Origin of the sequence: Actinomadura fulvescens, assembly GCF_039533225.1 — a bacterium.
Lineage (GTDB): Bacteria > Actinomycetota > Actinomycetes > Streptosporangiales > Streptosporangiaceae > Spirillospora > Spirillospora fulvescens.
Window position 1 is genome coordinate 55567 of the sequence record NZ_BAAATD010000006.1, and the last position, 115343, is coordinate 170909.

At 69.8% G+C, this 115343-nt stretch carries 106 protein-coding genes (2 of these 106 only partly in view); 38 read left to right on the plus strand and 68 right to left on the minus strand.

Annotation, left to right across the window (positions count from 1 at the left end; translation table 11 throughout):
* The 3 genes from ABD333_RS22565 to ABD333_RS22575 form a co-directional block, all read left to right on the plus strand.
* A protein-coding gene (locus ABD333_RS22565) for a 2-oxoacid:acceptor oxidoreductase subunit alpha (protein ID WP_344543851.1) crosses the window boundary here: on the plus strand, positions 1-666 show its final stretch. It extends 1176 nt beyond the left edge of the window; only the last 666 of its 1842 coding nucleotides appear in the window; the start codon falls outside the window, past its left edge; the stop codon is at positions 664-666.
* Positions 659-1738, plus strand: a complete 1080-nt coding sequence (locus tag ABD333_RS22570; protein WP_344543853.1) for a 2-oxoacid:ferredoxin oxidoreductase subunit beta — start codon at positions 659-661, stop codon at positions 1736-1738. Before ABD333_RS22565 ends, ABD333_RS22570 begins: the two co-directional genes overlap by 8 nt.
* Positions 1739-1952: 214 nt before the next feature.
* Positions 1953-3053 (plus strand): SecDF P1 head subdomain-containing protein, encoded by a 1101-nt coding sequence (locus tag ABD333_RS22575; RefSeq protein WP_344543855.1) that lies wholly within the window; start codon positions 1953-1955, stop codon positions 3051-3053.
* A 38-nt stretch (positions 3054-3091) separates the two neighbouring features.
* Here ABD333_RS22575 and ABD333_RS22580 read toward each other — a convergent pair whose 3' ends face one another.
* Positions 3092-3958, minus strand: a complete 867-nt coding sequence (locus ABD333_RS22580) for a YceI family protein (RefSeq protein WP_344543857.1) — start codon at positions 3956-3958, stop codon at positions 3092-3094.
* An 89-nt stretch (positions 3959-4047) separates the two neighbouring features.
* Complete coding sequence (locus tag ABD333_RS22585) at positions 4048-6507, minus strand: MFS transporter (protein WP_344543859.1); 2460 nt, start codon at positions 6505-6507, stop codon at positions 4048-4050.
* A gap of 121 nt (positions 6508-6628) precedes the next feature.
* Between ABD333_RS22585 and ABD333_RS22590 the strand changes: the two genes are divergently transcribed.
* From ABD333_RS22590 to ABD333_RS22605, 4 genes are all read left to right on the plus strand, one after another.
* Positions 6629-7246 (plus strand): TetR/AcrR family transcriptional regulator, encoded by a 618-nt coding sequence (locus tag ABD333_RS22590; protein ID WP_344543861.1) that lies wholly within the window; start codon positions 6629-6631, stop codon positions 7244-7246.
* A gap of 130 nt (positions 7247-7376) precedes the next feature.
* The gene (locus ABD333_RS22595; RefSeq protein WP_344543863.1) at positions 7377-8432 is read left to right on the plus strand and encodes a DUF8094 domain-containing protein; all 1056 of its coding nucleotides are present in this window, start codon (positions 7377-7379) and stop codon (positions 8430-8432) included.
* 180 nt (positions 8433-8612) lie between these two features.
* A complete protein-coding gene (locus tag ABD333_RS22600) occupies positions 8613-11234 on the plus strand; it encodes an alpha/beta fold hydrolase (RefSeq protein WP_344543865.1) in 2622 nt (873 codons plus the stop codon).
* Positions 11234-12118: an ABC transporter permease gene (locus ABD333_RS22605; protein WP_344543867.1), complete on the plus strand. Its 885-nt coding sequence runs from the start codon at positions 11234-11236 to the stop codon at positions 12116-12118. The genes ABD333_RS22600 and ABD333_RS22605 overlap by 1 nt, the downstream gene beginning before the upstream one ends.
* Before the next feature lie 28 nt (positions 12119-12146).
* Here ABD333_RS22605 and ABD333_RS22610 read toward each other — a convergent pair whose 3' ends face one another.
* Positions 12147-12686, minus strand: a complete 540-nt coding sequence (locus tag ABD333_RS22610; protein ID WP_344543870.1) for an isochorismatase family protein — start codon at positions 12684-12686, stop codon at positions 12147-12149.
* A 555-nt stretch (positions 12687-13241) separates the two neighbouring features.
* Complete coding sequence (locus ABD333_RS22615; protein WP_344543872.1) at positions 13242-13586, minus strand: VOC family protein; 345 nt, start codon at positions 13584-13586, stop codon at positions 13242-13244.
* A 100-nt stretch (positions 13587-13686) separates the two neighbouring features.
* Here ABD333_RS22615 and ABD333_RS22620 point away from each other — a divergent pair, with 100 nt between their 5' ends.
* Positions 13687-14190 (plus strand): GNAT family N-acetyltransferase, encoded by a 504-nt coding sequence (locus ABD333_RS22620; protein ID WP_344543874.1) that lies wholly within the window; start codon positions 13687-13689, stop codon positions 14188-14190.
* Here the strand turns inward: ABD333_RS22620 and ABD333_RS22625 are convergent.
* Complete coding sequence (locus ABD333_RS22625; RefSeq protein ID WP_344543876.1) at positions 14187-14564, minus strand: nuclear transport factor 2 family protein; 378 nt, start codon at positions 14562-14564, stop codon at positions 14187-14189. The two genes, ABD333_RS22620 and ABD333_RS22625, sit on opposite strands and share 4 nt — an antisense overlap.
* Before the next feature lie 196 nt (positions 14565-14760).
* Here ABD333_RS22625 and ABD333_RS22630 point away from each other — a divergent pair, with 196 nt between their 5' ends.
* Complete coding sequence (locus ABD333_RS22630) at positions 14761-15999, plus strand: lipase family protein (protein WP_344543878.1); 1239 nt, start codon at positions 14761-14763, stop codon at positions 15997-15999.
* 90 nt (positions 16000-16089) lie between these two features.
* Here ABD333_RS22630 and ABD333_RS22635 read toward each other — a convergent pair whose 3' ends face one another.
* Positions 16090-16425 carry a hypothetical protein gene (locus ABD333_RS22635; protein WP_344543880.1) on the minus strand — a complete coding sequence of 112 codons (336 nt, stop codon included), beginning with the start codon at positions 16423-16425 and terminating at the stop codon, positions 16090-16092.
* Positions 16426-16450: 25 nt separating this feature from the next.
* Positions 16451-17101 (minus strand): peptide-methionine (S)-S-oxide reductase MsrA, encoded by a 651-nt coding sequence (gene msrA, locus ABD333_RS22640; protein WP_344543882.1) that lies wholly within the window; start codon positions 17099-17101, stop codon positions 16451-16453.
* A gap of 87 nt (positions 17102-17188) precedes the next feature.
* On the opposite strand from msrA, the gene rarD reads away from it, so the two are divergent.
* The 9 genes from rarD to ABD333_RS22685 all read left to right on the plus strand — a co-directional run bounded on the left by rarD (position 17189) and on the right by ABD333_RS22685 (position 27012).
* Positions 17189-18100: an EamA family transporter RarD gene (rarD, locus tag ABD333_RS22645; protein ID WP_344543884.1), complete on the plus strand. Its 912-nt coding sequence runs from the start codon at positions 17189-17191 to the stop codon at positions 18098-18100.
* Positions 18101-18205: 105 nt separating this feature from the next.
* Positions 18206-18616: a hypothetical protein gene (locus tag ABD333_RS22650; RefSeq protein WP_344543886.1), complete on the plus strand. Its 411-nt coding sequence runs from the start codon at positions 18206-18208 to the stop codon at positions 18614-18616.
* A gap of 466 nt (positions 18617-19082) precedes the next feature.
* Positions 19083-20459, plus strand: coding sequence for a cytochrome P450 (locus ABD333_RS22655; RefSeq protein ID WP_344543888.1), 1377 nt, complete (start codon positions 19083-19085; stop codon positions 20457-20459).
* Between the two features lie 84 nt (positions 20460-20543).
* Positions 20544-21434, plus strand: coding sequence for a terpene synthase family protein (locus tag ABD333_RS22660; protein WP_344543890.1), 891 nt, complete (start codon positions 20544-20546; stop codon positions 21432-21434).
* A complete protein-coding gene (locus ABD333_RS22665) occupies positions 21431-23044 on the plus strand; it encodes a prenyltransferase/squalene oxidase repeat-containing protein (protein WP_344543892.1) in 1614 nt (537 codons plus the stop codon). Before ABD333_RS22660 ends, ABD333_RS22665 begins: the two co-directional genes overlap by 4 nt.
* A gap of 228 nt (positions 23045-23272) precedes the next feature.
* Positions 23273-25633: a sensor histidine kinase gene (locus ABD333_RS22670; RefSeq protein ID WP_344543894.1), complete on the plus strand. Its 2361-nt coding sequence runs from the start codon at positions 23273-23275 to the stop codon at positions 25631-25633.
* Positions 25630-26043 (plus strand): roadblock/LC7 domain-containing protein, encoded by a 414-nt coding sequence (locus ABD333_RS22675; RefSeq protein WP_344543896.1) that lies wholly within the window; start codon positions 25630-25632, stop codon positions 26041-26043. Before ABD333_RS22670 ends, ABD333_RS22675 begins: the two co-directional genes overlap by 4 nt.
* Entirely contained in the window at positions 26043-26432 is a 390-nt protein-coding gene (locus tag ABD333_RS22680) for a DUF742 domain-containing protein (protein ID WP_344543898.1), read from the plus strand. The genes ABD333_RS22675 and ABD333_RS22680 overlap by 1 nt, the downstream gene beginning before the upstream one ends.
* Positions 26413-27012 carry a GTP-binding protein gene (locus ABD333_RS22685; protein WP_344543900.1) on the plus strand — a complete coding sequence of 200 codons (600 nt, stop codon included), beginning with the start codon at positions 26413-26415 and terminating at the stop codon, positions 27010-27012. Before ABD333_RS22680 ends, ABD333_RS22685 begins: the two co-directional genes overlap by 20 nt.
* A gap of 780 nt (positions 27013-27792) precedes the next feature.
* On the opposite strand, the gene ABD333_RS22690 is transcribed toward ABD333_RS22685, so the two are convergent.
* From ABD333_RS22690 to ABD333_RS22785, 20 genes are all read right to left on the minus strand, one after another.
* Complete coding sequence (locus tag ABD333_RS22690) at positions 27793-28797, minus strand: polyprenyl synthetase family protein (RefSeq protein WP_344543902.1); 1005 nt, start codon at positions 28795-28797, stop codon at positions 27793-27795.
* A gap of 9 nt (positions 28798-28806) precedes the next feature.
* Positions 28807-30372 carry an NADH-quinone oxidoreductase subunit NuoN gene (gene nuoN / locus ABD333_RS22695; protein ID WP_344543904.1) on the minus strand — a complete coding sequence of 522 codons (1566 nt, stop codon included), beginning with the start codon at positions 30370-30372 and terminating at the stop codon, positions 28807-28809.
* Complete coding sequence (locus ABD333_RS22700; protein WP_344543906.1) at positions 30369-31946, minus strand: NADH-quinone oxidoreductase subunit M; 1578 nt, start codon at positions 31944-31946, stop codon at positions 30369-30371. The genes nuoN and ABD333_RS22700 overlap by 4 nt, the downstream gene beginning before the upstream one ends.
* Positions 31946-33856 (minus strand): NADH-quinone oxidoreductase subunit L, encoded by a 1911-nt coding sequence (nuoL, locus tag ABD333_RS22705; RefSeq protein ID WP_410558107.1) that lies wholly within the window; start codon positions 33854-33856, stop codon positions 31946-31948. The genes ABD333_RS22700 and nuoL overlap by 1 nt, the downstream gene beginning before the upstream one ends.
* Positions 33857-33877: 21 nt before the next feature.
* Complete coding sequence (gene nuoK, locus ABD333_RS22710; RefSeq protein WP_344543910.1) at positions 33878-34177, minus strand: NADH-quinone oxidoreductase subunit NuoK; 300 nt, start codon at positions 34175-34177, stop codon at positions 33878-33880.
* Positions 34174-35127 (minus strand): NADH-quinone oxidoreductase subunit J, encoded by a 954-nt coding sequence (locus tag ABD333_RS22715; protein ID WP_344543912.1) that lies wholly within the window; start codon positions 35125-35127, stop codon positions 34174-34176. Before ABD333_RS22715 ends, nuoK begins: the two co-directional genes overlap by 4 nt.
* The gene (gene nuoI / locus ABD333_RS22720; RefSeq protein ID WP_344543914.1) at positions 35124-35780 is read right to left on the minus strand and encodes an NADH-quinone oxidoreductase subunit NuoI; all 657 of its coding nucleotides are present in this window, start codon (positions 35778-35780) and stop codon (positions 35124-35126) included. Before nuoI ends, ABD333_RS22715 begins: the two co-directional genes overlap by 4 nt.
* Positions 35767-37143, minus strand: coding sequence for an NADH-quinone oxidoreductase subunit NuoH (gene nuoH / locus ABD333_RS22725; RefSeq protein WP_344543916.1), 1377 nt, complete (start codon positions 37141-37143; stop codon positions 35767-35769). Before nuoH ends, nuoI begins: the two co-directional genes overlap by 14 nt.
* Positions 37140-39557 carry an NADH-quinone oxidoreductase subunit G gene (locus ABD333_RS22730; RefSeq protein ID WP_344543918.1) on the minus strand — a complete coding sequence of 806 codons (2418 nt, stop codon included), beginning with the start codon at positions 39555-39557 and terminating at the stop codon, positions 37140-37142. Before ABD333_RS22730 ends, nuoH begins: the two co-directional genes overlap by 4 nt.
* Positions 39554-40855, minus strand: a complete 1302-nt coding sequence (nuoF, locus tag ABD333_RS22735; RefSeq protein WP_344543920.1) for an NADH-quinone oxidoreductase subunit NuoF — start codon at positions 40853-40855, stop codon at positions 39554-39556. Before nuoF ends, ABD333_RS22730 begins: the two co-directional genes overlap by 4 nt.
* Positions 40852-41637, minus strand: coding sequence for an NADH-quinone oxidoreductase subunit NuoE (gene nuoE / locus ABD333_RS22740; RefSeq protein ID WP_344543922.1), 786 nt, complete (start codon positions 41635-41637; stop codon positions 40852-40854). Before nuoE ends, nuoF begins: the two co-directional genes overlap by 4 nt.
* Complete coding sequence (locus ABD333_RS22745) at positions 41637-42986, minus strand: NADH-quinone oxidoreductase subunit D (RefSeq protein WP_344543924.1); 1350 nt, start codon at positions 42984-42986, stop codon at positions 41637-41639. Before ABD333_RS22745 ends, nuoE begins: the two co-directional genes overlap by 1 nt.
* Before the next feature lie 115 nt (positions 42987-43101).
* Complete coding sequence (locus ABD333_RS22750; protein ID WP_344543926.1) at positions 43102-43848, minus strand: NADH-quinone oxidoreductase subunit C; 747 nt, start codon at positions 43846-43848, stop codon at positions 43102-43104.
* Positions 43845-44408 (minus strand): NuoB/complex I 20 kDa subunit family protein, encoded by a 564-nt coding sequence (locus ABD333_RS22755; protein ID WP_344543928.1) that lies wholly within the window; start codon positions 44406-44408, stop codon positions 43845-43847. The genes ABD333_RS22750 and ABD333_RS22755 overlap by 4 nt, the downstream gene beginning before the upstream one ends.
* A gap of 1 nt (position 44409) precedes the next feature.
* Positions 44410-44769, minus strand: coding sequence for an NADH-quinone oxidoreductase subunit A (locus ABD333_RS22760; RefSeq protein ID WP_344543930.1), 360 nt, complete (start codon positions 44767-44769; stop codon positions 44410-44412).
* 230 nt (positions 44770-44999) lie between these two features.
* The gene (locus ABD333_RS22765) at positions 45000-46256 is read right to left on the minus strand and encodes a geranylgeranyl reductase family protein (protein ID WP_344543932.1); all 1257 of its coding nucleotides are present in this window, start codon (positions 46254-46256) and stop codon (positions 45000-45002) included.
* A 123-nt stretch (positions 46257-46379) separates the two neighbouring features.
* The gene (locus ABD333_RS22770; protein ID WP_344543934.1) at positions 46380-47081 is read right to left on the minus strand and encodes a demethylmenaquinone methyltransferase; all 702 of its coding nucleotides are present in this window, start codon (positions 47079-47081) and stop codon (positions 46380-46382) included.
* 72 nt (positions 47082-47153) lie between these two features.
* Positions 47154-50369 (minus strand): S8 family serine peptidase, encoded by a 3216-nt coding sequence (locus ABD333_RS22775; protein ID WP_344543936.1) that lies wholly within the window; start codon positions 50367-50369, stop codon positions 47154-47156.
* 83 nt (positions 50370-50452) lie between these two features.
* On the minus strand, positions 50453-50701 hold the full coding sequence (locus ABD333_RS22780) for a DUF4229 domain-containing protein (protein WP_344543938.1): 249 nt from the start codon (positions 50699-50701) through the stop codon (positions 50453-50455).
* A 51-nt stretch (positions 50702-50752) separates the two neighbouring features.
* Positions 50753-51712 carry a threonine ammonia-lyase gene (locus ABD333_RS22785; RefSeq protein WP_344543940.1) on the minus strand — a complete coding sequence of 320 codons (960 nt, stop codon included), beginning with the start codon at positions 51710-51712 and terminating at the stop codon, positions 50753-50755.
* 243 nt (positions 51713-51955) lie between these two features.
* Between ABD333_RS22785 and ABD333_RS22790 the strand changes: the two genes are divergently transcribed.
* Positions 51956-52156, plus strand: a complete 201-nt coding sequence (locus tag ABD333_RS22790; protein ID WP_151559136.1) for a BldC family transcriptional regulator — start codon at positions 51956-51958, stop codon at positions 52154-52156.
* 16 nt (positions 52157-52172) lie between these two features.
* Here the strand turns inward: ABD333_RS22790 and ABD333_RS22795 are convergent, their stop codons facing one another.
* The 5 genes from ABD333_RS22795 to ABD333_RS22815 all read right to left on the minus strand — a co-directional run bounded on the left by ABD333_RS22795 (position 52173) and on the right by ABD333_RS22815 (position 58201).
* The gene (locus ABD333_RS22795; RefSeq protein WP_344543944.1) at positions 52173-52430 is read right to left on the minus strand and encodes a hypothetical protein; all 258 of its coding nucleotides are present in this window, start codon (positions 52428-52430) and stop codon (positions 52173-52175) included.
* 69 nt (positions 52431-52499) lie between these two features.
* The gene (locus tag ABD333_RS22800) at positions 52500-53465 is read right to left on the minus strand and encodes a hypothetical protein (protein ID WP_344543946.1); all 966 of its coding nucleotides are present in this window, start codon (positions 53463-53465) and stop codon (positions 52500-52502) included.
* Between the two features lie 94 nt (positions 53466-53559).
* Complete coding sequence (locus ABD333_RS22805) at positions 53560-54288, minus strand: M48 family metallopeptidase (RefSeq protein ID WP_344543947.1); 729 nt, start codon at positions 54286-54288, stop codon at positions 53560-53562.
* Positions 54285-57566 (minus strand): type I restriction endonuclease subunit R, encoded by a 3282-nt coding sequence (locus tag ABD333_RS22810; protein ID WP_344543949.1) that lies wholly within the window; start codon positions 57564-57566, stop codon positions 54285-54287. Before ABD333_RS22810 ends, ABD333_RS22805 begins: the two co-directional genes overlap by 4 nt.
* A 368-nt stretch (positions 57567-57934) precedes the next feature.
* Entirely contained in the window at positions 57935-58201 is a 267-nt protein-coding gene (locus ABD333_RS22815) for a hypothetical protein (RefSeq protein ID WP_344543951.1), read from the minus strand.
* A gap of 149 nt (positions 58202-58350) precedes the next feature.
* Between ABD333_RS22815 and ABD333_RS22820 the strand changes: the two genes are divergently transcribed.
* Positions 58351-59169, plus strand: coding sequence for a helix-turn-helix domain-containing protein (locus ABD333_RS22820; RefSeq protein ID WP_344543953.1), 819 nt, complete (start codon positions 58351-58353; stop codon positions 59167-59169).
* An 83-nt stretch (positions 59170-59252) separates the two neighbouring features.
* Positions 59253-59585, plus strand: coding sequence for a DUF397 domain-containing protein (locus tag ABD333_RS22825; RefSeq protein WP_486303484.1), 333 nt, complete (start codon positions 59253-59255; stop codon positions 59583-59585).
* Here ABD333_RS22825 and ABD333_RS22830 read toward each other — a convergent pair.
* Both ABD333_RS22830 and ABD333_RS22835 read right to left on the minus strand, forming a co-directional pair.
* The gene (locus tag ABD333_RS22830) at positions 59542-60774 is read right to left on the minus strand and encodes a restriction endonuclease subunit S (protein WP_344543957.1); all 1233 of its coding nucleotides are present in this window, start codon (positions 60772-60774) and stop codon (positions 59542-59544) included. The genes ABD333_RS22825 and ABD333_RS22830 overlap by 44 nt on opposite strands.
* Positions 60767-63199, minus strand: coding sequence for a type I restriction-modification system subunit M (locus ABD333_RS22835; protein WP_344543958.1), 2433 nt, complete (start codon positions 63197-63199; stop codon positions 60767-60769). Before ABD333_RS22835 ends, ABD333_RS22830 begins: the two co-directional genes overlap by 8 nt.
* Before the next feature lie 184 nt (positions 63200-63383).
* On the opposite strand from ABD333_RS22835, the gene ABD333_RS22840 reads away from it, so the two are divergent.
* The 5 genes from ABD333_RS22840 (at position 63384) to ABD333_RS22860 (ending at position 71628) form a co-directional block, all read left to right on the plus strand.
* Positions 63384-64616, plus strand: a complete 1233-nt coding sequence (locus ABD333_RS22840) for an AAA family ATPase (RefSeq protein ID WP_344543960.1) — start codon at positions 63384-63386, stop codon at positions 64614-64616.
* Positions 64613-65368 carry an RloB family protein gene (locus ABD333_RS22845; protein WP_344543962.1) on the plus strand — a complete coding sequence of 252 codons (756 nt, stop codon included), beginning with the start codon at positions 64613-64615 and terminating at the stop codon, positions 65366-65368. Before ABD333_RS22840 ends, ABD333_RS22845 begins: the two co-directional genes overlap by 4 nt.
* A 36-nt stretch (positions 65369-65404) precedes the next feature.
* Positions 65405-67840 carry an N-6 DNA methylase gene (locus ABD333_RS22850; protein WP_344543963.1) on the plus strand — a complete coding sequence of 812 codons (2436 nt, stop codon included), beginning with the start codon at positions 65405-65407 and terminating at the stop codon, positions 67838-67840.
* A 61-nt stretch (positions 67841-67901) separates the two neighbouring features.
* Positions 67902-71264 carry a type I restriction endonuclease subunit R gene (locus ABD333_RS22855; protein WP_344543965.1) on the plus strand — a complete coding sequence of 1121 codons (3363 nt, stop codon included), beginning with the start codon at positions 67902-67904 and terminating at the stop codon, positions 71262-71264.
* Between the two features lie 70 nt (positions 71265-71334).
* The gene (locus tag ABD333_RS22860; protein ID WP_344543966.1) at positions 71335-71628 is read left to right on the plus strand and encodes a PLDc N-terminal domain-containing protein; all 294 of its coding nucleotides are present in this window, start codon (positions 71335-71337) and stop codon (positions 71626-71628) included.
* A gap of 13 nt (positions 71629-71641) precedes the next feature.
* On the opposite strand, the gene ccsB is transcribed toward ABD333_RS22860, so the two are convergent.
* From ccsB to ABD333_RS22895, 7 genes are all read right to left on the minus strand, one after another.
* Complete coding sequence (gene ccsB / locus ABD333_RS22865) at positions 71642-72646, minus strand: c-type cytochrome biogenesis protein CcsB (protein WP_344543968.1); 1005 nt, start codon at positions 72644-72646, stop codon at positions 71642-71644.
* Positions 72647-72651: 5 nt separating this feature from the next.
* Entirely contained in the window at positions 72652-74286 is a 1635-nt protein-coding gene (gene resB, locus ABD333_RS22870) for a cytochrome c biogenesis protein ResB (RefSeq protein WP_344543970.1), read from the minus strand.
* A gap of 1 nt (position 74287) precedes the next feature.
* A complete protein-coding gene (locus ABD333_RS22875) occupies positions 74288-75034 on the minus strand; it encodes a cytochrome c biogenesis CcdA family protein (RefSeq protein ID WP_344543972.1) in 747 nt (248 codons plus the stop codon).
* A gap of 55 nt (positions 75035-75089) precedes the next feature.
* Complete coding sequence (locus tag ABD333_RS22880; protein WP_344543973.1) at positions 75090-75674, minus strand: TlpA family protein disulfide reductase; 585 nt, start codon at positions 75672-75674, stop codon at positions 75090-75092.
* A gap of 48 nt (positions 75675-75722) precedes the next feature.
* On the minus strand, positions 75723-76364 hold the full coding sequence (locus ABD333_RS22885) for a histidine phosphatase family protein (RefSeq protein WP_344543975.1): 642 nt from the start codon (positions 76362-76364) through the stop codon (positions 75723-75725).
* A 75-nt stretch (positions 76365-76439) separates the two neighbouring features.
* Positions 76440-77711: a sensor histidine kinase gene (locus ABD333_RS22890; RefSeq protein ID WP_344543976.1), complete on the minus strand. Its 1272-nt coding sequence runs from the start codon at positions 77709-77711 to the stop codon at positions 76440-76442.
* Positions 77708-78364: a response regulator transcription factor gene (locus ABD333_RS22895; RefSeq protein ID WP_344543978.1), complete on the minus strand. Its 657-nt coding sequence runs from the start codon at positions 78362-78364 to the stop codon at positions 77708-77710. Before ABD333_RS22895 ends, ABD333_RS22890 begins: the two co-directional genes overlap by 4 nt.
* A 154-nt stretch (positions 78365-78518) precedes the next feature.
* Between ABD333_RS22895 and ABD333_RS22900 the strand changes: the two genes are divergently transcribed.
* From ABD333_RS22900 to ABD333_RS22915, 4 genes are read left to right on the plus strand one after another with little or no spacing between them, the layout of a single operon-like run.
* Positions 78519-79070 carry a hypothetical protein gene (locus tag ABD333_RS22900; RefSeq protein WP_344543980.1) on the plus strand — a complete coding sequence of 184 codons (552 nt, stop codon included), beginning with the start codon at positions 78519-78521 and terminating at the stop codon, positions 79068-79070.
* Positions 79067-80239 (plus strand): efflux RND transporter periplasmic adaptor subunit, encoded by a 1173-nt coding sequence (locus ABD333_RS22905; RefSeq protein ID WP_344543982.1) that lies wholly within the window; start codon positions 79067-79069, stop codon positions 80237-80239. Before ABD333_RS22900 ends, ABD333_RS22905 begins: the two co-directional genes overlap by 4 nt.
* Positions 80236-80928, plus strand: coding sequence for an ABC transporter ATP-binding protein (locus tag ABD333_RS22910; protein WP_344543983.1), 693 nt, complete (start codon positions 80236-80238; stop codon positions 80926-80928). Before ABD333_RS22905 ends, ABD333_RS22910 begins: the two co-directional genes overlap by 4 nt.
* Entirely contained in the window at positions 80928-82172 is a 1245-nt protein-coding gene (locus ABD333_RS22915) for an ABC transporter permease (RefSeq protein ID WP_344543984.1), read from the plus strand. Before ABD333_RS22910 ends, ABD333_RS22915 begins: the two co-directional genes overlap by 1 nt.
* 51 nt (positions 82173-82223) lie before the next feature.
* On the opposite strand, the gene ABD333_RS22920 is transcribed toward ABD333_RS22915, so the two are convergent.
* Together ABD333_RS22920 and ABD333_RS22925 are read right to left on the minus strand one after the other, a co-directional pair.
* On the minus strand, positions 82224-82823 hold the full coding sequence (locus ABD333_RS22920; protein ID WP_344543986.1) for a hypothetical protein: 600 nt from the start codon (positions 82821-82823) through the stop codon (positions 82224-82226).
* Positions 82820-83767 carry a LysR family transcriptional regulator gene (locus tag ABD333_RS22925; RefSeq protein ID WP_344543988.1) on the minus strand — a complete coding sequence of 316 codons (948 nt, stop codon included), beginning with the start codon at positions 83765-83767 and terminating at the stop codon, positions 82820-82822. Before ABD333_RS22925 ends, ABD333_RS22920 begins: the two co-directional genes overlap by 4 nt.
* 72 nt (positions 83768-83839) lie before the next feature.
* Here ABD333_RS22925 and ABD333_RS22930 point away from each other — a divergent pair, with 72 nt between their 5' ends.
* Positions 83840-84769 (plus strand): EamA family transporter, encoded by a 930-nt coding sequence (locus ABD333_RS22930; RefSeq protein WP_344543990.1) that lies wholly within the window; start codon positions 83840-83842, stop codon positions 84767-84769.
* Between the two features lie 13 nt (positions 84770-84782).
* Positions 84783-85664, plus strand: coding sequence for a 4-hydroxy-tetrahydrodipicolinate synthase (gene dapA / locus ABD333_RS22935; RefSeq protein ID WP_344543991.1), 882 nt, complete (start codon positions 84783-84785; stop codon positions 85662-85664).
* A gap of 15 nt (positions 85665-85679) precedes the next feature.
* Here the strand turns inward: dapA and hemL are convergent, their stop codons facing one another.
* Positions 85680-86981, minus strand: coding sequence for a glutamate-1-semialdehyde 2,1-aminomutase (gene hemL, locus ABD333_RS22940; RefSeq protein ID WP_344543992.1), 1302 nt, complete (start codon positions 86979-86981; stop codon positions 85680-85682).
* Between the two features lie 124 nt (positions 86982-87105).
* Here hemL and ABD333_RS22945 point away from each other — a divergent pair, with 124 nt between their 5' ends.
* The gene (locus ABD333_RS22945) at positions 87106-88797 is read left to right on the plus strand and encodes a serine/threonine-protein kinase (protein ID WP_344543993.1); all 1692 of its coding nucleotides are present in this window, start codon (positions 87106-87108) and stop codon (positions 88795-88797) included.
* Positions 88798-88800: 3 nt separating this feature from the next.
* Here the strand turns inward: ABD333_RS22945 and ABD333_RS22950 are convergent, their stop codons facing one another.
* From ABD333_RS22950 to ABD333_RS22985, 8 genes are all read right to left on the minus strand, one after another.
* Entirely contained in the window at positions 88801-89442 is a 642-nt protein-coding gene (locus ABD333_RS22950) for a bifunctional DNA primase/polymerase (protein WP_344544688.1), read from the minus strand.
* A 472-nt stretch (positions 89443-89914) separates the two neighbouring features.
* On the minus strand, positions 89915-90895 hold the full coding sequence (gene hemB, locus ABD333_RS22955) for a porphobilinogen synthase (RefSeq protein WP_344543994.1): 981 nt from the start codon (positions 90893-90895) through the stop codon (positions 89915-89917).
* A 25-nt stretch (positions 90896-90920) separates the two neighbouring features.
* The gene (locus ABD333_RS22960) at positions 90921-92525 is read right to left on the minus strand and encodes a bifunctional uroporphyrinogen-III C-methyltransferase/uroporphyrinogen-III synthase (protein ID WP_344543995.1); all 1605 of its coding nucleotides are present in this window, start codon (positions 92523-92525) and stop codon (positions 90921-90923) included.
* Positions 92512-93426 (minus strand): hydroxymethylbilane synthase, encoded by a 915-nt coding sequence (gene hemC, locus ABD333_RS22965; protein WP_344543996.1) that lies wholly within the window; start codon positions 93424-93426, stop codon positions 92512-92514. Before hemC ends, ABD333_RS22960 begins: the two co-directional genes overlap by 14 nt.
* Positions 93423-94751, minus strand: coding sequence for a glutamyl-tRNA reductase (locus tag ABD333_RS22970; RefSeq protein WP_344543997.1), 1329 nt, complete (start codon positions 94749-94751; stop codon positions 93423-93425). The genes hemC and ABD333_RS22970 overlap by 4 nt, the downstream gene beginning before the upstream one ends.
* Complete coding sequence (locus ABD333_RS22975; RefSeq protein ID WP_344543999.1) at positions 94748-95506, minus strand: redox-sensing transcriptional repressor Rex; 759 nt, start codon at positions 95504-95506, stop codon at positions 94748-94750. The genes ABD333_RS22970 and ABD333_RS22975 overlap by 4 nt, the downstream gene beginning before the upstream one ends.
* Positions 95507-95799: 293 nt before the next feature.
* Positions 95800-96045, minus strand: coding sequence for a glutaredoxin family protein (locus tag ABD333_RS22980; protein WP_344544001.1), 246 nt, complete (start codon positions 96043-96045; stop codon positions 95800-95802).
* A gap of 7 nt (positions 96046-96052) precedes the next feature.
* Positions 96053-97495, minus strand: a complete 1443-nt coding sequence (locus ABD333_RS22985) for a putative quinol monooxygenase (protein ID WP_344544003.1) — start codon at positions 97493-97495, stop codon at positions 96053-96055.
* Positions 97496-97691: 196 nt separating this feature from the next.
* On the opposite strand from ABD333_RS22985, the gene ABD333_RS22990 reads away from it, so the two are divergent.
* The 3 genes from ABD333_RS22990 (at position 97692) to ABD333_RS23000 (ending at position 99516) form a co-directional block, all read left to right on the plus strand.
* The gene (locus tag ABD333_RS22990) at positions 97692-98339 is read left to right on the plus strand and encodes an ECF subfamily RNA polymerase sigma factor, BldN family (protein WP_344544006.1); all 648 of its coding nucleotides are present in this window, start codon (positions 97692-97694) and stop codon (positions 98337-98339) included.
* A 100-nt stretch (positions 98340-98439) separates the two neighbouring features.
* Positions 98440-98631 (plus strand): hypothetical protein, encoded by a 192-nt coding sequence (locus tag ABD333_RS22995; protein ID WP_344544008.1) that lies wholly within the window; start codon positions 98440-98442, stop codon positions 98629-98631.
* 9 nt (positions 98632-98640) lie between these two features.
* Positions 98641-99516, plus strand: coding sequence for an HAD family hydrolase (locus tag ABD333_RS23000; protein ID WP_344544010.1), 876 nt, complete (start codon positions 98641-98643; stop codon positions 99514-99516).
* Positions 99517-99741: 225 nt separating this feature from the next.
* Here the strand turns inward: ABD333_RS23000 and ABD333_RS23005 are convergent, their stop codons facing one another.
* From ABD333_RS23005 to ABD333_RS23030, 6 genes are all read right to left on the minus strand, one after another.
* Entirely contained in the window at positions 99742-100668 is a 927-nt protein-coding gene (locus ABD333_RS23005) for a lysophospholipid acyltransferase family protein (protein ID WP_344544011.1), read from the minus strand.
* A 19-nt stretch (positions 100669-100687) separates the two neighbouring features.
* The gene (locus tag ABD333_RS23010) at positions 100688-101704 is read right to left on the minus strand and encodes an NAD-dependent epimerase/dehydratase family protein (protein WP_344544012.1); all 1017 of its coding nucleotides are present in this window, start codon (positions 101702-101704) and stop codon (positions 100688-100690) included.
* 47 nt (positions 101705-101751) lie between these two features.
* Positions 101752-101850: a 30S ribosomal protein bS22 gene (locus ABD333_RS23015; RefSeq protein WP_018654693.1), complete on the minus strand. Its 99-nt coding sequence runs from the start codon at positions 101848-101850 to the stop codon at positions 101752-101754.
* A gap of 411 nt (positions 101851-102261) precedes the next feature.
* Positions 102262-102465 (minus strand): helix-turn-helix domain-containing protein, encoded by a 204-nt coding sequence (locus tag ABD333_RS23020; RefSeq protein WP_026414196.1) that lies wholly within the window; start codon positions 102463-102465, stop codon positions 102262-102264.
* A gap of 347 nt (positions 102466-102812) precedes the next feature.
* A complete protein-coding gene (locus tag ABD333_RS23025) occupies positions 102813-103652 on the minus strand; it encodes a phosphatase (RefSeq protein WP_344544013.1) in 840 nt (279 codons plus the stop codon).
* Positions 103652-104869 carry an acetoin utilization protein AcuC gene (locus ABD333_RS23030; RefSeq protein WP_344544015.1) on the minus strand — a complete coding sequence of 406 codons (1218 nt, stop codon included), beginning with the start codon at positions 104867-104869 and terminating at the stop codon, positions 103652-103654. Before ABD333_RS23030 ends, ABD333_RS23025 begins: the two co-directional genes overlap by 1 nt.
* 403 nt (positions 104870-105272) lie before the next feature.
* Here ABD333_RS23030 and ABD333_RS23035 point away from each other — a divergent pair, with 403 nt between their 5' ends.
* On the plus strand, positions 105273-106181 hold the full coding sequence (locus tag ABD333_RS23035; protein WP_344544017.1) for an alpha/beta hydrolase: 909 nt from the start codon (positions 105273-105275) through the stop codon (positions 106179-106181).
* A 73-nt stretch (positions 106182-106254) separates the two neighbouring features.
* On the opposite strand, the gene ABD333_RS23040 is transcribed toward ABD333_RS23035, so the two are convergent.
* Together ABD333_RS23040 and ABD333_RS23045 are read right to left on the minus strand one after the other, a co-directional pair.
* Positions 106255-106563 (minus strand): AzlD domain-containing protein, encoded by a 309-nt coding sequence (locus ABD333_RS23040; RefSeq protein ID WP_344544019.1) that lies wholly within the window; start codon positions 106561-106563, stop codon positions 106255-106257.
* Positions 106563-107246 (minus strand): AzlC family ABC transporter permease, encoded by a 684-nt coding sequence (locus ABD333_RS23045; protein ID WP_344544021.1) that lies wholly within the window; start codon positions 107244-107246, stop codon positions 106563-106565. The genes ABD333_RS23040 and ABD333_RS23045 overlap by 1 nt, the downstream gene beginning before the upstream one ends.
* 46 nt (positions 107247-107292) lie before the next feature.
* On the opposite strand from ABD333_RS23045, the gene ABD333_RS23050 reads away from it, so the two are divergent.
* Positions 107293-107874, plus strand: a complete 582-nt coding sequence (locus tag ABD333_RS23050; protein ID WP_344544022.1) for a helix-turn-helix domain-containing protein — start codon at positions 107293-107295, stop codon at positions 107872-107874.
* 55 nt (positions 107875-107929) lie between these two features.
* Here ABD333_RS23050 and ABD333_RS23055 read toward each other — a convergent pair whose 3' ends face one another.
* From ABD333_RS23055 to ABD333_RS23090, 8 genes are all read right to left on the minus strand, one after another.
* The gene (locus ABD333_RS23055; RefSeq protein WP_344544023.1) at positions 107930-109117 is read right to left on the minus strand and encodes an ABC transporter permease; all 1188 of its coding nucleotides are present in this window, start codon (positions 109115-109117) and stop codon (positions 107930-107932) included.
* A 10-nt stretch (positions 109118-109127) separates the two neighbouring features.
* A complete protein-coding gene (locus ABD333_RS23060) occupies positions 109128-109766 on the minus strand; it encodes an ABC transporter ATP-binding protein (RefSeq protein WP_410557041.1) in 639 nt (212 codons plus the stop codon).
* Positions 109767-109873: 107 nt separating this feature from the next.
* The gene (locus tag ABD333_RS23065) at positions 109874-111262 is read right to left on the minus strand and encodes an efflux RND transporter periplasmic adaptor subunit (protein WP_344544025.1); all 1389 of its coding nucleotides are present in this window, start codon (positions 111260-111262) and stop codon (positions 109874-109876) included.
* Between the two features lie 87 nt (positions 111263-111349).
* The gene (locus tag ABD333_RS23070; RefSeq protein WP_344544026.1) at positions 111350-111772 is read right to left on the minus strand and encodes a hypothetical protein; all 423 of its coding nucleotides are present in this window, start codon (positions 111770-111772) and stop codon (positions 111350-111352) included.
* Between the two features lie 88 nt (positions 111773-111860).
* Entirely contained in the window at positions 111861-112655 is a 795-nt protein-coding gene (gene proC / locus ABD333_RS23075) for a pyrroline-5-carboxylate reductase (protein WP_344544027.1), read from the minus strand.
* A gap of 84 nt (positions 112656-112739) precedes the next feature.
* A complete protein-coding gene (locus ABD333_RS23080) occupies positions 112740-113660 on the minus strand; it encodes a proline dehydrogenase family protein (protein ID WP_344544028.1) in 921 nt (306 codons plus the stop codon).
* A gap of 126 nt (positions 113661-113786) precedes the next feature.
* On the minus strand, positions 113787-115010 hold the full coding sequence (locus tag ABD333_RS23085; RefSeq protein WP_344544029.1) for an LCP family protein: 1224 nt from the start codon (positions 115008-115010) through the stop codon (positions 113787-113789).
* 59 nt (positions 115011-115069) lie between these two features.
* On the minus strand, positions 115070-115343 hold the 3' end of the coding sequence (locus tag ABD333_RS23090; RefSeq protein ID WP_344544030.1) for an ABC transporter permease. It continues 461 nt past the right edge of the window; 274 of the gene's 735 nt are visible here — the last part of the coding sequence; its start codon lies off the right edge, out of view; it ends in the stop codon at positions 115070-115072.

Consider the following 115343-nt stretch of genomic DNA (forward strand, 5'->3'; position numbering starts at 1 on the left):
GAGTACCGCACGCCGGTGATCCTCCTCTCGGACGGCTACCTCGCCAACGGCTCCGAGCCGTGGCAGCTCCCGGACGTGGACGCCCTGCCGAGGATCGAGCCCGGCTTCGCCGAGCCGAACCAGGAGGACTTCCAGCCGTTCAAGCGCGACCCGGAGACCCTGGCGCGGCCATGGGCCATCCCGGGCACGCCCGGGCTGGAGCACCGGATCGGCGGTCTGGAGAAGGCCGACGGCTCCGGCAACATCTCCTACGACCCGTCCAACCACGACCGGATGGTGCGGCTCCGACAGGCCAAGGTCGACGGCATCGCGAACGACATCGCGCCGCTCGCCGTCGATGACCCGTCTGGTGAGGCCAGGGTGCTCATACTCGGCTGGGGCGGCACCTACGGGGCCATCTCCGCGGCAGTACGGCGCATCCGCAAGGCCGGCCACCAGGTCGCTCAGGCGCACCTGCGCCACCTCAACCCGTTCCCGGCCAACACCGCCGAGGTGCTCCGCTCGTACGACAAGGTGATCGTTCCGGAGATCAACCTGGGTCAGCTGGCGCTGCTGCTGCGCGGCCGCTACCTCGTCGACGTGATCAGCTACAACCAGGTCCGCGGCCTGCCCTTCAAGGCCGAGGAACTCGCGGGCGTCATCCAGGATGTGATCGACAGTGAGTGACAACTCCGTGAACGGCAACGGGAGCGGCAACGGGCGAACGGCGCTCTCGCTGGTGCCCAAGACCGACCAGAAGCAGACCCTGAAGGACTTCAAGACCGACCAGGAGGTGCGCTGGTGCCCCGGCTGCGGTGACTACGCGATCCTGGCCGCCGTCCAGTCCTTCTTGCCCGAGCTGGGCCTGCGCCGGGAGAACATCACGTTCGTCTCGGGCATCGGCTGCTCGTCGCGGTTCCCGTACTACATGAACACCTACGGGTTCCACTCGATCCACGGCCGTGCGCCGGCGATCGCGACGGGCCTCGCCACGTCCCGTCCCGACCTGTCGGTCTGGGTGGTGACGGGCGACGGGGACGCGCTGTCGATCGGCGGCAACCATCTGATCCACGCGCTGCGCCGCAACGTCAACCTGAAGATCCTCCTGTTCAATAACCGGATCTACGGGCTGACCAAGGGGCAGTACTCGCCCACGTCGGAGATCGGCAAGATCACCAAGTCGACCCCGATGGGCTCGCTCGACGCGCCGTTCAACCCGATCTCGCTGGCGATCGGCGCGGAGGGCACGTTCGTCGCCCGCACGATCGACTCCGACCGCAAGCACCTGCAGTCGGTGCTGCGGGAGGCGGCCCAGCACGAGGGCACCGCGCTCGTCGAGATCTACCAGAACTGCAACATCTTCAACGACAACGCGTTCGAGCCGCTGAAGGACGCCGAGGTCCGCGACGACATCACGATCCGGCTGGAGCACGGGCAGCCGATCACGTTCGGCGCCGACCGGCAGAAGGCCCTGCGCCGCACGCCGGGCGGCTCGTTCGAGGTGGTGAACGCGGCGGACGTGGACCCGGCGGAGATCGTGGTGCACGACGCGCACGACCCGGACCCGTCGCAGGCGTTCGCGCTGTCGCGGCTGGACTCCCCGTCGTTCGAGCACACCCCGATCGGCGTCTTCCGGAACGTCGACCGCCCGTCCTACGACCAGGAGATGCGTGCCCAGGTGGACGAGGCCGTCGAACGGGAGGGCAAGGGCGACCTCGCGGCGCTCCTCGGCAGCGGCGACACCTGGCGGATCGACTAGCGAATCGTCGCCGCACGCTCACAAGTTGATAAAAGCGGACCTATGTACGAGGTGGACAACCGCATGATCACGCCAGTTCTCGCGCGATCATGCGGTTGTTCGCGTTCCAGGCTGGTGGGCCGGGCATGACGCGACTAAGTTGCCGTTCGATGCCGCAGTCGCAGGCCGGCCGCTGCTCGGACGATCGATGATCATGCAGACGGGGAGATGAACGATGCGGGTCGTTCCGCGCCGGACCAAGGGTCGCCAACGCCCGGAGGCCGTGGAGCCGCAGGCCGGGGACGGCGGCGCCCTCGCCGGTCCCGCCGAAGAGGCGACGGCGCGGACGCCCCCGGAACCTCGGGCCGAGCTCCCCGGGAAGACCTCCGACAAGGCGCCCACGACACCTTCCGAGAAGACCGCCGAGAAGGCTTCGGAGAAGGCTCCCGAGAAGACGGTTGGCAAGGCGGCTGAGAAGGCATCCGAGAAGGCGGCTGAGAAGGCTCCCGAGCGGACGGCCGTCCTCCCCGCCCATACCGGGGTCGAGCCCGTGCCGCCTCGTTCGGGAAAGCTGCCCAAGCAGAGCCGAGCCGCCCGGCGCGCGGCGAAGAAGGCCGCCAAGAAGGAAGGCCGCGCCGGCAAGGGCAAGGCCGCCACGCCGCTCCCGGCGTCCACCGGGGCCGGCGCTGCGGCCATGCCGCCCGACGATCCGGACCAGAAGCGCCGCGCCCGCTCCCTGGAACGCCAGCGCCGGCTCGCGCAGGTCAAGCGGGACCGGAAAGGCCTCGGCGGGCGAGGCGGCCGAGGCGGCCGGCAGGCCACGGCGGCGCGCGAGCACCGGTCCGCCCTGCTGATCATGATCCTCACCCTCGGGCTGCTGATCGCGGCCGTGGCCGTCACCGGCGGGCTGATCGCCTCGTCCATGCGGACCCGGCCGGTCACGCTGGCGGCGCCGCTGCACATCTATCCGGTCGCGGCGACGGTCCCGGGCCAGTGCCAGGCCGGTACGCAGGGGATCAGCTGGCCCAGCGCCACCGGGCCGACCTGCTATGTGCTGACCCAGGGCATCGCCATCCGGCGGGTCGCCGACCTCCGGCTCCAGCGCGGCAAGGCCCAGGGGGCCTACGACGTGGCGCTGACCCTGCGGACCACCGACCGGCGTGCGTTCGCCGACCTGACCCGCGCGATGGTCGGCAAGGACCTGGCGTTCGTCGTCCGTGACCGTCTGGTCACGGTGCCCCGGGTCGAGATGCCGATCTCCGACGGCAAGGTCGTCATCACCGGCACGAGCTCCAAGGGCGACGCCGAGAAGCTCGTACGCGAGCTCAAGGGATAAGTGATCCGCCCAGCTCTCGGGTAAGCGGAGCCGGCGAATCAGCCCTCGGGCAGGCGGTCGCCCTGGACCGCCTGGATCTCCAGTTCGACTCGCAGGGTCGCGCCGACGGCGGCGATCCCGGCCTCCAGCACCTGGTTGAACCGGATCCCGAAATCCGCCCGCCGAAGCTCGGTCGTGGCCCGGAAGCCCGCCCTGGTGCCTCCCCAGGCGTCCGGGCCGGTCCCGAGGTAGCCGAGATCGAGGTCGACCGGCCGGGTGATCCCGTTCAGCGTCAGCGACCCGTGCACCGTCCAGCGGTCCGGGCCCCTCGCGGTCAGCCCGGTGCCCGCGTACTCGATCAGCGGATGGCGCGCGCTGTCGAGGAAGTCGGCGGACCGCAGATGATCGTCGCGCAGCTTGTTGCCGGTGTCGATCGAGGCGGCCTCGATGCGGGCGCTCACCCGGGAGTCCTCGACCCGTTCGGCCACCTCGATCCGCCCCTCGAACGAGCCGAACCGGCCACGGACACTGGACAGCCCGAGGTGCTGCGCGACCGCGCCCACGCTGGAGTGGGCCGGGTCGATCGTCCACGGGCCGGGCGGGGGCAGTTCGGCGCCGCCCGAACGCGCGAGCACCAGGGCGCCCAGGTCGGCCGTGCCGGAGGGTGGGACGATCAGCGTCCGGGCGCCGGGCGCGTAGCCGGGGGCCGTCACGATCACGGTGTACGTCCCACCCGGCAGCGGCCCGGCCGCCAGTGCGCCGTCGGTGTCCGCCTCGATCCGCGCGATCTGGTCGCCCGCGAGGTCGGTGACGGTGACGACCGCGTGCCGTACCGCCCAGCCGTCCCTGGTCCGCACGGAGCCGCGCAGCCCACGGGCCGCGGCGGCGGCCCTCGTCCCGTCGTTCGCCGAAGCCTCGTTCGTCACAGCGCCGCCATTCCTGAATCCGTCCGTCCGGTCATCGGTGCCGCGTCCGGGCCCGCCTCGCACCGCACCTGCGAGGCGGGCCCGGGGCCTCAGTCGTCCGGGTGGCCGAGCCGCACGTCGTAGCGGTCCTGGCCGCCGCCGCCCGACAGCGACAGCGTCGTGGCCACCGGCGGGTAGCCGGAGGCGATCACGGTGTACCGGCCTCCGGTCAGGTCGGCGAAGGCGTACTCGCCGTCCGAACCGGTGATCATCATCGCGACGACGTTACCGGCGCCGTCGACGAGCGTGACCCGTGCGTCCCCGAGGGGTTCCCCGGCCGGGCCGCGCACGGTCCCCCGCACGCTCGCGCCCGGCAGCAGGTCCACGTCATGACGCGTCTGCCCTTGCCCGGCGACCTGGACCAGCACGGCGGCCGGGCGGTGTCCCGCGGCACTCACCGCGAGCGTGTAGGTCCCGGCGGCCACGTCCGTGAACGTGAAGCCGCCGTCGCCCTCGGTACGCGCCCTGCCGACGACCTCGCCGCGCACATCGGTGACCACGACCATCGCGCCGTCGACCGGTACCCCGTCGCCGCCGCGGACCGTGCCGGCCAGGCCCCCGTTGCCGGCGAGCCGCAGGTCGTGCTCCAGCGGCCGGTCGCCCGTGACGAGGGTGACGGCCTCCGGCTCGTGGTCGCCCGCCGCCGCGATGAGCACGTACGTGCCGGGGCCGGGCGTCCGCATCGAGTACGCGCCGCCGGTGTCCGAGCCGGTCCGGGCGAGCTGGTGCCCGGCCACGTCGATCAGGGTCAGCGCGGCCCCGGCGACCGGAGAGCCGTCGACGCCACGGACCACTCCCCGGATCTCACCGTGGGTCTCGCCGCCCGGCGGCTCGCCGGGAGCGGGGACCGGCGAGCCGGAGGCGGCGGGGCCTGGTACTGCGGCGTTGCGCACAACGCCGTTCGGTGCGACGCCGCTCGGCCCGAGGCCGTTCGGTGCGCCGCCGTTCGGCGCGCCGCCGCCCGTGTGCTCCGCCTTCGCGTGCTTGGCGGCGGATCCGCGCAGCGGCAGCTCCTTCAGCAGGACGACGGCCAGGAAGCCGAGGACCGCGATCGGGATGCCGACCGTGAAGACCGACTCCAGCGCCCTGGTGAAGGACTCCAGTACGAGTCCCTTGAACGGCTCGGGCAAGCTGTGCACCTGGTCGGGCGAGCCGAGCGCCGTGCCTCCGGCGGGCGGCCGGACGTGCGCCGAGGCCAGCGCGTCCTTGAGCTCCGCGGTGAACCGGTTGCTGAGGATGGCGCCGAACGCGGCCACTCCCATCGCACCGCCCAGGTTGCGGAAGAACGAGACACCCGAGGTCGTCGCGGCCAGGTCGGCGGGCGCGGAGGCGTTCTGCGCGGCGAGGATCAGGATCTGCAGCGTAAGGCCGAGCCCGACGCCGAGCACCGCGACGTCCGCCCCGATGACGAGCTTGCTGGAGTCGGTGTGCAGCTGGGAGAGCATGAACATCGACCCGCCCACGAACAGCAGCCCGAGCACCGGGAAGATCTTCCAGTGGCCGGTCCGGGTGACGATCTGCCCCGAGCCGGTCGAGGTGATGAACATGCCGATGACCAGGGGCAGCGTCATCAGGCCCGAGGCCGTGGGGCTCATGCCCTTGACGATCTGCAGGTACTGCGGCAGGTAGATCATGCCGCCGAACATCGCGATGCCGACGCACAGCGAGCCGATGCTCGCCAGCACGAAGGTCCGGTTGCGGAAGAGCCGCGGCGGCAGGATCGGCTCGCTCGCGAGCCGTTCGGCGAACAACGAGGCCACCAGCAGCACCGCGCTGGCCACGCCGAGCGCGTACGTCCAGGTCGAGTTCCAGTCGAACTCCTTGCCGCCGAGCGAGAGCAGCACCATGAGCGCGGTGGCGCTGCCGGTGATGGTGAACGCGCCGAAGACGTCGAGCCGGGTGTCGCGCCTGACCCGCGGCAGCTTGAGCACCTTCTGGATCACCAGGAACGCGACCACCGCGAGCGGGATGCAGACGTAGAAGCACCAGCGCCAGCCGAGGCCGTCGGTGTCGACGATGAAGCCGCCGAGCAGCGGCCCGGCCACGGTGGCCACGCCGAACACCGCGCCCATGTAGCCCGCGTAGCGGCCGCGTTCGCGCGGCGGGACGACGTCGCCGAGGATCACCTGTGCCAGGGCCGAGAGGCCGCCGACGCCGAGGCCCTGGAACGCGCGGGCCGTGATGAGCTCGGCCATGTTCTGCGACATCCCGGCGCCGACCGAGGCGAGCACGAAGATCAGCAGGGCGCTCTGGAACATCAGCTTGCGGCCGAAGATGTCCGACAGCTTGCCCCACAGCGGGGTCGAGGCCGTCATCGTGAGCAGCGAGGCGCTGGCCACCCACGCGAGCTGGTCCTGACCGCCGAGATCGCCCACGATCGTCGGCAGCGCGGTGCCGACGACCGAGGTGGAGATCATCGCGGTCAGCATCGCCATCATCAGCCCGGCGAGGATCTCCAGGATCTGACGATGGGTGTAGACCGGCCGTGCCTGGTCGTGGGCCGCCGTCACCCCCGGCCTCCGGCCCACCACGCCTGCTTGCGACACTCCACGAACCCCCGCTCATTACCTGTGCTTTGCACATATCCTATGTATTCACCTGTTTACTTGCAAGCGGAGGGATACTGGAACGGTGCTGACGCAGGCTGACCAGGAGCAGACCGGCCCGATCCGGGCGAAGCGGCCGAAGCGGGATCGGGAGGCGACCCGTCGGCGGCTGCTGGAGGCCGCCCGCGACCTTTTCGGCGAGCACGGCTACGACCACGTCTCGGTACGGATGATCGCGGCCGCCGCGGGCTCGAACGTCGCCCTGGTCAACCGCTACTTCGGCTCCAAGGCGTCCCTCTTCGGCGAGGTCCTCGCGGGCGAGTCGGTCCTGGAGAAGGTCGTCCAGGGTGATCCCGCGGGCCTCCCGCGCCGTCTCGCCGAACATGTCGTACGCCAGGTGCACCGCGGCCCGTCGAGCCCCGTACCGCGCATGCTCGACCGCTCCATCGGCAACCCGGAGATCCTGCCGATCCTCCAGCAGCACCTGGAGACGATGCTGGTCGCTCCCCTGACCGAGCAGCTCACCGGGCCCGGCGCCCGGGCCCGCGCCACGCTGGCCGCCACGATCATCATGGGCGGCGGTCCGGTCCGGCGGCTGCTCGGCCTGGACGACCTGCGGACCGCCGACCCCGCCGAGCTGACCGAGCGCCTGACCGTCATGTTCGACGCCGCGCTGTCTCCCGGCGTCCGCGAGAGCAAATAGCGGCAATCTCCGCCAGATGTGACGTTTGCGGCGTAACGGACGCTGAAGCTCCTGGACCGGGACGCGACCCGGCCACACGCTGAGCTCACGGGGCCCGGCCAGGTGCCCGTGTCACCCCCTGGAGACTTCTTTGTCCGCCCACAACTCACCCGGCCATCGCCCGCGACCGGTCGTGCGGATCACCGCGGCGCTCGCGATCCTCGTCTCGACGACGACGAGCGCGTGCCTGAACGGCGACAGCGAGAAGCCGGCCGTCGCACGCCCCGCCCCGCCACCGCCGCCGCCCACCCGAGCCCTCACGGAGGCCGAGGTGAAGGGCGTGCTGACGAGGTTCGCCGCGCGGTCGAACCTGCTCCACAGGACGCTCGACCGCAGGACGGCCGCCACCGCCTACACGGGCTCGTCGCTGCAGATGGAGCTCGCGAAGTACCGGGTCTTCAAGGCCAACCGGGTGCGATTCCAGCAGGCGAGGTACGGGGCGATCGTCGGCGCGACCCCGAAGTTCTCGGCGCATCCCAAGTGGTTCTTCGCGGCGATGACCGACAGGGGCACGAGGCCGGCGGTCCGGGACATCGTCGTCTTCGTCCAGGACAAGCCCGGCGGGCCGTGGCTCGCCGCGTACACCCCGCTGGCGACCAAGCCCGTGAGCGGCCCGCTCGTTCCCGGCATCGACGTGGCCGACGTGCCGGACGTCGTTCCACCGGGTGATCCCTCGCTCGCGATGCCTCCCGTTCAGGTGTCGGCGGCCCTCGCCGATGTGATCAACCAGGGAGGCAGGAGCCCTCACCTCCGGGCCTTCGCCGTGCCCGCGTGGGCCAAGACCAAGCGCACCAGCCTGATGTCGGACCGCAAGACCTTCCGTTCGCTCGGCTGGAGGGGCGAAGCCAGCTACTCCGCGTCGCAAGCGCCGGTGTACGCGGTCCGGACGAAGTCGGGCGGAGCGCTGGTCTGGACGGCGGTCGAGCTCAAGGAGGACTTCCGGCGGGCAGGCGGTGGCCGGGGCGTCACCTGGAAACACTCGACCTGGGGAGATCTCTTCAAGCCCTTCACCGGCCGGTCGAGCATGAAGAAGGCCATCACGACCGTCGAACGCATCGAGGTGCTGGCGTACGTGCCGCCGAGAGGACGAGGCAAGGTCCGCTTCTTGGCCAACCGGTGGGCACCCATCGCGATCACCGGGAACTGACGGCCTCCGCTACGCCTGGAGGTGTAGGAGAGGGCCGGTCTGTACGGCGGCGGGCGCAGGGCGGATCCGCAACGGGGCGGAGGATGACGCGGGCGCCCGCCACATAGGGTTGTCGACCATGAGGCTGTGCCACCAGCGGCGAGCGGGCCGCACGCGAGCGCAAGGCGAGGTCCCCGGGCCGTGAAGGTGACGAACACGGCCAAACGGCTCAGGGAGCGGTGGGACAGGGCCGGCCGGCGTGCACGCTGGACGACCGCGGCAGGGACCGTGGTCGTCCTGGTGGGCGGCGGCCTGGCCTGGGGCCTGGCGGCCGGCGGCGACACGCCGGTACGCACGCTGGAGCAGCGCATCTCTGTGCTGGACGGCCCCAAGAACGACCAGCGCGTCACCCTGGACACCACGTTCTACCGTCCGGTCGGCCGGGCCAAGGGTCCGGCGGTCATGCTCGGGCACGGCTTCGGCGGCTCGAAGGAGGACGTCCGGGCGGAGGCCGAGGACCTGGCGCGCGACGGCTACGCCGTGCTGGCCTGGTCGGCCCGCGGGTTCGGCAAGTCGACCGGGGAGATCGCGCTCAACTCGCCCGACTACGAGGTCAAGGACGTCCGGCAGCTGATCGACTGGCTGGCGAAGCGGCCCGACGTCCAGCTCGACGGGCCGGGCGACCCGCGGGTGGGCATGGCGGGCGAGTCGTACGGGGGCGCCATCGCGCTGCTGACCGCCGGGCACGACCGGCGGGTGGACGCGATCGCGCCGCAGATCACCTGGAACGACCTGGCGGACGCGCTGTTCCCCAACGCCACCGGCGAGGGCCCGGGCAACGGCGTCTTCAAGAAGCTGTGGGCGGGGATCTTCTTCTCCAGCGGCATCGGCGAAGGACCCGGCACGCAGGACAACCCGTGCGGCCGGTTCATGCCCGCCGTGTGCGACATGTACCAGGAGATCGCCGAGACCGGACGGCCCACCGCCGAAGCGGTCGAGCTGTTGCGGCGGTCGAGCCCGGCCGCCGTCGCCGGCCAGATCAAGGTTCCCAGCCTCATCGTCCAGGGCCAGGCCGACTCTCTCTTCCCGCTCGACCACGCGCACGCGAACGCCGAGGCCGTCGCCCGCAACGGCGCCCCGGTCTCGGTCGTCTGGTACCAGGGCGGGCACGACGGCGGTGACCCGGAGACCGGCCGTGTCCGGGGGCTCGTCCACGACTGGTTCGACCGCTACCTCGAACGCGGGAAGCCCTCGGGAAGCTCGGCGAACGACGGGTTCACGGTCACCCGGGCGGGCGGCATCGACTCCTCGACACAGTCCGTCGTGATCGAGGCGGCGGGCACCCGCACGTACCCGGGCCTGGCGTCCGGCACCCGCACCCTGGCCCTCACCGGGCGCGAGCAGACGATCCACAATCCGGCGGGCGGCTCGCCCGCCTCCATCTCGGCACTGCCCGGCCTGGGCGCGCTGGGCAACCTCGGCGACCTGGGCGGCGCGGGGCTGACGAGCCAGCTGCCGATCGACATGCCCGGGCAGTCCGCCACGTTCGACACGGCCCCGCTCACCGACCCCGTCCAGCTCACCGGCGCCGCCAGCGTCCGGATCAAGGTGACCGGCAAGGGCGACGTGCCCCTGTTCGCCAAGCTGTACGACGTCGCACCGGGCGGCGCGACTCCGGCCCGGCGGCTCGCCGCTCCGCTGCGCGTGGCGAAGGCCGACGGGGGCCGTGAGGTCACGGTGACCCTGCCCGCCATGGACTACCGGTTCGACCGCGGACACCGGCTGCGGCTGGTGGTGGCCACGACCGACATGGGCTTCGCGACGCCGCCGCGGCCCGCCACGTTCAAGGTCGCGGCGGTCTCCGGGCTTACCGTGCCGACCGTTCCGTCACTGCACACGACCGCCGCGCCGCTGCCCGGCTGGGTCTGGGTCCTCCCCGGCGTCGCGCTCGCGGTGGCCGCCGGGATCCTGGTCACCGGCCGCGGCCGTCGCGGCAGGGCGGCCGAGGCGTTCGACCCGGCGCGCGCCGACGTGCCGCTGCAGATCACCGGCCTGACGAAGGCGTACAAGAACGGCCACCTGGCCGTCGACGACCTCGGCTTCAGCGTCGAGAAGGGGCAGGTACTCGGGCTGCTCGGCCCCAACGGCGCGGGCAAGACCACGACGCTGCGCATGCTCATGGGGCTCATCCACCCGGACGCCGGCGAGATCCGGATCTTCGGGCGCCGGGTGACGCCGGGCGCGCCGGTGCTGTCGCGGCTGGGCTCGTTCGTCGAGGGCCCGGGGTTCCTGCCGCACCTGTCGGGCCGCGACAACCTCGACCTCTACTGGCGGGCCACCGGACGGCCGTCCGGCGAGGCACATCTCGACGAGGCGCTGCGGATCGCCGACCTCGGCAGCGCGCTCGACCGCGCCGTCCGCACGTACTCCCAGGGCATGCGCCAGCGCCTCGCGATCGCCCAGGCCATGCTGGGCCTGCCCGATCTGCTCGTGCTGGACGAGCCCACCAACGGCCTCGACCCGCCCCAGATCCGGGAGATGCGCGACGTGCTGATCCGGTACGCGGCGGCGGGCCGGACGGTCATCGTCTCCAGCCACCTGCTGTCGGAGGTGGAGATGACCTGCACGCACGCCGTGGTCATGTCGCGCGGCCGGCGGGTCGCCGCCGGGCCGGTGGCCGAGATCGTCGGCTCGGGCCGCCGGCTGGAGGACGCGTTCCTGGAGATCATCGGCACCGAGAACGGCACGGGCGACACCACCGGGGTCGGGACGGGCGTGGACGACACCGCGAAGGTCGCGGGCAACGGAAGGGGTGAGGCGTGATGAGCACGACCACGCCGCTCAACGGCCGCCAGGCCGCCGCCGCCCCGGAGACCGGGCCGGGCTATGACGTGCGGCATACGCTGCCGCTGCGCGTGGAGGTCGTCCGGCAGTTCCGCCGGCGGCGCACGCTCGTGGCGTTCGGCATCCTGCTCGTGCTGCCGTGGATCCTGGTCGCCGCGTTCAAGATCGGCGGCGATCCCGGACCCGACGGCATCCCGAGCCTGGTGGACGTGGCGACCTCCAGTGCCCTCAACTTCGCGTTGTTCGCGCTCTTCGTCTCGGTGGGCTTCCTGCTGGTGGTCGCGGTGGCGCTGTTCTGCGGCGACACCGTGGCGAGCGAGGCGGGCTGGTCGTCGCTGCGCTACCTGCTGGCCGCGCCGGTCCCGCGGGCGCGGCTGCTGAGACAGAAGCTGATCGTGGCCCTGGGATACGCGGCGGTCGCGGTCGTGAGCCTGCCCCTGATGTCGCTGGTCGCGGGCACGGTCGCGTTCGGCTGGGGCTCGGTGGAGCTGCCCACGGGCGGCTCGGTGCCGGTCTCCACCGCCGTCGGCCGGATGGGCATCATCGTCGGGTACGCGCTGGTGAGCCAGCTCGTGGTGGCCGCGCTGGCGTTCCTGCTGTCGGTCACCACCGACTCGCCCCTGGGCGCGGTCGGCGGGGCGGTCGGCCTGGTGATCGTCAGCAACATCCTCGACGCGGTCACCGCGCTGGGCGACTGGCGCGACTTCCTGCCCACCCACTGGATGTACTCCTGGATGGACGCCCTGCAGCCGCAGATCCAGTGGACGGGCATGGCGAAGGGCACCGCGATCTCGCTGACCTACGCGCTCGTCCTGTTCGCCCTAGCCTTCCGCCGTTTCCGTACTCGCGACATCGTCTCCTGAGCCCGCCAGGCGAGCCGTTGGACAGGTGTCAGGCGGGCTTGGTGCGGAGTGCGGGCAGGATGTCGTTCGTCGTACAGACCGTGCCAAGCAGCGGGAAGATCTTGCCGACCGCGAAGTCGTGCAGCTCCGCGCTGAACGAGGCCATGGCGTCCTCCGGGAACAGCACGTCGTAGCCGAAGTCGCTCGCCGTGCGGGCCGTGGACTCGACGCCGGCGTTGGTCATCAGCCCGCACACGACGACGGTGCCGATGCCCTGGCCCCGCAGCTTGTCGTGCAGCTCGGTCTCGTGGAAGGCGTTCCAGGCCCGCTTGGTGATCAGCAGGTCGCCCGGCCGCGGCTCCATCTCGCTGACGAGCTCGCTGCCCGGTGGCTGTTCGGGGACGCCGGGACGTTCCGCCTGGACGATCACTACGAGGCCGCCGTTCTCCCGGAAGGCGTCGGCCAGCCGCATCGCCTGCCGGACGACGTTCGCGCCCGTGGCGGGGCCGGTCTCCATGCCGACGATGCGCACCTGGAGATCTATGACGATGAGCGCCGTACGGGGGGCGTCGATGGTCAAGTCAGTCATGTAGCGGCATTCTAGAGAGCGTGTCCGAAGCACAGACCGTACGGGAGATAGCACTCTCTCTTCCAGGCACCCAAGAGAAGCCGCCCGCCGGGCGGCTCGTGGCCGAGTACGACGCCGGCTGAATCGGCGGTGGCCGGGATCGGCCGCGCCATCTCACCCCTTACCGGCCGACACTCACCGTACGCACCCGGATACACCGCGCGAGAGCGGCTTCCGGAAATTCGGTCGAAGAGGTCGAGGTTGTCGCATAAGCTCAGCGAACCTCACCGAGGTCGGCGCCGTCCTACCCAGTGAGTGCGACATCGGCTCGATCGGCGGGTTAACTCCGACCGCAACGGGGGAGATGATCACCATGGCACGGCAGCAGCTCATCAAGCGCCCACGACCCCCACGTCAACCGAGCCCGCTCGACCTCCGGTCTCCAGCCGGTCGTCTTCTGCCCTACTGAGCGCCTCTTGACGTACTGACGCCATAACGACAGCCTCCTCCGCCTCCCGCGGAGTCACACGGGACGCAGGGCCCCCTCGACGGCGAGGGGGCCCTGCGGCGTTTCCGTCACCGATGGCCGAGCACGTTGATCACGTGGCCGTCGGGGTCCCGGACGAAGAACCTGCGCACTCCCCAGGGTTCGTCGCGCAGCTCGTACACGATCTCCTGCCCGGCCTCGACCATCGCCTCGTACGCGCCGTCCACGTCGTCCACCTCGACGCTCATCGTGGGCTGCGGCGCCGGCTCGTCGTGGCGGACGAGGATGATCTGAGCGGTGGGATTGTCCGGCGAGGCCAGCGTGGACACCCAGCCGAGGTTCATCACCTCCCGCAGCCCCAGCCGCGCGTAGAACGCGCGGGCCGCCTCAAGGTCGGCAGACCGCAGATCGGGCACCACCCGACGGATTTTCATCCCACACCCTCCAAGGTCATCTCATGGTCCGGCCTTCGTACCACGACCGGAGGGTCACGTGACGCGGAGAACCCGCCCCATGATCCACATACTGGAGATCATGAGCATCCTGGAGACGGAACGCCTGATCCTGCGCCCCCTCGCCGGCACCGACTTCGACGACTACGCCGCGATGCTGGCCGACCCGGAGGTCGTGGACGGTCTCGCCGAGCCGGTCGGCACCTCCCCCGACGACGCCTGGCGCAGCCTCGCCACGTTCATCGGGCACCGCGAGATCCGGGGCTTCTCGCACTGGGCGGTCGTCGAGAGGTCCACGGGCCGCTTCGCCGGACGGGCCGGACCGTGGCGGCCGCACGGGTTCCCGGGCCTCGGCGTGGGCTGGTGCCTGGCCCGCGAGCACTGGGGCAAGGGGTACGCCACCGAGGCCGCCCGCGCCGCCGTCGCGTACTGCTTCAGCGATCTGGACGTGGACGAGGTGATCTCGGTGATCGTCCCCGGCAACGCCCGTTCGATCGCGGTGGCCGAACGCATCGGACACCGGCACCTGCGCGATACGGAGTACCGGGGAAAGACCGTCCACATCTACGGCCAGCAGCGCGGCTAGCTGCGTACGCCCGCCCAGACCGAACGGAGGGGATGGGTGTCGTAGACGATCGTGAGGCGCTCGATCCGCCCGTCGCCGTCGAACTCGATCACGTCCACGCAGTCGAACGTGGTGGCGCTGCCGTCGGCGAGCGTCCAGTCGTACTGGAAACGCACCGCCACCCGGCGTGGATCGCTGTCGGAGGTGAACGTGTCGACCGGCGTGATCTCTGAGCGTTCGGTGTCCTCGAACAGGCCCGTGTAGAAGTCGGCCGCGGTCATCCGTCCGTACAGCGGCGACTCGACCACCGCGCCGCCGGCGAAGAGGGACAGCACCCCGTCGAGGTCACCGGCCGCGAGCCGTTCGAGGTATTCGGCCACCCTGTTGTCAGACATTCCCCACCTTCGCACGAAACTTCGCCCACGATCAGCTCCCCATTCTGGAGGCGGGCGTTGGGCGAGGCCAACGGCCCCGGGTGTGACGTGGCCCCAATCGTTGTAGCCGGATGACTATTGGACCAGGGGTCCACTTGCCTAGGGTCAGGTGACCGTCACCGGGACGGTAACGGGGGACGACGAAAGGTTCCGGACCATGTCCACCCGACTTCGCCGCGTCCTCGGCGTCATGCTGGTCTCCTGCCTGGGACTGGCAGCCCTTCACGGGAACGCCGACGCCGCGCCGCAGGTCCCGCCCTCCCAAGATCCCTTCTACACGCCGCCGTCTCCCCTGCCCGCCGGGAAGCCGGGAGACATCATCAGGTCACGCCCGTCCGTCTTCACCGTCGACCCGTTCGGCAAGACGCCCTTTGGCGGGGTCAAGTCGTGGCAGGTGCTCTACCGCTCCGAGTCGGTCCAGGGAGCGCCCATCGCGGTCTCCGGCACCGTCCTCGTTCCGACCAAGGCCTGGACGGGCACCGGCAAGCGTCCCCTCGTCTCCTACACGGTCGGCACCCGTGGCCTAGGCGACGCGTGCGCCCCCTCGTACACCCTCACCCAGGGCCTCGACTACGAGGAACTCTTCATCGCCGACGCCCTCAGCAAGGGCTGGGCCGTCGCGGTGACCGACATGGAAGGCCTCGGCACCCCGGGGCAGCACACGTACGAGGTCGGCGGCTCGCAGGGCAAGGCCGTCCTCAACATGGCCCGCGCCGCCCAGCGCCTCCCCGAGGCCGACCTCGCCAACGCGCCCACCGGCATCTGGGGCTACTCGCAAGGCGGAACGTCGGCCGGCTGGGCCGCCCAACTCGCCACGACGTACGCCCCCGAACTCCAGCTCAAGGGCGTCGTCGCGGGCGGCGTTCCCGCCGACCTGCGCGCCGTGGCCGACAACCTCGACGGCAGCCTCTTCATCGCGCTGATGTTCATGGCCGCCGTCGGTTACGACACCGCCTACCCCGAGCTGAACCTGGACCGCTACCTCAACGACAGGGGCCGCGCGCTCCTCGCCAAGGCCAAGGACGTCTGCCTGCTGAGCTTCGACGGCGTCGCCACGCTCTTCGACACCGCGTTCAAGAAGATCAGCGACTACACGACCACCAACCCCCTCCAGACGCCCGAGTGGCGGGCGAGGCTGGACGCGAACAAGCTGGGCGCCACGGCCCCCAGCGTCCCGGTCTTCCAGCCGCACGCGACGTTCGACCAGATCATCCCGCTGAAGCAGGCCGACGAGCTCCATAAGAGCTGGTGCGCCAAGGGCGCCAACGTCACGTGGAAGACCTACCTGCTCGCCGAGCACGTGCTGGGAGCCCTGCAGAGCGAGCCGGACGCCGTCGCCTTCCTGGGCGACCGCTTCGCGGGCAAGCCCACCCAGGGCAACTGCTCCGCCACCTGACCCCGCCCGGCGAACGGGCAGCCCGCAGCGGGCTGCCCGTTCGCCACCGCCCTACGAACGGCTCGAAGGACCGGGCGCCCGGTAGCTCGGCTAGCTGATCCGCTTAGCGTCACCCTGGCGCTCGTCGCCCGTAGCAAAGAACGCCGTGAGGTATTCCTCAGGTTCAAGCTCATTGTCACGGACCAGGGAGAAGACCTCCGCGCCCTCCGTGATGCTCTCGTCATCGCCGATGAAGAAGGCCTGCGCCAGCCCGAGATACTCGCCGCCGAGCAGAGCAGCACTTTCACGTGCTGCTCGCTCTGCCTTAACGATCGCCTCGTCGAAGGAGTCCGCTCGCCAGATGGTGATGCTCTCCTCATAGGGCCGCCCGGCAGCCTGCTCCCAACGAAGCAAGCAGCGAACTCCGTACCAGCTTGCCTTGGCCACAGGCGCTCCCAGTTCTAGGTACGAGCTACTCGGCGGGAGCGATGCCCACCGGGCAGGACAAGCCGGTGCCGCCTAGGCCGCAGTAGCCGTTGGGGACCTTGTGGAGGTACTGCTGGTGGTAGTCCTCGGCGAAGTAGAACTCGGTGGCTTGGGCCAGTTCGGTGGTGATGGGGCCGTAGCCGGCTGAGGTGAGGACCTTCTGGTACGCGTCGCGGGAGGTTTCGGCGGCTTTTTGCTGGGTCTCGTCGCGGTAGAAGATGGCCGAGCGGTATTGGGTGCCTACGTCGTTGCCCTGGCGCATGCCTTGGGTGGGGTCGTGGGCTTCCCAGAAGACGCGCAGGAGGTCTTCGTAGGAGACCTTGGTGGGGTCGTAGACGACTCGGACGGCCTCGGTGTGGCCGGTGCGGCCGCTGCAGACCTCTTCGTACGTGGGGTTGGGGGTGTATCCGCCCTCGTAGCCGACGCTGGTGGAGAGGACGCCCGGGGTCTGCCAGAACTTGCGTTCGGCGCCCCAGAAGCAGCCCAGGCCGAACTCGGCGATCTCCGCGCCCTCCGGGTAGGGAGGCGCCAGGGGGCCGCCCAGGACCTCGTGGCGCGGCGGCACCGGCATGGGCTCGTCGCGGCCCGGGAGAGCCTTGTCGGGAGTGATCATCTCGGTCTTCGCGAATCCGAACACCTCTTCAGGCTAGCTCGCGGACGCGGGCTCTGCGCCGTCATTAGTGTGTTGGATTTTGACTGCTTACGTCCTGATACTGTGCACCTCGTGGTGAACCGTCGCGGAATGGTGTTCGGCGTCGCGGCCTACGTGCTGTGGGGCCTGTTTCCCCTCTACTGGCCGCTCCTCAAGCCCGCGGGCGCGATGGAGATCCTCGCGCACCGGATCATGTGGTCCCTGGTCGCGGTGCTCGCCATCCTCGCCGTCCGCCGCAACTGGGGCTGGATCCGGAGCCTCACCGCCCGCAAGCTCGCCATCCTGACGCTCGCCGCGGCGGTCATCACGGCCAACTGGGGCACCTACATCTACGCCGTCAACACCGGGCACACCATCGAGGCGGCCCTCGGCTACTTCATCAACCCCCTCATCAGCGTGCTCCTCGGCGTGGTGATCTTCCGGGAACGGCTGCGCCCCTGGCAGTGGCTGGCCGTGGGGCTGAGCGTGGCCGCCGTCGTCGTCCTGACGGCCGACTACGGCCGGCTGCCGTGGATCGCGCTCGTCCTGGCTTTCTCGTTCGGCACGTACGGGCTGATGAAGAAGTTCGCCAGCATGCCGTCGGCGGAGAGCCTCGCGGTGGAGACGACGGTGCTCTTCCTGCCGGCGCTCGGCTTCGCGCTGGCGCTCCAGGTCCAGGGTGACGGCGCGTTCGGGCACGAGGGCACCGGCAACATGGCGCTGCTCGCCGCCGCCGGCGTGGTGACCGCGATCCCCCTGATGCTCTTCAACGCCTCCGCGGTGCGGATCCCGCTGAGCACGATCGGCATGCTGCAGTACCTGGCGCCCGTCCTGCAGTTCCTCATCGGCCTGCTGGTGCAGCACGAGGAGATGCCGCCGAGCCGCTGGGCGGGCTTCCTGCTGGTGTGGGCCGCGCTGATCATCCTGACGGCGGACGGTGTGCGTGCCGGACACCGCACCCGGCGTGCGGCCCGCGCGGAACGGATCGTCGCCGAGGCGGCCTGATCGCCACAACTTTTCCGGGATTCCGCGCATCTCTATTGTCAAGCGCCGCGAAGCCACTAGAGTGCCGGACGTCACACGGACGTCACCTTGATCCAAGGAGAACCCTTGCGCCTGCTCAGCCTCAGCGCCTTGGGAACGGCCCTTATCGCGGCCGGTCTCGTCGTCCCAGCGGTGGGCGAGGCGACGGCCGGCGGTGCCAACGGCGTCAAGGTCAGCCCGAACGTCGCCCGTCCCGGGCAGCAGGTCGACCTGACGGTCCCGGACTGCTCCGTCGGACGCACGCGGCACTGGGCCACCTCGAAGGCCTTCGCCCAGGACGTGACCCTGGGCGGCAAGGCCGATAACGGCCACGCCACCGCCACCGTCAAACGCGACCTCGCCTCCGGTACGTACGACATCGTCGCGCACTGTGACGGACGGAAGGTCTCCGGCCTCCTGAAGGTCTCCACCAAGCCGAGCCTGCCGCCCCTTCTGCCCTCCGGCCTGAGCCGCCCGGACGTGAGCTTCGGCAAGTAATACCGGCCACCCGCGCCCCATTCGAATAACCATTCGAATGGGGCGTTTCGCGTGCGGCAAAGCCCTTTACAGCTGATTTCACAATCCCACGTAAAGTCGACGGCGGCAGCGTGACCTAATCCCACCTTCGCCCGGCAGCCGACGGGATGTGCACCTGACGCCCATCTCAAGCTATGAGACATTACAGGGCGTTACGCACCGTGATGCCGTCCGTCCGGCATTCACAGGTGAACAGCTCGCGAAATTCCAAACAAGTGACGTACGCCACTCCCGGGAACATGAATCTCCTACCGTCTCAGCACTTGAACGGCTCCGGTTGATCATGTGATACTTCCCCCGAAACGCCCATAAGGCACAAGCATCACAAATTAGTAATATCCCCCGCTGACCTGCCGATCTCACCCTCCGTCCATCCCTGACCGGTGTACTTCGCCACGCTAATTTCACACTGAGGGGCTGCCCGAGAATGCCCGTCCCCGCCGACTCCGTTCCCGTCAAGAAGGCCAAGAGTTTTCCGCTCTACCGCACGGTCGCCGGGTTCGTCCGCGATCCGCTGCTGCAACTGCAACGGATCAACGAGTCGGCGGACGGAGAGCTGGTCCGGCTCGGCCTCGGCGCCTCCCGGCCCTATCTGGCGACGCACCCCGACCATGTGCAGCAGGTCCTGCGCGGCGAATCGGAGAACTTCGTCCGCGACGGCGTCTTCTGGCGCCCGCTCAACAGGCTCATGGGGGCCAGCATTCTCGCCGAAGGTGACGACTGGGAGCTCAGCAAGCGCGTGCTGCAGCCGGTGTTCACCACCCGCAACGTCAACAGGCTCACCGATCTCATGGCCACCGCGATCAACGAGGCGGTCGACCGTCTCGTCGCGCCGGGCGGCGGCGGCCGCACGGTCGACGGGCTGCCCGAGATGAGCCGGATCGTCAACGAGACAGTGATCAAGGTTCTCTTCGGCGACAAGATCTCGCCGGTCGAGTCCGACCGCCTGATCCCGGCGTTCGACCAGGTCGCCAGGTCGATCGCGTTCAGGTTCCTGCTGCCGTTCGTGCCACGCCTGATCCCGCTGCCCGGGGACCGCGCCTTCCGGGCCGCGGTCAAGATCATGGACGAGACGTTGTTCGAGCTCGTCGACCGCTACCGGAACGATCCAGGCGACGGGGACGACATCTTCACCGTGCTCTGCGGAGCGCGGGCGGCGGCGGGCAGCGAGCTCACCGACACCTGGGTCCGCGACAACCTCCTCGCCATGTTCGCGACCAGCACCGAGACCACCACCCTGGCCCTCACCTGGCTCTGGCCGCTGCTCAACGACCATCCGCACGTCGCGACGCGGCTGTACGACGAGATCGACGGCGTCGTGGGCACCGAGCGCGTGCGCCCGGACCACCTCCACCGCCTCCCGTACGTGCACCAGGTCGTCCAGGAGCTGCTCCGGCTCTATCCGGTCGGCTGGATGTTCCCCCGGATGGCGACGAAGCCGACCACCATGGGCGGGGTGCCGATCAAGCCGGGCGACGCGGTGCTGATCAGCCCGTTCCTGACCCACCGGCTCGCGTCGGTCTGGGACCGCCCGCTGGAGTTCGACCCCGACCGGTTCCTGCCGGAGAACGTCCGGGGCCGCCACCGCTACGCCTACTTCCCGTTCGGCGGCGGGCCCCACCAGTGCATCGGCAGGCACGTGTTCAACGTCGAGGCCCAGATGATCCTCACGAGCATCCTCAGCAGGTTCCGGCCGGCCCTCGCGCGCCCGATCCCGCCGATGCCGCGCATCGGCGCGACGCTGCGGCCGCGGACCAACGTCGAACTCGCCCTCGCCCCCCTGACCGGCGCGCGAGCGAGCTGATCACCCACTCGTCGGCGCCCGGTTCCGCCGGACGCCCGGCTCGGCACGTCCCACGACGACTCATCGAATGCGAGAGACCCCGCCATGCATCCGAACCCTGTCGCCGATCACCCTCCCCAGGACGCCCGCGACGCCGGCTCGATCATGGCTCAGGCGGTGCGTTGCGCTCGCGATCTCGAAAGCTGCGCGGAGGAACATCCCGGCCTCTTCGCCGCCAGGCCGTTCGATTCCACGCTGTATCACGCGGTGGCCTGCGCCAACGCGTTCGGTTCACCCGGCGTGCCCGCGGCCGGTCTGCGCGTCGCCGGGCGCACCTCCCTGTGGATCTTCGCCCTCGACTGGCTGGTCGACCACATCGCCGCCACCCGTGCCGAGATCGACGACATCACGCGGCGCTGCCTCGCCGTCGCCGACGGAGCCGCCCCCGCGGACGGCGACGAGCTCGCCCGCTTCCTCGCCGAGATCCGGGACGAGCTGGCCCTCGCCCCCGGCTTCACCGACCTGCGCGCCGACTGGCGCCGGCAGCTGCGGCGTCTGCTCGACGCCGGCGCGCGGGAATGGAGCTGGAAGTCCGGCGCGGCCCCCCGCCCGTCGTTCGCCGAGTACCTCGACAACGCCGACAACTACGGCTCGGCCTGGGTCAACATCTCGCACTGGATCGCGAGCGGCGCCCCGCAGGTGGTCGCGCACCGGGAGGCACTGCAGGCGGCCAGCCGCGAGGTGCAGCGAGTGCTGCGCCTGCTCAACGACCTGGCGACCTACGAACGGGACGTGACCTGGGGAGACCTCAACGCCCTGATGCTCGGAGTCGACCGCTCGGAGGTGACCGCGCACCTGGACCTGCTCGTCGAACGGTGCCACCGGCTGATCGAACCCATCCGCTCGGCTCACCCGGAGGCAGCCGTCTACCTGGAACGGCAGATCGGCTACAGCACGGGCTTCTACGGGATCACCGACTACTGGGGGACCCTGTGATCCCTGAGGAGATCCGGCAGGACACGTTCGCCACGTGGGACGGTCTCGATGTCGAGGCCGCGGCCCAGCGGCTCCTCGACGGGATGCTCACCTCGCCCTGGGGACTGACCACTCCCTCGGTGTACGAGACGGGCCGGCTGGTGGCGCTGGTCCCCTGGCTGACCGGCCATGCAGAGAGGCTGCGGTTCCTGCTGAGGACCCAGAACGCCGACGGTTCGTGGGGCGTCCAGCAGGCGGGATACGCGCTGGTCCCCACGCTCAGCGCCACCGAGGCCCTGCTCTGCGAGCTGTGTTCCGCGAGAACGCGGCGTTCGGCGAGCACGGAGCTGGTCAAGGCCGCCGATCAGGGGCTCCGGGCACTGTTCCGCCTGCTCGGGCGCGGCGGCGCGGCCGGGCTGCCGGACATGCCGGCGATCGAGCACATCACGCCCGTTCTCATCGACTCGATCAACCGGCGGCTCGACGGGCTCCGGGACCGGCCGGCGACCGGGATGGAGTCCTGGCAGGAATCGGCGCGGTTGCGGGCGCCCGCCGGATTCGACGGCGCCGTTCTCGACGCCGTCCGCAGGCGCCTGCGAGACGGCGGCGCCATCCCCGAGAAGCTGCTCCATGCCCTGGAGATCGCGGGCGACGCGGCCGCCGGCGCGCCCGCCGTCCACCCGCAGCCGGTCGGCACCGTCGGCGCCTCGGCGGCGGCGACGGCCGCCTGGCTCGGTGAACGCGGGGCACAGGAGGCCGATCACCCGGCCCGCCGCTATCTGGAGACGGCCGTCTCCGAACACGGCGGCCCGGTGTCCGTCGCCACCCCGATCACCAACTTCGAACGTGCGTGGGCACTCGGCTGGCTGATCCGCGCGGGCGTCCCGGTGGCGGTCCCACCAGCGCTGATCGGCGAGATGATCCGCGCCCTCGGCCCGGACGGCGCGCCGGGCGGCGCGGGGCTGCCGGCCGACGCCGACACCACGTCCGGGCTGCTGTACGCGCTTTCGCTGGCCGGCGCGCCACAGTCGCCCGACGTGCTCTGGCCTTACGAAACGGAGACGCATTTCTGCACCTGGCAGGGCGAGAACGGCCAATCCGTCACTACGAATGCGCACGCTCTGGAGGCTTTCGGGCATTATCGGGAGCTCGTTCCCGAGAGCGGGGCCGCGCACCGCTACGCGGCCGCGGTGAGAAAGAGCTCACGCTGGCTGCTCTCACAACAGGGAGCCGACGGAAGCTGGCACGATCGGTGGCATGCGTCGCCCTACTACGCGACGGCATGCGCGGCTCTCGCTCTCGGCCGATTCGGGGGCACCGGCGCGAAAAGGGCGACCGGGCGGGCGGTCGACTGGGTGCTGGCCACGCAGCATCCGGACGGTTCTTGGGGACACTGGGACGGGACGGCCGAGGAGACCGCGTACGCGATCCATGTTCTGCGCCTGTGCGGCAACGGCCATAGCGACGAGACCGCCGCCGTCGACAGGGGCGGAGCCTTCCTGCGTTCGGCGATGTGGCTCATCCACACGCCGGACGGGCTGCCGCCGCTCTGGCATGACAAAGACCTCTATACACCGTTGACCGTGGTCCGCGCCGCGATCCTGGGTGCACTCCGGCTGACGCGAACGTGAAAGTTTGTTTCGAGGAAGTGAATTAAGACACACCACCGCAGGTGACAGCTCATGGGTATTCGTTTGTAAACGGTTCACCTTGAGCGGGTTAGGCGCCGTTGGTAAGGTTCCATGGTGCGTTGAAATCGGTCATAGCCGACGCTGCGCATCTCTCCTCCATCGCGTGCCCTGCGGCTGGGTCGGATACTACGCATTGCAGGCACCTTGACAATTGTTTGGGCGATCGTAATGCGCTTCCGCAACTCCCGACTGCGGACCAAGATTGTGGCCCTGCTCCTGTCACTGACCGCCCTGTGGGCGTTCGCCGCCTGGGTGACCCTGCGGGAGGGCGTCAACCTGCTCTTCGTGACCGCCATGGACGGCGTGGTCGCGCCGAGCGACCCCATGCTGGCCGATCTGCAGCGCGAACGGCGGCTCACGCTCATCGCCATGGCGTCGGCCGGTGCCGGGCAGGACCGCCGCGCCGTCATCTCCGGCCAGCGCGAGCGGACGAACAGGAGCCGGGCCGTCGTGGTCCGCGCGGCCAACGGTGGCGCGTTCCAGCGAGCCGCCGGACCCGAGCTCGAACGCCGCACCACGCAGATGCTCAAGCTGCTGCGCGGGCTCGACGACAACCGCCGGGCGATCGACGCCGGTCTCCTCGACCGCGACCGCGCCGCCGAGGTCTACTCCGACGTGATCGAGTCGGTCTTCCGGATGTACGACGCCGCCGCGAGCCTGGACGACAAGGACTTCTCCAACGACACGCGCATCGAGATCGCGGTCAACCGGTCCTGGGAGCTCCTCTCGCAGGAGGACGCCGTGGTCGCCGGGATGCTCACGACCGGGCGGCTCACGTCCGCGGACCAGTTGAAGATCAGCCGGCTGGTGGGAGCGCGGCGGCTCGTCACCGACCGCGCGCTGGCCGACCTGCCGGACGCCGACGACACCGCCCACAAGGAGATCACCTCCAACCGGCGGCTCGCCGAGGTCCGGACGCTGGAGGACATGCTGCTCCAGAAACCCCTGACCGGGCAGCGTCCACGGATCACCGCCGAACAGTGGCGGAGCTCGACCGAGCCCGCCATCGCGCAGATGCGCCAGAGCATCCAGAACGCGGGCGACCGGCTGGTGGAGCGCGCCAAACCGATCGCCATCTGGGTCGTCGTCCGGCTGCTGCTGGCCGGTGGTCTCGGGCTCCTGGCCGTCATCGCCTCCATCGTCGTGTCGATCACGACGGCCCGGGCGCTCGTCCGGCAGCTCGAGAAGTTGCGCCAGGCCGCCTGGGAGCTGGCCGAGCAGCGGCTGCCCAGCGTCGTCGAACGGCTGGGCCACGGCGAGAAGGTCGACGTGTCCAAGGAGGCGCCGCCGCTGGAGTTCGGCGTGGACGAGATCGGGCAGGTGGGCCGCGCGTTCAACGCCGTCCAGGAGACCGCGATCCGCACCGCGGTGGAACAGGCCGAACTGCGGCGCGGCATCCGCGACGTCCTGCTGAGCCTGGCCCGCCGGACGCAGACGCTCGTGCACCGGCAGCTCAGCATGCTCGACCAGATGGAGCGCAAGCGCGACATCGACCCCAAGGACCTGCAGGAGCTCTTCCGTCTCGACCACCTGGCCACCCGCATGCGGCGCAACGCCGAGAACCTCATCGTCCTCTCCGGCGCCATCCCGGCCCGTGGCTGGCGCCGCTCGGTCCCGATGGTGGACGTCATCCGCGCGGCCGTCGGCGAGGTCGAGGACTACACCCGGGTCCAGGTCCTGCCCATCAACGACGTGGAGCTGGCGGGACGGGCCGTCGGCGACGTCACCCACCTGCTCGCCGAGCTGATCGAGAACGCGGTGACCTTCTCCCCGCCGGACACCGTGGTCCAGATCGGCGGGCATCCGGTCGCCAGCGGGTACGCGATCGACATCGAGGACCGCGGGCTCGGCATGGACGACCAGAAACTCGCGGAGATCAACGACCGCATCGCCGACCCGCCGGAGTTCAACCTGCAGAGCTCGGTGCAGCTGGGGCTGTTCGTGGTCGGCAAGCTGGCCGAACGGTACGGGCTGCAGGTCTCGCTCAAGCGCTCGGCGTACGGGGGGACAACGGCCGTCGTGGTGCTTCCTCGCGAGCTCCTGGCCGAACCGCAGGACCGCAGGTCCACCGGCCCGCGCCCGCTTCCCGCCGGAGCGACGACGCAGAACGGCCTCGCCGTGCGCCAGCCGGTGGCGGTCACGAGCGGCGGCCCCGCGCCGACCGGGCCCGTCCCGGTGCCCGCCGTCCCGGCACCGGCCGGCGCACTCTCGGTCCTGCCCGCCGTCGACGACGCCACGACGGACGGCGCCGCTCCACCCGGTCCGGCGGACGACGCTGAGGAGGAACGTCCCGTGCCCGAGGTCTCCAATACTCCGGGCGGCCTGCCGGTGCGGGTGCCGCAGGCGAACCTGGCGCCGGCGTTGAAGACCGACGAGCCGGTGGTGGCGGAGGAGCCGGACGAGGTGGATCCCGGGCGGTCGCCCGAGGAGATCCAGCGGATCATGGGCTCGTACCAGCGGGGCACGGTGCGCGGGCGGAACGAGGCGGCTGCCAGGACGGAAACGGCGGAAGGTGAGGACGAGCAGTGACGCAGAAGACGGGTTCTTCGGTGGACCTGAGCTGGTTGCTGGACGACCTGATCGGTCGGCTGCCCCATGCCCGGCACGCGGTCGTGCTGTCCGCGGACGGGCTGCTGATGGCGTCGTCGCGGGGCATCGGGCAGGACGACGGCGAGCATCTGGCCGCGGTGGCGGCCGGGATCCAGAGCCTCGCCAAGGGAGCCGGGACGCGCTTCGGCGGCGGACCCGTACGGCAGACGATCATCGAGATGCAGTCGGCCTTCATGCTGGTCACGGTGGCGGGCAAGGGGGCCTGCCTGGCGGTGCTGAGCGACGAGGACTCCGACGTGGGCCTCATCGCGTACGAGATGGCGATGCTCGTCACCAGCATGGGGCACCACCTGACCAGCCCCTCGCGCACCGCCACGGAGGATCAGTGATGCCCCCAGACGATCCCCTGCGGCAGCCGGACCGCTGGCTCGACGAGCAGGCCGGGCCGATGGTACGGCCGTACGTGATGACCAGCGGGCGCATCGAGCCGACCCGCGGCAAGTTCGACCTGATCACGCTGGTGGTGGCGCTGGCGCCGGAGACGGCGAGCGAGGTCGGGCTCGGCCCCGAGCATCTGGAGATCACGAGACTGTGCCAGTCGGTGATGTCGGTGGCCGAGCTCACCGGGCATCTCGACCTGCCGGTGGCCACCGTCCGGGTCCTGCTGGGCGACCTCCTCGACAAGGGACTCATCACCCTCCAGGAACCCGAACCGGAGGCGGACATGCACGACATCAGGCTCTACAAGGCGGTGATCGATGGTCTCCGGGCTCTCTAACGGTCGCAGGCTGCCGACGGCGGTCAAGATCGTGATCGCGGGCGGTTTCGGGGTCGGCAAGACCACGATGGTCGGCACCGTGTCGGAGACCGCCCCGCTGCGGACCGAGGAGATCCTCACCGACCAGAGCGTGGGCGTCGACGACGTCTCCGGCGTCGAGAAGAAGCAGACCACCACGGTCGCGATGGACTTCGGCCGCATAACAATCCGCGACGAGTACGTGCTCTACCTCTTCGGCACCCCAGGCCAGGAACGTTTCTGGTTCATGTGGGACGAGGTGTCGCTGGGCGCCCTCGGCGCGGTCGTACTCGCCGACACCAGGCGCCTCTCCGAATGTTTCCCGTCAGTCGACTACTTCGAGCGCCGCGGCACCCCGTTCATCGTGGCCGTCAACTGCTTCGAGGGCGCCCGCCGCTTCGACCTGGAGGAGATCCAGCAGGCCCTCAACCTGGGCCCGAGCGTCCCGGTCATGCTCTGCGACGCCCGCCGCCTCGACTCCTGCAAGGAGACCCTCATCAACCTGGTCCTCCACGCCATGAAGATCCGCGGCCTACCCGCCACCGAACCCCAAAACGTCTAGCGAGATACCTGTAGCCGCACCACGACCACACAGCGCCGACCTGCAGCCGCACACGAACGCGGCGCGCTGACCTGTGGCTGCACGCGAGCGCGGCGCGCTGACCTGTGGCTGCACGCGAGCGCGGCGCGCTGACCTGTGGCTGCACGCGAGCGCGCAGCACTGACCTGCAGCCGCACCACGAGCGCACAGCACTGACCTGCAGCCACACTGCGAGCGCGCAGCACCGACCTGCAGCCACACTGCGAGCGCGCAGCACCGACCTGCAGCCACACTGCGAGCGCGCAGCACTGATCTGCAGCCGCACCACGAGCGCACAGCACTCGCCTGCAGCCGCACCACGAGCGCACAGCACTCGCCTGTAGCCGCACCGCGAGCGCGCAGCACTGACCTAGAGCCGCACGCGAGCGCACAGCACGACCTGCAGCCGCACCACGAGCGCACAGCACTGACCTGCAGCCGCACCGCTAGCGCACAGCACGACCTGCAGCCGGACCACGAGCGCGCAGCACTGACCTGCAGCCGCACCGCTAGCGCATAGCACTCGCCTGTAGCCGCACCGCGAGCGCGCGGCGCTGACCTGTATCCGCACGCGAGCGCGCGGCGCTGAGTGGAGAACAAGCCGAAGGCGACGTTCTCCGCGAAGATCGCGAAGCGATGTCGCGCTCGCCGCTTTTGCGGTTCGGGTCCGAGCCGCCAGGCGAGGGCCCGAGGCCGCGAAAGCCAATAAGCACAGCGCGGTTCGGTCCCGAGCCGCCAGGCGAGGGCCCGAGGCCGCTAAAGCTAACCAGTCCGCGAGACTACGTAGTCGCAGAGGCCGGTGAAGGCGGCTCGGACGGGGACGTCGGGGAGGGTTTCCAGTTCGGCGCGGGCGTCTTCGGCCCAGCGGCGCAGGTCGGTGCGGGCGCGGTCCATGGCGGGGTGGGCGCGCAGGAGCGCGAGGGCCTCGGCGTGCAGCGCGTCGTCGGTGAGGTCCTGGCCGAGGAGCTCGCGCAGCCGGGCGTCGGCCGGGCCGGAGTCGGCACCGGCGAGGACGAGGTGCATCGGCAGGGTGCGGATGCCCTCGCGCAGGTCGGTGCCCGGGGTCTTGCCCGACTGCTCGGCGTCGGAGGCGATGTCGAGGATGTCGTCGGAGAGCTGGAAGGCGACGCCGATCTTCTCGCAGGCGGAGGTGATGGTGTCGACCACGTGCGGCGGGGCGCCGCCGAGCAGGGCACCGAACTGGCCGGAGACGGCGATGAGGGACGCGGTCTTGTCGGCCACGACCTGCAGGTAGTGCTTGAGCGGGTCGGCGTCCGGGGTCGCTCCGACGGTCTCCTGGATCTGGCCGCGGACCAGGCGGGCGAACGCGCGGGCCTGGATCCGGACGGCCTCGGGGCCGAGGTCGGCCAGCAGGTCGGAGGCGCGGGCGAAGAGGTAGTCGCCGGTGAGGATGGCGACGGTGTTGGTCCACCGGGCGTTGGCCGAGGGCGTGCCCCGGCGCACGGTCGCCTCGTCCATCACGTCGTCGTGGTAGAGCGTCGCCAGGTGGGTCAGCTCGACCACCACCGCGGCCGGGACGACGCCGGCCGCGGCGGGGTCGCCGAAGTGGGAGGCGAGCAGCACCAGCATGGGCCGGAAACGCTTGCCGCCGGCCTCGACCAGGTGCTTGGAGGCCTGGGTGAGCAGCGGATCCTCGCTGTGGACGGACTCCAGCAGCAGGCTCTCGACGGCCGCGAGCCGCTCCTGCACGTCCGCGGCGAGGCCGTCGTCCACGGGCAGACCGAACGGAACGGCGCTGCTACTCACCCAAACCCCCTACCGCACGAACATCTGTGTCGCGGCGTCTCCCGCGAGGTCCAGCATCGGCTGGGGGAGCACGCCGAGTACCACAGTAGCCGTCAGCCCGAGAGCGACCGCAGCCGCGGTCGCCGGTCCGGCCACGACCGTCGGCCCGTCCGCCTCCGGCTCGCTGAAGAACATGACCACGATCACCCGGACGTAGAAGAACGCGGCGATGGCCGAGGAGAGCACGCCGACCACGACCAGCGGGGTCGCGCCGCTCTCGATGGCCGCCTTGAAGACCGCGAACTTGCCGGTGAAACCGCTGGTCAGCGGGATGCCGGCGAAGGCCAGGAGGAAGAAGGCGAACACCCCGGCGACCACCGGGGAGCGCTTGCCCAGCCCGGCCCAGCGCGACAGGTGGCCCGCCTCGCCGCCGGCGTCCCGGACCATCGTGATCACGGCGAACGCGCCGATCGTGGTGAAGCCGTAGGCCGCCAGGTAGAACAGCGTGCCCGACAGGCCGTCCCGCGAGGTCGCGATCATGCCGGTGAGCAGGAAGCCCGCGTGCGCGATCGAGGAGTAGGCCAGGAGCCGCTTCACATCGGTCTGGGTGATCGCGATGACCGCGCCGGCGACCATTGTGAGAATGGCCACACCCCACATGACGGGCCGCCAGTCCCACCGCAGGTTCTCGAAGGCCACGTAGAACACCCGTAGCAACGCGCCGAACGCCGACACCAGCGTGCAGGACGCCATCAGCGCGGTGATCGGGGTCGGGGCGCCCTGGTAGACGTCCGGCTTCCACATGTGGAAGGGCACCGCGCCGAGCTTGAACAGCAGCCCGACCGACAGCAGCGCCACCCCGCCCAGCAGCAGCGACTCGTTGCCCGCGTTCTTGCCCAGCTGGTCGGAGATCACCGACAGCCGCACGGAGCCGGCGTAGCCGTACAGCAGCGCCACCCCGTACAGGAAGAACGCCGAGGAGAACGCGCCCAGCAGGAAGTACTTGACCGCGGCCTCCTGCGACAGCAGGCGCCGGCGCCGGGCCAGCCCGCACAGCAGGTAGAGCGGCAGGGAGAGGATCTCCAGCGCCACGAACATCGTGAGCAGGTCGTTCGAGGCGGGGAAGGCCAGCATGCCGCCCACCGCGAACATCATCAGCGGGAACACCTCGGTCTGGGTGATGCCCGCCGCCATCGTCTCCTGCTCGGCCTCGCTGCCCGGCAGCGCCGAGGCCTGCGGCGCGAAGTGGTCCTTGCCGCCGCGTTCGGCGATCAGCAGCAGCGAGATCAGCGCCAGCACCAGGATCGTGCCCTGGAGGAACAGCGTCGGCCCGTCCACCGCCAGCGCGCCTTCGGCCGCGACGTGGAAGGGCTTGTCGGTGTAGGCCAGGACGCACGTCCAGGCGAATGCGCCGAGAAGTCCGAGGAAGGCCAGCGGCACCTGGACCGAGTAGCGCCAGGTGCGCCCGACGAACGCCTCCACGAGCACGCCCGCGATCGCCACGCCGAAGACCAGCAGCATCGGGGCGAGCTGCCCGTACTCGATGTTCGGCGCCGAGATGTCCCCCTGCGCCAGCACTGCGGCGGTCGTCCTCATGGGCGGGCTCCGTTCTCGGCCACGTTGCTGATCTTCGAGGCCGGATCATGCTGGTCGACCCGGACCAGGGTTTCCTTCACCGACGGGTTGATCACGTTGAGCACCGGCTGCGGGAAGAAGCCCATCACCACGATGACCGCGATGATCGGTCCGACCGCCCAGCGTTCCCGCGCCGAGAGGTCGGCCATGCCCTTGACCTTCTCTGCCGCCGGGCCGCCCATCGTCCGCTGGTACATCCACAGGATGTAGATGGCGGCGAGGATGATGCCCGCCGTGGCGATCAGCGCCGGCACCTTGTAGCGGGTGAACGTGCCGGTCAGCACCAGGAACTCCGAGACGAACGGCGCCAGGCCCGGCAGCGAGAGCCCCGAGAGGCCGGCGACCAGGAAGAACCCGGCCAGCACCGGGGCCTGCTTCTGGACGCCGCCGTAGGCGTCGATCCGCGCGGACCGGCGCCGGACGATCATGAAGCCGACGATCAGGAAGAGCGCGCCGGTGGAGAACCCGTGGTTGACCATGTAGAGCGCGGCGCCCGACTGGCCCTGCGAGGTCATCGCGAAGATGCCGAGCACGATGAACCCGAAGTGCGAGATCGAGGTGTAGGCGACCAGCCGCTTCAGGTCCACCTGGCCGATCGCCAGGACGGCGCCGTAGATGATGCTGATGACGGCCAGCGCGAGCACCACCGGTGTCGCCCACTTGGCCGCGCCGGGGAAGAGCTCCAGGCAGAAGCGCAGCATCCCGTACGTGCCGACCTTGTCGAGCACGCCGACGATGAGCACCAGCGCGCCCGCCGGGGACTGCCCGGCCGCGTCCGGCAGCCAGGTGTGCACTGGCACCATCGGCGCCTTGATGGCGAACGCGATGAAGAAGCCGAGGAACAGCCACTTCGCCGTGGTCGGCTCGATGTTCAGCTTGCTGAGCTCGCTGAAGAGGAACGTGCCTTCCCCGAGGCCGCCCTCGGCCGTGGACTTGGCCGACAGCGGGTACAGCCAGATCACCGCGACGAGCATGATCAGCCCGCCGAGCAGCGAGTAGAGCAGGAACTTCACCGCCGCGTACGAGCGCTGCGCGCCGCCGTAGGACCCGATGATGAAGTACACCGGGATCAGCATGGCCTCGAAGAAGACGTAGAAGAGGAAGACGTCGGTCGCCGCGAAGACGCCGATCATCATCGACTCCAGCACCAGGATCAGCACGAAGTACGTCTTCACCGAGCGTTTGGCGGGCACGTCCACGCCGCCCGACCGGTCCGCCTCGTTCCACGACGCGAGGATCACCAGCGGGACGAGCACCACCGACAGCAGCACCAGGGTGAGGGCGACGCCGTCGACGCCGACCGCCCAGTGCACCCCGAACTGCTTGATCCACCAGTACTTCTCGTCGAACTGGAAGCGCGCGCCGCCCGGGTCGAAGCCGCTCGCCATCACACCGGCGACCACCGCGACCACCAGCGAGACGCCGAGCGCGGCCCGCTTGATCAGCTCCTCGCCCCCGCGCGGCAGCAGCCCCACGATCAGCGCGCCGACCAGCGGCAACGCGATGAGGACGCTCAGCCAGGGAAAGTCTTCCATCAGACGGTCACCACCAGGAGCGCCGCCACGACGAGGGCCGCGCCAAAGAACATGGAAAGGGCATACGAACGGACGAAGCCGGTCTGGACGCGCCGGGCACGGCCCGAGGTGCCGCCGATCCCGGCCGCGAGGCCGTTCACCGCGCCGTCCACGCCCCGGTTGTCGAACCAGACCGCGAGCCGGGTCAGCCACTGGCCGGGGCGCATGAGCAGCGACTCGTTCAGCGCGTCCCCGTACAGGTCCTTGCGGGCCGCGACCGTGACGAACGAGCCCTTGGGTGCCTCACGCGGCACCGGCCGCGCCCCGTACTGCCGCCAGGCGATCCCGGCGCCGACGAGCATCAGCACGAACGTGGCGATGCCCGGCCCGGTGATCGGCTTGAAGCCGTGGTGCGCGGGCTCGCCCACGACCGGCGCGAGGAAGTCGGAGAAACCGCCGAGGACCAGGAAACCGCCGGCGAACACCGACCCGACCGCCAGCAGGATCAGCGGCACGGTCATGACCTTCGGCGACTCGTGCGGATGGACGTCCTCTTCCCAGCGCTTCTCACCGAAGAACGTCATGAACATCACGCGCGACATGTAGTACGCGGTGACACCGGCGCCGACCAGCGCGCACGCGCCGAGGATCGCCCCCGAGGTGCCGCCCTTCTCGAACGCGGCCTCGATGATGCCGTCCTTGGTGAACCAGCCCGACAGTCCCGGGAAGCCGATGATCGCCAGATACCCGAGCCCGAACGTCGCCCACGTCACCACCATCAGCGAGCGCAGCCCGCCGTAGTGGCGCATGTTGACGTCGTCCTTCATGCCGTGCATGACCGACCCGGCGCCGAGGAACAGCCCCGCCTTGAAGAAGCCGTGCGCGATGAGGTGCGCGATGGCGAAGGCGTATCCGGCCTTGCCGAGCCCGGCCGCCAGGTGCATGTAGCCGATCTGCGACATCGTCGATCCGGCCAGTGCCTTCTTGATGTCGTCCTTGCCGCAACCGATGATCGCACCGGCGAGCAGCGTGGCCGCGCCGACGATGGTCACGACGAGCTGCGCGGTGTCGGACATCTCGAAGATGGCCGCGGACCGCACGATCAGGTAGACGCCGGCGGTCACCATGGTCGCCGCGTGGATGAGCGCCGACACCGGGGTCGGGCCCTCCATCGCGTCCAGCAACCAGGACTGCAGCGGGAGCTGGGCCGACTTGCCGCACGCGCCCAGCAGCAACAGCAGGCCGATCGCGGTCGCCGTCCCGGTGCCGAGCTTGGAGGCGAGCCCCACGTGCTCGGCGCCCACGCCGAGGATCTGCTCGAACGAGACGGTGCCGAACGTGGCGAACATCAGCATGATCGCCGCGACCAGGCCGAAGTCGCCGACCCGGTTGACCACGAACGCCTTCTTGGCGGCCGTGGCCGCGGTCGGCTTGTACTGCCAGAACCCGATCAGCAGGTAGGAGGCGAGACCGACGCCCTCCCAGCCGATGAACATCGCGACGTAGTTGTCGCCCAGCACCAGCAGCAGCATCGCCGCGACGAACAGGTTCAGGTAGGCGAAGAACCGCCGCCTGTCCGGATCGTGCGACATGTAGCCGATGGAGTAGATGTGGATCAACGAGCCGACGCCGGTGATCAGGAGCACGAAGCTGATGGACAGCGGGTCCACCAGCAGCCCCATGTCGACCTTGAACGAGCCGACGTCGAAGAACTCCCAGAGGTGCAGGCTCCGGCGGCGCTCCTGCGCGCCGTAGCCGAGCATCTGGACGAACATCGCGGCGCCGACCACGAACGAGCCGAGCGACATCAGCACGCCGAGAAGGTGCCCCCACCTGTCGGTGCGGCGCCCGCCGAGCAGGAGGATCGCCGCGCCCGCCAGCGGCAGCGCTATGAGAAGCCAGGCGAGTGCCTGGACGCCCTCTGCTTCCAAACCAGCCTTCACCAGCGCACCTCAGTACTTCAGCAGGTTCGCGTCGTCCACCGACGAGGACCTGCGGGTCCGGAAGATGGTCATGATGATCGCGAGGCCCACCACGACCTCGGCCGCCGCCACGACCATCACGAAGAACGCGATGATCTGGCCGTCGAGGTTGCCGTGCATGCGGGAGAACGACACGAACGCCAGGTTCGTGGCGTTGAGCATGAGCTCGACGCACATGAAGATCACGATGGCGTTGCGGCGCACGAGCACGCCGACCGCGCCGATGGTGAACAGGATCGCCGAGAGGGCCAGGTAGTGCCCGGGGCTCATCGACCGGCCTCGCCTTCGTTCGACGGGAGCACCGGTGTCCCGGCCTTGATCTCCCGGGCCTCCGCGTCCGCGCCCTCGGCTCTACTCATTACGCCGCCCGAACCCACCTCGGTCGCGGCCTTCACGGCGGCCACGTCCTCCTCCACCGCGTGCTCGGCGGTGTCGCCGTACAGGTCGGCGTGCCGGGAGGCGGTGTCGGTGCGGGCCGCGATGACCGGGTTGACCGAGAGTTCGGACGGCGTCCCGTCGGGCAGCAGCGCGGGCATGTCGACCGCGTTGTGCCGGGCGTACGTGCCGGGACCGGGCAGCGGGCCGGGGTGCTGACCCGCCGCCCCGGAAACGCCTGCCGCGTACGTCTCGAACCGCTTCTTCGACAGGTCACGCTGGGTCGGCTTGGGCGTGGTGCGCTCGCGGTGCGCCAGCACCATCGCGCCGAGCGCCGCGGTGATCAGCAGCGCGCTGGTCGCCTCGAACGCGAACACGTACTTGCCGAACAGCAACCGGGCCAGCCCGACCACGTTGCCCTCGGCGTTGGCCTCCTTGAGGCCCGCCGAGTCGCTCAGCGCCGCGTCCCCGAGGCCGAAGACCAGCAGCACGAGGAAGCCGATCCCGGCGACGCCCGCCCACAGCCGCTGCCCGCGGATCGTCTCCACCAGCGAGTCGGTGGAGCTCACGCCGACGAGCATCAGCACGAACAGGAAGAGCATCAGCACGGCGCCGGTGTAGACGATCACCTGGACGAACGCGAGGAACGGCGCGTCCTGGATCGCGTACAGCGCGGCCAGCGACAGCATCACGACCGCCAGCAGCAGCGCGGAGTGCACCGCCCGCCGCATGAAGATCATGCCGAGCGCGGCGGCCACCGAGGCGAAGGCCAGGACCCAGAAGAAGAACGGCTCGCCCGGCTGCGCGTCGGCGACCTGGGCGGCTGCGACCACGTCCGCCCTCATTTCTTCTCACCCGCTCCGCGGGCGCCCTTGCCGCGGGTGCCCTTCTCACGGGCGTTCTTGCCGCGCGTGCGCTCCTCGCGGGCGACGGCCGCGTCGACGCTCGCGCGCCCGCCGCCTTCGGCCGGGATGGTCGGACCCTCGTCCGGCTGGAGGCCCAGCCGGTAGTAGTCCTCCTCGGTCTCGCCCAGACGCATCGCGTGCGGCGGCGTCTCCATGCCCTCGCGGAGCGGCGCCAGCAGCATGTCCTTGGTGTAGATGAGGCTCTCGCGGCTGTCGTCGGCGAGCTCGTACTCGTTGGTCATCGTGAGCGCCCGGGTCGGGCACGCCTCGATGCACAGCCCGCAGAGGATGCAGCGCAGATAGTTGATCTGGTAGACGCGGCCGTACCGCTCACCCGGCGAGTACCGCTCGTCCTCGGTGTTGTCGGCGCCCTCGACGTAGATGGCGTCGGCGGGACAGGCCCAGGCGCACAGCTCGCAGCCGACGCACTTCTCCAGCCCGTCTGGCCAGCGGTTGAGCTGGTGCCGGCCGTGGAACCGCGGTGCGGTCGGCTTCTTCACCTCGGGGTACTGGACGGTCTCGCTCTTCATGAACATCTGATGGAACGAGACCCCGAACCCCTTGACCGGGTTCAGGAAGTCAGTGAAGCCCACTGGTGACCTCCTTACGAGAGGTAGTGGTCTTTCCGTGGTAGTGGGGCGCGTCCATCGGCGGCACCGGGAATCCGCCCGCCGCGGCGACGTCGGCGGGAGCAGCCCTGCCGGGACCGGCGCCCGCGCCGAGGTCCGGCACGATCTCCTTCTCCTTGTCGCCGTCGCCGCGCGCGCTCTCCCAGATCAGCGTGACGATGATGATCACTCCCAGCGCGATCGCGGAGTACAGCGAGATCCGGCTCATGTCGTAGCCCTCGTTCTTGAAGGCCCGGATGGTGGCGACCAGCAGGATCCAGCCCAGCGAGAAGGGCATCAGCACCTTCCAGCCGAGCTTCATCAGCTGGTCGTAGCGCACCCGCGGCAGCGTGCCGCGCAGCCAGACGAAGAAGAAGATGAACAGCACGATCTTGATGACGAACCAGAGCACCGGCCACCAGCCCGTGTTGGCGCCCGCCCACACCGTGGAGATCGGCGCCGGGGCGCGCCAGCCGCCCAGGAAGAGCGTGGTGGCCAGCGCCGACAGCGTCGCCAGGTTGATGTACTCGGCGAGGAAGAACATCGCGAACTTCAGCGACGAGTACTCGGTGTGGAAGCCGCCGACCAGCTCGCCCTCACCCTCGGGAAGGTCGAACGGGATGCGGTTCGACTCGCCCATCATCGTGATCACGTAGACCAGGAAGGACGGGAACAGCAGGAGCACGAACCACTTGTCGGCCTGCGCGTTGACGATGCCGGTCGTCGACATCGTGCCCGCGAACAGGAACACCGCGACGAACGACAGGCCCATCGCGATCTCGTACGAGATGACCTGCGCCGACGAGCGCAGCCCGCCGAGCAGCGAGTACGGCGACATCGACGACCAGCCGGCCAGCACGATCCCGTAGACGCCCATCGACGACATCGCCAGCACCAGCAGCACCGCCACCGGCAGGTCGGTGCCCTGCAGCGCGGTCTGGTGACCGAAGATCGACACCGTCGGTCCGAACGGGATGATGGCGAACGAGATGAACGCCGGCACCGCCGAGATGATCGGCGCCAGAATGAAGACGATCTTGTCGACCTGGCGCGGGACGATGTCCTCCTTGAGCGCCAGCTTCACGCCGTCCGCGAGCCCCTGCAGCAGGCCGAAGGGCCCGGCGCGGTTGGGCCCGACGCGCAGCTGCATCCGGCCGATGACGCGGCGTTCCATCCACATCGACATCAGCACGGTGACCACGAGGAAGACGAAGATGACCAGCACCTTGCCGCCGATCAGCCACCACGGGTCCTTGCCGAACGTGCTGAGCGTCGGATCGGTCGCCGCCGGTCCGGCGGCGGCCGTGACCTGCGAGGCGGCCGTGGCCAGGGTGGCGTGCGCGCTCATCGGGAGCCTCCAGCGGAGATCTTGACCACGGTTCCGGCGGCCACGCCCAGCTCGCGGTAGAGGGCACAGCCGGCGGAGTTCGTCGGCAGCCAGACCACCCGGTCGGGCAGATCGACGGTGATCTCCAGCGGCAGCGTGACCTCGCCGTGCCCGGCCGACACCGCGACGGTGCCGTCGGCGCCGATCTCGGCGGCGGTCGCGGGCGACAGCCGCGCCACCGCGGGCTTGGCCGTACCGGCCAGGTACGGCTCGCCGTCCTGCATGCCGCCCTTGTCGAGCAGCAGGCGCCAGGTGGCCAGCAGCGCCTCGCCGGGCCCGGGCTCCGGCTGCGTGCCCTGCGCCACGTTCGGCGCGGCGGGCCGTTCGCCCCGGTAGGCGCCGAGCCCGGCGAGCTCGCGCCGCGCGGCCTCGGGACCCGGCAGCGCCAGGTGCACGTCCATCTCGTTCGCCAGCGCGTCCAGGACCCGCAGGTCGGACATGCGCCCGGTGGCCTTCAGCACGACCTCGAACGGGCGGCCCCGGCCCTCCCAGTCGACGAACGTGCCGGACTTCTCGACGACCGCCGCGACCGGCAGCACCACGTCGGCCCGGTCGGTGACCGCGCTGACCCGCTGCTCCAGGCTCACCACGAACGGCGCGGCCTCCAGCGCCGCCAGCGCGGCCCGCGGGTCCGGCAGGTCGTACGGGTCGAAGCCGCCGACCAGCAGCGCCTGCCGTTCACCCGCCGCCGCGGCCGCGAGGATCGCCTCGGTGTCGCGTCCCGGCGCGGACGGCAGCTCGGCGACGGCCCACGCGCGGGCCACCTCGGCGCGCGCGTCGGGGTCGGTGACCGGTCGGCCGATCGGCAGCAGCCCGGGCAGCGCCCCGGCCTCCAGCGCGCCGCGTTCACCCGCCCGGCGCGGCACCCAGGCCAGCCGGGCACCGGTGACCTGAGCCAGCCGGACCACGCTGGACAGCGCGCCGGGGCTGGTCGCCAGCCGCTCGCCGACCATGATGACCGACCCGGCGGGCAGCGTGTCGGCGCCGGTGGTGACCAGGTCGCCCAGCACCTCGGCCTCGGCGCCCGGCCTGGCCGTCAGCAGCGTGCCGCCGACCTTCTGGAGCCCGCGCGAGGCGTACGGCGCGACCGCCAGGACCTTCAGGCCCTTCTTGCGGAACGCCTTGCGGAGCCGCAGGAAGACGATCGGGGACTCCTCCTCCGGCTCGAACCCGGCCAGCAGGACCACCGGCGCGTTCTCCAGGTCGGCGTAGGAGACCTCGATGTCGCGGCCCGCGACCGACGAGGCCAGGAACTCGGCCTCCTCGCGCGAGTGCGGCCGGGCGCGGAAGTCGACGTCGTTGGTGCCGAGCGCGATCCGGGCGAACTTGGCGTACGCGTAGGCGTCCTCCAGGGTCATCCGCCCGCCGGTCAGCACGCCCGCCTTGCCGCGGGCGGCGGCGAGTCCCTCGGCCGCGATCGTGAGCGCCTCCGGCCAGGAGGCGGGCTCCAGCACGCCCTGCTCGTTGCGGACGAGCGGGTGGGTGAGACGGTCGGGCTGGGTGGCGTAGGTGAACGCCCACCGGCCCTTGTCGCAGTTCCACTCCTCGTTCACCTGCGGGTCGTCACCGGCCAGCCGCCGCGTGATCTTGCCGCGCCGCGAGTCGGCGCGCATCGCGCAGCCCGACGCGCAGTGCTCGCAGGTCGTCGGCGTCGACACCAGGTCGAACGGCCGCGACCGGAACCGGTAGGCCGCGCCGGTCAGCGCGCCGACCGGGCAGATCTGCACGGTGTTGCCGGAGAAGTAGGACTGGAACGGCTTGTCCTCGGCCGCGCCGACCTGCTCCTTGGCGCCGCGTTCGAACAGGTCGATGAACGCGTCGCCGGCGATCTGGTCGGAGAACCGGGTGCACCGGGCGCACTGGATGCAGCGCTCCCGGTCGAGCAGCACCTGGCTGGACAGCGGGATCGGCTTGGGGAACGTCCGCTTGGTCTCGGTGAACCGCGTCTCGCCCCGGCCGTTGGACATGGCCTGGTTCTGCAGGGGGCACTCGCCGCCCTTGTCGCAGATCGGGCAGTCCAGCGGGTGGTTGATGAGCAGCAGCTCCATGACGCCGTGCTGGGCCTTGTCGGCCACCGGCGACGTCAGCTGGGTCTTGATGACCATGCCGGGCATCACGGTGGTCGTACAGGACGCCTGCGGCTTGGGCATCCCGCGCCCGTTGCCCGCGTCCGGGATCTCCACCAGGCACTGGCGGCACGCCCCGACCGGGTCGAGCAGCGGATGGTCGCAGAACCGCGGGATCTGGATGCCGAGCAGCTCGGCGGCCCGGATGATCAGGGTGCCCTTGGGAACCTCGATCTCGAAGCCGTCGATGGTGACCGGCACCATCTCCGTGCCTTTCGCCACCGCCTTCTTGTCATCGGTGACAGTCATCGGGCGGCACCTCCCCACAGCGTGGACTTGGCCGGGTCGAACGGGCAGCCGCCCCGCTCGAAGTGCTGGAGGTACTCGTCGCGGAAGAGCTTGATGGACGAGACCACCGGGCTCGTCGCGCCGTCGCCCAGCGCGCAGAACGAGCGGCCGAGGATGTTGTCCGACAGGTCGAGGAGCGTCTCCAGGTCCTCTTCCTTGCCGTCGCCGGCCTCCAGGCGCTTGAGCATCTGCTTGTACCAGTAGGTGCCCTCGCGGCACGGCGTGCACTTGCCGCACGACTCGTGCGCGTAGAACTCCGACCAGCGCAGCACGGCCCGGACGACGCAGGTCGTCTCGTCGAAGATCTGCAGCGCCCGGGTACCGAGCATCGAGCCCGCGGCCCCCACCGACTCGAAGTCGAGAGGAACGTCCAGGTGCTCCTCGGTGAAGATCGGGGTGGAGGACCCGCCGGGCGTCCAGAACTTCAGCCGGTGGCCCTCGCGGATGCCGCCCGCCATGTCGAGCAGCTCGCGCAGCGTGATGCCGAGCGGCGCCTCGTACTGGCCCGGCCTGGTCACGTGCCCCGACAGCGAGAAGATGCCGAAGCCCTTGGACTTCTCGGTGCCCATCGAGGCGAACCAGTCGGCGCCGTTCTCCACGATGGAGGGAACCGAGGCGATCGACTCGACGTTATTGATCACAGTGGGACCGCCGTAGAGTCCCGCGACCGCCGGGAAGGGGGGCTTGAGCCGCGGTTGCCCACGGAAGCCCTCCAGCGAGTCGAGCAGCGCCGTCTCCTCGCCGCAGATGTACGCCCCGGCGCCGGTGTGCACGACCAGTTCGAGGTCGTAGCCGCTGCCGAGGATGTCCTTGCCGAGATATCCGGCCTCGTACGCCTCGGCCACCGCGGCCTGAAGGCGCCGGATCACGTGCAGCACCTCACCGCGCACGTAGATGAACGCGTGGTTGGAGCGGATCGCGTAGGAGCTGATGATGACGCCCTCGACCAGCACATGCGGGTTGGCCATCATCAGCGGGATGTCCTTGCATGTGCCCGGCTCGGACTCGTCGGCGTTCACGACCAGGTACCGCGGGTTGGGGCTGGTCGGCGGCAGGAATCCCCACTTCATGCCGGTGGGGAAGCCCGCGCCGCCTCGGCCGCGCAAGCCGGAGTCCTTGACCGCCTGCACGATGGTGTCCGGCTCCATGCCGAACGCCTTGCGCAGCGCCTTGTAACCGCCCTCGCGCTCGTACGCGGCGCGCGTGAAGGAATCGCTCTGGTCCCAGTTCTTGGTGAGAACGGGAGTCAGTGTCGTCACTTGTTCTCACCTTCCTGGCTTCCGGGCTTGACCGCGCCGCCGATGGGCTTGCCGGGCTCGTTCGGCGGCGGGTCGGTGACCTCGCTCGGCTTGACCGGCTCGTGCGGCTCGGGTCCGTTGTCGGCGTTCGGATCGGGGGCGGTCCAGCCGCGCTCCTTGGCGAGCGCGAGCCCGACCAGCGACTCGGCTCCGGCCTGCAGACCCTCGCCGGCCCGGCCGTCCGGGAACCCCGCCAGCACGCGGGAGGCCTCCTTCCAGCTGCACAGGCTCTTCGGCCCGCGTGAAGGAAGCACTTCCTTACCCGTGCGCAGGTCGTCGACCAGCTCCTTGGCCTTGCCGGGAGTCATGTTGTCGAAGAACTCCCAGTTGACCGTCATCACCGGGGCGAAGTCGCAGGCCGCGTTGCATTCGATGCGCTCCAGCGACACCTTGCCGTCCGGCGTGGCCTCGTCGTGGCCGACGCCGAGGTGGTCGCTGACCTCGTCCCAGATCTGGTCGCCGCCCATGACCGCGCAGAGCGTGTTGATGCAGACGCCCACGTGGTACTCGCCGACCGGGGCCCGCTTGTACTGCGTGTAGAAGGTGCTGACGCCCGTGACCTGCGCGGGGGTGATGCCCAGCTGCTCGGCGCAGAACTCGATGCCGTCCTGCGTGATGTGCCCGTCCACCGACTGCACCAGGTGCAGCATCGGCAGCAGCGCCGACCGGGGCTTGGGATAGCGCCCGATGATCTCCTTGGCGTCCGCTTCGAGGCGATCACGCACGTCGGGTTCATAAGCCATTAGCGGTCCACTCCCCCCATGACGGGGTCGATACTGGCGACCGCGGCGATGACGTCGGCGATCATGCCGCCCTCGGCCATCGCCGGGGTGGCCTGCAGGTTGGTGAAGGACGGGTCGCGGAAGTGCACGCGGTAGGGGCGGGTGCCGCCGTCGCTCACCACGTGCACGCCGAGCTCGCCGCGCGGCGACTCGATGGCCGAGTACGCCTGTCCGGCCGGGACCCGGAAACCCTCGGTCACCAGCTTGAAGTGGTGGATGAGGGCCTCCATCGAGGTGCCCATGATGTGCGCGATGTGGCGGGGCGAGTTGCCCATGCCGTCCGCGCCGATCGCCAGCTGCGCGGGCCAGCCGATCTTCTTGTCCTCGATCATCACCGGGCCCTTGACCGACTGCAGCCGCTCCACGCACTGCTCGACGATCTTCAGGGACTCGTCCATCTCCTCCATGCGCACGAGATAGCGGCCGTAGACGTCGCAGGTGTCCTGCGTGGGCACTGCGAAGTCGTAGGTCTCGTAGCCGCAGTAGGGCTGCGACTTGCGCAGGTCCCACGGCAGGCCCGTCGCGCGGAGCATGGGGCCGGTGATGCCCATGGCCATGCAGCCGGTCAGGTCGAGGTAGGCGATGTCCTTGGTGCGCGCCTTGTAGACGTGGTTGTCGTCCATCAGCTTGCGCAGCGCCTGGAGGCGCTTGGGCATGCGGTCCAGGTAGTCGCGGACGGAGCTCAGCGCCCCGCTCGGCAGATCCTGCGCGACGCCGCCGGGGCGCACGTACGCCATGTTCATGCGCAGACCCGTGATCTCCTCGAAGAGGTCAAGGGTGTACTCGCGCTCGATGAACCCGTTGAGCATGACGGTCGTGGCGCCGAGCTCCAGGCCGAACGTGGCGATCGCGACCAGGTGCGAGGAGATGCGGTTGAGCTCCATCATCATCACGCGGATGATCTGGGCCCGCTCCGGCACCTGGTCGGTGACGCCGAGCAGCTTCTCCACGCCCAGGCAGTACGCCGTCTCGTTGAAGATCGGCGCCAGGTAGTCCATGCGCGTGCAGAACGTGGTGCCCTGCGTCCAGGTGCGGAACTCCATGTTCTTCTCGATGCCGGTGTGCAGGTAGCCGATGCCCACCCGGCACTCGTTCACCGTCTCGCCGTCGAGCGTCAGGATGAGCCGGAGCACGCCGTGCGTGGACGGGTGCTGCGGGCCCATGTTGATGACGAGGCGCTCGTCGCCGAGGTCCTCCGCCCCGGCCACGACCTTGTCCCAGTCCTGGCCGCCGACGTCGAAGACCTTGCCCTCGGCGGCCTCGTCGGCGGCGTACGCGTCGTACTCGGTGTACTTCGTGGACGGGCTCATGCTGCACCCCCCGCTCGGCTCCGGGGCGCCTTCCGGCGCCGCCTTCCCCCGTCGCTCTGGTCGCTGCGCTCCCGGCGCTCCTCAGTCCAGGCGGCGCCGCGCCCCTGCGCCTCGCTCATACGTACGACCTCCGCTCGTCTGGCGGCGGAATCTCGGCGCCGCGGTACTCGACGGGGATGCCGCCGAGCGGGTAGTCCTTGCGCTGCGGGTGGCCGACCCAGTCGTCCGGCATCTCGATGCGGGTGAGCGCCGGGTGACCGTCGTAGACGATTCCGAAGAAGTCGTAGGTCTCCCGCTCGTGCCAGTCGGCGGTCGGGTAGACCGGGACGAGCGACGGGACGTGCGGATCGGCGTCGGGGCAGGTGGTCTCCAGCCGGACGCGCCGGTTGTGCGTGATCGAGAGCAGGTGGACCACCGAGTGCAGCTCGGCGCCGGTGTCCTGCGGGTAGTGGACGCCGGAGACGCCGGAGCACAGCTCGAACCGCAGCGACGGCTCGTCCCGCATCGTGCGGGCGACCTCGGCCAGGCGCTCGCGCTTGACGAAGAACGTCATCTCGCCCCGGTCGACCACGACCCGCTCGATGGCGTCGCCGAAGTCTGGGAGGGCACGTTCCAGCTCGTCGGCGATCTCGTCGAACTCGCCGGCCTCGACGGCTCCCTCGGGCCCGCCGTACGGACGCGGCGTGGAGACCTTCGGCGACTGCCGGACGACCAGGCCACCGTACCCGGAGGTGTCGCCGGTCGTCTTGGCGCCGAACATGCCCGTCCGGGCGACCGGCTGCTCCTTGCGCTCCTCCTCCGAGTGCGCGGGCAGCTGGTCGGCGGCCTGCTCGGCACGCTGCTCGGGATGCTGAGAACTCATGAGAGGGGCCCCGTCCCTGTCGGCTGCCCGAGCAGCGGCAACTGGCGGCGCTTGGCCTCTTCGAGCTGCTCGATCTGCTTCGCGCGCTGCGGCCCGAGCTTGGTGTTCTGGATCTTGTCGTGCAGCTTGAGGATCGCGTCCAGCAGCATCTCCGGCCGCGGCGGGCAGCCGGGCAGGTAGATGTCCACCGGGACGATGTGGTCGACGCCCTGCACGATCGCGTAGTTGTTGAACATGCCGCCGGACGAGGCGCACACGCCCATCGCGATGACCCACTTGGGCTCGGTCATCTGGTCGTAGATCTGCCGCAGCACCGGCGCCATCTTCTGGCTCACCCGGCCGGCCACGATCATCAGGTCGGCCTGCCGCGGCGTCGCCGAGGCCCGCTCCATCCCCCAGCGGGAGAAGTCGTGGCGGGGGTCGCCGGTCGCCATCATCTCGATCGCGCAACACGCGAGACCGAAGGTGGCGGGCCACACCGAGCTCTTGCGCGCCCACCCGGCGACCTGTTCGACGGTCGTCAGCAGGAAGCCGCTGGGGAGTTTCTCTTCAAGACCCATTTCAGTCCCACTCCAGACCACCGCGCCGCCAGATGTAGGCGTACGCCACCAGCACGGTGAGGATGAACAGGACCATCTCCACAAGGCCGAAAATTCCCAGGTGGTCGAAGGCGACCGCCCAGGGGTAAAGGAAGATGATCTCAATGTCGAAGACGATGAAGAGCATCGCCGTCAGGTAGTACTTGACCGGAAAACGCCCGCCGCCGGCCGGCTGCGGGGTCGGTTCGATGCCGCATTCGTAGGCGTCGAGCCGGGCGCGGTTCCACCGCTTGGGACCCGTGAGCGCGGCCATCGCCACCGAACCCGCCGCGAAAAGGAAGGCGAGCACTCCCAGCACGATGATCGGAACATAGAGATCCATGCCTCTACAGCCCCTCCTCGGTTCGTACGACGTTGTACGGGGCGCGGCCCGAGTCCGGCGCGGTCGAATCCAGCACGGTGGAATCAAGCGCGGTGCCCGGGCGCGCCTCGGTGGCGTATCCCGTTCCACATTCGTGACGTACACCACGAATACGGGTGGCCACCTTAGCCAAGGTGATCAATAGCACTCCCCTCCGGGGGGTCGGTCTCAAGCTGTGTTGCCCGGTCGCCTCATGCTGCCGGCGCCACCTTCTGCATCGCGTTGATGACGCGGTCCATCGCGTCGCCGCCCTTGGGATCGGTGAGGTTCGCCAGGAGCTTGAGCGTGAACCGCATCAACGTGGGGTGCGGCAGGCCGTGCGTGGTCAGGAACTTCATGACCCGTGGGTCGCCGATGGCCTGGACGAAGACGCGGGCGAGGGTGAAGTAGCCGCCGTGCTCGTCCTTGAGGATGCGCGGGTACTCGTACAGCGTCCGCTCCCGCTGCGCGGGGGTCCGCCGGGCGAGCGCCTGAACGATGATGTCGGCGGCGAGGTGACCGGATTCGAGGGCGTAGTCGATGCCCTCCCCGTTGAACGGGTTGATCATCCCGCCGGAGTCGCCGACCAGCAGCATGCCGCGGGTGTAGTGCGGCTGCCGGTTGAAGCCCATGGGGAGCGCCGCGCCGCGGATCGGGCTGGTCGCGTGCTCCTCGTCGAACTGCCACTCCTCGGGCATGTTGGCGCACCAGCCCTTGAGCATGCCCCGGTAGTCGACGTTCTGGAACGACTTGCTGGTGTTGAGCAGGCCCAGCCCGACGTTGCAGGTGCCGTCGGCCACGGGGAAGACCCAGCCGTAGCCCGGCAGCAGGCGCTGGCCGTCCCACAGCTCCAGCCAGGCCTCCATGTACTCGTCGGTGTACCGGGGGCTCTGGAAGTAACGCCGGACGGCCACGCCCATGGGCCGGTCCTCACGCCGCCGGACGTCCATCGCGGTGGAGAGCCGGGAGGAGACGCCGTCGCAGGCCACCACCAGCGGCGCGCGGAACTCCACCTCCTCGCCCTCGTACTTGGCGGTCACGCCGACGATGCGGTCGGTCCGTTCGTCCAGGATCGGCGCCTGGACGTTGCAGCCCTGCAGGAGCTTGGCCCCCGCCTTGACCGCGTGCTCGGCCAGCAGCCGGTCGAAGTCCATGCGCGTCCGGACGAGCCCGAAGTCGGGGAAGCTCGCCAGCTCGGGCCACGGCAGCTCGACCTTGACCCCGCCGCCGTAGATGCGCAGGCCCTTGTTGCGGGCCCAGCCCGGCGCGTTGATGTCCACGCCCATGCTGACCAGTGCCCGCACGGCGCGCGGCGTGAGCCCGTCGCCGCAGATCTTGTCGCGCGGGAACGTCGCCTTCTCCAGGAGCAGCACGTCGAGGCCGGCCTGCGCCAGCCAGTAGGCGGTCCCCGATCCGGCGGGTCCGGCCCCGACGACGATGACGTCTGCCGTACGGGTGGAGTCGGTCACAACATTCCTCTTTAGCTCGTTCGCTTGTGAAGTACTTCACAAGGATCCGTTGGGGAGTCTATTCCTTCTTGACTGCTCGTGGGTACCTCTCCGCATCCAGAGATTTGGACCGGTCCCACGACGTCAGCCCGGGTTGATGGCGTGATGAAGCGCCACGACCCCGAACGTCAGGTCGCGCCAGCGGACCTTCGCCCAGCCCGCTTTCTGGATCCGTTCGGCCAGCGCCGCCTGTGAGGGCCACGCCAGCGTCGATTCTGCCAAGTACCTGTAGGAGTCGGGATTGGAGCTGACTCTGGCCAGCAGCGGCAGCCCGTACCGCAGGTGCAGCTTGTGCCCCGCCGCCAGCAGCCCGTTCGGCGGGTGACTGACCTCACACACCAGCAGCCGTCCGCCCGGCTTGGCGACCCGCCGCAGCTCCCGGATCGCGAGATCCGTGTCCGCGACGTTGCGCAATCCGAACGAAATCGTCACCGCGTCGAACGTCCCGTCCGCGAACGGAAGCCGCAACGCGTCCCCCGCCACGAACCGCAGGCGCTCGGCCCCCGCCTGACGCCTGACCCCGACCCGCAACATCCCGAGCGAGAAGTCGCACGCCACCGTCTCGGCCCCCGCCTCGGCGAACGGCACCGACGACGTCCCCGTCCCGGCCGCCAGATCGAGGATCCGCTCACCCGGCCGGGCGTCCACGGCCCTGACGACCTCCCGCCGCCACCGCCGGTCCTGCCCGCCGGTCATCAGGCTGTTGAGCAGGTCGTAGCGCTCGGCGGTGCTGTCGAACATCGCGGCGACGTCAGCGGGTTGCTTGTCGAGTGAGGCGCGGGTCATGCCCCAACCATAGAAGGCCATGCCCACCGGCATGCGAAGGCGGGCCGCCCAAACGGCCGGCCCGCCCGTCGGTCAGCGTAGGCCGTAGGCTCGGAGGACTGTCTGCTCGGCCGAGGCGTCGGCGCCGTCGGAGGCGCGCAGGCGGAGTGAGACGTGTCCCTCGTGCGTCGCCGGGTGAACGAGCCGGGCTTGCCAGCGGTTGGCGCCGTCAGCGGTCACCTTGGCGTCGTGCCAGGTCTTGCCGTCGTCGTACGAGACCTCGACCGTGAGTGTCCGCAGGGTGGGCAGGGGGTGGGTCTGCTTGTCCTGGCGTGTGTCGACGACCTGGACGGTGAGGCGGAACGGACCGGAGGGTGCTCGGTTGTTGAGGTCGAACGGCCCCGTGGCCCGCAGGGAGTAGAGCGGCGGTTCCTCCATCGCCTTCGCCACCGGTGTGTACGGGAACGTCCAGAGAGCCTCTGACCTGGTGCCCAGCCCCGTCCAGGAGACTTCGCGCGTGGCGGTGGAACGCACCGAGTAGGTGCCCCGGCCCGGCGGGGTCATGACCGCGACGAGGTCGGAGTCAGAGGAGCCGAGCGGCTTCCCGTCCCGGTGAACGGCGACGGTCGACCGGGTCTCGGGCTTGAGCTGCCATGCGGCGTTCGCGGAGTCGAAGGCTTCGGCGGTGAAAGCCATCGGGCACTTGGCGCACTTGCGGACGGCCCGTGCGGCGGTGGTGAACGCCGCTTTGTTCCAGTCGGCGCGAAGCGAACGCCCGGCGACCATCGGCGGATCGATCGCGTTCTCCAGGAAGCCGGTGTTCGAGTCACCGGTTTCGAGATAGCGAACCCAGTTCACGTTCTGCAGCGGCGAGTAGAGCTCGACGCGCCGGCCGGGCAGCGAAACGGTGTATTCGCCGCCCCCGCTCGGGAAGAACTGGCCGGGCAGGATCACGCTCGTCGTCCGGCGGCCGGAGAGCGGTTTGTCCGCGTGATAACGGGAGTCCAGCCGCGCCAGTCGGCGGTCTCGGACACGGAATGCCGGATTGGCCGGGATGCGCTTCTGGGTGAGCAGCGCGAGATGGTAGGCGCGCGGTCCGTCCGGCTCAGTCCGGGTCGCCAGGAAATAGAAGGCGTACGGGCGGCTGGTGGTCTTCGGGCCCGGCTCCGCGAAGAGCCCGAGCGCCGCGCTGTGGGAGCCGATGCCGAAGGCGACGGCCTGCCCGGCGACGGTCTCGGTCACACCGGCCTCGTCGAATCCGCTCTGCACGGCGGAGCGGCTGTCCAGGCGGGCCGTGACGCGCTTGCCGCGGCGGGCGTCGGCGGTGATCGTGAGGTCGCGGTCGACGTCGAGGACCGGCCGGGAGAACAGGGTGGTGTCCAGGAACGTGCCGTCCGCGGTGACCGTGCTGACCGCCGCGCTCAGCCCGTACCGCCCGGCCGGGACGCGGGCGACGACCTTGCCGCCGCTGACGAACGTACGGGCGTACTCGCCGCTCTTCAGATCGATGAGCGCGACCCAGGGCAGCGAGTCGATCGTGCCGCCCACGGGCCGCCCCGTCCGGTCGATGCCGCCCAGCGTGACGGTGCGGAGCGGCGGCTCCAGGAAGGCGCCGACCGGCAGCAGCAGCGGCCCGGCGGTGAGCCTGCCGCTGTACGAGCCGGGCACGGCGGACTTGCCGGGATCGACGGTGACCGAGGCCGACGCGGTGCCGTTGGGAGGGACCTCGACCCTGGCTGGGCTGACTTCCGCCATGCCCGCGGGCGCGGGGTCGCCGGACGGGGTCCGCAGGGAGACGTCAAGGTCGAGGGTGACCGGGGCCGCCGAGTCGTTGCGGAAGGTCACGGTCTTGGTCGTCTTCGCCCTGGCGTGGAAGGACAGGCTGCCCTCGTCCGTCCAGAGGCGCTGGGAGACGGCACGGCCGACGTCGACCCGGCCCGCGCCCTGCCGGTAGACGGTGTCGGCGTCGTTGGGCCTGGCGGTGTTCATCAGGGCCGCCTTGAGGCGTCCGGGCGCCCAGCCGGGGTGCGCCTGGGCGAGGAGGGCCGCGGCCCCCGCCACGTGCGGCGTCGCCATCGAGGTGCCGCTCGCCTGGACGTAGTGGTCACCGACCGGATCGCCGATCTCGGTGCCCCGCGCGCGGGCGGCGGTGATCTCGACGCCGGGCGCGGTGATGTCGGGTTTGACGGCGCCGTCACCCGGGCGTGGTCCGCTGCTGGAGAAGTCGGCCCGCCTGTCGTCGTCGTCCACGGCGCCCACGGTCAGCGCGGCGTCGGCGACGCCCGGTGCGCCGACGGACTCGTCCGCGCCCTCGTTGCCGGAGGCGACGACGAACAGCGTCCCGGTGCGCGCCGTGAGGGTGTTCACGGCGGTGGAGAGCGGATCGCTGCCGTCGCTGGGCAGGGACACGCCGAGGCTTACGTTGACGACGCGGAGCCGTTGCCCGGCCGCCCATTCCATGCCCGCGATGACCTGCGACACCGTGCCCATGCCCCGGTCGTCGAGCACCTTGCCCACGGCCAGCCGGGCGCCGGGCGCCACTCCCCGCATGCGCCGGTCGGCGACGCCGTCACCTGTGATGATCGAGGCGACGTGGGTGCCGTGGCCGTTCCCGTCCTGCACGCCGTTGGCGTTCCCGGTGAAGTCCTTGGACGCGGCGACGGCGCCGGCGAGGTCGGGATGCCCGGCGTCGATTCCCGTGTCGAGGACGCCGACCGTCACGCCCTCGCCCGTGCTGCCCGCCTGCCACGCGGCGGGCGCCCCGATCCGCGGGACGCTCCTGTCGAGGCTCGCCCGGACGCGGGCGTCGAGCCAGATCCGGGAGTTGCCGGTCCGGACCGAGGACCAGAAGGTCGCGGCCTGGTCCTTCCGGGTGCTGACGGCCGCCCCGTTCAGCGCGGTCAGCGTTCTGGTGACCCGCGTGCCGGCGGGGCTCGGCGTTCCGGCGACGATCAGGGGAAGGTCGCGGCGGTCGCGGTCGTCGTAGCCGTCCCGGACGAGACGGGTGACGTTGAAGAGCCCGGCGTCCAGGCGCCCGGCGGTCACCAGCGGCGCCGCGTCGGCCGGGACGATGCTCAGCTCACCGCGGTGCACCCGGCGGAAGAAGACGGTGCCCTTGCGTCCGGGCCCCGGCTCGATCCGCACGGAACGCCCGTTCAGGTGCACCTTGTCGCCCGTCAGCAGCGTCACGGCCACGCGTTCGCCCGGCGACGGCCGTGGGTCGGCGGCAGCGGCTCCCGCCGTCATGAGGGGCGGCAGCGCGGCGGCGATCATGGCCACCACGACGGCACCGGCGGTTGTCGGTCGCATCGTTGCACTCCTCCTTGTGATCATTCACAAGGGAAGTGGCCTCACGACGCCGAACGTTGCAGCCGAGAACGGGACGGTTCGCGCTAGCCCCGCTGACCGTCCTCTTTGGTGCGGGCTTGCTCGAACTTCTTGCGCCGCGCCTGGAAACCGGTGGTGACGGCCGACGACATCGCGTCCCGCTGACCCGACAGCAGGACGAAGCTGATGATCCCGCTGATCAGCAGGGCCATGAGGAGCAGCAGCACGCCGCGGGCGCCGAACAACGCCAGGAGGGCGGCGGTGGCGAGGAAGACGCCCAGCCGCGCGGCGGTGTAGAAGAGTACGGAACGCATGACGCCTCCGAGCCTACCCGCGCCTGGTCACGACCTGTCCCCGGCCACCGTTCAGGCGAGGACCTCACGGAAGAGCGCCGGGTCCACGTTGCCGCCGGACAGCACCGACACGTAGGTCTCCGCGGCCGGGAGCTCGTCGCGGTGGAACAGGTATCCCGCGGTCGCCACGGCGCCGCCGGGCTCGGCGATGAGCCGGGCCTGGCGGGCGAGCCGGCGCATCGTCTGCCTGATCTCGTCCTCGGTGACCGTGATGATGTCGTCCACGTACTCCTTGATGTGGGCGAACGGCAGGTCGCCGAGCCGCTGGGCGCGGAGCGCGTCGGCGATGGTGCGGCCCGTCTCCTCGGCGGACCAGGCGACCGGCTCGTCGGCGCGGAACGAGGCCCGGGCGTCGGCGGCCAGCGCGGGCTCCACCCCGATGACCTTGATCTGCGGGCTCAGCTGCTTGACCGCGGCGGCGATGCCCGCGATGAGGCCCCCGCCGCCGACCGGGACCAGCACGACCCCGGTGTCTGGACGGTCCTGGACGATCTCCAGGCCGACGGTGCCCTGACCTGCGATGATCCCGGGATGGTCGAAGGGCGGCACGAGCGTGAACCCGTGCGCCCCGGCCAGGCGTTCGGCGGTGGCGACCCGGTCCTCCATCGTGGGCTCGACGTACACGATTTCCGCGCCGAGCGCGATGCACGCCTCGACCTTCACGCCGGGCGTCGTGTGCGGGATGACGAGCACCACCGGAATGTCCAATGCCCGCGCCGTATAGGCGACGGCTTGCGCGTGGTTACCACTCGAATGCGTCACCACGCCCTTCTGCCGCCGGCCTTCCGGCATCGCGGCGATGGTCGCGTAAGCGCCGCGCAGTTTGAACGCGCCGATCGGCTGCAGCGACTCGGCCTTCACCAGGAGCCGCGGATCGCTCAGGGGAAAGGGCACGAGCGGGGTCCGGACGGCGACGCCCGCGATCCGCGCGGCGGCGCGTTCGACCTCCTCCAGGGACACGAGATCGGACATGTCACCGAGCCTACGGGGTGTGCTCTGAGAGGGTTAACGGGCGGTTCCCATCGGGCGCCCCGGGGGTTAAAGAGATCAACGTGACCCCTGCGCCCAATGCCATGTTTACTTCACGTTATTTCTGCTGTTCGCGCGATCACACACCGTGATGTTTTGCGAAAACAAGGGAGAAATCGGTCTTGACCCGCCACACTAGGAAACAGTCCACCCGCACCGAGAGCGGGACAAAGGGGGAGAGATAACGTGGAAAGCACGAGCGAGCGTCTGCTCACCCCAGGAGAGGTCGCAGCCCTCTTCCGGGTCGATCCCAAGACCGTGACGCGCTGGGCCGCGGCCGGCCGGATCAGCAGCATCCGCACTCCCGGCGGTCACCGCCGTTTCCGCGAGTCCGAAGTGCACGCACTGCTGCGCGGGGAAGAGCCGGTAGCCGAGCACGTGCGCTGAGCGCCACCCCCGGGACCTAGTCGTCCCGGCCCGCCTTCCACTCCTCGAACTGACGGAGCAGGTCGGCGTCCCCGTCTCGCCAGCCGCGGCGCTTCTCCTCCAGTTCCGCTTCGGTCAGCGACTGGCCGACCAGCCGGTCGTAGTCGGGGTCGTCGGGGCCGATCTCCACGTACGCCTGGGCGATGATCCGTCCCTCGTCCGTGCCCTCGTCGGGGTTGAGCAGAACGCTCTGGGGCACCCGGAGCGTTCCGTCGGGTAGCCGGATCACGTACATCGTCGATCACCTTCGGTGCCGGTCGTACAACCTGAGGTTCCGTTCGGAGCTTGCGTCGCTGGTGTTGGGTCAGATTCCGTATCGTCGGTTGAAGAAGAGCATGACATCGAGTGCGGCACGGATGTTGCCGGCGAGCATATCGACCAGAGCCGGTCGTTGCCGGGCGGAGATCGCCGCGAACGCGTCGGCGAAGAACTCCCGGCGGCCGAGATCATCCGGCTGCAGATGGAAGTCGCTGGCGAGGAACGGCCGGCACTGGTCGTACAGGGCCCGGAACGCCGCGCTGTCGGACTGCCAGCCGCCGCTCTCGCCGTCGATGTCGTCGAGGGCGTGACCGACCTCGTGCATCATCACGTCGGGCGTGGGCGACGGGCGGTCGCCCACCACGATCTTCCGGTCGCCGTAGGCGCCGGCGCAGATGTCCCAGGTCGCGCGGCCGGACGGCAGCGGCCGGTCGCGCAGGTGGCCCATGTCGTCGAGCTGCGGGACACCGCCGGGTCCCACATAGATGCCGTCGAGCCCGCCCGCCAGCTTCTCCTTGAGCGAGTCGGGCAGTCGCGCCAGGCTCTCGACCGCCCGGACGACCTCCGGCGTCGGCGGTCCCTGCCGGGCGTCCCACTGGCGATAGAGAACGCTCTCCAGCACGCCACAGTGCAGACGGCCGTCGGCGGCGGCGTTCGGTCTGCCGGGCGGATGCGGCTCGGCACGCGGCGGCTCGTCATCGAGCTCGAAGTCACGCCACGAATAGCCGACCGGTCGCGCGTCCCCGGCCCGGGCACCACCGGGCCGCCGGGGTGCGGCGAGGGCCGGAGCGTCGGAGGCCGCGTCAGTGACCGCGTCGGGTGCGGCGCGCACCGCGAAGTCGTCGTCCCGTCCCGCCTTGCGGAACCTGCCGAACCGGTCTCGTGGCTGGTTGCTGCGCGGACGGAACTGCCGGGTCTCCGGCCGCTGCCCCGAGTCGGGGGGCGACGGCGACGGAGAGTATGAGGTGTCCCTCAGCTCCCGGGATTTGCGGTGGATGCCTTTGAAGCGCATCGGGCTCCTCTGTCAGCGGGCCCCCCGAATCGTCAAGCGACAGGGCCCCCGAGGCAGGGTAAGCCGGAACCCGACACGCCGTCATCCCCATCAGTCACGGAACCTCTGGAAACCACAGTCCGGCGCCGGCTAGGCGCAGCTGCTCCCGGCGGCGTGCCGCTCCGGGCAACGCCTTCTCGACGGTACGCCAGAACTCCAGGGTGTGGGCCCGGTGTGACAGGTGAGCCAGCTCGTGCACCAGGACATAATCGAGAAGGTCGACGGGAAGCTGCATCGTCGCCCAGTGGATGTTGACGGTGCCATCGGAACCGCAGGAACCCCAGCGGTGGCCAAGCGGTCGCACCGTGAGCGGGGGATTCGGCAAGGACATCACGCGTGCCCAGCCCTCGACGCGGCGCGGCAACCAACGCCGTCCGCCTCTGACATACCAGTCGACCAGCAGTTCGGCCGCGGTCGCCTGACGGTCGCGCCGCAACCGCAGCCTGCCTGCAACGAGCCGGATCTCCTCGGGACCGTCGTCCGCGTACCGCAACCGGTATCCCCGGCCGAGGTAGGCGAACCGCTCACCGGAGACCAGGCGTTTGACGACCCTGGCGTCGATCTCATCACGCCGGGCCGCCAGCTTCTCGTGCAGCCACTGGCTCCTGCTGTCGATCACCCGGGCGAGCGCGTCGGCGTCCACCGCCGGTGGCACCCGGGCGGTCACGGTGGCGTCCCGCTCCACGGTAAGCCGGATGCCGCTGCGCGCGGGCGCGACCTCGACACGGACCTCCAGATCGGACAGCAGAAGCCGCTCGGGTAGTCGCGGGGTTCCCTCCATCATCCGCTTACCGTGCCACTCGCCTCGCGGCCGGGGCCGGAGCCGCCGGCGAGGCGTGCCCTGGCCACATCGAAGATTTCCCCGGTCAGGTGATCCACTTGATCGAAGGAGGTCAGTTCCATTTCGTGGACGACGGCGGCGAGGTCGGCACGCAGCCGGACCTGCGCCACCTCGTTGGCCCACAGTCCTGCCTTGGCGGTGTGTCGCCACACCTGGTCTCCCAGACGAACGGCCGCGTCCCGGACGAACCGCGTCCGTTGCTCGGGCAGGGCGCCATCGGTGACCGTCTCCTCCACGATCACGCGGAAGAGGGCCTGTTCCAGCGGTGTCAGTCCGGCTGCCGGATCATCGGCCTCTCCGTGTCCCTCCAGGTCGTCGATGAGCAGATCGAACAGGGCGACCTGCTCCTCCCACTGTTCGTGGTAACGGCGGAGGATCTCTTCCAAGCGTTCCCGCAACCGCTGGTAGTGGACGGGATCCTCCCCAAGATGCACCTCCAGGTGGTGCCGGATCGCGTGTTCCATCTCCGACGCCTTGGCTCGCGGCCCCGCCAGGACCCCGAGAGCCGCCCGGAATCCCGGATCGGTCACCGACACGGGAGGGATCCTCGCGGAGATGCCCAGCGACACCAGATGCCGGTCGATCAGGTCACGGACCTTGGCCCCGTACAGGCTGGGGTCGAAGTCGGAAGCCCCGCGCCGGTAGCGGCGCGACGCCCGGGCGGCGATCTCGCCGAACAGCGTGGCGTCCGGAAGGAATTCCCGGGCCTCGCGGCGCGGCAGCACAGTGTCCAAGGCGGCGAGAAAGTCCTTCAGGAGGACGGTGAAGCGGGCACGGATCTCGGAGGGTTCCAGGACCCGCACGCACACCTCGATCGACTCCTCGTCCGGCCAGGGGATGGCAGCCCGGTCGGTGAAGAGCAGTCGCAGCCGGTCACGCTTGGGGCGGAGCGTGTCGATCTCGTCGGTCACGCTGTGCAGCACGCCCTCGACGTCATCAGAGTCGTAGACGGCGAACGCCTTCTCCAGATGGTTAGCGACACCGAAGTAGTCGACGACCAAGCCGTGCCGTTTGCTGGGACGTGTCCGATTGGTGCGGGCGATGGCCTGGAGCAGTTCGGCGTCCCGCATCGAGCGGTCCAGGTAGAGGACCTGTTCGATCGGAGCATCGAAGCCGGTCAGCAGCATGGACTTGACGATGAGGAACGCGATCGGCCGGTCACTCCCACCAAAATGCTCGGGGAAATCGGTGAGGAAGGCGCTGATGCGGCTTCGGTGGCCGGTGGTCCAGAGTTTCAGCCTGGGCCGGTCGTTCAGATCTCCCGAGATGACGGGGACGAAGTCGATGACACGCAACAGCGGCAGATAGGGAACGGCTCCCGCTAGGAACGCCTCGTCACCGGAAAGCATCTCGGGCGCCGCGTCCCCCAGCATGGCTGACGCGGACTCGATCTCGGCCACCAGTTCGGCGCGGGCGCTCAGCAACGCCTCCCGGTACCGGACGGTGGCCTCACGGCTGTTCGCCACGACCTGGGCTTTGAAGCCTCCCGGGAGCACGCTCGCCACGTAGTGGCGCAGCATGTGCCGGGCCTTCGCCTCGATCATGCGGCGTGAGTCGAGCACGTCGCCGCGGGTCGCGTAGCGACGTTGCAGTTCCGCGCGTTCCTCGGCGGAGTGCTCGGCGAACATGTCTTCGAACACCTCGTCGAGGTCACGGCCGTCCCGCACCGCGCCCTTGACCGTGTGGCCCTCGTAGAAGATCGGGACGATCGCCTCGTCTTCCTCGGCCTCCCTGAGCCGGTAGGTGTCGAGGTAGTCCTCCTCCGCCGCGCCGAAGATCCACCACGTGCGTTTCCGGGCACCCTTGCGGATGGGCGTGCCAGTGAAACCGATTTTCGCGGCGTTGGGCAGGGCGTCGTTGAGATTGGCGTGGAAGGTCGAGGTGTGAGACCGGTGCGCCTCGTCCACCAAGATCACGATGTGTTCGTCGGTGTTCAACACGCCGAGAGACGGGCTCTTGTTCAGCGGGGTCGCCGCCTTGCCGTCGCGCTGCTTCTGGATGGTCACGAAGACGAGGGAGGGGCCCTTCGCCGCCAGGAACGGCTTGGCCTGCCTGGTCGTGGCCGCGATGCAGACCCTTTCACCAGCCAGCTGCGCCGTCGCGCCCAGTTGCCGTTGTAGATCCTTGCGGTCGGTAATGATCACGACCTTGAAGTTTCGAAGGCCCGGCGTCACCCGGAGTTTGCGGATCAGGAAGACCATCGTCAGGCTCTTGCCTGAGCCTTGGGTATGCCAGATGACGCCGCCGCGCCGATCGGTGTCGCCGTCCTCGGCACGGGTCCGGCCGGTGCGTAGGCGGCGAATCGCCTTGTCCACGGCGCGATACTGCTGGTAGCGCGGGACCACCTTGACCGTCGCGCGATCCACCTGCATGAACAATACGTAGTTGCGGACGATGTCCAGCAAGCTTTCCGGGCGCAGCACGCCCGCCACCAGGGTCTCTTGCTGGGTGAGGCCGGCCGCGTCGTTGCCGAGTGTTGCGGCCAGCGCCTCTCTGGTCAGCGGATAGGGGTCACGCCACACCGCGTAGTCGTCCCCCCGCGACGTGATCGACCCGAGCCGAGCCTCGTCCCCGTTCGTGGCGACGGTGAGCTGCACCGTACGGAACAACCGCTCACTGCCCTCTCTTTCGGCCGCACCGCGACGGTCCGCGTACCGCATCAGTTGGTCGATCGCCGCACCCAGCGGGCTGCCTGGCTCCTTGCACTCGACGACGACGAGCGGAATGCCGTTGACGAACAACACCAGATCAGGGGCGACGTACCGGCCATGGCCTCCCGGGAGATCCACGCGAAACTGGGAGACCACCAGCAGGTCGTTGTTCTCGGGACACTCCCAGTCCACGAACCGGATGCTCTGGTCCCGTCCTCCTCGCCATCCGGGCAGGCCGTCCACCCGAGTACCGTCAACGAGCACCTCCGTGGCACGCCGGTTGGCTTCCACCAGGTTCGGGGCACCCCGCGTCAATGCGCCCACCGCCTGCGTGAGCCTCGCCACGTCGAGCCACGGTTCGCCACCGGGACCCGGATTGAGCCGACGCAACGCCTTGTGCAGGCGCTGCTCCAATAGAACGTCCAGGAACCTCGCTCGCTCAGACGCGATGGGGTCCGCGTGCCGGGCCCACGACTCGCCGCCAAGGCCGTCCAGATGTCTCCAGCCCATGGCCTCGAGCTGCCGGATCAGCGGCATCTCGACCAGCTCGTACTCCACGCCGCCGCGCACGGAAGCTCCCTACCCGAACACCCCACCCGACTCCCTCTCCGCCCAGTAAATCAGGGGCGATCGGCACGCCCGACCTCAACGCCCGGCCAAGCCCAGCCGCCGTGCAAGCGGCCGAAAGGTCTCGATCAGCTTCCCGATCCGCTCAACCGCGCAGGGCAGGTCCCAGACCGGTGAAACAAGCTCCTCAGTGGACGAGACGAACCAGGGTTCCCCACCCGGCCCGTCCGTCACCCCCACACGATCACCGAAGCGAGGCGTGTCCGGGTCGAACACCCGCAGCCGCGGAACCCTGTCGAGGCGGTGCGGTTCGGTCGCCCACCCCTCCGCTGGCAGTACCCGCCCGAGTCGTTCCAGCTCACGGGCGGCCACTACCGGATCCACGACACACCGGTCCCGTCCTGACGCGCCCACCCGACCGTCCCGAGGTCGACGTAGCCGACCCGGCCGGAGTACGACGGCTCCACCCGCCGTACCCGCCCCTTCGCACCGGGTGGCGCCCCGGCCAACGCCTGGCCCACGTTGCCGAACGCAGCCTCCCGATCGTCGGTCATACCGCACGAGCCCGCACCGTCCGCCTTCTCCAAGTCCCAGGCGTACAGCTCGGGCGGGGACGTTCGAGCGTCGCACCCTGCCATGGGCACCTCCGCATCCGGTCGAGTCGTCGAAACGCCGTGACCAGCGTCACAGTCCGGGGTTAGGGTCGGAAAGCGACCACCGACGACCCTCGGTCCACCCCCGCCCTGATCGTCCGAACCGGCCGATCAGGTCTATCCCGGAGTTCCCGATGCCCGCAGTCTCAGAGCCTCACGACGCCCCCGCCATCGTCACCTTCGCCCGGGAGCTCACTGCGTGGCGCGAACAGGCCGGCCTGTCCAAGAAACAACTCGCCGAAGCCCTGGGCTTCACCGACTCCTACGTAGGCCAGGTCGAGCTGTGCAAGAACATCCCCTCTGAGGAATTCGCCGAGGCCCTCAACACCTACTTCAAGACCAACGGCCTCTTCGTCCGCCTCCGCCAACGCATCCTCGAAACCCGCCACGCCGTCGCGCCCCCGCCCGGCTTCAACCAGTATCTGGAGCGCGAGCAAGAGGCCCGCTACATCCGGGTCTTCAGTGCTCTCCTGGTAAACGGACTGTTCCAGACCAAGGACTACGCCAGCGCGATGATGGGCACAGTGGACGAGTTCACGGCCAATGAGTTCGTCACCAGACGCATGGAGCGCCAGGCCATCCTCACCAGAGAGAACCCACCTCAGGTACTCCTCACCCTGGACGAGAGCGTTCTCCATCGGGTGATCGGAAGCCGAGACGTCCACAGAGCCCAACTTGAAGCCCTGCTTGAAGCAAGCGAACGCCCCAACATCACCATCGACGTCGTCCCACAGAACACCGGCTACTACCCGGGCCTCGCGGGCAGCTTCACCCTCCTCGGCTTCAACGACGGCACACAGGCCGTCTACATCGAAACCCAAGGCACCGGCCAGTTCATCGAGCAGCCATCTCGCATCCCTGACTACTTGGTTCAATATGACCTCATAAAGACCCATGCATACCACCTGAATGGAACACGCACATTGATCAGTTCAAAATTGGAGAGTCTGTGAAGATCAGCAACGTTACATTTTCAGAGTGGCGCAAGAGCAGGTATAGCGATCATTATGGTGGAGATTGTGTAGAGCTAGCAGAAGTGCGATGGCCCAACAACAGCCACCACGATGGACGCGGAAACGCTAGCGTAGAAATTGCGGGCGCCCAGGCTGGATCGGTCACGACCGCGATAGCCATTCGTGACTCAAAAGACCCCAATGGCCCAAAGTTGATCTTCACTCGGGCCGCCTTGGTTACAGCGATCGACGCAATCAGCAACGGCCCCATGAACTTTGAATCACGACCGCTCTCAGCGCAACCGATCAGCCCGACTGGAGGGCCCCGCTGGGCTGAGTCAGAACTCGACGACCCAAGAGATCGAACAATCGTTAGAGAGGAACACGCACGCGACCGGTCAACAGATCATCAATGAGCCCCTGCTTAAGCAGTCGCAGACGGTCAGCGACTTTCAGCTCTGCCTGAATTCGACCACTACATGCTTCGACCGCGTCAATTAGCTTCTGCTGTCGTTCCAGCGAGGGAAGGGGTAGAGGCATAGACTTGAGCTGCGTAGAATTGATCGTCGCCAAGTTGGTGGTCTGTTTCGCGATGCTCAGGAAGTAGGCACGCCCACGCGGAGACGATGCATATGCTGCCAAATATTCGGGCAGCAACACCTGTCGATCGCATCGCACGCGAAAGATGTGATTCTGACAGATACATTCCGGGATTCGGGCATCCCAAACTGCCCCACGCCCTAGCTTGTCGAAGTCGCCACCTTCGGTAAGAAGCACGTCACCTGCCTCTAGACGGAAGCGTTCCATCTGCGAACGGAAGATTCGAATCGCCTTCACCTCGGAAGTATCGATGTATCCGTCCTGAACGTTAGCCACGCGCAGATAAGGAACTTCAATTGAACCGTCCCCTGCTGGCTCCGAACCGAGAGTCACACCACTGGAGATATCGGCAACCTCCGAAAGTAGAGCCGTCGATTCAGCAGTCTGCTCAATCTCATTCAAAGCGTCAGAAACAATCCCGATGCAGATCAGCCTTAGCTTGGAAACCAGATGGTCGATTGACTGGATCTGTTCATCGGCGACATCGAGGATCTCCGCTATTCGCCGCTGCTGATCCAACGGAGGAAGCTCAATCTCCTGATCAAGATAATCACCAAATCGCAGATTGATGATTCCCGTAGTTTGTTGCTGATAGCGCCATATGGATGACTGCCTATATAGCCACTGAAGCTTGGTTGCTAGGAATTTCGGATTCACTAGGCTGCCATCAACTCGGAGCGCCCGGAAGAAGTTTGAGCAGGCATACTCAGAGGAGCCGTCTCCTTGGAATAGCGCCACGCGCCCGACCGGCTTACCAGGCCCTCCACCGGAAGCTTCCAGCAATATATCACTATCTACAAGGCGCTTAGATGTCAACTCTTTGGGAGTGAAGCGACGCGGAGCTCCGGTAGATAGAGTCAACCCTCCCGAATCGTCCAGATTTGTGGATCGGAGGACAACAACATTCGCGGCCCCCACGTAGCCAGGATCTTCACCCCATGCACCAGCGAAGTGCCTGACCAGCAACTGACCGATCTTCTTCCTTGCCCAGCCTTGCTCAGACATATCCAAGTCCCTTGAGATTTTCATTCAAGGCAGCAGAAACGTTTTCACGCTCCACCTCAATGATCTGGAGAAAAACAGCATATTTCTCGACCCATGTACTGTAGGCGTCTTCAATTGAGTGGCGACCTTCCACCAGAATAGCGCTCAAGCGACTAGCCAACTTTGAATAGAAAATGTCGAGAACAACTTGCTGTTTTTCGTCGTCGATAAGGGCAGTGGACCTCTTCTTGAGACGGGGTATAAATTCTTTGTCCAAAGCTTTTACACGGCGTTTCGTGGCGGCGAGTTCGGCTTTGAGTCTCCGCAGTTCGGACGGGGTGATGATGGTTTCGGGGTCCAACTCCTCGTCCTCGTCGGGTGGGGTCGTCGCGGCCTTGAGACGGGCGTCGAGTTCGGCGCGCAGAGCTTCGACCTCATTGAGCTCCTGGAGGTAGTCGGCCAAGAGATGCGGGACGACCGGGTGTTCGCGGGCTCGGCGCTTCTCGTTGATGCGGCGTTGCTTGGCTCGGGCTTCCTCATGGGGGTCTTCAGTGAAGGCGGCCTCGATGGAGTTGACCCAGCCGTTGACGACCTCGGAGAATCCGTTCTGTTCAAGAGCGAGGAGGTCGTAGCGGACCTCGCCCCACCAGGCGGCGATCGTGCCAGCGAGTTGGAAGTCGTCGAGAAGGCCAATCGACTCCAAGCGGGAGACGAAGCTGTCGAGGAGCTCTTTCCTGGTGTGGGCGAAGCGGTGGGAGTGTGGCAGCTCGACGAGGAGCTTCTCGTGTTCGCTCCACCAGGCGGCGCTGGCCTCGCGTAGCTCGTCCTCGCGTGGGCGGGCTAGATCTGGGATGCGAGCGGCGGTCGCTTCCCAACCCTGGGGCGGGAAGTCGTAGTAGGTGTCGTTTTTCTCGACGAAGAGGGTCGCCGGATCGATGCCGTACGCGTGGAAGAGCGGGGCCTTGTCGGCGACCTCCGACTTGGGTACTCCGCCGTGGATGTGGGCTCGGACGTCCTGTGGCTCCGGTGGCGGGGTGCTGTCCACATAGCGGCGGATGTTGAGGTTGTAGTCGTTGGCCGCTAGTTCGGAGATCGGGACGACACGAGAGAAACGCGGAACCTCGGCGAACGACTCGTAGGTCGAGACGATTTTCTCGATGTGCTCATAGCCGAGCTCATTCTGTGCTCGTCCAGCCAGATATTCGCGATCGGCGTTGATGAAGAGCACGCGACCGCGACGCTCGGGTGGGACGCCGTTGCGACCATGGAGGATCAGGATGCAGGCCGGGATGCCCGTCCCGTAGAAGAGGTTGGGGCCGAGGCCGATGACAGCTTCCAGCCGGCCGCCTTCGATGATCTCGCTTCGAATATCTCGTTCAGCGCCACCTCGGAACAGCACTCCGTGCGGCATGACCGTGACCGCCTTGCCGTCCGGCTTCAGCACCGCGAGCATGTGCTGGACGAACATCAGGTCGGCCTTCTTACCCGTGGGCGGCGTCCAGCCGTATTCCATCCGTTCGGGGAACTTCATCTCCTTTGGTTCGTAGCTCAGTGAGAACGGCGGATTCGACAGGATGCGGTCGAAGGTCTGGAGCTCGTTGGTCATGGTGTTCACGTGCAGGGGCTCTGCGAGTGTGTCCCCGTGGTGGAGCTGAGCGTCGATGATGCCGTGAAGGATCATGTTCATCTTCGACATTGCCCAGACGCTGCCGTTGGCCTCCTGCCCGCACAATGCCAGGGTGTTCGGGTCGCCGCCGTGCTCCCGGACATGCTCATGCGCATGCACCAGCATGCCCGCCGACCCGGCGCAGGGGTCGTAAACCCACATGCCTTGCCGGGGGTCGGCCAGCCGGACCATCATCCGCACCACCGAGCGGGGGGTGTAGAACTCCCCCCCCTTCTTCCCAGCAGAGTCCGCGAACTCCCGGATCAGATACTCGTACGCAGCTCCCAGCATGTCCGGGAACTCGAAGTTCTCGTTGGCCAGCGGATACCGCTCGAAGTGGTCGATGAGCGCCTGGAGTCGCCGACGGTCGCGCATGCGGCCGAACTCCACATAGTCCAACACGTTCGACAGGGCGGCCGGATTCTGGTTCTCCAGTTCCTCCAACGCGACGTTGAGGAGGTCCACGAGACTCTCGTTGCGATCACGGGACTTGTCCACGATGTAGGACCAGCGTGCCTTTTCGGGCACGTAGAACTCGTGCTCGCGGACGTAGTGGAACTTGGCCTCCGCGTACGCCTCCGCCTCGATGTGGCTGCGGCCCTTGCGCTCCGCATCCCGGACGACCCGGTCATGAATAGCGTCGAACTGGTCCGATGAGCGCTTCAGGAACAACATCCCGAAGATGTAGTCCTTGTACTCCGCTGCGTCCATCGAGCCCCGCAGGATGTCCGCCGCCCCGAAGAGGTGCCGCTCCAACTGCGGCAACGTCAGTCTCACCACTGGGCGATCCTCCCATCCCACGCCTTGCTCTGGAGGGTAGACGGGCCGACTGACATCCGGTGAAGTGGGTTCGGGATCCACAGGTTGGACGCAGCTATGGACATCGTGTTTAAGTCGAGGTTATGTAGGAATCATGCACAGAGGAGCCTAAGATGGATCGTGAACCCGTGTTAGGGGGCTCACCATGCTACTGAGATTCCGGGCAGCGAATCACCGGTCCTTCCGTGACGAGTTCGAGCTGTGGACCTCGGCGAGCCGATTCAACCAAGGATCCGGCCGGCCGTCGGGGCTGCACGAGAGCCCGGAGGTCGCCTACCTGCCCGTCACCGTCATCTACGGTGCCAACGCCTCCGGCAAGTCCAACACACTGCACGCGATGCGCTGGATGCGACAGGCCGTGTTGTTCTCGGTCCACGAGTGGTCGTCGCTGGACGGCGTCCCACGGGACCCCTTCGAACTCGATCCGGCCGCGAGAGAAGAGACCTCCCTGTTCGAGGCGGACATCGTCGTCGACGGTGACCGCTTCGTCTACGGCTTCGAGGTGTCGGACGAGCGGATCGAGACCGAGTGGTTGCACGCCTACCCAGGCGGCCAGGCCCGTAAGCAGGTGTGGTTCGAACGGGACGCGGATCGCGAGGACGCCTTCCAGTTCCCCGGCGAGGGGCTCAAGGGCGCCAAGGAGAGCCTTGTCCCCCAAACCAGGGCCAACGCCCTCTTTCTGACCGTCGCAGCCGCGTTCAATCACCCCCACCTTGGGCCTGTTCACGACTGGTTCAAACGAAACATTTGGTGGGTCAGCCCGGGTCGGGACGTCCATGCGCGGGAGGGCTTCACCAAGGACAAGCTCGCCGACGCGACCCAGCGAGACCGCATCCTCCAGTTGCTGGCGTCCGCCGACCTCGGTGTGATCGGCGCCGAACTGGAACCCGACCTCCGGCTCATCCATCAGGGAGCCGAAGGCGGCGTGCCGCTGGACTTCGAGCGGCAGGAGTCCATGGGCACACGTTCGTGGTTCGCCTTCATCGGACCGATGCTGGAAGCCTTGGATCACGGATCCACACTCTTGGTGGACGAACTGGACACCAGCCTGCATCCCCTACTGGCCGCAGAGGTCATCAGGCTGTTCCAGGACGAGGACGCCAATCCTCGTGGCGCGCAACTGATTTGCACGACCCACGATGCGACCCTGCTGGGCAATGCGCATCCGGTCCAGGCACTCGAACGCGATCAGGTGCGCCTCACGGTGAAGAAGCGCAACGGCCAGTCGGAGATCTACCCGCTGACCGATGCGCGTCCCCGCAAGACCGAGCCGCTGGATCGGCACTACCTGTCCGGCAGCTACGGGGCCATCCCGCGGATTTCCACCAACGAACTGGCGGCGGACGTCTCCGGAACGATCGTCGAGGCCAAGGCATGACCCCGAAGGGGAAGCGGGCCAAGAAGCGCGGCGCGCCGACCGGCGATGCCAGACCTCGCCCCGAACTCGGTGCATCGCGCAGGCAGAAGGTCCTGCGACTGGTGTGCGAAGGGTTCACCGAGCGGGACTATCTCACCCGTCTCGAAGACGATCACGGAGAAGAACTCAGCTTCCATATCGTTCTCTCACCGCACAAGCAGCCCAAGAAGGGCTACAAGCCGCTTCCCGCCGTGGAATGGGCCGTCCAGGAGCGGCGGCGGCTACGCGGAAAGGAGAAGAACAACGTCTGGGCCGTCTTCGACCGTGACCAGCACAGCGACGTGGACACCGCGATACGCAAGGCCGTCGACAACGGTGTGAAAGTCGCGTTCTCCACCCCATCCTTCGACCTGTGGCTGTGGCTGCACCTGGCACCCGGCGTACCACCTGAGCTGAGTGAAGACAACGACTGGGTGATCAAACAGTTGCGCACCGTGAAGGAATTCAAGGACTATGCCAAGCAGAGCGGCGGGCGGGACAGCGACGACAGGCCCAAACGTCTCAACGACACCCAACTCGACAAGCTCGCCGACAAGAAGAAGGCTGTCGAGCTCGCCAGGCGTCTGGTGAGACGTTGTCCTAGCGGATTCTGTGACGCCAACGAGAAGCCAGGATTTCCGGGCCACGCCACCAACTGTGATCCGTTGCGGCGCGACACCACGACGGACATCTACCGCATCCTGGAAGCTCTGGGAATCGACCAACTCCCCTGACCGCATCTCACCCCCGGACCCTGGGAGGCCGGCACCGTGGCCAAGGTCACCCTCCACCAGCTCGATCAACTCCTCATGGATACCGCTGAGCTGTTGGGCAAGATGGACATCACAGCCAAGCGCAACTTCGTGTTCGCGCTGCTGCTCCTCAAGCGTTCCTCGGATGCCTTCGCCGAGGCCGCCGAACGGGTACGGGCAGACGAGCTCGCGCTCGGCTCCACCGAGGAGGAGGCCCGCGCAGCGGCCGACGATCCCGAGCTCTACACCGAGCACGTCTTCGTCCCTCCGGAGGCCCGCTGGACGAGCCTGGCCGCCCTCACCAAGATGGTCGGTAACAAACTCAACGAGGCGCTCACGGCCCTGGAACGGCACAACATGGACCTGGCCGGAGTGCTGCGCCACGTCGACTTCAACAAGGCTCCGGGAGGAGAACGGCTCACTGACGGGACTCTCGTCCAGATGATCCGGCTACTCTCCCAGGTCCGGCTCGGCGACCAAGACCTGGAGTTTCCCGACCTGATCGGCACCGCGTACGAGTCCACACTCCGCAGATTCGCCGATGCCAGCGGGTCGGGGAGCGGGGACCTCTACACGCCGCGTCCCATCGTGCGGCTGATGGTGGGACTCGCCGACCCGGCACCCGGCCACTCGGTCTACGACCCTTGTGCCGGCTCGGCCGGCATGCTCGTCCTCGCACGCGAGCACGTCGAAGACCATTACCCCGGGCGCGGCGGCGAGGTGGCGCTGGCAGGACAGGAGCTGTCCGCGAGCCAGTACGTGGACGCCCGCATGAACCTGCTGCTGCACGGAATCCGCGACGCGGACGTGCTGCTGGGCGACACGCTCGCCCAGCCCCGACACATCACTGGGGACCGCCCTCGCAGGTTCTCCCGCATCCTGTCCAACCCTGAATTCTCGGCCGAATACGACGACTCCGCCGTTGCGGCGAACGCCCACGGCCGTTTCCAGTACGGTTCGGGCACCAAAGCCGCCGACTTGCTCTTCGTCCAGCACATGGTGGCCTCACTTGACGAGCGGGACGGTCTGGCCGTCACCGTCATGCCGCATGGTGTCCTGTTCCGTTCGGGTCAGGAGAAGAAGATCAGGGAAAACCTCCTGCGCGCCGACGTCATCGAGGCCGTGATCGGCCTCGCCCCCGGGATCTTCTCGGGGACCGGCATCCCCGCCTGCCTCCTGCTGCTGCGGGCTCCTGGAGCGAAGCCCCCCGGGATGGCGGGAACCATCCTCTTCATCAACGCTGACCGGGAGTTCACGCCCGGCCGGACCCAGAACCAGCTCGGCGAAGAGCATCTCGAGAAGATCATCCGTGTCTACCGGGAGCGGCGGACGGTCCCCGGTTTTTCGCGGCTGGTCCCGATCTCCGCACTGCTCGCCGATGACGCCAATCTGAACATCCGCCGTTGGGTGGACAACACTCCCTCCCCCGAACCCCAGGATGTCGGCGCGCATCTGTACGGAGGGGTGCCCCGTGCTGAGGTCGATGCCGCCGCACCCGCGTTCGCCGCGTTCGGTCTCGACATCTCCGACTTCTTCGCCTCACTGGACGCCGACTATAGCGAGTTTCCTCGCGAAGGTCCGGACGCGGCCCGTGAGCGCCTGGCCGTCTGTGCCGCCGAGGCGGCCGCAAAGCTCCATGCGACATGCGACCTATGGTGGCGGGACCACGCAAAATTGCTTCGCGAACTGCCGTCGGCCGAGGCTCCGATGAAGGCAAGGGAGGATCTACTCGAAAGCTTTCGCGCGACCTTGGGCCACCACCCCACCCTGGACGAGTTCGCCCTCACCGGCTTGGTCGCCGAATGGTGGGGCGACCACCTCACCGACATCAAGGCTCTGGCCGCTGGAGGGCCTCTCCGGGTCGTTCAGGGCTGGGTCACATCCATCGAGATCATGCTGGCGCCCCAGCGGCTGAAGGGCGGCAAGGTCAGGGACCGTACCGCCGCCGAGCGCCGGGAGGCACGCTCGCACCCCCTTGTCGGCCGGGTGATGCCCGAGTACCTCGACGAACTCGATCGGTTGGAGACGGCCTACCAGGCCCTCGACGTCCGGGTGAGGGAGTCCTTGGCCGAGGCGGACACCGAAGACCGCACCGAGACGGGATCAGCCGCTGAACTGCGACGCCTCAAGAGAGAGCGAACGGCGGCGAGACGCGCTCTGGACGAGTACGAGCGATCGTTCGAGCGGACGCTGGTCGCGGCCGTTTCCGAGATCTCGCGGTCTCGGGCGGAGGAGATCGTGCTCGACATCCTGAATGAGGCGCTGAGGGCACGGCTCGACGCCCGCCTGGACGCGGCGTGCCGTGACTTGGTGGAGCGTTATCACACGCTGGCCCGTAAGTACGAGACGTCCCTGGAGCAGTTGGAGGCGCACCGGGATCAGGCCGCTCGGTGTCTCCGGGAGCACCTTCGCGAACTCGGCTATCCCCGACGGGCGAACTTGGAACTTTTCTGACATATCAACTGTCGGCTTCGGTACGATCTTGCGACCGACCTCACGCGAAGGGACGTGACCGGTGCACGGGGAGCAGATCACAGACCGTCTGGCCGACCTCCTCGTCACGCATCTGGGCTGGGTCGATCGTCTGGACGCCGCTCTCCCCGGAACCGTGCTGTCGGACGAGGAGGCCCTACGGGACGGACTGCTCCGTGACCGGTTTCTTGAAGCGGTCCGTCAGATCAACCCCGCTACCGACGGACGTTTGTGGCTCGACGAGCCGCGCCTCGACCAGGTCTGGGAGTCCGTCACCCGAAGGCTGAGCGGGGAGCTCGTTCAGGGGAACGAGGAGTTCTTCGAAGTTCTGCAGTCGGGCGTCGTCGTGGACGGTCCATCGGACGACCCGGACGGCCGCAGGCGTGCCATCCGGCTCGTGGACTGGGACAATCCCGAGCTCAACGATCTGCTCGTCGCGACACGCGTTCCCGTCCAGCGTCCGAGAGACGGCGGTATCCCGAAGATTGAGCTCGATGCGGTGCTGTTCGTCAACGGCATCCCTTTCGTGGTCGTCGCCTGCTCTTCCGCCTGGCAGACCGACGGGGTCAACGGAGCGATCGACGTCCTGCGCACCTACACCGGCCGCCGCCGTATGGTGCCGAACCAGTCCCTGCCGGGGTTCTTCCGGTACGTGCAAGTGCTCGTCGCCACCGACGGAGAGCAGGCCCGCCTCGGCACGGTGACGTCTCTGCCGGAGCACTTCGCCGAATGGAAGACGACCGAGCCGGTCCCCGGGGACCGGGTGGCATCCGAAATCGGCGCCGACCGCCCGCTCACGTCGCTGGAGACACTGGCGGCCGGGGCGCTTCGCGCGAGCCACCTGATCGACCTGGTGCACAGCTTCTCGATCTTCCAGCGGATGGAGGGCAAGACCACCCGGCTGGTCGCGCGTTACCAGCAGTTCCGCGCGGTCCACAGGATTGTGCGCAGGATGACCGAGGAGTCCCGGCCTGAGGCGCGCGGCGGGTTGCTCTGGCACACCCAGGGCTCGGGCAAGAGCCTCACGATGGTCTTCCTGGTCCGCAAGCTTCGCAACTCACCACGACACCGAGGCTTCAAGGTGGTCGTGGTGTCCGACCGGCGAGCCCTCAAACGCCAGCTCACCCCAGTGCTCAGGCTCAGCGGGGAAAAGCCGCGCGTGGCCGAGAACAGCGCCGAGGCCCGCACGCACCTGACCGATCCGACGCCGAACGTGATCCAGCTGATGATCCAGCAGGCTCGCAAGGATGACACGGTCAGCGAACGTGAGCTTTCCAGCCTTGCCGAGGATCCCGACGACGTCCAGTTCGCGCCCGGGCTGCTCAACGACAGCGACCAGATCCTGCTGCTGATCGATGAGGCTCACCGGACGCAGTCGGGGATGTTCCACGCCCGGTTGCGTCGTGCCGTCCCCAACGCGACGGTGATCGGCTTGACCGGCACGCCGATCATTCGATCGGACAAGGCGAACACCGCACGGATCTTCGGTAAGGAACTCGACCGCTACACGCTCACCCAGGCCGAGCAGGACGAGGCAACTGTTCCCATCCGCTACGAGGGACGGCACAGCCACGCCGACGTCGTGGACCGCGTGGCATTGGACACCGCCTACGAGGCAGAGACCGGCGGCGCCCAGGCGGTACTCGGGCTCCGTGACGCACTGGAATCCAGCGGACTGATCGCGGAGAAGGCCCGCGACATGCTCGTCCACTGGGTCACGACCGTGCTGCCGCGAGGATTCAAGGCACAGGTCGTGGCCGTGAGCAGAGTCGCGGCCGTCCGCTATCGCGCGGCTCTGCGCACCGCCCGGGACGACCTGGTCAAGGCCGCTCATGCCCATAGGAACTTCGGCGGATCGCACGACGGTTTCGACGAACCCGTGCTGGCCGCCGCGGCGGCGCGTCTGTCGTTGCTCCGCGCGATCGACTTCGTTCCGATCATCTCCGGCAGCGAGGGCGATCCTCCCGAGCTGCGCGAATGGACGGACCAGGCCGCACAGTACGAGCGCATCGACCGATTCCAGGCCGCGTTCCCCGCGCCGGAACCGGACGAGGACGGGCGCGGCCCGCACCCGTCCGAGACACAGGGCGACCCGTGGCAGGACGCCCCCGCACCGGCTCCCCAGCCGTCCGCTCCGGAGGGCGGCGACCCGTGGGACGGTCTCCGGCCCGACACAACATGGAACATCGACGTCCCCGCCCAGTCGGCCACGGCGGCACCGATCGCCTTCCTCATCGTCCAGCGGATGCTGCTCACAGGCTTCGACGCCCCCCTCGAACAGGTGCTGTACGTCGACCGTCCGATTCGTCAGGCAGAGCTCCTCCAGGCCATCGCCCGCACCAATCGCCGAGCGCGTAACAAGCCCTACGGGCTGGTGGTCGACTACGTGGCGCTCACCGAGAACCTCGACAGCGCGCTGGCCGAATATGAGCTGAAGGATCTCGAAGGTATGCGAGAGGAGCTCATCAAGCACGAGCTGCCACTCCTGCTGGACCGTGCGTCGCAGCTCAAGGATCTCCTGAGGTCGTTGGGAGTCACGGCATCGACGGCCGAGGAGGAGCAGGAGCGCCTGTTGGAACTGCTTGAGAATCGGGACACCCGAGCTCGGTTCGATGCCACCGTCAGCGCTTTCCTGAACGCCATGGACCGGCTGTTGCCCCGGCCCGAAGCATTGGTCCATGAGGAGCTCGCACAGGTCGTCGGCCTCGTCCAATGGCGCGCCAGGCGCCGCTTCCGTGACACGGGCACGGGCCGTCCCGACCCCAACCAGTACGGCCCGGTCCTGCGGGAGTTGCTGGACAAACACATCCAGGGCAGTCGCGTGATCGAGCAGGTGCCGCCCGTGGAGATCACCGATCCCGGCTTTCGGGAGAAGGTGGACGAGCTGCGCAGCGACCGGACTCGTGCCCGTGAGTACGAACACGCTCTGCGCCATCACATCGACTCGCATCGCGCTCTGGACCCGCAACGCGCCGACCGTCTCAGCGAGCGGCTCGACCACCTGCTGAGAAGCATGGATGGCGCTTGGGATGATCTGGCCCCGGCTCTGCGGACCCTGATCGACGAGACCCTGCAGCCGGAAGGCGACATCACCACTCTCGGACTCGACCCGCACACAGAGGGCCCTATCTACAGCATCCTCGCTCAGGCGCTGTCCGCCCACCTGGAGAGCGGGCGACTCGACGAGGACCAGGTGATCGACATTGTCCACGATCTCGCGGGGCTCGTGCGGGTCAAGGTTGTGCCGCCGCACTTCCGGGAAAGCACCGTCCTTCAAGAGAACCTCCGCAAGGATCTGACCCGGCGCGTCCGGGCGCATACCGGACTCGCGCTGGCGGAGGCACGTCCAATCGCACAGCGCCTGGTGACGGAGGTCGCTGTTTCCCGCCGAGATCACTTTCTGTGATCTGGACTGGTGATGGGAGGCAGAACCCGACACGCCGTCATCCCCGCCAGTCACGGACTAATCTCGGAGGATGGCGTTTGTGCTGCTCGTGCTCATCCTTGTAGGAGTTTGGCTCTTCTGCCTCTTCGACGTGCTCGGCACCGATGAGACCGACGTACGGCACCTGCCCAAGTTCGGCTGGTTCCTTGTCGTTCTGCTGGGATTCCTGCTGGGCTCGGCGGCCTGGCTGACGCTCGGCCGGCCGCGGCGCGTGCGCGAGGAGCAGGCGTGGCCGCCGCCGGGCGCGTCCGGCGCCCCGAAGGGCCCGGACGACGACCCGGCGTTCCTGGAAGACCTCGACCGCCGTCTCCGCGACGAGGAGTGAGCGTCGCCGAGGCTTACGCGTACGAGTGCAGGCCCTCGAACATGTAGTTCACGCCGAAGAAGTTGAACAGCAGGCACCCGAACGCGACGAGCGACAGGACCGCGGCCTTGCGCCCGCGCCATCCGGCGGTCGCGCGCGCGTGCAGGTAGGCCGCGTACGCGATCCAGGTGATGAACGACCAGATCTCCTTGGGGTCCCAGCCCCAGTAGCGGCCCCACGCCTCGTCCGCCCAGATGGCGCCCATGATGATCGCGGCGGTCCAGATCGGGAACGCGAACATGGTGACGCGCAGCGCCAGCCGGTCGAGGTTGTCGGCCGAGGGCACCCGGGCGAGGAAGCCGCCCGCCGCGTCCGCCGGGGCGAGCTTGGGTCCGCCCGCGCCCGCCGCGACCGCCGCCTTCGCCTCCTGGCGTGCCTTGAACAGGTAGAGGATGGTCGAGGCGCCCGCGACGGTGAACGCGCCGGTCGCCATGATGGCGGCGCTGACGTGGATGGCGATCCAGTACGAGTTGAGGGCGGGCACGAGCGGGCCGACCTTGTCGTACAGCCAGATGTTGGCGACGCCGAGCGCGATGACCGCGGCGAGCATGACGAACGCGCCGAGGAAGCGGGCCTTGTAGCGGACCATCACGACGAGGTAGGCGGTCACGGCGGCGAACGCGATCGCGGTGAGGAACTCGTACATGTTGCCCCACGGCCAGCGCTCGGCGGCCAGCCCTCGGGTCACGAGGAATCCGAGGTGCGCGCCCCAGCCGAGCACGTTCAGCAGGACCGCCAGCCGTCCCCAGTCGCGGCCCTCGGCAGCGTCGTCATCGTCGGCCGCGCTCTTGGCGGGGACGTCGTCGGTCACCTCGGCGCCGCCGGCGCCGACGAGGACCTTGACCTCGGCGGGGGCCTCGGCCCGCCGCCGCTGCCCGAAGCCCAGATCGGCCGCGTAGGCGACCATGGCGACGATGTAGAGCACGACGGTGCTCAACATGAGCTTGTCGCTCAGTTCGGCGAGGTCGGCAGTGCTCACCCTCGTCACTCCTCAGATTCTTCGGTTGCCGGAGCAGCGGCCTTGTCCGGGCCGGATGTCTCTTCTTCGCCGCGGAGCGCGGCCACGATGTCGTCGAACTCGGAGGTCGCGTTGCCGAGCGTCAGCCCGCCGACCTCGACCACGGTACGCCCGTCCGTTCCGGCGCTCGCACGGACCCACACCCTGCGGCGCCGGACCATGAACGAGGCGACCACGCCCACGATCGCCAGGACCGCGGCGACCAGCGCCGGCATCCGGCCCGGGTCGCGGTTGACCGACAGGGCGGCCCACTCCCTGAGGCCCTCGAACGTGACGGTCCCGGCGCCGTCCGGGAGCGTGAACGTCTCCCCCGGCTTCATGATCTTCTGGCCCTTCTTGCCGAGGGGCTGCAGCGTCTTGCCGATGCCTTCGAGCTTGTAGACCGACTGCGGGGTACCGGAGTCCAGGCCGAGGTCGCCCTTGAACGAGGCGATCGTGATCATCGGGTTGAGCGGCGCGGGGAACGCGGACACGATCTGCTTCTGGTCCTCGGTGGCCACCGCGCTCGGCCACAGGATGGCGTAGAAGGCGAGCTGGTCAGGCTGGGCGTCGGGAACCTTGATGACGCCCTCGGAGGTCTGGTTGCGGTTCTCCATCTGCAGGAACGGCACGGCGTCCCGGAAGGCGACGTCGCCCTTGGCGTCGCGCACCGTGAAGACGGGCGAGTAGCCGTGGTTGAGCAGGTAGACCTTGGCGCCGCCGAGCTTCAGCGGGTGGTTGACCTTGAGGTCGTACGTCTTCTCCGCCGAGCCAGGCGTCTCGCGGTAGCGCACCTTGGCCAGGTAGTCGGTGGCCTGGCCGCGCTTGGCGCCCTGGGTCTCGTACGTGGCCTTGAAGTCGTCCAGCGTCATGGTGAACGGCGGCAGATCGTCGGAGTCGAACTCGCGCCCCGGCATGAACTGGTCGTACCGCGACAACGAGTTGGCGAAGGTGTTGCCCTCCGTCAGCAGCACGTTGCCCCGGTAGCCGAACGACGAGCCGAGACCGAGCGCGAACAGCAGCGCCAGCAGGGCCAGGTGGAAGACCAGGTTGCCGGTCTCTCCCAGGTAACCCTTCTCGGCCGCGACCGACCCGTCCTTCTCGTCCACGCGAAAGCGGCGTTTGCGCAGCAGCTCGTGGGCCTCGGAAAGGACCTCGTCCGGCCCGGCGTCCGTCTCGTACGACGCCGACTGCGGCAGCCGCGTCAGGTTGCGGGGCGCGGCCGGCGGGCGGGCGCGCATCGCGCGGTAGTGCTTGAACGCGCGCGGGATCACGCAGCCCGCGAGCGACACGAACAGCAGGATGTAGATCGCCGCGAACCACGGCGCGGCGAAGACGTCGAACAGCGAGAACCGGTCCAGCCACGGCGCGAGCGACGGGTGGTCGGCGAAGTACCGGTCGACCCTCTCCGGTGCCTGCGGGCGCTGCGGCAGGAACGACCCGGGCACGGCGCCGAGCGCGACCAGGAACAGCAGGATCAGCGCCGTGCGCATCGTGGTGAGCTGGCGCCAGGACCAGCGCAGCCACCCGATCGGGCCGAGCCCCCTGGGCCGTGGCGTCTCCTGCGCGGCCTGCCGCTCCGGAGGCGCCGCGACGCCGGGTTCGATGTCGGTGTCGTTCATCTCAAATCACCGGTTCGAAGCCGCTGATCCACGACTTCAGCTGGATGGTCAGGTCGTCCCACATGCCGGTCACCAGCAGCAGCCCGATGACGACGAGCATGCCGCCGCCGATGCGCATGACCAGCCGGTAGTGCCGCTTGACCGCCCCGAAGGCCCCGAGGGCCCGCCGGTACGCCAGCGCGGTGAGCACGAACGGGAGGCCGAGGCCGAGGCAGTACGCCAGCGACAGTAGCGCGCCCCTGCCCGCGCTCGCCTCGGTGATGGACAGCGCCTGGACCGCGCCGAGCGTCGGGCCGATGCACGGCGTCCAGCCGACCCCGAACAACACGCCCAGCAGCGGCGCGCCCACCAGCCCCGCCGTGGGGAGCCTCCCCGACTTCAGGGTCCGCTGGAGGCCCGGCACGAACCCCATGAACGCCAGCCCGAACACGATCGTGACGGCGCCCAGCACCCGGGTGATGGTGTCCTGGTATTCCAGCAGCCAGCGCCCGAGCCCGCCGAACACCAGCCCGTAGCTCACGAAGACCACTGTGAAGCCCGCGATGAAGAGCGCGGCCCCGGCCACGAGCCGGCCCCGCCGCTGCTCGGCCAGGTCGGCGCCGCTCATGCCGGTCACGTACGAGAGGTAGCCCGGCACCAGCGGCAACACGCACGGCGAGGCGAACGAGACCAGCCCGGCCAGCGCGGCCAGCGGCGCCGCCACCAGCAGCGACCCGTTGGTGACGGTCTCACCGACCTCCACGCTCATGGCCTCGCCCCGCCCGCGCTCACCGCTCCGCCCGCGCTCACCGCTCCGCCCGCGCTCACCGCTCCGCCGCGACCTTGGCGACGAGCGGACCGAGCTTGGAGTAGGTCGTGGCGCCGACGACGCGGGCCGCGATCCGGCCCTGCCGGTCGAGGACCAGCGTGCTGGGGATCGCGTTCGGCGGCACGTCCCGGAAGGCGAGCGTGATCTGCCCGCTCTCGTCGAACAGGCTCGGGTAGGTGACCTTGAACTTGCGTTCGAAGGCCCGGAGGTTGTCGCGGCTGTCCTTGAAGCCGACGCCGACGAACTCCACGCCCTTGGGCTTGTGCTCCTTGTAGAGCTGCTCAAGGGCGGGGGCCTCGCCCCGGCACGGGGCGCACCAGGAGGCCCAGAAGTTGACCACGACGACCTTGCCGCGCAGGTCGGCGAGCTTGAGCGGCTGGCTCTCCAGCGTCGTGCCCGCCGTGTCCGGGGCGGCCCTGCGGTCGGCGGCCTTGATCTCCTGCGCGTTGCCGTCGCCGGCGACGAAGCGGTTGCCGCTTCCGTCGGGGCCGCCGGACGCCGACGACCCCGCGCAGCCCGCGAGCGCCGTGGACAGCGCGACCACGGCGGCGAACGTCCCGGGGGAGGTGCGGGGGTTCAACGGACCCTCCTACAACTACAGCTTGTAGTACACAATCTAGCGGCAGGCTCAGGCACCCGCGACACTGGGGCCCTTGGCGATCCCCGCGGCGGGCTCGTGGTAGGAGACCTCCACCAGCCTGCTGCCCTCGAAGGCCAGGGACGTGACGCTGGCCAGATCGCACTGGCGCTTGCCGGGGTGGTGCCACAGCCGGCGGTGCTCGGCCCGCAGCCGCAGGATCCAGACGGGCAGCTGGTGGCTGACGCAGACGGCCTCGTGCCCGCTCGCGGTGTCGCGCGCCCGGATCACCGCGGCCTTCATCCGGTCCGCGATCTCCTGGTACGGCTCGCCCCACGAGGGCCGGAACGGGTTCACCAGGTAGCGCCAGTGCTCGGGCCTCCTCAGCGAGCCCGAGCCCACCCCGAAGGTCATCCCCTCGAAGTGGTTGTCGGCCTCGATGAGCCGGTCGTCCACCGTCACCGGCAGGCTCAGCGCCTCCGCCAGCGGCGCGGCCGTCTCCAGCGCGCGCTGCATAGGCGAGGAGAACACCGCGGTGACGTCCCGCTCGGCGAACCACTTGGCCGCCGCCTTGGCCATGAGGACCCCGTCCTCACTCAGCCGGTATCCCGGCAGCCGCCCGTACAGCACACCCTCGGGGTTGTGCACCTCACCGTGCCGCAGCAGGTGAACGATCGTCTTGTCAGCAGTCATGGCGTCGCCAGGGTACCCGCGCGCCCCAGGTGAACCTTCCCCGCACCGCGCCGCCCGCGCAGATCAGCCCGTTGCTCAGGTACGGATGATCTCCTTTCGGCCGTCCATGCGATGCTCCTGCTGATCGTCCCCGGGGCAGGCGGGGAGGGTCACGGTGACCACCAGTCCCCCGTCCGGACGGGGGCCCGCCGCTATCCGGCCCGAGTGGGCGCGGACGATAGAGCGGACGATGGACAACCCGAGGCCGGCGCCCTTGGCGGTGACCAGGCGGTCGCTGTCGAACCGGTGGAAGGGCTCGAAGAGGGCCGGGATCTCGTACGGCGGGACGGCCGGTCCGGAGTTGCCGACGGTGAGCTCCACGTGGCCTTCTCGGGCCCGGCTGGTCACCTCCACCCAGCCGCCGGGGCCGGAGTTGTGCCGGATGCCGTTCTCCACGAGGTTCTGCACGAGCCGTTCCAGCAGGAGGGCGTCCCCGGAGGTGAGCGCCTCGCCGGGCTGCTCGCGGACGGTGATCTCGGCGAGCGCCGCCTCGCGGGCGGTCTGCGCGGTGACGTGCCCGACGACGTCGGCGAGGTCGACGGGTGCCCGGTCGGTGATCTCGTTCTCCGATCTGGCCAGCAGCAGCAGGCCGCCGATCAGGCGTTCGTGCCGGGAGTTGATCTCCAGCAGGGTCTCGCCGAGCTGGATGACGTCGGGCGAGGCCGCCTTGCGGTGCATGGCGACCTCGACCAGGGCGCGGCCGAGCGTGAGCGGCGTGCGCAGCTCGTGCGAGGCGTTGGCGACGAAGCGGCGCTGCCCGTCGAACGAGCGGTCGAGCCGTTCGACCATGGTGTCGAAGGTGTCGGCGAGCTCCTTGACCTCGTCGTTCGGGCCCTGGAGCGCGATCCGTTCGTGCAGGTTGTGGTCGGCGGCGGGCGCGCTGGCGATACGCCGTGCGGTGTCGGTGACCTGGTGCAGCGGGGCGAGCATGCGGCCCGCGATGAGCCAGCCGAAGCCGACCGCCAGGCCGCCGACCGCCAGCAGCGCCAGCCCGCCCTGCGTGACCAGGGAGGTCGCGGCGGCGTCGTGCAGCTTGTTCCGCTCCTCCTCTATCACCTTGTTCATGTCGGCGTAGAAGGGCTCCTGATCCGAGGGCCGCGGCTGCTGCGTCACGGTGGTCTTCAAGCCGTTCGGCTCGCCTCGGGTGATCGCGAGGTACTTCTGGCCGCGCTGGGCGAGCTGCTGATCGAACAGGACGTAGGTGACGCCGAGCAGCAACAGCCCGGCCACGAAGAACAACCCGCCATAGGTGAGGGTGAGCCGGGCGCGCAGGGAGACACGGCGTTGCCGCAGTCGCTTCATCCTCATGAGATCCGGTACCCCACTCCCTTGACGGTCTCGACCACGGGCGGGTCGGCGAGTTTGCGGCGAAGCTTGAGGATGGTCAGGCGGACGGCCCCGGTGAAGGGGTCCGCGTGCTCGTCCCACGCCTTCTCCAGCAGCTGTTCGGCGGAGACCACGGCCCCGTCCGCCCGCAACAATTCCGCGAGGACGGCGAACTCCTTGCGGGCCAGGGGGACGTAGCGCCCGTCCCGGAAGACCTCGCGGCGGGCGGAGTCCAGCGTGATCCCGGCGCGGCGCAGCACGGGCGGCGCGGCCGGGCGCGAACGGCGGCCGAGCGCCTGGACGCGCGCCGCGAGTTCGGGGAAGGCGAAGGGCTTGGTGAGATAGTCGTCCGCGCCGATGCCGAGGCCTTCGACACGGTCGGTGACCTCGGCCGCGGCGGTCAGCATCAGCACCCGGACGGCGGACTCGGCCCCGGCCAGCTCGCGGCAGATGTCGTCGCCGTGGACGAGGGGCAGATCACGGTCCAGGACGACCACGTCGTAGTCGTTGACGGAGACCCGTTCGAGCGCCGCCGCGCCGTCGTATGCCAGGTCGACGGCGTGCGCCTCGTCCCGCAACCATTCGGCGATCGCACCCGCGAGCAGCCGCTCGTCCTCCACCACCAGCACCCGCATGCGTCCCGCCCCTCGGTCAATGTCTCCGGCCCATAGTGACGCCCGGGCTGTTTCTTTTCTGTTAGGGCGCTGGGAAACGGAGGGGAAACGTGGGTTGGCGTTGCATTCCAGGGGTTCGGCCGGAACCGTTCCGGCCCTGCCAAGGAGAAGCACGATGCGACTGCAGAAGATCGGTGCGCTGGCGGCCCTGCCGCTGGCACTGACCTTGACCCTCGGCGCCTGCGGGTCGGAGGACGAAAAGCCCAAGGTCGCCTCGGCGAGCAGCGGCGACCCTCAGGCCGGAGCGAGCGGCGGCCCGAAGCTGAGCTCGCAGGAGATGGGCGTGAAGTTCGCCGAGTGCATGCGCAAGAACGGAATTCCGATGGAGGACCCCAAGCCCGGCCAGGGCATGCGCTTCATGAGCAAGGGGCAAGATCAGGCGAAGATGCAGAAGGCCCAGGAGGCCTGCCGCGAGTTCAACCCGATGACCAACGGCGCCGCGCGTCCCGACCCCCAGGCCGAGGAGCGCGGCCGGCAGTACGCCGCCTGCATGCGCAAGAACGGTGTCGAGAAGTTCCCCGACCCCAAGCCCGGCCAGCGCGGCATCATGATCAACCCTGAGGCCGGCGAGGACCCGGACATGCCGACCGCCCAGAAGGCGTGCGAATCGATCCTGCAGCGCGGCGGCCCCAACGGCGGCGCACCGGGCGGCGGGGGCGGCCAGTGACGAGCGAGACCACCGTGGAGGGCCCCGGGAGCGGGTCCCCCGAACCCTCGGGGATGCCCGGACCACCGGGTCCTGCCACGGCGCAGAAGCGCCCCCGGCGCCGGCGGTCCCGGAAGAAGGGCGTCGCCGGCCTCGCCATCGTGGTGGTGGGCAGCGTCGCCGTGGTCGCGGCGCTGAGCCTGGCCCGCGACGGCGATTCGGGTGGCCCGGCCGCGAGCACACTGCCGCCCAGCACCGCCAAGGTGGCCAAGGAGACGCTCAAGGACACGCATGAAGCCGACGGCCAGCTCGGATTCGGCACGACGAGCACGGCGACCAGCAGGCTGCCCGGCACGCTGACCAGCGTGCCCGAGAGCGGCAGCGAGATCGGCCGCGGCCGGCCGCTCTTCAAGGTGGACGACGACCCCGTGCTGCTCATGTACGGGTCGAAGCCCGCCTACCGGACGTTGACCTCGGGGGTCGAGGGATCCGACGTCCTCCAGCTCGAACGCAACCTGAGCGCGCTCGGGTACGACGGGTTCACGGTGGACGACGAGTACACCGGGGACACCGCCGACGCCGTCCGGGAGTGGCAGGACGACAAGGGCCTGGAGGAGACAGGGACCGTCGAGCTCGGGCGGGTGGTGTTCGCCCCCGGCAAGATCCGCGTGGAGACCCTGCACGCGGGCGAGGGCGATCCCGTCCGTCCGGGCAGCAAGGTCCTCTCGTTCACCGGCACGGACAAGGCCGTCACGGTGGAGCTGGAGACCGCCGACCAGCGGCTGGCCAAGAAGGGCGCGACCGTCCAGGTCACGATGCCGGACGACACCACGGTGCCGGGCCGGATCGACGAGGTCTCCACGGTGATCGACCCGGGCGCCCAGGGTGAGGACCCGACGACCAAGGTCGAGGTGATCGTCGATCTCCGGGGGGCCAAGGCGCAGAGGGCGGCCGCCGACTACGCCATGGCCTCGGTGGACGTCACGTTCACCGCCGGGACCCGCAAGGACGTGCTCGTCGTGCCCGTCGCGGCGTTGCTGGCGTTGCAGGAGGGCGGGTTCGGCGTGGAGGTCGTCAAGGGCGGCACCACGACGTACGCCCCGGTCAAGACGGGGCTCTTCGCCGACGGCAAGGTGGAGATCTCCGGTCCCGGCATCGCCGAGGGCACGATCGTGGGGATGCCGAAATGATCTCCCTGACGGACGTGAAGAAGCTCTACCCCGGCGGGGTGACGGCGCTCGGCGGCGTCTCGCTGGAGATCGCCGCGGGCGAGCTCATCGCGATCGTGGGCCCGTCCGGCTCGGGCAAGTCGACCATGCTCAACGTGCTCGGCACGCTGGACCGACCCACGTCGGGCACCGTGCACATCGACGGCTACGAGGTCGGGAAGCTCTCCGACGCCAAGTTGTCGGCGCTGCGGGGGAGCCGGATCGGCTTCGTCTTCCAGCAGTTCCACCTCGCGCCCGGCACCGCGGCGCTGGACAACGTGGCCGACGGGCTCCTGTATTCGGGGATGCGGTCGTCGGTCCGGCGCCGCCGCGCCGCCACGGCGCTGGAACGGGTGGGGCTCGGCCACCGGATGGACCACCATCCGCACGAATTGTCGGGCGGTGAACGGCAGCGCGTCGCCATCGCCCGGGCCGTGGCCGGCGAGCCCGCCCTGCTGCTCGCCGACGAGCCGACCGGGGCGCTGGACTCGGCCTCGGGCGCCGGGGTGATGTCGCTGCTCCGGGAGCTGCACACCGGTGGCACCACGGTCGTGATCATCACGCACGACCGGGACATCGCCTCGGACCTGCCCCGGCAGGTGCGGATGCGCGACGGCCTGGTGGTGGCGGACCCGGCGCGCCCGGGCCTGGCCGTGTCGGGGGTGGGCTGATGGCCGCCTCCGACGCCCTGCCGCCGCCTTCCCGGCGGCCCGATCTCCACGCCCTCCGGCCGGCCCGGATGTGGCCGGGCGACGTGGTCAAGGTCGGCGCGGTGGGCCTGCGGACCCGGCCGATGCGGGCGTTCCTGTCAGCGCTCGGCATCGCCATCGGGATCGCCGCGATGGTCGCCGTCGTCGGCATCTCCTCGTCCTCCCGGGCCGAACTGGACCGGACGCTGGCGTCGCTGGGCACCAACCTGCTCAAGGTGACACCCGGCCAGACGCTGGCCGGCGCGGAAGCCCAGCTTCCGACCGAGTCCGAGACGATGGTGAGCCGGATCGCGCCGGTGCACACGGTGTCGGCCATCGGCCTGGTCGACGACGTGAAGGTCTACCGCAACAGCAAGGTCGACAAGGCCGAGACCGGCGGGATCGCGGCCTACGCCGCCCGCACCGACCTGCGGGAGGCCGTCGGCGTGCGGCTCCGGGACGGCACCTGGCTGAACGAGGCGACCAGCAGGTACCCGGCGGTGGTGCTCGGCGCGAGCGCGGCCCAGAAGCTCGGCATCGGCCAGGCGGGCCGGGGCGCCCAGATCCTGATCGGCCGCGAGCTGTTCACCGTCGTCGGCATCCTCGAACCCGCCCAGCTCGCCGAGGAGCTCAACAACGCGGCGCTGGTCGGCTGGCAGGCGGCCCAGTCCGAACTGGCCTTCGACGGTCACCCGACCACGGTCTACACCCGTTCGGACGACGACAACGTCGAGGCCGTCCGCACGGTCTTGGGGCCCACCGCCAACCCGGAGGCGCCCAACGAGGTCGAGGTCTCCCGTCCCTCCGACGCGCTCGCCGCCCGGCAGGCCGCCGACGAGGCGCTGACCGGGCTGCTGCTCGGGCTCGGCGCGGTGGCCCTGCTGGTGGGCGGTGTCGGGGTGGCCAACACCATGGTCATCTCGGTGCTGGAACGACGCTCGGAGATCGGCCTGCGCCGTTCTCTCGGAGCGACACGGGGGCAGATCCGCACCCAGTTCCTGTCGGAGTCGTTGTTGCTCTCGGCGTTGGGTGGGCTGGGTGGCGCGCTGATAGGCAGCCTGGTGACCGGCGGCTATGCCATTTCCCAAGGCTGGCCGGTGGTCATCCCGGCCTGGGCGGTGGCCGGGGGCATCGCCGCCACCCTCGTGATCGGTGCCCTGGCGGGCCTCTACCCCGCCGTCCGCGCCTCCCGGCTCTCGCCCACCGAGGCGCTCTCCGCCCACTAGGGAGGGTGATTCAGGGCAGGTGATTCAGGGCCTCTCCCCCCGGGCCCTGAATCACCCTTCCCAGGTGTGGCGCGCCAGGAAGGCCCGATCGTCCCGGGCGTACTCGCCGAAGGCCCGCTGGACCTCGGCGAGGTCGGTCACGTGCGTCCGGTAGAGCTTGTTCCGGCGGCTGTCCTTGTACTCCAGCTCGTAGCCGCCCGGCTCCGGCGCGGCCTGGACGAAGTGCGCGCCGAAGACGACCAGGGCGGCGAACGGATTCTCGTCCGACAGCCGTTCCAGAACGTCGCGGACAAGGCCCAGGTCGGGATCGACCACCTGAACGCCGTCGCCCGTATGCAGTTGCATGCCCTCGTAAGCGCCGGTCGGCCCGAGGTTGTGCACAAGCCCGCGACAGGGGTCGTAGCAGGTCAACCCGTGTGCCCGGGCCAACGCGTAGACCTCCGCCGACACCTTGTCCGCCCGTTCCGGCTCCATCAGGACACGCGCGAACCGCTCATCCTCGACGGACACCGCCACGTCCGGGAAGCGCCCGGCGAACTCCCCGGCGAACGCGGCGACCGCCGGGTGCGGGGCCGCACGCTCGGCCGCCATCGCGGCGCGCTCGCGGGCGACCGGCGCGTCCGCATGCCAGATGACCAGCTCGTACGTCATTCGGCGCCCTGGTCGGGGGCGGCGGCGCCCTGGTCAGGGGCGGTGCCCTGGTCAGGGGCGGCGGCGCGCAGGGCGTTCATGGCGGCGCGGATGGCGGGACGCCGGGCCGCCTCCTCCCGCCAGACCGCGTAGACGCGACGGGACAGCGACGTCCTGAGCGGCACGACGCGGACGCCCTCGGGCACGTCGCACCGGCCCAGCCGGGGCAGGACGGCGTTGCCCAGACCGGCCCCGACCAGCGCCAGCTGGGTGGCGAACTCGTAGGCCATGTGATCGATGCGCGGCTCGGCGTCGATCGATCGCAACGTGTGCGTGAGCCAGTCGCAGCAGATGCTGCCCGGCGTCGAGCTGATCCACGGGTCGCCCGCCAGCTCCTTGAGCTCGACCTCGTCGCGCCCGGCCAGCGGATGCCCCGCGGGCAGCGCGACATCGGCCACGTCGTAGCCGATCGTGCCGCGGAGCAGCCCCTCGGGGATCGGCAGCGGCTCGTTGTTCCAGTCCTGCACGACCGCCATGTCGAGATCTCCCCGCACGACGCGGGGGATGCTCTGCATCGGGTCCTCCTCGTTCAGGATCACGCGGAGGTCGGGATGGTCGGCGCGCAGGGAACGCAGCGCGGCCGGCATGAGGCCGCGGATGGCGGTCGGGAAGGCCGCCAGGGCCAGCTCGCCCACCACGGCGCCCCGGTGGGCCTCCAGATCGGCCTGCGCCCGTTCGACCAGCGACAGGATGCGGTCGGCGTGGGTGACCAGCAGCTCGGCGGCGTCGGTCAGCCGGACGCCCCGGCCGTTGCGCTCCAGCAGCTTCTGGCCGGTCTCGCGTTCGAGCTTGGCGAGCTGCTGGGAGACGGCTGAGGTTGTGACGTGCAACACGTCGGCCGCGGCGCTGACCGAGCCATAGGTGGCGACGGAGTGCAGCGCGCGCAGGCGTTCCAAGTCGAGCATGAAGTAACTCTAAAACGAGCTGTCAACTAATTCTAGATTGTCCTAAATCCAGGTGGCGGCGAGCATGAGCGCATGTCACCGCGCCACCTGCTGCTCGCCGTCATGATCGCCGCGATCTGGGGTTTCAACTTCGTGCCGATCAAGACCGGGCTGGACACGTTCCCGCCGCTGCTGTTCGCGGGCCTGCGGTTCGTGGTGTCGGCGCTGCCCGCGGTGTTCTTCGTGCGGCGGCCGCCGGTCGCGTGGAAGTGGATCGTGATGATCGGCCTGGCGATCGGCGTCGGGCAGTTCGGGCTGATGTTCATCGGCATGCGGGAGGGCATGCCCGCGGGGCTGGCCTCGGTGCTGCTGCAGTCGGCCGCGCTCTTCACGACCGTCTTCGCGTTCGGGCTGCTGGGCGAGCGGCCCCGGCCGATCACGGCGGCCGGCATGCTGATCGCCCTGTTCGGCGTGACACTGATCGGCGTGGACTTCGGGCACGGCAGCCCGATCCTGGCGTTCCTGCTGACGATCGGCGCGGCGGCGTCCTGGGGCCTCGGCAACGTCCTCATGCGGATGATGAACCAGTCCACCGAGGAGCCCGTGGACGCGTTCGGCTTCATGGTGTGGATGTCGCTCGTGCCGCCAGTGCCGTTGCTCGCGCTGTCGCTGGTCTTCGAGGGGCCGTCCGCCGCCGTGGACGCGTTCTCCCACGTGCCCTGGCAGGCCTGGGCGTCCCTGGCCTACATCGCCTACCTGTCGACGCTGGTCGGCTTCGGCGCGTGGGGCTGGCTCATGCGGCGGTACGAGGCGGGCACGGTGGCGATGTACGCGCTGCTCGTCCCGCCGTTCGGCATCGTCTCGACGGTCGTGGTCCTCGACGAGAGCGTCAGCGCCCTGCGGCTGTTCGCCGCGGCGCTCATCGTCGTCGGCGTGGCCCTCGGCAGCGCCCGCCGCCGGGCGACGCCCGCCGCCGAGCCGCCCCTCCCCACACCCCCACCCGCGCCCGCGCTTTCCAAGTGACCAGGTGAGAATCATGCATGGCGTCCACGCGTCGCTCGTGACCCCGTTCACCGCCTCCGGCGAGATCGACACCAAGTCCCTCGAACGCCTCGCGCGGCACTGCCTGGAACAGGGCGCGGCCGGCCTGGTCGCGCTCGGCACCACCGGCGAGGCCCCCCTGCTGACCGCGGCCGAGCAGCGCGCGGTGCTGGAGACGTGCCGTGCGGTCTCGATCGAGCACGGCACCCCGCTGATCGTCGGAGCCGGGACCATGGGCACCGAGCCGTCGATCGAGCAGGCCCGCGAACGCGCCTGCCTGGCCGACGCGCTGCTCGTGGTGGTCCCCTACTACCTGCGGCCGTCCGACCAGGGCGTGCTGGACCACTTCGCCGCCATCGGCGCCGCCGTGGACGTGCCGCTCATCCCCTACAACGTCCCGTACCGCACCGGGAAACAGCTCTCGTCCGAGACCCTGCTCCGCCTGCTCGCCCTCGACTGCGTCGGCGGGATCAAGCACTGCGCCGGCGCGATCGACGCGGACACGCTACGGCTCCTGGCGGCCGAGCCGGACAAGGCGATCCTCGCCGGCGACGACGCGTACGTCTTCCCGATCCTGCGGCTCGGCGGCGCGGGCGGGATCACCGCGACGGCCTGCCTCGCGCCCGCCGCGTACGCCGCGATGACCGAGGCGGTGCGCGACGGCAACGAGGCCCGCGCGCTGGCGTTGCACAACGCCCTGCTGCCGCTCACGGAGGCGCTCTTCAGCGAGCCGTCGCCCGCGGTCCTCAAGACCGTGCTGGCGGACCAGGGCGTCATCGACGTGCCCGCGGTCAGGGCTCCGCTCCACCCGCCCGGCCCTGGGCCCGTGGCCGCCGCCCAGGCCGCCCTGACCGGCCTGCGCCCCCTGGCCGGCTGACCGTCCCGGCGGGCGCTATCCCGCGGACCTGGCCTTGGCCGCCGCCCGCGCGGCATGCGGCAGGGCGTCGGTGATGCGCTCCAACGCGGCGTCGTCATGAGCCGCCGACAGGAACCACACCTCGTACGAGGACGGCGGCAGATAGACGCCGCGGTTCAGCGCCTCGTGGAAGAACGCCGCGTAAGCCTTGGTGTCCTGGCGTTGCGCTGCCGCGAAGTCCCCGACGACTTCGCCCGTGAAGAAGACCGAGAAGAGGTTGCCCGCGGTCTGGAGACGATGCGGGACACCCTCCTCGGACAGCGCGGCCGAGGCCGCCTCGGCCACCAGCGCCGCCGACCGGTCGATCGCCGCGTACACCTCGTCCGTCGCGTTCCGCAACGTGGCGAGGCCAGCCGCGGTGGCCAGCGGGTTACCCGACAGCGTGCCGGCCTGGTAGACCGGCCCGGCCGGAGCCAGGTGGTCCATGATGTCGGCACGGCCCCCGAAGGCCGCCGCCGGCAGCCCGCCGCCCATGACCTTGCCGAACGTGACGAGATGGCCCGGCACGCCCTCGATCCCGTACCAGCCCGACCGCGAGGCGCGGAAGCCGGTGAGGACCTCGTCGATGATCAGCAGCGCCCCGCTGCGCTCGCACAGCGCCCTGAGCAGCGCGTTGAAGTCCGGCAGCGGCGGGACGACGCCCATGTTGCAGGGCACCGCCTCGGTGATCACACAGGCGATCTCGTGCCCGTACTCGGCGAACGCCTCCTCGACCGCGGTCACGTCGTTGTAGGGCAGCACCAGCGTGTCGGCCGTCGTGGCGCCGGTCACCCCGGGGGTGTCGGGCAGCCCGAGCGTGGCGACGCCGGAGCCCGCCGCCGCCAGCAGCGAGTCCACGTGCCCGTGGTAGCACCCGGCGAACTTCACGATCTTGGACCGGCCGGTGAAACCCCGGGCCAGCCGGATCGCCGACATGGTCGCCTCGGTGCCCGAGTTGACCAGCCGGACCTTCTCGACCGGCGCGCGGGCCACGATCTCCTCGGCCAGCTCGACCTCGCCGGGGGTCGGGGCGCCGTAGGAGGTGCCGTGCCCGGCGGCCTCGCGGACCGCCTCGACGACGGCGGGGTGGGCATGCCCGAGGATCATCGGGCCCCACGAGCAGATGAGGTCGACGTACTCGTTTCCGTCGGCGTCGGTGAGGTAGGGGCCCTTCGCCGATGTCATGAACCGGGGCGTTCCGCCCACCGCGCGGAACGCCCGGACCGGGGAGTTCACCCCGCCCGGGACCACCGCGTTCGCTCGCTCGAAAAGCCGTTGGGAGTCTTCGATGCCAGTCACGCGCCCAGTCTCTCAGTTCCAGTTTGGCGTCAGCCCTTGACCTCGCCCGTAACCGGCCGATATTCCACCAAGTACACCGGCGTCGCGGCTGCTACCCGACGCCTCATCAGTAGCGGCGCCGGCCGTGTCGGAGGGATGGGCGCTCAACGTGGTTGACGGCTGGACTGTCCCGGGCTTCACCCATGTCCGGGATCTGGGGAGCGGCGCGTCGGGGCGGGTCGTGCTGGCCGTCGACGACCTCACCCAGACCAAGGTCGCGATCAAGTATCTGGACCGGCGGCTGCGCGGGGACGAGACGTTCCTGGCGGACTTCCGGACGACGGCGCGACGGCTCTCCCAGCTGGAGGACCCCAACGTGGTCGACTTCTACGACTTCGTGGAGACCCCGGAGGGCGCCGCGATCGTCATGGAACGCGTCGAGGGCGTCAGCATGCGGCGGATCCTCGCCGCGCAGGGCCCCACCGGCCCGCTGGCCGCGCTGGCGATGCTGGGCGGCATCCTCGCCGGGCTGGCGGCCGGGCACGAGCGCGACCTCGTGCACGGCGCGGTCCGTCCCGGCAACGTTCTGGTGGACGGCGACGGCAACGGACGGCTCACCGACTTCGGGCTCGTGCCGAGCGCGTCGGCCGCGCAGTCCGGGCCGGCGTACGCCGCGCCCGAACTGTGGGACGGAGAGCCGCCGAGCGTCGTGACGGACCTCTACGCCGCCGCGGCGATCTTCTTCGAGTGCCTGACCGGACGGCCCCCGTTCAGCGCCCGCAGCCAGTCGGGGCTCGCCAAGGCCCACCGCGAGTCGGCCATCCCGGTGGAGGAGGTGCCCGGGCCGCTGCGCGACCTGATCGCGCGGGGCCTGGCGAAGGACCCGGCGGAACGGCCCAAGACCGCGGCGGACATGCTCGGCGCGGTCGAGGAGGCCGCGGTCGCCGCGTACGGCCTCGCCTGGGAGGCGCAGGGCAGGAGCCGGCTCACCGAGCTCGCGGCGCAGACGGCCGAGAGCCCGGAGCCCAAACCGTCGCGGATCACCACGCCCCGGGGCAACCCGGTCGCGCCGCCCGTCCGGTCGTCCCGGTCGCGGCTGATCGCCGCCGTCGTCGCGGGCGTGGTCATCGTCGGAGGCGTCCTCGGCGCCGCGATGATGTACGACGGCCGCGACGAGGACCCGCGGCCCGAGCCGTCCCCGGCGGGCAGCGGCTCGCCCGCCCCGACCGCTTCCGCCGCCCCGTTGGCGGCGAGCCTCGCCGACAGGATGGGCAAGGCGACGGCGAAGTCCCCGAGCGCCTCGTTCACCTTCCGGCGCACCGGCTGCTGTGGCGGCTCGGCGTGGGCGCAGGGCTCGTTCCGGATGGTCCCGGGCGCCGCACCCTCGTACACGATGACCGTCACCGGCGGCACGAAGGCGCTGCGCAAGCGCACACGCGCCGTGCTGGTGGGCGGTTCGGCCTACGTGCAGGCCGGGAAGCGGTGGCAGAACGCGTCGCTCGCTGGCGGCGGCCGCGGGTACGCGGCACTCGCCGGTCAGGTGCGGTCGGGTACGGCCGCCGGCAACGTCGTGGCGTTGCTGCGGGCCAGCACGAGCCTCAACCAGGCGGGCGGGATCTATCGCGGCACCGTGCCGGTGAGCGCTCTCGGGAGCGCCGAGCTCACGCAGGTCGCCTCGGCGGTCAAGGCCAGGCAGGTGACGTTCGCGCTGCGGCTGGACCGCGCCGGGCTGCCGGCGCAGATCCGGATCAAAGTCGGACAGGGCGGCCGTGTGCAGTGGCTGCACACGTCCTATGCGAACTGGGGCAGGACGGGCTCGATCAACGCCCCGCACTGATCCCTATTTGGTGGCCTCACAGCTGTCGGAGAGGACTTCGAGGAGCCGCAGCGGATCGGGCAGCGGCCCGCCGTCCGGCGCCTCGATCCAGGCGGTCTCACGGCCGTAGGGAAGCATCGACGGCGGGGCGACCACATAGCTGTCGCGGCAGTGCCAGCGCATGCCGGGCGTCTCGGCGACGGTCTCGGGCGAGCAGTCCAGATGGCAGGACCACCACTCGTCCTCGTCGGCGGGGGCGCCCCGGGTGGCCACGAAGAACAGATGACGGTCGCCGATGGTCGCGACCGGGCCGACTTGCAGACCGTCCCTGGCGATCCGCTCCAAAGCGGCGTCACCGGCGGCGGCCGGTACGTCGAAGACGTCGAACACCCGTCCGGTGGGCAGGATGATGTTGGCCTGCGGCCGCTCCGACCACCAGCGTTTCAACACCTCCGGGTCGGTCGAGGCCTGGATCGCCCAGGCGGCCGACACCGGATGGGCCCCCGGATCGGGACAGCCGATCCGATCACACGAACACGCACGGTCACCGTCGACCGGAGGATGGGCGCCGAGACTGCAGGGCCACCCCAGCTCGGCGTATTCGAGCGCGGCCGCGGCCGTCCGGCTCCGCGGCTTCTGCCGCCTTCCACCCGAGACCGCCAGCATCATCGCGCCCCCCTGTGCTCCTGGTCGAACGTGGCTCCTTCTTACAGATGATGCAGGTAACCGGTAGGAACGGACACGCCAACCCCCCAGAAACGGCCCTAAGTGACTAGACCCACGTGATCATCGGCAAAGAATCACAACCGCGCCCCGCAACACCGTGACCGCCTGACGCGTCCGCCATCACAACAGGCCTGCAACGCAACGCGCACAGTGAAGCCCAGACGCCCGTCACAGTCTGTGACACCAAAGACCGACCTCAACCATCACGCGAGCGCGCGACCGGGTCGGGAAGCGAGTCGAAGGCGAAGCTTCCCGAGAGATCGCGAAGCGATGCCGCCCTCCCGCTACGCCCCCCACCCAGCCACCCTTTCAAAGGGCAAGCTCCGCTTGGCAGCTGCTTTTGCGGTTCGGGCCCGAGGCGCTAGGCGAGGGCCTGAGGCCGCGAAAGCCAATAAACACAGCCGCGAAAGTATTAAAGAGAGCGGGCGACCTCTGTCGCCCAGTAGGTGAGGATGACGTCTGCGCCGGCGCGGCGGATGGCGATGAGGGATTCGTTGATGGTGCGGTCGCGGTCGAGCCAGCCCTTCTCGGCGGCGGCCTCGATCATCGCGTACTCGCCGCTGACCTGGTACGCGGCCACCGGCACGTCGACGGCGTCGCGCACCCGGCGGACGACGTCGAGGTAGGCGCCGGCCGGCTTGACCATGACCATGTCGGCGCCCTCGTCGAGGTCCAGGAAGACTTCGCGGAGCGACTCGTCGGCGTTGGCCGGGTCCTGCTGGTGGGTGGACCGGTCGCCGAACTGCGGGGCGCCCTCGGCCGCCTCGCGGAACGGGCCGTAGAACGCCGAGGCGTACTTGGTGGAGTAGGCGAGGACCGTGGTGTCCGGGTGGCCCGCCTTGTCCAGCGCGGCGCGGATCACGCCGACCTGGCCGTCCATCATCCCGCTGGGCGCCACCACCGCGGCCCCCGCGGCGGCCTGGGCTCCGGCGATGGCGGCGTAACGTTCGAGCGTCGCGTCGTTGTCGACCTCACCGGCCGGGGTGACGATGCCGCAGTGCCCGTGGTCGGTGTATTCGCACAGGCACAGGTCGGCCATGAGGACGATCGCGTCGCCGAGGTCGGAGTGCAGATCGCGCAGCGCCACCTGGACGATGCCGTCGGGGTCGTCGGCGGCCACGCCGACGCCGTCCTTCACCGCCGGGATGCCGAACAGCATGATGCCGCCGACGCCCGCCTCGGCCGCGTCGTGCGCGGCCTTGCGCAGGCTGTCGCGGGTGTGCTGGTAGACCCCCGGCATCGAGCTCACCGGATTGGGCTCGGCGATGCCCTCCTTGACGAACATCGGCAGCACCAGGTCGGCCGGGGCGAGCCGGGTCTCGGCGACCAGCCGGCGCAGCGCGGGGGTGCGCCGGAGCCGCCGGGGACGGGAGACGGGGAACTGAGCGGACATGACCCTTCTTTCCTCCGCGGAACGGCTACTTGCGGCGGCGGGCGCCCCGGCGCATCTGGCTGGGCTTGCGCAACGGGTCGCCGGCCTCGACCTGGGCGGCCCTCCGCTTCGCACCGTACTCCGCCAGGGCTTCGGCGAGCGCCGAAACCGACGGCTTGTCGGCCATCACGTCCACGCGCAGGCCGTACTCCTCGGCGGTCCTGGCGGTCTGCGGGCCGATCACCGCGATCACGGTGACATTGTGCGGCTTGCCCGCGATGCCGATGAGGTTCTTGACCGTCGAGGACGAGGTGAACAGCACCGCGTCGAAGCCGCCGCCCTTGATCGCTTCACGGATCGGCGCGGGCGGCGGCGCGGCCCGGACGGTCCGGTAGGCGGTGACGTCCTCGCACTCCCAGCCGAGATCGGTGAGCTTGGCGATGAGGGTGTCGGTGGCGATGTCGGCGCGCGGCAGCAGCACGCGGTTGATCGGGTCCAGATCCTCGTCGTAGGGCGGCCACACCTCGGCCAGTCCCTCGCTGGACTGCTGGCCGTCCGGCACCAGGTCGGGCTGGATGCCGAACTCCACGAGCGCGGCGGCGGTCTGCTCGCCGACGGCGGCGACCTTGAGCCCGGCGAACGCGCGGGCGTCGAGGCCGTAGTCGACGAACTTCTCCCGGACGGCCCTGACCGCGTTGGTGGAGGTGAAGACCACCCACTCGTAGCGGCCGGTCACCAGGCCCTTGACGGCACGGTCCATCTGCTGCGGCGTGCGCGGCGGCTCGACCGAGATCGTCGGCACCTCGTCCGGTACCGCGCCGTACGAGCGGAGCTGGTCTGACAGCGAGGCCGCCTGCTCCTTGGTGCGCGGCACGAGCACGCGCCAGCCGAAGAGCGGCTTGGTCTCGAACCACGACAGCCGGTCGCGCCAGCCGACCACGTCGCCGACGATGATCAGCGCGGGCGCCTCCATGCCCTTGGTGTCGGCGGCCAGCCGCTGCAGCGTGGAGACCACGGTCTCCTGCTCGGTGGTGGTGCCGAGGCTGGTCATCGCGGCGGGGGTCGTGTCCGGGCGGCCGACGGCGATCAGGCCCTTGGCCACCTCGCCGACCGTGCTCTCGGCGCCGAGGATCACCAGGGTGACGTCCGGCGCGGCGAAGGCCTCCCAGTCGACCCCGCCCTCGGCGGCGTCGACGATCCGGACCTCGCGGTGCTTGGCGTCGGTGAGCGGGATGCCCGCGTACCCCGGCACACCGGTGACGGCGGACACGCCGGGCACCACCTCGAACGGGACGCCGGCCTTGGCCAGCGCCCCGCCCTCGGCGGCCAGCCCGCAGGCCAGGGCGGGGTCGCCCTGGAAGAGCCGGACGACGCGCTTGCCGGTCTTGGCCGCCTTGGCGGCCAGCTTGGCGGGGTCGGCGTCGGCGGAGTCGAGGATCTCGGCGTCGGGGCGGCAGTGGGAGAGGACCTCGGGATGGACGGCGGCGCGGTTGACGACGACGGCGTCGGCGCGACCCAGCACGGCGGCGGCGCGCAGCGTCAGCAGGCCCGGATCGCCCGGGCCCATGCCGACGAGCGAGACCAGACCGGCCGCGGCACCGGCGGCCCGGTGGCCGTCCTTCTGCTCGGCGGGGCTCTTACTGGGGCTCAAGGCGCTCCCCCATCAACTGGTCGGCCCCTTGGCCGAGCAGCCGGGCGGCGAGATCGCGCCCCAGCCGTTCGGCCTCGTCGAGGTGGCCGCTTGCGGACAGCCGGACCTGACGGCTCCCGTCGTGCGCGACGACGGCCGCTGTCAGGTGCAACTTTTGTTCTACTTCGGCAGCGTATGCTCCCACAGGCGCCGAACATCCCGCTTCAAGCACTGCCAGCACCGTGCGTTCGGCGGTGACCGCGGCCCTGGTGGCAGCGTCATCGACCGTTCCAAGCAGCGCGCGCAGCTCGGTCCGGTCGGCGCGGCATTCGAGGGCCAGCGAACCCTGGCCGGGCGCGGGCAGCATCTGGTCGGGGTCGAAGATCTCGGCCACCGCCTCCAGCCGGCCGATCCGCGTCAGCCCGGCATAGGCCAGCACCACGGCGTCCAGCTCACCGTCGGTCACTTTGCGCAGCCGGGTGTCGGCGTTGCCGCGGATCGGCACCACGTCCAGATCCGGGCGCATCGCGCGCAGCTGCGCGACCCGGCGCGGCGAACCGGTGCCGACGCGGGCGCCAGGGGGCAGATCGGCCAGCTTGGCCGGGCCGCACAAGGCGTCGCGCGGGTCGTCACGGCGCGGGGTCGCGGCGAGGGCGATCCCCTCGGCCGGACCCGTGGGCAGATCCTTCAGCGAGTGCACCGCGAAGTCCACCTCGCCGGCGAGCAGCCTGTCCCGGAGCGCGTTGACGAAGACGCCGGTCCCCCCGATCTGTGCGAGCAGGGCCTTGGAAACATCACCTTCGGTCGTTACCCCGACCAGCTCCACGGCATGCCCCGTACGCTCCGACAATGCGTCGGCGACCAGCTGGGACTGGGTCGTCGCCATGAGGCTCTTGCGAGTTCCGAGCCTGAGTACGGTCACTTGCCGCTTCCTTCGATATCGGCTCGCGTCACGGCCTCGGGAGCCTTCGGGTCGAGGTCGAACAGCTCGCGGAGCGCGTCGGCGTAGGTGTCACCGCCAGGGGCGGCGGCCAGCTCCTTCACCCGCACGGTCGGCGCGTGCAGGAGCTTGTCCACCACCCGGCGCACGGTCTGGGAGATCTCTTTGCGGGCCTTGTCGTCCAGCTCGGGCAGCCGGCCGGTCAGACGGGCCAGCTCGGCCTCGACCACGTCCGCCGCCTTGCTTCGCAGCGCCACCACGGTCGGCGCCACCGCGGCGGCGCGGGCGGCGCCGAGGAACGTGGACACCTCGGCCGCGACGATGGTCCGGACGGCCTCGACGGCCTCCGGCCCGATCGCCTGAGCGGCCTGCTCGGCGGTCCGCAGCTCCGACAGCCCGGCGAGCGCCGCCCCGGGCAGGTCACGTACGCCCGGCTCGATGTCATGCGGCAGGGCGAGGTCGAGGAAGAACCGGCGGCGGCCGTGCCCGGTCGCGCCGGCGGCCTCCAGCTGCGCCCTGGTGATGACCAGCCCGGTGGCGCCGGTGCACGACACGATCAGCTCGGCGGCGGCCAGCTCCTGGTGGAGGTCGGCCAGGTCGATCGCGCGCGCGGCGACGCCGGCCGCGGTGGCGTCACCGGCCAGCCGGACGGCCTTGTCGTAGGTGCGGTTGGCGACCACGATCTCGCGGGCACCGGCCCTCGCCAGCGTGGCGACGGCCAGCCCGCTCATCGCACCGGCGCCCACCACCAGGGCGTTCACCCGGTCGAGCGGGCCGAGGTGCTCCCGGGCCACGTCCAGGCCCACGCTCACCAGGGACGCGCCGGCCTGGTCGATGCCGGTCTCGTGGTGGGCGCGCTTGCCCACCCGCAGCGCCCGCTGCAGGAGGTCGTGCAGGTCGCGGCCGATCGTGCCCTCGTCCTGGGCGTGCCGCAGGGCCGCCCGGATCTGCCCGAGGATCTGGCCCTCGCCGATGACCATCGACTCCATGCCGCAGGCCACCGAGAAGGCGTGCTGGACGGCACGGTCCTCGTAGTGCACGTACAGATGCCGGGAAAGATCGTCCAGCGGGATGCCGGAGTGCAGGGCCAGCAACTCGGAGATCGAGGAGACTCCGCCGTGGAACTTGTCGACCACGGTGTAGACCTCGACCCGGTTGCACGTCGAGACGATCGCCGTCTCGGCCACGTGCGGCGAGTCGTTGACCGCGTGCAGCAGCTTCCCGAGATCGTCGCCGGTCACCGCGGCCCGTTCGAGCATGGCCACCGGTGCGCTCTGATGGCTGAGGCCCACCACCAAGACGCTCATGCTTCTACCGCCTCCACATACTGCGTGGGCGTGGCCCCCCGCGGGGCGGCCGCCTTGCCGGCGGCGCCCTCCAGCGCGTCGAGGTCGTCCGGACCGCCCGCCTTGCGCTGCTCGTGGAACGCGAGGATCTGCAGTTCGATCGACAAGTCGACTTTACGCACGTCCACACCGTCTGGCACGGACAGGACGACGGGCGCGAAGTTGAGGACGCTCGTCACACCGGCGGCCACCACCCGGTCGCACACCTTCTGGGCGGCGCCCGCGGGCGTGGCGATGACGGCGATCGAGACGCCGCGCTCGCCGATGATGTCCTCCAGCCGGTCGATGTGCTCCACGGTGAGGCCGGAGATCTCCTCGCCCACGATGTCGGCGTCGGCGTCCAGGAGGCCCGCCACGCGGAAGCCGCGAGAGGCGAAGCCGCCGTATCCGGCCAGCGCACGGCCCAGGTTACCGACCCCGATGATTGCCACGACCCAATCCTGGGTCAGGCCGAGTTCACGAGAGATCTGGTAGACGAGGTACTCCACCTCGTAGCCGACACCGCGGGTGCCGTACGAGCCGAGGTGGGAGAGGTCCTTGCGGAGCTTGGCGGAGTTGACGCCTGCCGCGGCGGCCAACTCCTCTGAGGACACGGTGGCGACCCCGCGGTCCTGCAGGCTGTGCAACGCCCGCAGGTAGACCGGCAGGCGTGCGACGGTTGCTTCGGGAATGCCGCGATCGGCGCGATCGCGATTGCGGGTCTGTCGAGGTGTCACGGCCTGCTCTTCGGGGGCTCGACGCTTGGGGCGGGGCCCGAGAACCCCTCGCCCCGGGTCGGCCGGGACCGGCGGTGGTCCAGGGCTGTCCACCAGATTAAGCCTTTGTGAATACATGCACAAAGTCGCCCCCGGCGTACGAGACCCGTCGTCCCGGCGGCCGGATCGCCGAAAGCCCTGACCACGCTGGCTTCAGCGGCCGTGCCCGGACGCTCCCGGCCCACGGTACTCGTCCGGAAGATGTGACTGAGCAGACATTTCCGATTCGCTGGAATCACGGCCGCAGGGCCGCACTACCGGAGTTGCTGGACGGCCTTGCGCAGCCGTGCCTCGTCCACCCGCCAGAAGTCGTGCTGCACCCCGTTGATCAAGGTGACCGGGATGTGCTCCCAGTACTCCCGGGTGTCCTCCTCGGAGAGGGTGATGTCCCGTTCCTCCCAGCGGACGTCCAGCTCCGCCGCCACCCGCCGGATCACCTCCCGGGCGTCGTCGCACAGGTGGCAGCCGGGCTTGCCGAGCAGGGTGATGAGAACGTCCATGATCCGCTCACAGGCGAGGGTGGTCGGGCGCGGCCGGCGAGGGCAGCGGGGCCAGGTTGGCCGCGCCGAGCTTGAGCTCGATGACGTTGGTCGCCAGCACGTGGGTGCGGGACTCGGCGAGGAACCGCTGCAGGTGCGGCTGCTGCCGGTGGGACGCGAACGCCGGCTCGTCCCGGAACAGCTGGTAGAAGATCCGCTGCGTGGGGGCGTTGACCACCTCGTGGCAGGCGAAGATGAGAGTGTCCGGCTCGGCGGTGCGCGCCGCCCGGACGAAGTCCTCGGCCAGCCGGTCGAACGCCTCCTCCCGGCCGTCGAGCAGCGTGTAGACGGTGATCTGGCCGCACGCCTTGGACAGGTCGCCGTGCCCGAAGCCGCCGAGGGCGCCCCCGAGCGCGGCCCCGGCTCCGGCGAGGCCGACCGTACCCGCCAGGCCCGCCGCCCCCAGGGCGTTCGCGGCCAGCGAGCCGGCACCGAAACCGTCCAGCGCGTCGTGACCGGCGACCTTCATGTCGTCGATCGCGGTCGGCGCGGGCGGCTCGGGGAAACGCAGTTCGTCGCCCGCGGGCGGGTCGGGGAAGCGCAGCTCGCCGCGCTTGGTCGCAGGCTTGGGCGGCGGGCCGGGCGGGCCGGGCGGGCCGGGCGGGCCGGGCGGGCCGGGCGGGCCGGCCGCGACGGCGGTGTGCTGCGCGTCGACCGGCGGCGGGTGCGGGGCGGCATAGGCCTGATCCGCGTAGCCGGTGGCGGCCTCGTCGGTGTAGTCGTCGCCGGCGAAGCCCTCCTGGTCGTCGGCGTAGACCGGCAGGGTCCGCATCGCGCCGTACCAGACCAGCCCGGCGGCGGCCCCCAGGGCGACGACGGCGATCGGCCCGGGCAGGTAGCCGCGGGTGCCGGCGACGACCAGCACCCCGGCCAGCGCCACCAGCGCGATCGGGATGAGCAGCTCGTACGCCTCACGGTCCTGCTTGCTCGCCAGCAGAGCGGTGACGATGGCGCACGCGACGAGCGCGATGACCGCGACCAGATGCGCGCCGTTGATCAGCAGCGGCGGCAGCGCGTCGTAGATCTGGTCGGGCTTGGGAAGCTTCTTGCTGAACGAGCCGTGCAGCGGGTCCAGCAGGAGGATCACCGTGGCCACGACGGTGTAGGACACCGCGAACAGCCAGGCGGCGAACCGCACCTGGACGATCCGGGCGATCAGCTCGACCATGCCGAGCGCCAGCCAGACCGGTGCGATGAGCGCGCCGCCCAGTTCCATGACGCGAAACAGCGCGTCGTTGAAGCCGAGCAGGAACCCCAGCGCCATCGAGGCGAGGGCGACCGCGATCCCGACCGAGGTCAGCGACCACGCGATCAGGTAGAGCAGCCGGTCCTTGGAGGCGCGCGAAATGAGCAACCCGGTGGCCAGTAAAGCGCCAAGGGTCGCCGGCAGCGCGAGAATCGCTTCGACCATCGCGCCCCATGGTGCCCGATTCGGAGCGATGACGGGTAACCGCTCCCAAGGAAGTGCCGGGAACCACGACGTTCCGACCGTCCGATCGCCGCCCGCGGAAGGGGTTCGGCCACGCGCGCACCATTGCCTGGCGTACCCATCGGTATCTAGAGTGGCTTTTCACGCCGGAGGTCGCGTACGCCCCGAGGAGAACTGCATGAGCAGCTTGACCCTCGATGCCCGAGTGACGTTGTTTCGTCGACGTGCGTCCGGCCAGACCTCGCCGGCCGACACCGAGACCGCGGCGCGCGAACGCAGCGAGATCATCAAGGCGCTCGTCCTCCAGGCCCGCGACGGTGACGCCGAGGCGTTCGGCACCCTCTACGACCACTACGTGGAGCTGGTCTACCGGTACGTGTACTACCGGGTGGGCGGGCACTCCCTCGCCGAGGACCTGACCAGCGAGACCTTCCTCCGGGCACTGCGGCGCATCCGTGACTTCAACTGGCAGGGCAAGGACTTCGGCGCCTGGCTGGTCACCATCGCGCGCAACCTCGTCGCGGACCACTTCAAGTCCAGCCGCTACCGGCTGGAGGTCTGCACCGCGGAACTGCTCGAACCCGACCGGCCCCAGGAGGGCCCGGAACGGGCCGTGCTCGACTCGATGACCAACAAGACCCTCCTCGCCGCGGTCCGCAGGCTCGGCTCCGAGCAACAGGAATGCGTCGTGCTGCGCTTCCTGCACGGGCTTTCCGTCGCCGAGACCGCTCTGGTCATGGGAAAGAAGAGCGGAGCGATCAAGGCGCTGCAGTATCGCGCCGTCCGCTCGCTCGCCCGCATGCTCCCCGACGATCTTCGGTCCTGACGGCGTTCGCCGACCTACCGTCCGTTAACCGGGATCCCGTAACCACGCGCGTCCGTGCTCGTTCTTGCGGGCATAACGGAAGGGTGGATTGGTGGGGGGCATGAGAGCACGGCGGGCCAAGGGAGAGGGTGACGGCGGCAATCCGCTGTCAGGTCTGCAGGTGCGCAGGGCGGAACCGGATCCGGAATTCCGCGCGGTCCTGCGCGAGCGGCTGGTGACGGCGGTGCTGAACGGGGGTGAGGACCATCGCAATTCCGAGCGAACCGGCGGCCGGACGGAGGCTCTTGACTAGGCTCGGAGCATGCGTCGATTCTGGCAGCGCGAAAAGGAGCAGGACCCGGTGAGCGCGGGCGAGGCGGCCGCCGCCGCGGCGACCGCGGGCGAGCCGCTAGCCGAGCCCGATCCGACGGCCGCGGCGTTCTTCGACGTCGACAACACCATGATGCGCGGCGCCTCGATCTACTACTTCGCGCGCGGGCTGGCGAGCCGCAAGCTCTTCACGATGCGCGACCTGGCCTTGTTCGCCTGGGGCCAGGCCGCGTTCCGGCTGCGCGGCTCGGAGAACGCCGAGCACATCAGCAGCGCCCGCGAGGCCGCGCTGGCCTTCGTGGCCGGACAGAAGGTCACCGACCTCGTCCGGCTCAGCGAGGAGATCTACGACGAGGTGATGGCCGACCGCATCTGGCACGGCACCCGCACCCTCGCGCTCCAGCACCTGGACGCGGGCCAGCAGGTGTGGCTGGTCACCGCCACTCCCGTCGAGGTCGCGCGCACCATCGCCCACCGCCTCGGTCTCACCGGTGCCCTCGGCACCGTCGCCGAGACCAGGAACGGCGTCTACACCGGCCGCCTGGTCGGCAACCTCCTGCACGGCCCCGCCAAGTCCGAGGCCGTCCGCGCCCTCGCCCAGCGCGAGGGTCTCGACCTGAGCCGCTGCGCCGCGTACAGCGACTCGATCAATGACCTGCCGATGCTGACGGCGGTCGGTCACCCGCACGCCGTCAATCCCGACTCCGACCTGCGCGACCACGCCAAAGAGCACGACTGGCCGATCCACGACTTCCGTACCGGCCGCAAGGTCACCATGGTCGCCCTCCCCGCCGCTGCGGGCGCCGGCGCCCTGGCAGGCGGCGTAGCCGCAGGCATAGCCCTCCGCAAGCACTACAGCCGGTCCTGAAGCCGAGCCACTCAGCAACCACCCAGCAAGCCCAGCCACCGCGAACGCGCTACCTGAGCCGGAGCGAGCCGCAGGCGAAGCTTCGAGCGAAGATCGCGAAGCGATGTCGCGTTCCCTCCCGCTACGCCCCCCGCCCAGCCGCCCTTTCAAGGGACAAGCCTTGCTTGGCAGCCGCTTTTACGGTTGAGCGCCGAGCCGCCAGGCGAGGGGGTCAGGCCGTGAAAGCTAGAAAAATGCAGCTCCCCGGCGGAGCAGGGTGTCGTAGAGCATCTGCTGGACGTTCTCGCGGACGTGGTCGGTGAGGTTGAAGAGGGTCATGGGGTCGTCGGCGGCGGTCGCGTCGTACTCGTCCATGGGGATCGGCTCGCCGAACTGGATCATCCACTTGGACGGCAGCGGCACCAGGCCGAGCGGTCCGAGGAGGGGGAACGTGGGCGTGACCGGGAAGTAGGGCATGCCGAGCAGCCGCGCGAGCGGCCTGAGGTCGGCGATCTTGGGATAGATCTCCTCGGCGCCGACGATGGCGCACGGGATGATCGGCACGTTCGCGCGCAGCGCCGTCTCCACGAAGCCGCCGCGGCCGAAGCGCTGCAGCTTGTAGCGGTCGCCGAACGGCTTGCCGACCCCCTTGAAGCCCTCGGGGAAGACGCCGACGAGCTCGCCCTTGTCGAGGAGGCGGGCGGCGTCGGAATGGCAGGCCAGGGTGTGTCCCGCCTTGCGGGACAGGTGGCCGAGGACGGGCACCTGGTAGACGAGGTCCGCGCCGAGGAGCCGCAGGTCACGCTGGGCGTGGTCGTGCATCGCCACCGCGAGCATGATCCCGTCGATCGGCAGCGTGCCGGAGTGGTTGGCGACGATGAGGGCGCCGCCCTTCTCCGGGACGTTGTCGAGGCCGAAGAGCTCCACCCGGAACCAGCGCTCGTACAGGGCTCGGGCGACCGGCAGCAGGACCGACCGGTTGAACTCCGGGTCGAAGCCGAACTCGTCCACGTCGTACTCGCCCGCGAGCCGGCGGCGCAGGAACGCCAGGCCCGAGGCGAGCTTGCGTTCGACCGGGTTGCGCCGGGGCTCGTCGTCGTGCCGGGCCGCGTTCAGCGGAATGACCTGGGCGTCCTCGTCCGTGCCGCCGACCGGCTCGTGGTGCGCCTTCATGGGAACCTCCGTGGCATGGTCAGTCGCGGGCGAGGATCGCGGCCAGGCGGTCGATCAACTCGATCGGCACCGTCCGCCCCAGGCCCTGCGCCGAGACGAAGTCGGCGAACGCCGCCTCCGAGCCGTACTTGGGCCGCCAGGAGAGTTCGTTCTCCAGCCGGGACGTGTCGATGACCCGGCCGTACATCAGCCAGCGCAGCAACTCGGGCGAGAAGCCCGACAGACCACCGAAACGCCGTCCCAGGTCACCGAGCGCGGACACCGACGGCGCGGGCATGGGCACGTAGGAGCGACCGGCCCGGCGCAACGCCTGGGACAGCAGCAGTACCCCGTCTCCGGCGACGTTGAACGTGCCGGGATGGTCTTCGACCGTCATCCGCCGCAGCACCTCGATGCCGTCGTCCTCGTGCACGAACTGCAGCCGCGGGTCGTAGCCCAGGACCGTCGGGACGACGGGCATGCGGAAATAGCGGGTCAGCGGGGAGTCGACACCCGGCCCGAGGAAGTTGGCGAAACGCAGTACCGAGACCGTGAGATCCGACCGCCGGCGCAGCAGCCCCCGCACGTAGCCCTCGACCTCGACGGCGTCCTTGGCGTAGCCGGACGTCGGGGCCTCGACGGGCTCGTCGCGTTCGCTGAACAGCGCCGGGTTCATCGGCGAGGAGCCGTAGACGGCGGCCGAGGAACGCACGACGAGCTTGCGCGTGTCGGGCGACCGCTGGCACGCCGCCAGCAGCTGCATCGTGCCGATGACGTTGAATTCCTTCATCCGCGACCGCGGGCCGGACGGTGCGGTCACCAGATTGAGGTGAACGACCGTGTCGACCTCCGCGGCGGAGATCACCTTGGCGATGCTCGGCGTGCGGATGTCGACGCGCACGAACTCGGTGCGTCCGAGCGACGTCGTAGGGGGGACCGTGTCCACGCCGATGACCCGCTCGATGCCCGGGTCGGCCTGGAGGGTGTTCGCGACCCGCGCCCCTAGGAAACGGGACACACCCGTCACCAGTACGACGCGAGCCGCGGCGGAGGGCATAGAGGACACTGTGCGCCCCACCCCTTACGGCTGAGTAGCCTGCGTGTTTACTTCTTGTTACGACGCTGAATACGCGTCTTCTTCAGCAGCTTGCGGTGCTTCTTCTTAGCCATCCGCTTGCGGCGCTTCTTAATGACAGAGCCCACGAGACCTCGCTCGGCGTATCCGGAGTCGTACAGGAGAGGGACCTGCCACTCGGCGAATATCGACGAGTGCGCACGGTCCGCTGCCCAAGGGTACCGCTGCCCCGGTGCCGCTCTGGCCGCCGGTCGTCACCACGCCGTGATGGCCGCGGCTCGCGGACATGCCGATGCCCGGGTCGCCGCGGGCGCCCATGACGCCCCCGGCCTCCCGGGCGCCGGCTCCGGCGGCCTCGCCGAGGCCGCCGGCCGGTCGATGTCCCTGCCCTTCTCTCCATCCCCGTGTACTGCCGGCGGATTCCGTGCGCCTGCCCCCTGCACGGCCGGATGTGAAGAACGTCGCGGGGTCGTGGAGCATGACCCCGCCATACCCTCCGCGGACGGCGGGTACGCCTCCGTCGACGGCGATCGCCGTCTTTATCCGGCTTCGATGAACGCGTCGCGCAGATAGTCGTGAACGGCCTGCTCGGGAACCCGGAACGAACGTCCCACACGGATCGCGGGTAGCTCGCCTGAGTGGACCAGGCGGTAGACGGTCATCTTGGACACCCGCATCACCGCCGCCACTTCGGCCACAGTCAGGAACCTGACCTCACTCAGAGGTCGCTCGCCTGAGCTCATCGGACGCCCTCTTCCACACGTGCCGCGCACCGGCCCTTTGGGTGACTTTGATCACGCACGTGTACTTCCTCCAGCGTAAATCGTGTATCGACAGTCGCAAGAGGGGAGTTCCACCCAATTCCGTATCCCGCCCTGACGGAACAGCCACAGTCCGCTTCCGTACACAGCGTGGACATGACGGCACATGGCGTCACACCACGATCGCTTGTAAGCCAAAATCAGGCGATGACCTGCGACTCAGGTGTCATCGGCGCATTGGACCGGACCAACCGTCCCGGTACGGCCATCACGTCACACGCAGTGACCCCTGGGCGCCCGTTCCGCCACGCGCGCGGGCCCTCCGCACGTCAGTCCAAGCCCGCCCGGTTCAGCAGATAGGCGGTCAAAGGCGCGTAATGGTGCGGCGATACGCCGTCGTCGAGGGGCACCACCACGTCGATCTTGCCTTCGTCGGCCCCGGCGAACAGCGCTGGATCGTTACAGTCCGCGAAGCCGACGGTGTCGATGCCCGCCTGCCCGGCCGCGCCCGCCCAGCCGTGATCGGCGATGGCCAGATCCGGCCAACTGTTCCGTTCGAGTTCCCGAGATCCCTCTGCCGGAGTAGTGGCGGCCGCCAGTTCGGCGAGCATCGCCTCCATCGGCGCGGCGTCGTGGGTGTGGTGCGTGCGCCCGTCCTCCCCCTCCAGCATCGCCACTCCCTCGGGTGTGTAGACGATGCGTCTCGGCTCGGCGCCGAAAGAGCCCTCGATCTCGTACGTCCAGCCGGCCGCTGGGGTCAGGATCGGGCAGCCGCGCTCGGCGAGGGCCTGCGCCACCGCCTGGTAGACCGGCGTGAGGGTGGCGGGGTGCCCCGTGGCCAGCACGACGCGCTCTCCGCGTTGGGCGGCGAGGCCGATCCTGTCGCCCATCGCCTCCAGCGCGCCGATGGTGAGCTCGGGGTCGATCGTGTCGTCCCCATACAGGTGCAGCGGATCGGGGGCGACGCCGCAGCGTTCGATCATGACCCGCAGGATCTCGCGCTCGGTCCAGCCCGGCTTGAGGTCCAGCCCGAACAGGTAGTACGGGTTGCGCGCCGCCATCCGCCGGTAGTGCAGCAGGTTGTTCTGGCGCGGCGTGGCCACGTCACCGGCGATCATCGTGCGCACCAGGTGGGCGCGCAGCTCGTCGCGCGTCGGAACGGCCGCCATCAGAGGTCCATCATGGGGTCGAGGCCGTGCTCGGGGAACACCGCCCGCCGGGTCGCCAGCACCGCCTGGTCGACCGGGTTCGCCGGATCGTAGCCTTCGCCCCACGTGCGCACCTCCACCGTGCTCGTCCCGTCCGTCATGCGCCGCGGCGCGATCTCCCCGGTCCGTTCGCGGACGAACGCCCGCCATGGCTCCGGGGTGTCCGTCGCGGGGTCGATCGGACGCCCCGCGGCCTCGGCGAGCAGGTGTGTCCACGCCCGCGGCACCACCTGGACCAGCTCGTATCCCCCGCCGCCGGTGGCCAGCCAGCGGCCGCCGGAGACCTCGTGGGCCAGCCGGTGGAGCGCCGCGTACGCCGTCCGCTGCCCGTCCACGCTGAGGGACAGGTGCGCGAGCGGGTCGAGCTCGTGGCTGTCGCAGCCGTGCTGGGTGACCAGCACCTGCGGCCTGAACTCGCGCAGCAGCGGCGGCACCACGGCGTCGAACGCGCGCAGCCACGCGGCGTCGCCCGTGCCCGGCGGCAGCGCCACGTTGACCGCCGAGCCGTGCGCACCCCGACCGCCGATCTCGGTGGGGAAGCCGGTGCCCGGGAAGAGCGTGCGAGGCGTCTCGTGCAGGCTGATCGTGAGCACCCGCGGGTCGTCGTAGAAGGCCGCCTGCACCCCGTCGCCGTGGTGCACGTCCACATCGACGTACGCGACGCGTTCGGCGCCGTTCTCCAGGAGCCAGGCGATGGCGATCGCCACGTCGTTGTAGACGCAGAAGCCGCTCGCCGCGCCGCGCATCGCGTGGTGCAGCCCGCCGGAGACGTTGGCCGCGTGCTCGGTCTCGCCGGCCCACAGCGCGCGGGCCCCGGCCACCGACGCCCCGGCCACCAGGGCCGAAGCCTCGTGCATTCCAAGGAAGACCGGGTTGTCCGCGGTGCCGAGGCCGTGCTTGAGCTCCGGCAGCCCGGTCGCGCCCGCGTGGCGCACCGCGGCGATGTAGGCGTCCTCATGGACGAGGCCGAGCAGCTCGTCGCCGGCGGAGGCGAACCCCTCGACGGTCACGTTCGGCGCTTCCAGCAGGCCGTACTCGCGGGCCAGCGCCATCGTCAGCTCGACCCGGACCGGGTTGAGCGGATGACTCGGCCCGAAGTCGTACGAGATGAGCTGGTCGTCCCAGAAGACCTCAAGCCCGCAGTTCCGGGGTGATGGGGGCGAATCGGCGCTGCTCATGACCTCACGGTATCGCTTTGTCCACAGCCACTTACTCGTGGCCTGGATCACATCCGGGCCCTGGCGATCGCCGTGACAGGCCCCAAACCTCTGACACTGACACAAAGTTGTTACGTGAACTATCCGGAAAAAAGGGCATCTAAGTAACACGAAGGAAACAAAGCCAGCTGGGGTGTAGATGGACCCGATCGCCTCGAAAGACCTGCCGGCAGAGGTCACGCCTCTGCCGGGAGTCGCAGCCGCCCCCCGCCATCCGGCCGCACGCACCGCGCTCCCGCGCACCCCGCAGCCTCCGCACACCCCGCAGTCTTCGAGTACGCCGCCCTACGCGCGACGCCCGACGGTACGCAGCCGTGCCATTTCCCAGGCACTGCGGCTCAGCCTGCGCCCTTTCATCCATCATGTGCCGAGTTATGCCCGAGGCCTGCGGACCGCCCGTTCCACCGTGGACGCCGCGGCCCTGCTCGTGCCGGTGTCGCGGAGCGCGCGGATCAAGCCGCTGGTCGATCCCCAGGTGGAGACCGGCCGCGACGAACGCCCGATCCTCGGTGAATGGGTCACCTCGCGCAACGGCGAGCGCCGCGGCGACGGAGCGATCCTCTATCTGCACGGGGGCGCGTACGTCGTCTGTTCTCCCCGGACCCACCGGCCCATCACGACGCGGCTGGCCGTGGAGACCGGGCTTCCGGTCCTGGTGCCGCGCTACCGAATGGCACCCGAGCACCCGTTCCCCGCGCCGCTCGAAGACGCCCTGGCCGCCTACCGCTGGCTGCTGGCCCGCGGCATCCCGGCGAACGGCATCGTCATCGCGGGCGACTCGGCGGGCGGGCACCTCGCCGCGTCCCTCACCGGCGAGATCTGCCGGGTAGGGCTGCCCCGCCCAGCGGGCACCGTGCTCTTCTCACCCTGGGTCGATCTCACCTGCGAGCTGTCCACGGCGGAGCAGCGCCGCGCCCGCGACCCGTACATCAGCGCTTACGCGGCCCGCCGGGTCGCGCGCCTCGTAGTGGGGCCGGCCGGATTCGACGACCCGCGGCTGGCCCTGCTCACCTGCCCCTGGGACGAGACGTCGCCGTTCCTGATCCAGGTGGGCGGCGCCGAGGTCCTGCGGCCCGAGGCCGAGGCGTTCGCCGAGGCGCTCACGAGCGCGGGCGTCACCTGCGAGCTTCAGGTCTGGAAGGGCCAGATGCACGTGTTCCAGATCCTCAACCGTGTCCTGCCGGAGGCGAGCGCGGCCATGCGCGAGACGGCCCGTTTCATCGGGGAGGCCGTCGCCACGGCGTCGGCGGCCGGGTCGGAAGCCGTCGCCTGACGAACGGACTTGAAGCACCTCCGCCGATCGCCTGGTGCCCCCGACCGCGGTCCGTGGAGGTGCTTCGCCAATCTCAGGGAACGCCGCAGAGGCGGAGCACGGCCGTGGTCGCCGCGGCGGCGATGACGATCACCGGGAACGGCGCGCGGCGGACGGCCAGGACACCCGCGACGAGCACCCCGGCCGGTCTCGCCCAGCCGGCGAAGCCATGGCCCTCGGTGAGGGTGGCGGTGACCACCAGTGTGATCAGCAGGACGGCCGCGGCCACGGGCAGGAGCCGCCGCAGCCGGTCGGGGATCTCCAGACGGTCCTGGAAGACCGGGCCGGCCAGCCGGAACGCGTAGGTCCCGGCGGCCAGCACGACGATGGCCAGCAGCGGCATCAGCGAGCCACCTCCCGCCTTCTCAGCCCGGGGACGTAGAGCACCAGCCCGGCGAGCGCGAGCAGCACCGGCACTCCGGCGGGGAGCAAGGGCGTGGTCGCGAGCGCGACGGCGGCGCCCAGCAGGGCGGCGTTCCGGGTGCTCCGGTCCCGGAGGGCGGGCAGGACGAGCGCGAGGAGGACGGCGGGGAACGCGGCGTCGAGGCCGAGGGCGCCGGTGTCCCCGATGATCTCGCCGGCGAACGCGCCCAGCACGACCGCGACGTTCCACACCACGAACAGGGCGACGCCGCAGGTCCAGAACGTGGCCCGGCGGCGGCGCCGGTCGGAGTGGCGCAGGGTGAACGCGACGGCCTCGTCCATGATCAGATGTGCGCCCAGAAGCCGCCCGCGGCCCGCCAGCACGTCGGAGACGGCGAAGCCGAACGGGAGCAGCCGGGCGTTGAGCACCAGGCCCGTCACGACGGCCGCGACGGCGCCGCCGCCGGAGAGCACGACGCCGATCGCGGCGAACTGCGCGCCGCCCGCGAACACCAGCAGCGACATGGCGACGGGCACCCACGCGTCGAGCCCGCCGGAGACGGCGATGGCGCCGAACGACGCGCCGACGAGCGCGTCCGCGACGCAGACCAGCGCGATGTCGCGGAGGGTCTCGCGATCGAGTGTTCGCCAGAATGAACGCATGTCCATTAGAATGGTCAAGCCTCTCTCGGTTCGTCAAATCGAACCCTTGGACGTCTGGAGCGAACACTTGGAGCAGCAGCAGGGACCGCCCCTCGACCTCATCGCGGCCTCGATCCGGCGGGAACGCGAACGCGCCGGCCTGTCCCAGACCGAGCTGGCCCGGCGCGCGGGCATCGCCAAGTCCACGATGTCCCAGCTGGAGTCGGGCGCCGGCAATCCGAGCGTCGAGACGTTGTGGGCGCTCGGCGTCGCGCTGGGCGTGCCGTTCAGCAGGCTGGTCGAGCCGCCGCGCCGCAACGTCCAGGTGATCCGCGCCGGCGAGGGCCCGGTCACCCACTCCGAGCAGGCCGACTACGCGGCCACGCTGCTGGCGTCGTGCCCGCCCAACGCCCGCCGCGACCTCTACCGGCTGGACGTGCGGCCCGGCGAGCCACGGATCTCAGCGCCTCACATGCCCGGGACGTCCGAGCACCTCGTGCTCGGCACGGGCCGCGCGCTGGCCGGGCCGACGGAGGAGCCCGTCGAGCTCGGACCCGGCGACTACGTGAGCTATCCGGGCGACGCGCCCCACATCTTCCGGGCGCTGGAGCCGGGCACCACGGCGGTCATCGTGATGGAGCACGTCTGACGTCGTGTCATTCGGTGCGCGTGTCATTCGGTGCGCGTGTCATTCGGTGCGCAGGTCATTCGGTGCGCAGGGCGATGACCGGGTCGAGACGGCCCGCCCGCCGCGCCGGAACGACGCCGAAGAAGATGCCCACCCCCGCCGAGACCACGAACGCGAGCACGGGCGACCACCAGGTGATCGCGGCCGGCACGGGCGACGCCTCCGCGATCGCGAGGGAGAGCCCGGCCCCGAGCAGGATGCCCGCCGTGCCGCCGATCGTGGTCAGCAGCACGGCCTCCACCAGGAACTGGGCCAGCACGTCGCGCTGCCGGGCGCCCAGGGCCTTGCGCAGCCCGATCTCCCGCGTCCGCTCCCGCACGCTGACCAGCATGATGTTGGAGACCCCGACCCCGCCGACCAGCAGGGAGATCGCGGCGATCGCGGCCAGCACGCCGGTGAGCGCGCTCAGCACGGTGCCGATGGTGCCGAGCAGCTGGGTCTGCGTGATCGCCGAGAACTGCTCGCCCTGGTACTTGCGCTTCAGCGCGTCCACCACCTCCCGCTGGAGGCGCGGGATGTCCCCGCTGGCCGACGCCCGGATGGCGATGAAGTCGACGCGTTCGATGCCGAACATCCGCTGCGCGGTGGTGACGGGCACATGCACCTCGGAGTCCCGGGCCTGCCCGAACGTCTGGCCGAGCTCCTCGAAGACACCGACGACGCGAAAGCGCGTGCCGCCGGCGATCGCGATCTGGCGCCCGACCGGATCGACGTCGCCGAACAGCCGCCGGGCGATGTCGGAGCCGAGGACGACGACGCGGCGGCGCGTCTCCACGTCGATCTTGCTGAGGTGACGGCCACGGCGCAGGGGCCGGTCGAAGACCCGGTGGGTGTTCTCGTTCACTCCCACGACGCCGGAGAACGTCTCGGCGCGTCCGGCCCGTACGGTCTCGCTGGAGTTGAGGGCGACGGCGATCCGCCCTTCCTCGCCCGTGACCCGCTCCAGGTAGTCGACGTCCTCCAGCTGCATCCGGCTGATCGTGGGCGCCGAGCCGAACGAGAACTCCCCCGGCGCGACGAAGATGATGTTGGAGCCGAGTCCCTCGATCTCGCTCTCCACCAGGTCGCGGGCGCCGGTCCCGATCGCCACCAGCACCACCACCGCCGCGACCCCGACGACCACGCCGAACATCGTCAGCGCGCTGCGCAGCCGGTTGACCCGCAGCGCCTCCAGCGCCACCCGGAACGACTCGCCGAGCCTCATGAGCCCGGCCTCACGAGACGTCGCGTTCGATGAGGCCGTCGCGGATGTGGATCTGCCGCCGGGCGCGTCCGGCCACGTCCGGCTCGTGCGTGACCAGGACGATCGCCACGCCCTGCTCGGTGTTGAGCCGTTCGAGCAGATCCATCACCTCATGACCGGTACGGGTGTCGAGGTTGCCGGTGGGCTCGTCCGCCAGCACCACCCCGGGATCGCCGACCAGCGCCCGCGCGATCGCCACCCGCTGCTGCTCGCCGCCCGACAGCTGGCTGGGACGGTGAGCGAGCCGGTGCGCCAGGCCGACGGTGTCGAGCGCGGAGGTGGCCCGCCGCCGCCGTTCGCCGCGCCCCACCCCGCGGTAGACCAGCGGGAGCGCCACGTTCTCCCGCGCGCTCGTCCGGGCCAGCAGGTGGAACGACTGGAAGACGAACCCGATCCGCGAGTTGCGGAGCTCGGCCAGTTCGGTCTCGCTGAGCTTCGCGACGTCCTTGCCGCCGATGCGCAGGAGCCCGCCGGTCGGGCGGTCGAGACAGCCCAGCAGGTGCATGAGCGTGGACTTGCCCGATCCCGAGGGACCGAGGATCGCGACGAACTCGCCCTCGTCGATGCGCACGTTCACGCCGCGAAGGGCCGTCACCTCCACGCCGTCCATCCGGTACGTGCGGGTGACGTTCACCGCTTCGAGCGCCGCGTGCGCCCGTTCGGGCGCGGGCTTGGGCGCGGGCTGGCGCTCGTGTGCCGGCTCGGGCGCGGGCTCGGTCACGAGGAGAGCTCCTGGCCCTGCCGGATCGCGTCGGCGCCGCGGACGACGACCTCCTCGCCCTCCCTGAGGCCGCGGGTGACCTCGACGGTGGTGTCGCCCTGGGCGCCCAGCCGGACCACGCGCCGCTCCGCCCGGCCGCCGACCACCGCCCACACGACCGACTCCCGGCCGCTGCTGACGATCGCCGCGGAGGGCACCGACAACACGTCCGTCACCTCGCGTACGCGCAGGTTGACCACCGCGCTCATCCCCGGCTTGGGCATGGGCGCCCGGCCGCCGCCGGAGAGGGTGCCCTCCTTGAGGACGAGCGTGACCTTGTACGTGACGCCGCCGCCGGTGGACTCCTTCGGGGTGACGCCGATGCCGGTGACCTCGGCGGTGTACGTGCCGCCCTGGACGGCGTCGAACTCCACGTCGGCGTCGACGCCCTCCCGGATCTGGAGGACGTCGGTCTCGTCGACGTCGGCGGAGAGGGACAACCGGGACACGTCGGTGACCGTGACCACCGCGTCGCCGCCGGAGACCGGGGCGCCCGTCGCGACCGAGGAGGCGTCCTTGGCGCCACCGCCGCCGAGACCGCCGAGACCGCCCAGCGCCGCCAGGCCGGACGCGGCGGAACCGCCCGCGCCGCCCTGCCCGGAGAGTTGCTGCGGCAGCCGGCCCGCCAGGTCGCCGAGGCCGCCCCCGCCGCCCGCCGGGCCGCCCAGGCTGACGACGCCGTCGAACGGCGCCTTGATCGTGAGGGCCTTGACGGTCCGTTCGGCGGCCCGGACGGCGGCGCGCGTCTGCACCCGCTGGGCCGCGGTGATCGAGGAGAAGGCGTTGCCGACGCTGCCGAGCCCCGCGTTCAGGCGGGCGACGGCGTCGCGGGCGGCCGCGGCGGCGGCCTGGTACTCGCCCTCGGCGCGGGCGATCCCGGCGAGGACGAGCGCGCGTTGCCGCAGGTCGGGGATCTTCAGGGCGACCTTGCGGGCGGCGGCGAAACCCCGTCGCGCGCTCCGGTCGGTCCTACGCTGCAAGCCCGACATGTCGAGGGCGGCGGGCATGCTGACGCCGCCTCCGGCCAGCGAACCGTCGGCCTCACGGGCCTGGGCGAGCTGCTCCCGGGCCGTGGGCGAACCGATCCTGGCGAGGACGTCGCCCTCCCGCACGCGGTCGCCGTCCCCCACGTACAGGCGCTCGATCGTGCCCTCGGCGGACGCGCGCAACGTCGCGGAGGCACGCGCCGAGACGGTGCCGGGAGCCTCGACGACCTCGGCGACATCGGAACGTGCCACCTTGCCCAGCCGCACGCGGTCGGACTCGTCGTCGCCGCTGCAGGCACTGAGCTGGGCGGCCAGCAGCACGGCGACCGCGACCGCGGGGAGGTAACGCCGCACTGACATGCGCGTCATCGTAAAAGCGTGCCGATCGATCTCCACCCGGCTGACCTCTCCCGGTCAAAGGGTGAGATCTGCGTCACCTTCCGGGCCTCACGTCCTGGAGGCGTGGTCCGCCGCGTCGCGCCGCGTCCCGGTACGCACGGTGAAGAAGCCGGCCAGCGCCGCGAGCGCGGCGATGCCCTCACCGACAAGGCTGATCGTCTTCTCGCCGTACCAGCCATGGTCGTACATGTCCGGGAGCGGGCCGAGGGCGCCCACGTCCACGTAGTAGTAGAGGAGCAGCGCCCCGACCGCACTCGCCGCCACCACGAAGGCGATCGCGTAGGTCACGCGGTTGGCCAGCACGAGCACGAGCAGCCCGGCCAGGGCGGCGACGATCGCCTGGGCGCGGAAGAGCACGTCACCATCGATGGAGCCGCCCTCCACGAACTTCATGTCGGGGGCGAACCGCCAGTGGGCGTAGGCGTCGGCGGCCAGGCCGGCGGCCACGAGCAGGCGCAGCAGAAGTCCCATATCCACTACACGGCCACAATGCCCATTCCGGATCAATGGCCGCGCGGAATTATCCGTCCGCGGCGTTCGGGCCGCGCGAGAAGTGGGATCAGCCGCCGGCGAGCTCGCGCCCGCGGTCGCGGGCGGCCTCGATGGCCTCCAGCACGGCGGCCCGTACACCGTGCTTCTCCAGCTCGCGGATCGCCGCGATGGTCGTGCCTCCCGGCGAGGTCACCGCCTCGCGCAGCAGCACGGGGTGCTCGCCGGAGTCGCGCAGCATGACCGCGGCGCCCACGGCCGACTGGATCACCATCTCCAGCGCGGCGGCGCGCGGCATGCCGAGCAGGATCCCGGCGTCCACCATCGCCTCGACCAGGTAGTAGAAGTACGCCGGTCCGCTGCCCGACAGCGCGGTCGCGCCGTCCTGCAGCGACTCGGGGATGCGCAGCACCTTGCCGACCGGGCTCAGCAGCTCCTCGGCCAGCTTGAGGTGCTCCTCGCCCGCGTGCGACCCGGCCGAGATCACGCTCATCGCCTCGTCCACGTGCACCGGGGTGTTGGACATGACGCGGACGACCGGCACGCCCTCGGGCAGCCGGGCCTCGATGAACCCGGTGGTGATGCCGGCCGCCATCGAGATCACGAGCCGGCCGGCCGGGATGTGCCCGCCTATCTCGTCCAGCAGCACGCCCATGTCCTGCGGCTTGACCGCCAGGACCAGCACGTCGGCGGTCGCGGCCGCCTCGACGTTGGTCGCGATCTCGATGCCGTAGCGCTCGCGCAGCAGCGCGCCGCGCGCCTCGCGGCGGGCGGTGGCCATCAGCTCGGCGGGCCGGCGGCCGGCCCGCAGGACTCCGGACAGCAGGGCCTCGCCCATCTTTCCGGCACCCAGAATCGCGATCATTTTCGACACCTCAGACAGGGAACGGACGCTCCCCAGCCTAGGGTGTGTCTCGGAGCCGACGTGTCTCGCAGCCGGCGCGCGTGCTCAGGACTTGCTGGCCAGCGACCTGAGGAAGAAGCCAAGGTTGGCTGGGCGCTCGGCCAGACGGCGCATGAAGTAGCCGTACCACTCCTGGCCGTACGCGACGTACACGCGCATCTGCGCTCCCTGGGCGGCCAGGCGGCGCTGCTCCTGCGGGCGGATGCCGTACAGCATCTGGTATTCGAAGCTCTCGGGCTCACGCTCGTTCAGTACGGCGAGCGCACCGGCGATGTCGATGAGCCGAGGGTCATGCGTGGCGAGCATCGGGTAGCCCTTGCCTGCCATCAGAACCTTCATGCAGCGCACGTACGACTTGTTGACCTCGTCCTTGCTGCCGAAGGCCACGTCCTCTGGAGCGGCGTAGGCGCCCTTGCAGAGCCGTACGCGAGACCCCTCGTACGCGAGCTCGGCGCAGTGCTCCTCGGCCCGCCGCAGATAGGACTGGATGACGGCGCCCGTGTCGGGGAAGTCACGGCGCAGCTCATGCAGGATGCGCAGCGTGGAGTCGACCGTGGTGTGGTCTTCCATGTCCAAGGTGACCGTGGTGCTCGCCTGACGGGCCGCGGTGCAGATGCGGCGCGCGTTCTCCAACGCCAGGTCCTCGTCGAACGCCTGGCCGAGGGCGGTGAGCTTGACCGAGACCTCGGCCCGCGTGCCCAGCCCGGCCCCGGCGAGCCGGTCGAGCAGCTCGACGTACCCCTTGACGGTCGCCTCCGCCTGCCCGGCGTCGAGGGTGTCCTCCCCGAGCACGTCCAGGGTGACGAGCAGGCCCTCGCCGGTGAGCGACTCGGTGGCGCGCAGGGCGTCATCGACCGACTCGCCCGCCACGAAGCGGTGCACGACATCGCGCGTGAGAGGCGCGGTCTCCACGAGTTTGCGTACGCCGCCACTGCGCGACGCGACCAGCAGGGCCTGACGAAGCACTTCAACATCCCCTTGTCCGGTCGGACGACTCTGTCCGGCCTTCTCCAGGTTAATGCCCGGAAGGGAGCGGAGATCACCTGGGCCGAACGCGGGGCGGAAGGCCGCGGACCGGCCGATACCGCCCGATCAGGAGACCGTGCCAACGCGGTTGACGCCGCCGTACTTGCTCACGTAACCGGCCATCTCCGCGGTCTTCAGAGCGTCGAAGAGCGCCCCGGCCTTGACCCTGTCCAGCAGCACGACGCTCTGCTTGCCGCGCTGGGCGCTGCCCTTGTTGGGCGCGGTGAGGAACGCCACGTTGGCGGGCCGGATGTTGCGGAGGCTGAGCGCCAGCGACCGCAGCTTGCCGGCGTCGACCTTGTCGTCGACGCTGATCGACTTGGTGAACGCCGAGAGGAAGCGGTCCAGCTTGAACGGGTTGGAGATGGTCCCGCCGTCGGCGGCCTTCTTGGCCAGGGCGCCCAGGAACGCCTGCTGCCGCTTGATCCGGTCGAAGTCGCCGTTCGGCAGGTTGTAGCGCTGCCGCACGAACAGCAGCGCCTTCTCGCCGTCCAGCCTCTGCCGCCCGGCCGGCCAGCTGACCTTGCGGGCCGGGTCGTACACGCTCTGCGCGATGTCCACCTCGACGCCGCCGAGCGCGTCGGTCATGGACTTGAAGCCCTCGAAGTCGATGGCGCCGTAGTGGTCGATCCGCGCGCCGGTGAGCTTCTCGACGGTCTCGATCAGCAACGGCGGGCCGCCGAACGAGAAGGCGGCGTTGATCTTCTGGTTGCCGTACCCGGGAATGTCGACCCACGAGTCACGGGGGAAGGAGACCACGTACGCCTTGCTCCGGTCGGCCGGCAGGTGCAGCAACATGATCGTGTCGGACCGCTGCGCGCCCGGCTTCCAGACCCGGCCCCCGTCGCCCGTGGTGCCGAGGTCGGCCCGGGTGTCGGAGCCGACGAGCAGCCAGTTCTCCGTGCCGGTCACGTTCGGGCCCGGACGGCTCTTGCCGCTCGGCATGGCACCGGGGATGCGCTCGATGTTGCCGTTGTACGAGGATTCCCGCTGCCAGATCAGCCCGCCGATCCCGGCCACGACCAGGAGGACGAAGACCACCACCGCGGCCAGGACGCGAGGCCACCGGCGCTTGCGCTTACGGTGACCACCGCCGCCGCCCGGCTCCGGTTCGCGGGGTTCGCCAGGTCCGGCGGCCCCGTCCGGCCCGTCCGACCCGTCCGGCTTTGCGGTGGCCTCGAAGAGACCGACAGGATCATGCGAAGCCTGCGTTTGCGGCGCCTGCGGCGGCGGCTGCTGCGGCTGCGGGACCTGCGGTGCCTGGGAGCCTGGCGGGTCGAGGGGGCTCATGGCGCCGGAGGCTATCAGCCGATTGCCGCCGTTTTAGCCATGGTCAGGAGGTTTCGAGGTCAGGGCGTACGGCGACGGAGAGTGGCCGCGCCGAGCCCGAGCGCCAGCAGCGCGAACCCCGTGATGACCACCATGTCGCGGACGAGGTCCCCGGTGACGTCGGCGCTCACGGTGACCTCCTTCATCGCGTCCACCGTGTACGAGAGCGGCAGGACGTTGGAGATCGCCTCCAGCCAGCCGACCATCTGGTCGCGCGGGACGAACAGCCCGCACAGCAGCATCTGCGGCAGCACGAACGCCGGCATGAGCTGCACCGCCTGGAACTCCGTACGG

Excerpts from the sequence above, each read along its gene's own strand:
- ABD333_RS22925 (WP_344543988.1), bottom strand. The coding sequence starts at position 83,767 with ATGCTCGACTTGGAACGCCTGCGCGCGCTGCACTCCGTCGCCACCTAT.
- ABD333_RS23025 (WP_344544013.1), bottom strand. The coding sequence starts at position 103,652 with ATGGCGGCCGTTCCGACGCGCGACGAGCTGCGCGCCCACCTGGTGCGC.
- ABD333_RS22970 (WP_344543997.1), bottom strand. The coding sequence starts at position 94,751 with ATGAGCGTCTTGGTGGTGGGCCTCAGCCATCAGAGCGCACCGGTGGCC.
- ABD333_RS22820 (WP_344543953.1), top strand. The coding sequence starts at position 58,351 with ATGCCCGCAGTCTCAGAGCCTCACGACGCCCCCGCCATCGTCACCTTC.
- ABD333_RS22715 (WP_344543912.1), bottom strand. The coding sequence starts at position 35,127 with ATGAGGGCGGACGTGGTCGCAGCCGCCCAGGTCGCCGACGCGCAGCCG.
- ABD333_RS22860 (WP_344543966.1), top strand. The coding sequence starts at position 71,335 with ATGGCGTTTGTGCTGCTCGTGCTCATCCTTGTAGGAGTTTGGCTCTTC.
- ABD333_RS22915 (WP_344543984.1), top strand. The coding sequence starts at position 80,928 with ATGGCCGCCTCCGACGCCCTGCCGCCGCCTTCCCGGCGGCCCGATCTC.
- ABD333_RS22815 (WP_344543951.1), bottom strand. The coding sequence starts at position 58,201 with ATGGCAGGGTGCGACGCTCGAACGTCCCCGCCCGAGCTGTACGCCTGG.
- ABD333_RS23065 (WP_344544025.1), bottom strand. The coding sequence starts at position 111,262 with ATGTCAGTGCGGCGTTACCTCCCCGCGGTCGCGGTCGCCGTGCTGCTG.
- ABD333_RS23005 (WP_344544011.1), bottom strand. The coding sequence starts at position 100,668 with ATGAAGGCGCACCACGAGCCGGTCGGCGGCACGGACGAGGACGCCCAG.
- ABD333_RS22755 (WP_344543928.1), bottom strand. The coding sequence starts at position 44,408 with ATGGGTCTTGAAGAGAAACTCCCCAGCGGCTTCCTGCTGACGACCGTC.
- ABD333_RS23020 (WP_026414196.1), bottom strand. The coding sequence starts at position 102,465 with ATGAGCTCAGGCGAGCGACCTCTGAGTGAGGTCAGGTTCCTGACTGTG.
- resB (WP_344543970.1), bottom strand. The coding sequence starts at position 74,286 with ATGAACGACACCGACATCGAACCCGGCGTCGCGGCGCCTCCGGAGCGG.
- ABD333_RS22985 (WP_344544003.1), bottom strand. The coding sequence starts at position 97,495 with ATGGTCGAAGCGATTCTCGCGCTGCCGGCGACCCTTGGCGCTTTACTG.
- ABD333_RS22930 (WP_344543990.1), top strand. The coding sequence starts at position 83,840 with ATGTCACCGCGCCACCTGCTGCTCGCCGTCATGATCGCCGCGATCTGG.
- nuoE (WP_344543922.1), bottom strand. The coding sequence starts at position 41,637 with ATGGCTTATGAACCCGACGTGCGTGATCGCCTCGAAGCGGACGCCAAG.
- ABD333_RS22785 (WP_344543940.1), bottom strand. The coding sequence starts at position 51,712 with ATGTCCGATCTCGTGTCCCTGGAGGAGGTCGAACGCGCCGCCGCGCGG.
- dapA (WP_344543991.1), top strand. The coding sequence starts at position 84,783 with ATGCATGGCGTCCACGCGTCGCTCGTGACCCCGTTCACCGCCTCCGGC.
- ABD333_RS23070 (WP_344544026.1), bottom strand. The coding sequence starts at position 111,772 with ATGGGACTTCTGCTGCGCCTGCTCGTGGCCGCCGGCCTGGCCGCCGAC.
- ABD333_RS22885 (WP_344543975.1), bottom strand. The coding sequence starts at position 76,364 with ATGACTGCTGACAAGACGATCGTTCACCTGCTGCGGCACGGTGAGGTG.
- ABD333_RS22805 (WP_344543947.1), bottom strand. The coding sequence starts at position 54,288 with ATGATGGAGGGAACCCCGCGACTACCCGAGCGGCTTCTGCTGTCCGAT.
- ABD333_RS22795 (WP_344543944.1), bottom strand. The coding sequence starts at position 52,430 with ATGTACGTGATCCGGCTACCCGACGGAACGCTCCGGGTGCCCCAGAGC.
- ABD333_RS22700 (WP_344543906.1), bottom strand. The coding sequence starts at position 31,946 with ATGGAAGACTTTCCCTGGCTGAGCGTCCTCATCGCGTTGCCGCTGGTC.
- ABD333_RS22775 (WP_344543936.1), bottom strand. The coding sequence starts at position 50,369 with ATGCGACCGACAACCGCCGGTGCCGTCGTGGTGGCCATGATCGCCGCC.
- ABD333_RS22845 (WP_344543962.1), top strand. The coding sequence starts at position 64,613 with ATGACCCCGAAGGGGAAGCGGGCCAAGAAGCGCGGCGCGCCGACCGGC.
- ABD333_RS22950 (WP_344544688.1), bottom strand. The coding sequence starts at position 89,442 with ATGCTGGCGGTCTCGGGTGGAAGGCGGCAGAAGCCGCGGAGCCGGACG.
- ABD333_RS23000 (WP_344544010.1), top strand. The coding sequence starts at position 98,641 with ATGCGTCGATTCTGGCAGCGCGAAAAGGAGCAGGACCCGGTGAGCGCG.
- ABD333_RS22670 (WP_344543894.1), top strand. The coding sequence starts at position 23,273 with ATGCGCTTCCGCAACTCCCGACTGCGGACCAAGATTGTGGCCCTGCTC.
- ABD333_RS22995 (WP_344544008.1), top strand. The coding sequence starts at position 98,440 with ATGAGAGCACGGCGGGCCAAGGGAGAGGGTGACGGCGGCAATCCGCTG.
- ABD333_RS22890 (WP_344543976.1), bottom strand. The coding sequence starts at position 77,711 with ATGAGGATGAAGCGACTGCGGCAACGCCGTGTCTCCCTGCGCGCCCGG.
- ABD333_RS22780 (WP_344543938.1), bottom strand. The coding sequence starts at position 50,701 with ATGCGTTCCGTACTCTTCTACACCGCCGCGCGGCTGGGCGTCTTCCTC.
- ABD333_RS22630 (WP_344543878.1), top strand. The coding sequence starts at position 14,761 with ATGTCCACCCGACTTCGCCGCGTCCTCGGCGTCATGCTGGTCTCCTGC.
- ABD333_RS22875 (WP_344543972.1), bottom strand. The coding sequence starts at position 75,034 with ATGAGCGTGGAGGTCGGTGAGACCGTCACCAACGGGTCGCTGCTGGTG.
- ABD333_RS22655 (WP_344543888.1), top strand. The coding sequence starts at position 19,083 with ATGCCCGTCCCCGCCGACTCCGTTCCCGTCAAGAAGGCCAAGAGTTTT.
- ABD333_RS22830 (WP_344543957.1), bottom strand. The coding sequence starts at position 60,774 with ATGTCTGAGCAAGGCTGGGCAAGGAAGAAGATCGGTCAGTTGCTGGTC.
- ABD333_RS22575 (WP_344543855.1), top strand. The coding sequence starts at position 1,953 with ATGCGGGTCGTTCCGCGCCGGACCAAGGGTCGCCAACGCCCGGAGGCC.
- proC (WP_344544027.1), bottom strand. The coding sequence starts at position 112,655 with ATGATCGCGATTCTGGGTGCCGGAAAGATGGGCGAGGCCCTGCTGTCC.
- ABD333_RS23085 (WP_344544029.1), bottom strand. The coding sequence starts at position 115,010 with ATGAGCCCCCTCGACCCGCCAGGCTCCCAGGCACCGCAGGTCCCGCAG.
- ABD333_RS22660 (WP_344543890.1), top strand. The coding sequence starts at position 20,544 with ATGCATCCGAACCCTGTCGCCGATCACCCTCCCCAGGACGCCCGCGAC.
- ABD333_RS22730 (WP_344543918.1), bottom strand. The coding sequence starts at position 39,557 with ATGACTGTCACCGATGACAAGAAGGCGGTGGCGAAAGGCACGGAGATG.
- hemB (WP_344543994.1), bottom strand. The coding sequence starts at position 90,895 with ATGTCCGCTCAGTTCCCCGTCTCCCGTCCCCGGCGGCTCCGGCGCACC.
- ABD333_RS22840 (WP_344543960.1), top strand. The coding sequence starts at position 63,384 with ATGCTACTGAGATTCCGGGCAGCGAATCACCGGTCCTTCCGTGACGAG.
- ABD333_RS22990 (WP_344544006.1), top strand. The coding sequence starts at position 97,692 with ATGAGCAGCTTGACCCTCGATGCCCGAGTGACGTTGTTTCGTCGACGT.
- ABD333_RS23045 (WP_344544021.1), bottom strand. The coding sequence starts at position 107,246 with ATGCGTTCATTCTGGCGAACACTCGATCGCGAGACCCTCCGCGACATC.
- ABD333_RS22980 (WP_344544001.1), bottom strand. The coding sequence starts at position 96,045 with ATGGACGTTCTCATCACCCTGCTCGGCAAGCCCGGCTGCCACCTGTGC.
- nuoN (WP_344543904.1), bottom strand. The coding sequence starts at position 30,372 with ATGAGGACGACCGCCGCAGTGCTGGCGCAGGGGGACATCTCGGCGCCG.
- ABD333_RS22745 (WP_344543924.1), bottom strand. The coding sequence starts at position 42,986 with ATGAGCCCGTCCACGAAGTACACCGAGTACGACGCGTACGCCGCCGAC.
- ABD333_RS22900 (WP_344543980.1), top strand. The coding sequence starts at position 78,519 with ATGCGACTGCAGAAGATCGGTGCGCTGGCGGCCCTGCCGCTGGCACTG.
- ABD333_RS22620 (WP_344543874.1), top strand. The coding sequence starts at position 13,687 with ATGAGCATCCTGGAGACGGAACGCCTGATCCTGCGCCCCCTCGCCGGC.
- ABD333_RS22610 (WP_344543870.1), bottom strand. The coding sequence starts at position 12,686 with ATGACTGACTTGACCATCGACGCCCCCCGTACGGCGCTCATCGTCATA.
- ABD333_RS23010 (WP_344544012.1), bottom strand. The coding sequence starts at position 101,704 with ATGCCCTCCGCCGCGGCTCGCGTCGTACTGGTGACGGGTGTGTCCCGT.
- ABD333_RS23055 (WP_344544023.1), bottom strand. The coding sequence starts at position 109,117 with ATGAGGCTCGGCGAGTCGTTCCGGGTGGCGCTGGAGGCGCTGCGGGTC.
- nuoH (WP_344543916.1), bottom strand. The coding sequence starts at position 37,143 with ATGAGCGCGCACGCCACCCTGGCCACGGCCGCCTCGCAGGTCACGGCC.
- ABD333_RS22625 (WP_344543876.1), bottom strand. The coding sequence starts at position 14,564 with ATGTCTGACAACAGGGTGGCCGAATACCTCGAACGGCTCGCGGCCGGT.
- ABD333_RS23060 (WP_410557041.1), bottom strand. The coding sequence starts at position 109,766 with ATGGACGGCGTGGAGGTGACGGCCCTTCGCGGCGTGAACGTGCGCATC.
- ABD333_RS22685 (WP_344543900.1), top strand. The coding sequence starts at position 26,413 with ATGGTCTCCGGGCTCTCTAACGGTCGCAGGCTGCCGACGGCGGTCAAG.
- nuoK (WP_344543910.1), bottom strand. The coding sequence starts at position 34,177 with ATGAGCCCCGGGCACTACCTGGCCCTCTCGGCGATCCTGTTCACCATC.
- ABD333_RS22680 (WP_344543898.1), top strand. The coding sequence starts at position 26,043 with ATGCCCCCAGACGATCCCCTGCGGCAGCCGGACCGCTGGCTCGACGAG.
- ABD333_RS22770 (WP_344543934.1), bottom strand. The coding sequence starts at position 47,081 with ATGACCCGCGCCTCACTCGACAAGCAACCCGCTGACGTCGCCGCGATG.
- ABD333_RS22895 (WP_344543978.1), bottom strand. The coding sequence starts at position 78,364 with ATGCGGGTGCTGGTGGTGGAGGACGAGCGGCTGCTCGCGGGTGCGATC.
- ABD333_RS23030 (WP_344544015.1), bottom strand. The coding sequence starts at position 104,869 with ATGAGCAGCGCCGATTCGCCCCCATCACCCCGGAACTGCGGGCTTGAG.
- ABD333_RS22800 (WP_344543946.1), bottom strand. The coding sequence starts at position 53,465 with ATGCGCTTCAAAGGCATCCACCGCAAATCCCGGGAGCTGAGGGACACC.
- ABD333_RS22615 (WP_344543872.1), bottom strand. The coding sequence starts at position 13,586 with ATGAAAATCCGTCGGGTGGTGCCCGATCTGCGGTCTGCCGACCTTGAG.
- ABD333_RS22920 (WP_344543986.1), bottom strand. The coding sequence starts at position 82,823 with ATGACGTACGAGCTGGTCATCTGGCATGCGGACGCGCCGGTCGCCCGC.
- ABD333_RS22910 (WP_344543983.1), top strand. The coding sequence starts at position 80,236 with ATGATCTCCCTGACGGACGTGAAGAAGCTCTACCCCGGCGGGGTGACG.
- ABD333_RS22605 (WP_344543867.1), top strand. The coding sequence starts at position 11,234 with ATGAGCACGACCACGCCGCTCAACGGCCGCCAGGCCGCCGCCGCCCCG.
- ABD333_RS23040 (WP_344544019.1), bottom strand. The coding sequence starts at position 106,563 with ATGCCGCTGCTGGCCATCGTCGTGCTGGCCGCCGGGACCTACGCGTTC.
- ABD333_RS22750 (WP_344543926.1), bottom strand. The coding sequence starts at position 43,848 with ATGAGTTCTCAGCATCCCGAGCAGCGTGCCGAGCAGGCCGCCGACCAG.
- ABD333_RS22760 (WP_344543930.1), bottom strand. The coding sequence starts at position 44,769 with ATGGATCTCTATGTTCCGATCATCGTGCTGGGAGTGCTCGCCTTCCTT.